Raw genomic sequence first — 115343 nt, 5'->3', positions numbered from 1 at the left:
GTCGCCACGGCGTTCGCGCACCTGTACCGCATGCAGACCGACCAACTCAACCGACCCGCCGTCACCGAGGCCCAGTTGAAGGCCACGGCGGCGTGCAACAAGGGAAGCACCAGGGTCGCAGCGCAGGGCCCGGGCAACGACTGGCGCTGCGTCGTCACCTGGCATCTTCCCGGCGTCGAGGCCTCAGGACAGGCCATCTACCAACTCGACGTCACTCCGGACGGGCGGTTCATGGCCGATGGCGATGGACCTAAGGAAGTGAACGGCTACTTCCTGGTGCGGACCCCCGAAGGTGACGCACCGAACCCGCTGTGGCAGTTCGACGGCAACGTCGAGCTGCTCGACACCACCCCGAAGGGATAACACTCAATGCAGGTGACTCGCCGCCGCAAGCTCGCTGAGGAAGCTCGGATCAGCCTCCTCGGTAGACTCATCGGCCGCCGGATACCGCTGTTGACGGCCGGCACCACCGCCGTCGCTCTCGTGGTCGCCGGTACGGCGTTCGCGCAGACCCACCAGTTCGGCACGGACCAGGTCGGTCAGGTCACTGCCGACGGTCAGGTCGTCTCCGGCAACCAGTACATCGCCCCGTACGGCGACCGTCTTGTCATCAACGAGGGCAAGATCATGTCGTCCTCGGTCAGCCCGGACGGCACGCACATGGCCGCCTCGGTCACCGACGGTGGCGCGGCCCTGGCCATCGTGGACCTGAAGAACTGGAAGAGGCAGCAGCTCGTCAGCAACGCCGCGTCGTCCAACCCCCGCATCAGCAGCAACAACGTGGGCCAGGAAGGCCCGACGTACTCGCCCGACGGCAAGCAGCTGTGGCTGGGCCAGCCGGACGGCTACACCGTGTTCACCGTGAACGCGGACGGCAGCGTCTCCAGCCCGAGGACCGTCACCATCCCGGCTCAGGGTTCCAAGAAGGCCCTGGTGGGCGAGGCGGTGTTCTCGGCCGACGGCATGACCGTGTACTCCGCGGTCAACGGCCAGAACCGGGTCGTCTCCATCGACGCGGCGACCGGGACCATCAAGCAGAGCTGGGCCGTGGGCAACGCCCCGCGCGACATGATCGTCGTCGGCGACAAGCTCTACGTCAGCAACGAGGGCGGCCGCCCGGCCAAGCCCGGCGAGCCCACGATCAACTCGTACGGCACGCAGGTGCTCGCCGACCAGAAGACCGCTGCCACCACCAGCGGCACGGTCAGCGTCATCGACCTGGCGAACCAGGACGCCGCCCCCTCCAGCATCGAGGTCGGTCTGCACCCGACCGCCCTGTACGCCAAGAACGGGGCGCTGTTCGTCACCAACACCGCGACCAACGACGTGTCGGTCATCGACACGGCGAAGGACAAGGTCGTCCAGACCATCGCCACCCAGCCGTGGGCCGAGGCCTCGGTGGGTTACGAGCCCGACGCGGTGACCCTCACCGACGACGGTCACCTGCTGGTGACCCTCGGCCGTGCCAACGCGGTCGCCGTCTACAAGTACACCTCCGCGCAGGAGCCGGTGAGCTACGTCGGCCTGCTCCCGACGGACTACTTCCCGTCGGAGATCACCACCGTCGGCGACCAGGTCTACGTCTCCAACACCCGTGGTGTCGACGCACGCCGTAAGGCCAGCGGTCACGGCACCCACGACACGACGTCGAGCGTGCAGAAGTTCACGCTGCCCGACGACAGCGTGATCAGGTCCTACACCGGCAAGGTCTTCAAGCAGAACGGCTGGAACGGCCAGTCGCTCAAGAAGTCCGACGGCTCCCCGGCCAAGCCGGTGCCGGTCCCGGTCAAGCTCGGCGACCCCTCGACGATCAAGCACGTCTTCCTGCTCGTCAAGGAGAACCGGACCTACGACCAGGTCTTCGGTGACATGCCGGAGGGCAACGGCGACCCGTCGCTGGCGCAGTACGGCGAGAACGTCACGCCGAACCAGCACGCCCTGGCCAGGCAGTTCGGCCTGTACGACAACACGTACGACATCGGCACGAACTCCGCCGAGGGCCACAACTGGCTGATGCAGTCCGACAACCCGGAGTACACCGAGTCCTCCGCCGGTGAGTACACCCGCAGCTACGACACCGAGGACGACGCCCTCGGCCACCAGCGGACCGGCTTCATCTGGACCGGTGCGCAGGACGCCGGCAAGTCCGTCCGCAACTTCGGTGAGTTCCAGCAGTTCCTGACCAAGCCGTCGGGCGCGAGCTGGCAGAACCTGTACTGCGACACCAAGAACATGGCGGCGACCGGTCAGGACACCGCCTACCCGCTGAACTCGACCTCGCCGATCCCGTCGCTCAACGACGTGTCGGTGCACGGCTACCCGAAGTTCGACACCAGCGTCCCGGACGTCTACCGCGCCGAGATCTGGAAGAAGGACTTCCAGAAGAACGGTCCGGCGAACCTGAACATGTTCTGGCTCTCCAGCGACCACACCGGTGGCCCGGTGAGCGGTGCCGCCCAGGTCGCGGACAACGACCTCGCCGTCGGCAAGATCGTTGACGAGATCTCGCACAGCAAGTACTGGAAGGACTCGGCGATCTTCGTCGTCGAGGACGACTCCCAGGCCGGCACCGACCACGTCGACGGCCACCGCGCCCCGGTCCAGATCATCAGCCCCTGGGCCAAGCACGGCGCGGTGGACAGCCACTACTACTCGCAGATCAACATGATGCGGACCGTCGAGCAGATCCTCGGGGTCCAGCCGATGAACCAGAAGGACACCGCGGCCACCCCGATGGCTGCGGCGTTCACCCAGAGCCCGGACTTCACGCCGTTCACCGCGCTGCCCAACCGGGTATCGCTGACCGACGGTGTGAAGAACGGCGCGCCGTCCTGTGGTCTGGACACCCCCGCGGCGCAGAACCCGAAGGCGGAGGCCGTGCCGGCGGCCTCGGTGCCGGCGGACATGAAGAACGTCGCCGGCGAGTGGGACCAGTGGAAGTCGAAGCAGCGGCTGACCGGTCCCCAGGCCGTGCCGGACTACGCTCCCCCGGCGCAGATGAACCACTTGACCTGGTACGAGCGGTACAACTGGAAGAAGCCGTACCCGGGCGAGAAGAAGATCTACGCTCCTCAGGACGTGCCGGGCGCGTTCATCCCGTCGGCGGAGAACGACGGCTGACGTAGGCCGGTCAGCACAGCCTGATTGCGTGGAGGAGCCCCTGGCCGGCGTCGCCGCCGGCCAGGGGCCGCCTTCTGTCTCCTGTACGGCAAAGAGAGGCAGCCGGAGCGTGACGACCCATCGGGCAAGCGGCGGTGGAAACGGGGTGGCGCCGCCGCACCGTGCGGTGGGTGGTGGGCGGGGCCCCTCCGGGGCGTCTCCTCAGGACTGGCGCGGAAGCCGGCAACGCGGACGAACCCGGCACGTACGCCAGCATCTGCGGGGACTCCCCTGCACGGCCCCACCCAGGCATCACCCGCGCCCGCGACCCGGTGGAACGCATTGCCGCTGACGCGCGACGGCCGGTCCGGGGCCGTGCAGGGGAGTCCCCGCAGGACGACGAACGGATACCCGGGCTCCCCCGCGTACCCGCCGAACGTTCGTCGCCCGAGGAGACACCCCGGAGGGGCCCCGAACCACCCACGGGGGCAGGCGACGGAGCCACCACGGCCCAGGCCGACACCTCAAGCCCGTCCGGCGATTGAGGACAAAACCCCCGCCAGGGTTCAGCTGCCGTCGCGCAGGTCGTCGAGCCCGGACGGCCGGAACACGATCCGGTCGAACGACGCCCGGCAGCCCTCGCCGGTCGGCGACTGGACCAGGAAGCCGATGGCCGCCTGCTGCTCCGCGGCGCCGAGGGCGAAGGTGCGGACGAAGGTCCACTTCTCCCCGTCGGCGGAGGCGTGGAAGGCGTAGGCGCTGCCGGTGCGGCTGAGCCGCAGCCAGAAGCTGTCGCCGTCCACGACGAAGGAGTTGGCGTCGTCGGAGTGACCGCGGGTGACGACCGTACAGATGGTGGGGTCTGCCGGGGAGAACTCCAGGCAGAGTTTCGCCCACTCCCGTTCCCCGACGTGCAGATAGAGCACCCCGGCGTCGAAGGCGGCGGCGAAGCCGACCTTCACCCGGGCGATCAGCTGGAAGTCGCCGTCGGGTGCGGTGCCGAGCAGACGCGGTGCGTCGCTCACGGATGCGAGGCCGTCACCGCCCGGCGGTACGAACCGGTCCTGCCGGGCGCCCGCCCGGCCGGTCAGTGCGCCGCCCTCGTAGGCCCACTGCCCCTCGGGCCCGAACGGACGCAGCTCAAAGGGGAGTTCGGGCAGGTTCACCGTCACGCGCGACGCCCGTCGACGCGGCGCGGCAGGCCCAGCGGGTTGTCGTCGCGCAGCTCCGGCGGCAGCAGGGCCTCCGGAGTCGTCTGGTAGCTGACCGGGCGCAGCCAGCGCTCGATCGCGGTGGCGCCGACCGACGTGGAGGTGGAGGTGGTGGCGGGGTAGGGACCGCCGTGGTGCTGGGCGGGGGCGACGGCGACTCCGGTCGGCCAGCCGTTGACGAGGACCCGGCCGGCCAACGGGGTGAGGGCCGCGAGGAGTCCGGGGGCGTCTGCGTCGGCGCCCTCCGTGGCGATCTGGAGGGTGGCGGTGAGGTTGCCCGGAAGCCGGGAGAGGACAGCGGTGATCTCGTCCTCGGAGGCGTAGCGGGCGACGACGGTGACCGGGCCGAAGCACTCCTCCAGGAGCGCGTCGTGCGGTCCTGCGGCGGCGAGCAGCTGTGCCGGAACGGTCAGGAAGCCGGCGGAGACGGTGTGGTCGCCACCCGCGCCGGGGGTGACCGGGGCGTCCACGTCGGGGAGTTCGGCCCGTTCGCGTACGCCTGCGACGAAGGCGTCCCGCATCCGGTGGTCGAGCATGACCGCGGCCTCGCTGTCGCTGACCGACTCGGTCAGCGCCTTCAGCAGCCGGTCGCCGGTCTCGCCGGCGGGGGCCAGGACGAAGCCGGGCTTGGTGCAGAACTGGCCCGCGCCCATGGTCATCGAACCCGCGAGCCCGGCACCGATCTGCTCGCCGCGCTCGGCGGCGGCGGCCTCGGTGACGACGACGGGGTTGAGGGAGCCGAGCTCGCCGTGGAACGGGATCGGGGTCGGCCGGGCGGCCGCGGCGTCGAACAGCGCCCGTCCGCCACGGATGGAGCCGGTGAACCCGGCGGCGGCCACGAGCGGGTGCTTGACCAGCTCGACGCCCGCCTCGAATCCGTGCACCAGGATCAGTACGTCCTCGGGCAGCCCGACCTTCGCGGCGGCCCGGCGCAGCACGGAGGCGCAGAGCTCCGAGGTGGCGGGGTGGTCGGGGTGTGCCTTGACGACGACCGGGCAGCCGGCCGCCAGGGCACTGGCGGTGTCGCCGCCGGGGACGGAGAAGGCGAGCGGGAAGTTGCTGGCCGCGTAGACGGCGACGACGCCGAGCGGGATCTTGTAGCGGCGCAGGTCGGGCCACGGCGGGGTCCGGGTGGCGTCCGCGTGGTCGATGTGGATGTCGAGGAAGGCGCCCTCGTCGACGACCTCGGCGAACGCGCGCAACTGGGCGGCGGTGCGGGCGAGTTCACCGGTGAGCCGGGCCGGGCCGAGCGCGGTCTCGGCGTCGGCGGCCTCGATGACGTGCTCCCCGGCCTCGGTGAGCAGATCCGCCGCGGTACGCAGGAATGCGGCGCGTACGGTGCGGTCGGCGAGCGCATCACGTACGGCGTGTGCGGCCCGGACCGCACGATCGACCTCCTCCGCTGTAGCCTCCACGGCAACCTGCTCACGCGGGTTCCCGGTGCGGGGGTCGACGCTCCAGACTGGTGCTGTTGCCACCATGTTTCCTTCCGGTCCTCTGCCACACATCAGAAGTTGTTCGGTATTCTGAACAGAGTTCCTGATCGTGAATATGTAGGGACTCTATTTCCGGGCGTTCAGTGTTGGCAAGAAGTGGGCTGGAAGGGGCGAGGGCGATGTCGGTTGCCGAGTCAGGTGGGGCACAGGTCAAGTCCGCGGTACGGACGGTGGAGCTGCTCGAGTACTTCGCCGGGCGTCCCGGTATGCATTCGCTGGCGGCCGTGCAGGAGGCCGTCGGCTACCCCAAGTCGAGCCTCTACATGCTGCTGCGCACCCTGGTCGAGCTGGGCTGGGTGGAGACCGACGCGACAGGGACCCGGTACGGCATCGGCGTCCGGGCGCTGCTGGTCGGCACCTCGTACATCGACGGCGACGAGGTCGTCGCGGCCGCCCGCCCGACGCTCGACCGGCTCTCCGACGACACCACGGAGACCATCCACCTCGCCCGTCTCGACGGTACGAACGTGGTCTACCTCGCCACCCGCCAGTCCCAGCACTATCTGCGCCCCTTCACCCGCGTCGGCCGCCGGCTGCCCGCCCACTCCACCTCGCTCGGCAAGGCGCTGCTGGCCACCCACAGCGACGAGCAGGTCCGCAAGATGCTGCCGGAGACACTGCCCGCACTGACCGAGCACACCCTCACCGACCGCGAGAAGCTGATCGAGGAGCTGCACCTCATCCGCGAGCAGGGGTACGCGGTGGACCGCGAGGAGAACACCCTGGGGCTGCGCTGCTTCGGCGTCGCGATCCCGTACCGCACGCCGGCGCGCGACGCGATCAGCTGCTCGGTTCCGGTCGCCCGGCTCACCCCGGCGCATGAGCAGATGGTCAAGGACGCGCTGTTCGACGCGCGGGACCGGCTGACGCTCGCCACCCGCAGGCTCTGACCCGTGGGCGCGCCCGAGGTCACGCTGCGCGAGGTGCGCGACAGCGATCTGCCGCTCTTCTTCGCGTACATGTCCGATCCGGAGTCGGTCCGGACAGCCGCGTTCACCAGTGAGAACCCGGGCGACCGGCCCGCGTTCGAGGCCCACTGGGCGCGGATCCTGGACAGTCGCACCGTGGTGATGAGGACGGTGCTCGCCGACGGCGACGTGGTGGGCAACGCCGGGGTGTACGGGTCCGAGGGCGACCGGCAGGTGACGTACTGGATCGACCGGCCGCACTGGGGCCGGGGGCTCGCGACCGCCGCGCTCCGGGCGCTGCTGGAGGCCGTACCGGAACGGCCGTTGCACGCCCGGGCGGCGGCCGACAACGCCGGTTCGGTGCGGGTGCTGCAGAAGTGCGGGTTCACCGTCATGGGCAAGGACCGGGGCTTCGCGCACGCCCGCAGCGAGCTGACCGACGAACTGCTCTTCACGCTGGACTGAGAGCCTGTCGGGTGAGGGCCGTCTCCGCCGCGCGGCGGAGACGGATCGTCGCCGGGCAGGACGTGCGGGCGGACGGGGCGCGCGAGCGTGGATGTCATGACACAGACACCGACGGCGCCCGCCACCCGGACCGCACCGGCGCCGCCCGCGCCCACCGGCCGGACGCGCGCCGTGCTTCGCACCTTCGCGATCGCCGCCTGCCTGCCGTACATCTCGCTCAAGGCGGCCTGGATCGCCGGCAGTCACATCGGCGTCCCCGCCGACAGCACGCTGCTCGACCACCGCACCGCGATGCTCGTGGCCAACGGTGCGTCGATGCTGCTGGACTGCACGGTCGTGGTCCTCGCCCTGCTGCTCACCCAGCCGTGGGGGCGGCGGGTCCCGGCCTGGCTGCTCACCGTGCCGATGTGGGTGGCCACCGGGCTGCTTCTTCCGATCATGACCGGCTTCCCGCTGCAGCTGCTCGTGAAGGTGTTCGGCGGGACGACCGCCGGGTCCGGCGGGGACGGGCGCCCCTTCCTCGACGAGTGGGTCTACGGCGTCGTCTACACCGGCTTCATCGTCCAGGGCCTGGCCCTCGGCGCCCTGTTCGTCCTGTACGCCAGGGACCGCTGGGGTCATCTGTGGCAGGGCACGCTGAGCGACCTGCCACAGAGCCCGACCGAACCGGCGCTGCGGGTCGTCGCGGTCGTGGCCTCACTGCTCGCGCTCGTGCCCGGCACCGTCCATCTCCTCTGGGCGACCGGATCGACCGCCGGTCTGAACGAGACCCGGATCGCGGACCGTACGAGCGACTTCTACGCCCTCGAAGCGGTCTACACGGTGTTCACGGCCGTCACCGTCGCCGGTGTCCTGCTGCTCGCCCTCCGCCGCCGCGGTGCACTCGCCCTCAAGGTGCCGCTCGCGCTGGCCTGGGGCGGCTCCGGCGCGCTGGGCTGCTGGGGCGGCTATCTGTGCATCGTCGCGCTGGGCCCGGTCGACGACATCGCCGACCGGCCCGCGGCCGGGATGCAACTCACCTACGCTGTACAGATGCTGGTCGGGATCCTGGTCGCCGCCCTGGGCGCCTACTTCTTCGCGGAACGCGCTGCGGCGACGAAGCCCGCCGGGCCGTCCGCGTGACCCTGCTCCTCGGCCGGCGGGCCCGGCTGCGCTGGCTGCACCTGATCATCGGCGGCGCACTGCTGATGCCGTACTTCCTGGTCGGCACCGTGGTCGTCGGCATGTACAACCGCGACGGCAACGCCTTCAACTCGCTGCCGCTGCAACTGACCGCGTTCGCGTACGCCCTGCCGATGGCCGCGGTCACCGGTCTCTTCCCGCTCGCCCGACCGCTGTCGGTGGCCGCGGTCCGCGCCCTGTGCGGTGTCCCCGCGGAGCGGCTCGCCGACGGTCCGGCCAGGACCCGGCAGGCGAGGGTACGGACCGCGGGCTGGTTCACGCTGCATCTGGCGCTCGGCGCCGTCATCAGCGGGATGACGCTGGCGCTGACACCCTTCGCGGTGACCGTGATGACGCTGCCGTTCTTCTCCTCCGTACGGGACTCGGCGGTGCTCGATCTGCCCCGGGCACTGACCCGGCCGTGGGCGCTGGCCCTGGCGCCGTTCGCCGGTCTTACGATGCTGGTCGCCCTGGCCGGCTGCGCGGGGGCGGCCGGGGCGCTGCTGGCCCGCCGCGCTCCGGTGCTGCTGGGCCCGACCCCCGACGACCGGCTGGCCGCCGCCGAACGCCGGGCGGCCGACCTGGCGGTCCGCAACCGGCTGGCCCGGGAGCTGCACGACTCGGTCGGCCACGCGCTCAGCGCCGTGACGCTCCAGGCGGGTGCGGCCCGCCGGGTACTGGACAGCGACCCGGAGTTCGTACGCGAGGCGCTGACCGCGATCGAGGAGACCACCCGGCGCACGGTCGGTGAACTCGACTCCGTGCTGGGCCTGTTGCGACAGGAGGACGAGGGGGAGGACGGACTGACGGGACCGGCGCTCGACGCACTGGACGGGCTGCTGGCCCGCTGCGGGGTCCCCGTGTCGTACGTCGCCCGGGGCGATCCGGGCACGGTCCCCGCCGCCGTGTCCCGTGCGGCGTACCGGATCGTGCAGGAGGGGCTGAGCAACGCGCTGCGGCACGGCGGGCAGGCGGCAGCGGTGGAGCTGCGGATCGCGGTGTGCGACAAGGAGCTGGCGATCACTCTGGACAACCCGCTGTCCGGGCTGACACCGGTGGTGCGGCCCGGCGGCGGCCGCGGGCTGCGCGGCATCGCCGAACGGGCCGTCCTGCTCGGCGGCCGCGCCGAGGCCGGACCGCACGACGACGACAGGTGGCGACTGACGGCCCGGCTGCCCCTGCACATCCCCGCACAGGAGAAGCGATGAACACCGACATCCGGGTCGTGGTCGCCGACGACGAACGCATGGTCCGCACGGCCCTGCGCGTCATCCTCGACGCCGAACCCGGCCTGCGGGTCGTCGGCGAGGCGGCGACCGGCGCCGAGGCCGTCTCCGTCGTGCGGGAGCTGCGCCCCGATGTGGTGCTGATGGACGTACGGATGCCGGGGGTCGACGGGATCCGCGCCACCGAGCAGATCCTCGGCTCGCTCGACGCGCCCCCGCGGATCGTCGTCGTCACCACCTTCGAGAACGACTCCTACGTGTACGACGCCCTGCGCGCCGGAGCCGCGGGTTTCCTGCTGAAGCGCGCGGCGGCCGAGGACCTGGTCCAGGCGGTGCGGCTGGTCGCGCGCAGCGACTCCCTGCTGTTCCCGTCGGCGGTACGGGGACTGGCGGCCGAGTACGGCAGGCGGCAGACATCCGCCGCACCGCCCTGGGTGGCCCGGCTCACCGAACGGGAGGCGGAGGTACTGCGGCTGATGGCGGCGGGGCTGGCCAACGCGGAGATCGCGGAACGGCTGCGGGTGGGCCCGGCCACGGCGAAGACACATGTGGCGGCGGTGCTGGCGAAGACCGGAGCCAGGGACCGCACTCAGGCGGTGATCGCGGCGTACGAGTCGGGGTTCATCACGCCCGGCTGACCCGGGCCCCGTGGCGCGCAGTATGAAGAATCGGTGAGAAGCGGCACAGACGGGAACGCGCCGGACGCCGCCGCTCGTCCCTCCAGCGGGATGAACAGAACAATCAGGCACACCTCGGTCTTCTGCCTGCTGCTGGTCCTCGCCCTGCTGGGGCGGGCGACCTGGGTGCAGGCGTACCAGGCCCAGGCACTCGCGGACAACGACCACAACCGGCGGAAGACCATCGCGCAGTACGCGCAGCCGCTCGGCGACATCATCGTGGCCGGATCACCGGTCACCGGATCGGAGAGGACCCGGGGCAGCGATCTCGCGTACAAGCGCACGTACACGCAGGGCGAGCTCTATGCCGCCGTCACCGGGTACAGCTCACAGGCGTACGGCGCCACCCAGCTCGAAGGGATCTACAGCCATGTGCTCGACGGCACGGACAACCGGCTGAAGAACCCCGTCGACGTGGTGACGGGCAAGCAGACCTCGCCCGGCAGTGTGCTGACGACGATCGACCCGGATGTGCAGAAGGCGGCGTACGAGGCGCTCGGCGGCGACAAGGGCGCGGCCGTCGCGATCGACCCCGCGACCGGGAAGATTCTGGGAATGGTCTCCACTCCCTCGTACGACCCGTCGAAGATCAGTGGGACGAACGACGGCGACGTGTGGAAGAAGCTGCTCTCCGACCCCGACAAGCCACTGGTCAACCGTGCTCTGCGGCAGCCGCTGGCGCCCGGATCGACGTTCAAGCTGGTGGTGGCGTCGGCCGCGCTGGAGAACGGTCTCTACAGCTCGGTCGACGAGCGCACGGACAGCCCCGACCCCTACACGTTGCCCGGCACCACCACGGTCCTGAGAAACGAGAGCGCGTCCGCACCCTGCGAGAACGCCACGCTGCGCACGGCGCTCCAGTACTCCTGCAACAACGTCTTCGCGAAGGCCGCCGCCGATCTCGGCCAGGACAAGGTGCGGGCGATGGCCGAGAAATTCGGCTTCAACACGGAGAAGCTGGACGTCCCGGTGCGCGCCTCGGAAAGCCTCTACCCGTCGGGGATGGACAAGGCGCAGACGGCGCTGACAGGCATCGGCCAGTTCGAGGTCACCGCGACCCCGCTGCAGATGGCCATGGTCTCCTCGGCCCTCGCCAACGGCGGTGAGCTGGCGGCCCCGCACATGGTGTCGAAGGTGACGGACTCCGAGGGCAACACCCTGCAGGAGTTCGCGGACGGCGACACGAAGCGGGTCGTCTCCGCCTCGACCGCCGAACAGCTGCGCAGCGCGATGGTCACCGTCGTCGAGCAGGGCACCGGCACCAACGCCCGGATCGACGGGGCGGAGGTCGGTGGCAAGACGGGCACCGCGCAGAACGGCGTGGGCAACAGCAACACGCCGTACGCCTGGTTCACCTCGTACGCGAAGTCGGCGTCCACCGGCAAGGAGGTCGCGGTCGCCGTGGTCGTGGAGGACTCGGGCTCGGCCCGCTCGGAGGTCAGCGGCAACGGCCTGGCGGCGCCGATCGCGCAGAAGATGATGAAGGCGGCGCTCCAGGGGTGAGAAAACCGGGCGCGGAGGGCCGGCCGCGGCTGTCAAAATCGGGATCATGACCTCCGCGCCTTCTGACCCCCGCACACTCGACGGACTGGACCGGACCGACTGGGCCGCGCTGAAGCATGTGTACGGCTCCGCGGTCGAGGTGCCGGGCTGGGTGCGCGACGTGTACGCGCCGGAGCGTGCCAATGACGCGGTGGAGGAGATGCTCACCTCCGTCTACCACCAGGGCGGTCAGATCTGTTCGGCCGCGCCGCCGCTGCTGCCGTATCTGGTGGCGATGGCCGCCGACCCGGTGGTGACGGTCCGCGAGGAACTGCTGCAGCTCGTCGGCAGTCTGGCCCGGGTCGGCTGCTGGCAGGCGGAGCGCCGGTTCGTCGACCCCGGCTGGTCCGCGGCGTGGACCGGGGCGCTGCCCGTGCTGCTCACGCTGCTGGACGACTCCGATCCTGGGGTGCGCCGGGCAGTTGCCCAGCCGCTGTCGCATGCCGCCGGGGAGGCGGAGGCGGTGAGCGAGGCGCTGTGGGCGCGGTCGGACGCGGAGCCGAACGGGGAGGTGCGGTCGGAGCTCGTCGAGGCGGCCGGGAAGCTGCTGCTGCGGGCGCCCGGACTGACCTCCACCCGCGACCGGTTACGGGACATCGCAGGTCAGGGTTCCCCGGCTGAGCGGCTCGCGGCGGTCACCGCGCTGCGACGGGCCCTCCCGGAGCAGCGGGACCCGGAACATCTGGAGACGGTCGTATCGGTCCTGCAGGATGCCCGATTCGACGAGCCGGGGCAGAACGAGTGGGGGTTCCGGAACGCGGCGGGGCTGGTGCCGTGGACGGCCGCGGCGTTCGGACCGGACCGCGAGGTCCGTACGGAACTGTCCCTGCGGCTCCTCGGCCACCCGCAGGCGGGGCATCGCGCGGGAGCGCTGCGGACCGCCGCCGAGGTGCTCAGCACCTGGCGCTCCCCCGTGCCCGTGCTGTTGCCCGCCGTCGCAGGACTGCTCACCGACGCCGAGCCGGAGAACCGGCAGTTCGCCGCGCGGGTACTCGGCATGTGCGGCGAGGCCGCCCGGCCGTGGGCCGACGGTCTGGCAGCCCTGTGCACGGGCGACGAGGTGTACGCGGATGCGCAGGACACCGCGGTCTGGGCGCTCGCCCGGCTCGGCGACCGGCGCTGCCTGGGTCCTGTGGTGGACCGGCTGTCCGGGGGCCGGCTCGGCTTCGCCCTGCATCAGTCGCACGCCGACGGCTGGTGGATGTACCGACTGGCGCTGCTGGACACCCTCGCGCCACTGGCCGGGTGCACCGACGAGCTGCTGGATCCGCTGCGGCGGCGGCTCGCGGCGGCGACGCTCAAGGACGAACGGCGGGCCCTGTGCCAGGTGTTGACGGCCTGGGGACGAGCAGCCGCGCCCGCCGTCCCGGAGCTGCTGTCACTGCTGGACACCGATGCGGCGGTCTGGGCGCTCGACGCCCTCGCCGCGATCGGCCCGGCGGCGGCCGACGCCGTCCCGCGCCCTCGTCTGCGGGCGCTGATCGACGCACCGGCGGAGGATTTCGCCGTATCGCGGCTGCGGGTGGCGTACTGGCGGCTGACCGGCGATCCGCAACCCGCGCTCGATGTGCTGCTGCCGGCGTTCGACGCCCGCTGGGGCCGCGAGGAGGTGGTGGGCTTCCTCGGCGAACTGGGCCCGTCCGCGGCGCCGTACGCCGAGCGGATACGGGCCCTGCTTCCCGAGCACAAGGAGGGCTGGCTTCCGCTGAGGTGCGGCTACGCCCTGTGGCAGATCACCGGTGGGAGCAGTGAGGCGGTACCCGCTCTGCTCGGGCTGCTGAGCCCGCTGCAGCAGGGCAGATACGCCTACCGGGCGACGATCACGGCCGTCCACCGCCTCGCCGAGATCGGCCCGCCCGCCGCCGCGGCGGCCCCGGCCCTGCGTGCCGTGCTGGCCGCCGATGAACGCCCGGTCCGGCACGGCGGCTGGGAGTCCGTGCCGGAGGACGACGAGCTGTGCGGGGCGGCGCGGGCCGCGTTGCGCGCGTTCGGGACCTGACCGGCCCGGACCGCCCCGCCGACGCGGCTACTTCACGCCGAGCAGCTGCTCGATCGGGTCGATCGCGAAGTAGACCGCGAACAGTACCGAGGCGCCCCAGAGCAGCCAGTGCACTTCGCGCGCCTTGCCGAGGACGGTCTTGATGACCACGTACGCGAGGAAGCCCGCCCCGATGCCGTTGGTGATCGAGTACGTGAAGGGCATCACGGCGATCGTGAGGAAGGCCGGGATGGCGATCTCGTACCGCTCCCAGTCGATGTGCCGGACCTGAGCCATGAGCAGGAAGCCGACAGCGATCAGGGCGGGGGCGGCGGCCTGGGCGGGGACGACCGTGGCGAGCGGGGTGAGGAACAGGGCGACGGCGAACAGCGCACCGGTCACCAGCGAGGCGAAGCCGGTGCGGGCGCCCTCGCCGACGCCGGCCGCGGACTCGATGTACGACGTGTTGGAGGACGCCGAGGCCGCGCCGCCCGCCACGGCGGCGGCGCCGTCGATCAGCAGGACCCGGCCGAGGTTCGGGACCTTGCCCTGCTCGTCGAGGAGTCCGGCCTCGTTGGAGACACCGACGACCGTGCCCATCGTGTCGAAGAAGTCGCTGAGGATCAGGGTGAAGACCAGCAGGACGATGGTGACGACGCCGACCTGCTGAAACGCCCCGAAAAGGCTGAAGGCGCCGATGAGACCGAAGTCCGGGGCGGCCACGATGTCGTCGGGGACGGCCGGCACGGTCAGACCCCAGGCGGCCGGGGCGACGTCCGCGATCTCGTTGATGACGATCGCGACGATGGTCATCACGACGATACTGATGAGGATGGCGCCCTTCACCTTCCGGGCGAGCAGCGCGACGGTCAGCAGCACACCGAGGCAGAAGACCAGAACCGGCCAGCCGGAGAGCTGCCCGGTGGCGCCGAGCTGGACGGGTACGGAACCGGTGTCGCCGGGGATGCGGGTGGCGAAGCCCGCGTCGATGAAGCCGATGAACGCGATGAAGAGCCCGATGCCGACGCTGATCGCCTGCTTGAGGGCGGACGGAATGGCCCGCATGACGGCCTCGCGCAGCCCGGTGACGACCAGGGCGCAGATCAGCAGACCTTCGAGGACGATCAGCCCCATCGCGTCGGGCCAGCTCATCAACGGTGCGATCTGGAAGGCGACGACGGCGTTGAGTCCGAGTCCGGCGGCGATGGCGAGCGGCAGATTGCCGCCGAGCCCCATGATCGCGGTCATCACGGCGGCCACCAGAGCGGTGGCGGTGACGAGCTGGGGACCGGAGAGATGGGCACCGAACTTGTCCTCGGCCGAGCCGAGAATGATCGGGTTGAGGACCAGGATGTAGGCCATGGTGAAGAAGGTGGCGAAACCGCCGCGTATCTCGCGTCCGAAGGTCGAGCCGCGGTCACTGATGGCGAAGTAGCGGTCGACGGCATTGCGTTGCGTGGTGCTGTCCACGGCATCGCGTTGCAGGGTGCTGTCCGGCATGGGCGCTCCTGGGTGGGTGGAAGTCCCTCGGTGGGTAGCTGGATTGTTCCTTCGGACACAGGGTCCTCAGGTTCTCGCCGTGTTACGCCTTACGTGGATCGCGCACCCGTGTCGAAGCGCTTCCGGGATGCGCTGATACGCTCTCGCCCCGCCCGCATTCCGCGGGTGGGAACGGGAACCGTACACAGTCGGACCAGGCGCGTCACAGGGATTCGAGTGCAGGGAGAGGTACCTGTGGGCACAGTCGTCGACGATGCCGCTGCCGCCGAGTTCCATGAGTTCTTCGAGGCCCATTACGCCGAACTCGCCCGGCTGGCCCATCTGCTCACCGGCGAGGCCGACGCCGCGGACGATCTGGCTGCCGATGCTCTGCTGGCCCTCTGGCACCGCTGGGACCGGGTGAGGAACGCCGACCATCCCGTCGCGTACGCGCGCGGCGTCGTCGCCAACCTCGCCCGTACCCGGATCCGCAGCGCGGTGCGCGAGCGGCGCAGGATCGCCCTGTTCTGGGCGCCGCGCGGGGCCGGGGACGGGTACGCGGTCGACGATCCCGATGTGTCGGTGGTCGTCGATGTCCAGGGGGCGCTGCGCAGGCTGCCGTTCCGCAAGCGGGCGTGCGTGGTGCTGCGGCACGCCTTCGACCTGTCGGAGCGGGACACCTCGACGGTGCTCGGGATATCCGTGGGCACGGTGAAGAGCCAGACCTCGCGCGCCGTCGCGGAGCTGCGGCGGCTGCTCGGTCCCGATACGCCCGCCGCGCAGGTACAGGTGGCCGTCGCGGCGCAGCGCAGCGGAGGAAGACACTGATGGACGACGAGCTGCGTGAGCGGCTGCGTACGGCTGCCGAGGCGCACCGCCCCGACCGGGAGCGGATGCTGGCCCGGATCGAGCGCGGAATGACGGACACGCCGTCCGCCCGTACGCCGCGGGCGCCGCGCGGGGCGATGCCGTGGCTGCGGGTCGCCGGGGCGACGGCGGCGGTCTGCGCGGTACTGGCCGCAGGGGCCTACGCGGTCACGTCGGCGGGCAGCGGGGACCCGCGCGGAAAGCAGGTGGCGGGCCCGCCCGCCTCGCCCGCTCCGGCGTCGAAACCGCCAACTGGGGGCGGCGCACTGCCCACCGAGGACGGGCCGCTCCGGGTCGACGGCGCCGTCGACCCGCACAGCAACAGGTACTGGGCCCAGAGCAATGTGACGCTGCAGACGCGGCAGCCGCTCTCCGGCCTCACCGTCGAGCTGCGGATCGCGCTCACCGGCGGGGTGAACACGACCGGTTCCTGGCGCTCCCTGCCGGAGCAGGACTTCGTCGCCTCCGCACAGGAGAAGGGCGATTTCCTCGTCTACCGCTGGACGCTGAAACCGGGCCGGACGGTGCCGGTCGGCACGCACACGTTCGCCGGGCAGTACAACCACGCGGAGGGCGACCGGGACACCCGGGGCGACGACGTCACGGCGCGCGCGGTCCGTACGACGGGTCAACCGACCTCTGTACGCGACGACTTCGGCCCGTCGTCGGGTTGAAGCGCTTCTACGGCAGCGTAGATCCCGGCACCGGAGGTCAGAGCGCGGACCAGCCGACCGAGACGGGCAGCGGCCCCGACGGCACGTACTGCCGCTACACCGCCTCGGACATCACCTACGACTGACCGGGGTCACCGATCATCCCCGGTGGGTGGGTCGTCACTGGCCAGCCCACCGCTTCACGGTCGCCTCCGCCGCGGCCCGGTCCGCGGGCTTCAGCTTGGAGATCAGGGCGCCGTGGTTGCTGTTCGGTGCCTCGAAGAGCATGGAGTCGTGCTTGCTCGGCTCGAACCGCTCGGCGCTCCACGGGTCGTTCTGTCCGTAGACGAACATCATCCGCTCGCCGCGGGTGGCGACCCAGCGGTCGACGTCCTTGATGGTGCGCCCGTCGTACCCGACCCGCATGTCCGCGGGCAGCACCGAGTTGGGCTGGTAGATGCCGGGGTAGTGGCGGACGTCGGCCAGATGCTTGAACTTGAGGTCGGCCCAGCCCAGTTGGGCGGCGGCCTGCCGGTAGTACGGTCCGCTGCCCTCGGCGCCGTTGCCCTGGTCGGCGTACGGGCTCAGCCCGTGCCCCAGCGACCAGGTGTAAAGCTCGTCATCGGTGGCGGTCCTCGCGTCGGGGATGGCCGGGCAGTCGGCGTACGTACCGCTCTGCCAGAAGTTCCACACCTGGTCCAGTACGGAGAACTCGTAGGCCCGGTCGGCCGATCCGAGGTACTGGAAGGTCAGGCCCTGCTCCTCGGCGGTGGCCTCGAAGCGGGGCAGCATCCGATCCCGCCGGACCAGCATCTCGCGCTGCACGGCGTTCAGGGCTGCCCGGCATTCGGGGGTGCCGACGGTCTGGAAGAACTTCTCGTAGCCGCTGTCGTCGTTGTTGGCGGCGTCGTTCGGTGCGACGTACGCGACGACGGCGTCCAGGTCGTCCGGGTAGAAGCGCTCGTGGTAGACCTGAGTCATCCCGCCCTTCGACGCGCCCGTGCCCAGCCACTTGGCCCCGTAGATCGTCTTGAGGGCCTGGACGACGGCATGTTCGTCACTCGCCTCCTGCTGGACGTTCAGGTCGTTCCAGTCGACCGTCGCGGGGCGGGACCGGCTGAAGTAGCGGTGCTCGATACTGACCTGGTTGGCGCCGAGGAGCGTGGTGATCTCGCGGGTGGAGCTGGAGAGCGAGTAGCCGCCGGTGTAGAGGACCATCGGCGCGGTCTCGGACTTGTGCCAGAGCGTGAGGCGCTGCTCGAACGTGCCGCGCTCAGGGTGCTGGTGGTCGATCGGCTGGGTGAGCGTGAGGGTGTAGTAGGGGAATCCCTCCTTGGTGGTCTGCGAGACGACGGTGAGTCCCGGTATCCGGTCCAGCCGTTCGCGCACGTCGGTGGCCGACGGGGTCGCCTCGGCGGCGGAGGAGGTGGGGCCGGCGGACGGAACGGGAGCGGCGGCGGTCGCGGCCGTGCCGGTGAGCAGGCTGGTGGCGGCGACGAGCCCGGTGCAGAACAGGGCGGGAAGCAGTGGGTGACGCAACGCGGGATCCCCTCGGACGGGTGTGGTGCGATGGACACGACGGCGGCATAGTAACCGCTTGCCGCGACCATGTGATCACTCCGCACCGAGGGGATCCGTGCCCTCGGTGGCGACGAAGTGGTTGTCGTACTGCCGGGTCCCGTCCGGACCGAGCTGCTGCCGGCGGGCGAGGGTGAGGGCCTGCAGGTCGAGCAGGCGTACGTGCTCCTCGGCGGCGAGTTCCCGCATCGCGGCGGGGTCGTCGCGAGGGACCGGCGGCGGGGCGCGACCCGGACCGCCGCCGGTCCCCGGTCACCGGGGTGTCGGCCGTGACGTGACGGACGTCCGTGTCAGCTCTTGTTCTGGTCCTTCCACTCCGCCTGGGCCTTGTTCAGCTCGTCGGCCATCTTGTCCAGGAAGGCCTTCGCGGTGGTCTTGCCGAGGAGCACCTTCTGGAACTCGGGCTCGTTGTCGGCCTTGCTGATGGTGTTCCAGTCCGGCAGGTAGTACGGGAGCTGGACGATGCTGGTGGAGCCGTCGGTGAGGGCCTGGGCCGCGAGCTTGGTCGGCTCCGCCTTGGACATCCAGGCGTCCTGGGCGGCCTCCGTGTTGGCGGGGATGAGGCCCGCCGTCTCGTTGAACTTCGAGTTCGCCTCGTGGGAAGCGGCGAACTCGATGAACTTCCAGGCGGCCTCCTTGTTCTTGGAGCTCTTGAACAGGCCGAGGCCGTCGACCGGGTTGGAGACCTGCACCCGCTTGCCGCCGGGGCCGGTGGGCTGCGGAATGCCGCGGAACTTGTCGGTGCTCAGCGCCTTCACGTGGTCCTGGTAGGAGCCCAGGTTGTGGTTCAGCATGCCGATGGTGCCGGAGTCCCACTGGGCGACCATCTTGATGAAGTCGTTGTTGAGGTCGGCGGACGGGGTGACCTTCTTGAAGAGGCCCACGTACTTCTCCAGCGCCTGGACGTTCTTCGGGTCGTTGAGCGTGGTCTTTTCACCGCTCGGGTCCCAGAAGGACGTGATGCCGGACTGCCCGTACATCGCGTCCATCGCCTGCGCGATGGATCCGGCGCCGCCGCGGATGGTGTAGCCGAACTCGTTCTTCTTGGCCGCGGTGAGCTTGTCGGCCGCCGCGTAGAACGTGTCCCAGGTGGTCGGCTCGGCCAGGTTCGCCTTCTTGAACAGGTCGGTGCGGTAGTACAGGACGCCGTTGTTGGCGGAGATCGGGACGTTGTACATGTGCTCGTCGGAGCCGCCGGCCGCCTTGACCGACTCGACCATGCTCTTGTTCAGCTTGCCGTCGAGGGAGGACTTGGCGGCCCGGTCCTCCAGCGGCTCCAGCGCGTTCTGGGCGGCGATCCCGGCGAGCATCGCCGCGCCGACGCCGCCGACGTCCGGCAGGCCGCCGCCCTGGATGGCGTTGTCGTACTTGGACTGGGCCTCGGGGGCGGCCACCCCGACGTACTGGACGTCGATCTCCGGGTACTTCTTCTCGAAGTCGGCGATGATCTCCTTCCAGATGTCGGTGCGGACACCGCCGTTGTTGTCCCAGAAGACGATCTTGCCCTTGCCGCTGCCTTCGTCGCCGGAGCTGCTGCTGCCGTCGTCACCGCAGGCGGTGGCGGTCAGGGCGAGCACCGCCGCGAGGGACACGGCTGCTGCGGCACGCCCCCGCTGCGTCGTGGAGATGTTCATGTCGGCTCTTCTCTCTGGTTTCTGTCGGTGCTGCGCATGCGTGGGGGTTCAGTGGTGGGCACCCTGCGGGGCCCAGCCGTCCTCGCCGCCGAGGTGGTCGGACACCTGGTGGTGGGCGGCGTCTGCGGCGGACGTCTCTGGTCGGTCGGGGGTGCGGGTCAGGCCGTGGTGCGGAAGTCGGTGAAGTCGGCCGTCCCGGCGGGTCCCGTCCCGGCCGGTGCGGTGGCGAAGAGTCCGAGCAGTGCGCCGACCCAGCGCCACGGGGCCGCGGCGAAGGGCCGGCCCGAGGACCGGAACCCGGCCCCGTCGCCGGTGTCGGCAAAGAAGTGGCAGCGGGCGCCCGCAGTGACCTCGATGCGGAGCCGGGCGCGTCCTTCGGGTGCCGGGCGGCTGTGTTCGGCGTCCCGTTCGTGTTCGGCCACGCTCTCGGCGTACCGGTGCACGAGCCGTATCCCACCGTCCTCGGCGCGTTCGAGACCGATCCAGCTGAACGCGTCACCGAGCACGGCGAGCCCCGCCTTGGCCCCCGTCTCCTGGCTTCCGAGGGTGATCCCGACCTCGGCGGTGAAGGTCTCGGCGGGCAGCCGCTGGACCAGGACGTTGGGCAGGACGCGCAGATCGTGCGCGTACGCCGTCCGTACGCAGCTGAGCCGCAGCCCGTCCCCGGCGTGCTCGACCGTCCAGCCGGGACGGTGGTTCGCCGTCCACTGCCACTGCCTGCCGTACCGCCCGCCGGGGAAGCCGTCGCTGGACGCGGGGGCTTCGGCGGGCTGCTCGGGGGCGACGGGTTTGGGGTGGACGGAGACGGGTTCGCCGTGGTCGCCGAGGACCGGCCAGCCTCCCCCACTCTCGGCTCCGCTCGAGCGGGAGGTGCCCCCTCCGTCCCACCGCATCGGCTGAAGATGGACGACTCGCCCGTACGCCCCGCGCTCCTGGAAGTGCAGGAACCAGTCGTGCCCTGCCGTGGTTCGAACCCAGCCGCCCTGGTGCGGCCCGTTGACCGAGGTGCGGCCCTGGGCGAGGACGACACGTTCCTCGTACGGTCCGAAGAAGTCCCGTGACCGGAAGGCCCCCTGCCACCCGGTCGTCACACCACCGGCCGGGGCGAAGATCCAGAACTCGCCGTCGTGCCGGTAGAGCTTGGGGCCTTCGAGGGTGAACCAGCCCGGGATCCGGTCCGCGTCGATCAGGGTCTTGCCCTCGTCCAGGAGTTCGCGTCCGTCGGGGCTCATCCGGTGGCCGGTGATGCGGTTCTTGATGCCGGAGCGGGACTTCGCCCAGGCGTGCACGAGATAGGCCTCGCCGGTCTCCTCGTCCCACAGCGGGCAGGCGTCGATCAGTCCCTTTCCCGCCTTGACGAGATGCGGGGCGCTCCACGGGCCGCGGACGGACTCGGCGTTGATCTGCTGGATGCCGTGGTCCGGGTCGCCCCAGAAGATCCAGAACCGGCCGGCGTGGTGCCGGAGGGAGGGCGCCCACACACCGCAGTCGTGGCGTGGCACGGCGAAGTCGGCGGCGGGTTCGAGGCGGTCGAGTGCGTGGCCGACGAGCGTCCAGTTGACCAGGTCGCGGGAGTGCAGCAGCGGCAGTCCGGGGACCCGGCCGAAGCTGGACGCGGTGAGGTAGTAGTCGTCGCCGACCCGGACGACGTCGGGGTCGGACCAGTCGGCGTTCAGGACGGGGTTGCGATAGGTGCCGTCGCCGAGGTCGGCGGTCCAGGGGCGGTTCACGCGGTCACCGCCCGGCGGACGTACGCGGCCGCCGTCGCCCGGTCGAGCCGGCCGTCGGCGATGACGGTGACGACGCGGCGCACCACGGTGGCACCGGCCGGGACCGGCAGCCGCTCGGCGGCGGCGAGGGAGGAGCCGACACCCGGGTACTGGGTGGCCCGGACGAACCACGGGTCACGCCGGGTCTCGTCGGTCGCTCCGGCGAAGACGAGGGTCCAGCCGTCGCCCGTCATGGCCACCCAGTCGGCGACCCGCCCGTGGACCGCTTCCTCGCCGTCGCCGAATCCGCTGAACACGGCGGGCGCGGCGGGTTCCTTCGGGGCGCGCCAGAAGAAGCCGCCGTATCCGGCGCCGGGGCGGCCGTTGGTGGCGGGGCTGCCGATGGAGAGGTCGTCGGTGCCGCGGTTGGTGAGCGAGAAGGAGAAGTCCAGCACCCAGGCGGTATCGGAGAGTTCGGCTGCGGCGACGGTGCGGTGCTCGCGCAGCAGCTCGGTGTGGTCCGCCTCCCAGCTGAGCTCCTCGACGAAGCCGTCCGGGTCGCGGAGCTTCCAGCCGAGGTGGCGCTGGACCCCGTGGTTGTCGAGCGCGGTGGGACCCTGGTCGCGGACGAAGGTGCGGCCGCCCCAGAAGTTGTGCCCGGCGACGTCCGGGACGGCGACGGAGGTGCCCAGGTGGTGGAGGTGGTCGGCGGGGTGCTCCTCGGTGACCGGGACGCCCGCGAGGGTGGTGACCGGGTGGAAGTAGGGGCGGCCCTCGGGCGAGGGGAGATAGGTGTACCGGCCGACGGGGCGTCCGGCGCAGCTCAGGAGTGCGGATGTGGGGGTCACGATGAACTCACCTCGGTGGGGAGCGCCCAGGGGACGCCGAGTTCGGAGAAGAGCATGAGGGTGTCGGCGCCCGCCGCGACCAGGGCGTCGATGCCGCGGACCACCCGGCGCGCTCCGGTGGAGACGGTCGCCGGCTCGGTGTGCCAGGCGCCGGGGGGCAGCGCTACGGGCTCCGGGGCGGTCCGTACGGCTTCGACGACCCGCATGAAGGCCCCGGTGCGGTGCGGGGGCACCAGGAGTTCGGCGCGGCCCGCGAGGTGTTCGACGAGGTTCTCCAGGAGGTCGGTCCGCCCGTGCACGGCCTCCTCGGGGCCGTGTCCGGCGCGCTGGACGAGGACCCGGTCCTGCTTGTACCAGAAGGTGATCCGGCCGCGGTCGCCGTGGACGATGACGTACGGTTCCCCGGCCTGTTCGGCGCAGAGGGTGACGGACGCGGTGACCGGCAGCCCGCCGGTGGTGGTGATGCGGACGGATGACGTGTCGTCGGCCTCGATGTCGTGGGCGCGGAACAGCTCGGTTTCGATGACCGCCACGTCGTCGGCGGTCCCCGCACCGGCGAGTTCGAGTGCGGTGGCGACGGCGTGCGCGAGGGGGTTGGTGAGGACGCCGTCGACGACGTCGACCGTGCCGATCCTGCGCCGCCCCGCCCAGGGGGCCCGCCGGTAGTAGGCGTCGTCGCGGACCCAGGCACCCGCGGCGCCGATGCCCAGCACCGTGCCGAGGGCGCCGGAGCCCACGACTTCGCGGATGGCGGGGACGGCGTGCGAGCCGAAGGACTGGAAGCCGACCTGGCAGGCGATGCCGGCCGACCGCACACCGGTGAGCATCCGCTCGAAGTCGGCGTACGTCGCGGCGGGCGGCTTCTCCAGCAGGAGGTGGACGGAGCGGGCGGCGGCGGCCAGGGCCAGTTCGGTGTGGGTCTGGATCGGGGTGCAGATGACGGCGGCGCGGGCGCCGGTGGAGTCGAGGAGCTCCCCGAAGTCGGACGACTGGACGGGAAGTTCACCGGCGAAGGGGGCGAGTTCGTCCTCGGTCAGCGGATTCAGTTCGCAGATGCCGACGAGACGGACGAGGCCTTTGTGCTGCAGGCGGCGGATGTTGGCGAGATGCCAGCGTCCGTGACCGCGGGCGCCGGCGAGGACGAGCGGGACGGGCGTCGGGGTCGTGCTCATCCGGCCCTCCAGCCTGCGAGCGGCGCGACAGCGGCCACGCAATGCCGTACGAGTCGCTCGCGTGTAGGCGGTGTTGAGGGAGTTGTGGTCATCGGGGGGTCTCCTCGACCGGGCAGGACGGGGGTGGCGGCAGCGCGCTGCGGAACGGCTGTCAGCCCTTCACGGCACCGGCACTGAAACCGGTGATCAGCCACTTCTGGATGAAGGCGAAGACGATCACCACGGGGACCGCGGCGATCACGCCACCCGCGGCAAGCGCCCCCAGGTCGACGCTGTCCGCGCCGATGAGAGTGTTCAGGCCGACCGGGATCGTCTGCTTGTCCTGCTCGCTGAGGAACATCAGGGCGAACAGGAAGTGGTTCCAGCTGTGCACGAAGGCGAAGGAGCCGACGGCGATCAGTCCGGGCCGCAGCAGCGGCAGCACCACCGCGCAGAAGGCCCGGAAGCGCGAGCAGCCGTCCACCCAGGCCGCCTCTTCCAGCGTGGCCGGGACGTTCTTGATGAAACCGCTGATCAGGATGATGGAGAGCGGCAGCTGGAAGACCGTCTCGGCGATGACGACGCTCCCCAGGGAGTTGATCATCTGGAGGTTCTTGAAGATCTCGAAGAGCGGTACGAGCATCAGGGCGCCCGGGATGAACTGGGAGCAGAGCAGCGCCAGCATGAAGCCGTTCTTGATCCGGAAGTCGAACCGGGCCAGGGCGTATCCGCCGGCGAGGGCGACGAGCGTGGTGGCGATCAGCGTGCAGACGCCGACGATCATGCTGTTCTGGAAGAAGACGGCGAAGCTGCGCTCGTTCCAGACCTTCGAGAAGTGCTCCCCCGTCATCGGCCACGGCATGAGCGAGGTGGATCCGGTGGGCCGTACGGCGAAGAGGAACATCCAGTAGAACGGGATGAGGGTGAAGAGCAGATAGATGCCCAGCGGCACGTAGATCTGCCAGCGCGGTACGTCGTCGAAGGCGCGCTCACGCCTGCGGCGGCGCACGGTGGGCGGCGGGGTGTCCCGTGCGGGCTCCGCGACGGTGTCGGTGTGCTTCTCGGCGAGTGCGGCAGTCACTTGTGGTCGCCTCCGAACTTGCTCAGGCGCAGGTAGACGATCGAGCAGAAGAGGAGGATCACGAAGGCGACGGTGGTGAGCGCGGAGGCGTAGCCGAAGTCGTGGCCCTCGATGCCGGTGTTGGCGACGTAGAGCGGCAGGGTGGTGGTCTCGCCGGCCGGTCCGCCGCCGGTGAGGGTGTAGAGCAGGTCGACGTTGTTGAACTCCCAGACGCCGCGCAGCAGCGTGGAGAGGATGATCGCGTCCCGCAGGTGCGGCAGGGTGATGTGGAAGAACTGACGCATCCGTCCGGCGCCGTCGACCGCTGCCGCCTCGTACAGCTCCTTGGAGACGGACTGCAGGTCGGCGAGGATGAGGATGGCGAAGAAGGGGACCCCGCGCCAGAGTTCGGCGACGGTCGCGGCCCAGAAGACGGTGCCGGTGTCGGAGAGCACGGAGGTGCCGTAGTCGCCGATCCCGGCGTCCGCGAGGTAACGGCTGAAGCCGGTCGAGGAGTTGTAGAGCAGGATCCAGATGGTGCTGGTCAGCACGCCGGAGACGGCCCACGGGGAGAAGACCATGGCGCGGGAGATGCCCCGGCCGATGAAGGTCTGGTTGACGATCAGGGCCAGCGCGAGGCCGAGCGTGAGCTGGAGCGCGACCTGGGTGACGACCCACTGGGCGCTGAAGCCGAGCGTCGTCCAGAACTGCTCGTCGTCGGTGAAGATCCGGGTGAAGTTGTCGAAGCCGGCGAAGCCGTTCCGCCACGGCTTGGTGACGTTGTAGTTCTGCAGGCTGTAGTAGAAGACGCTGACCACCGGGTAGGCGATGAAGCCCAGCATCAGCAGCCCCGCGGGGGCGATGAGCAGATAGGGCAGTCGGCGCGGGTTCGCGGAGCGGCGCCGGGGCACCTTGGGCGGTGTGGCCACGGCGGTGGCTTGGGCCATGACACGTCTCCGTTCTGAGGGAAGTGCGGGTGGTGGTGCGGGTGACGGTGGTGCGTGGAGTGCGCAAGCGCTTACCGCATGATGTTCGGTATACCGAACAGGTGGTGCGCCGGAATTCTCGGTGGGGCGGTCAGCCCGCGTACGGGTCGGGCACTTCTCCCTGCCGGGCCAGGAAGGCGAAGTCGCAGCCGGTGTCGGCCTGGGTGATCTGGTCGTGGTAGAGCGCGCCGTAACCGCGCTCGTACCGGGTGGCCGGCGGCGACCAGGCGGCCCGCCGGCGCTCCAGCTCCTCGTCCGGCACATCGAGATGGAGCAGCCGCGCCTCGACGTCCAGGGTGATCAGGTCACCGGTGCGGACGAGCGCGAGCGGACCGCCGACGTACGACTCGGGGGCGATGTGCAGCACGCACGCCCCGTAACTGGTGCCGCTCATCCGGGCGTCGGAGATCCGCACCATGTCCCGAACACCCTGCTTCAGCAGATAGTCGGGGATCGGCAGCATGCCGTACTCGGGCATCCCGGGGCCGCCCTTGGGTCCGGCGTTGCGGAGCACCAGGACATGGTCCGGAGTGAGGGCGAGCGCCGGGTCGTTGATGGTGCGCTGCATCTCCTTGTAGTCGTCGAAGACGACCGCGGGTCCGGTGTGCCGCAGCAGTTCCGGTTCGGCGGCGATGTGCTTGATGACCGCGCCGTCCGGGCAGAGGTTGCCGCGCAGCACCGCCACGCCGCCCTCCTCGGCGAGGGGGTTGTCCCGCTCCCGGATGACATCGGAGTTGTGCACGAGCGCCCCGTCGAGCTGCTCGCGGAGCGTGTCGTACGAGACCGTCGGCCGGTCCAGGTGGAGTACGTCGGTCAGCCGGGCCAGGAATCCGGGCAGTCCGCCGGCGAAGTGGAAGTCCTCCATCAGATACTTCCCGCCGGGGCGGAGGTTGGCGAGGACGGGGACTGTGCGGGCGATCCGGTCGAAGTCGTCGAGGGTGAGCTTCACTCCCGAGCGTCCCGCCATGGCGATCAGATGGATGACGGCGTTGGTGGAGCCGCCGAGCGCGAGGACGGTGGCGACCGCGTCGTCGTACGCCTCCGCGGTGAGGATCGACGACAGCTTCCGCTGCCGCCACACCAGTTCGACGATCCGGAGCCCGGACTGCGCCGCCATCCGGTCGTGCCCGGAGTCCACCGCCGGGATCGACGAGGCTCCCGGCACCGTGACACCGAGCGCTTCGGCGGCGGCCGTCAGGGTGGACGCCGTACCCATCGTCATGCAGTGGCCGGGCGAACGCGCGAGTCCGTTCTCCAGCTCACCCATCTCGCAGTCGCCGATGAGCCCGGCCCGCTTGTCGTCCCAGTACTTCCACATGTCGGTGCCGGAGCCGAGGACCTCGTTGCGCCAGTGCCCGGGCAGCATCGGTCCGGCCGGCACGAAGACGGTCGGCAGGTCGACGGATGCGGCGCCCATCAGCAGCGCGGGCGTCGACTTGTCGCAGCCGCCCATCAGCACGGCGCCGTCGACCGGGTAGGAGCGGAGCAGTTCCTCCGTCTCCATCGCGAGCATGTTGCGGTAGAGCATCGGGGTCGGCTTCTGGAACGTCTCCGAGAGGGTGGAGACCGGGAATTCGAGCGGGAATCCGCCCGCCTGCCAGACGCCTCGCTTGACCGCCTGCGCGCGGTCGCGCAGATGGACATGGCAGGGGTTGATGTCGGACCAGGTGTTGAGGATCGCGATGACCGGCTTGCCGAGATGCTCGTCGGGAAGGTAGCCGAGCTGCCGGGTGCGGGCCCGGTGACTGAACGAACGCAGCCCGTCCGTCCCGTACCACTGGTGGCTGCGCAGCTCCTCGGAGCCGATCCTTCCGTCCTCGCCCGTCATATCGACCACCCGGCGACCTCGTCGGCGACCTCGGCGCGCTGCGCCTGCGGCAGCTCCCGGCTGGGCGGGCGGACACCGCGGCGGCAGAGTCCGAGCGAGGCCAGGGCCTCCTTGACGACCGTCACGTTGTTGGCGGACTGGCGGTCGGCGCGCAGCTCCTCGAAGCGGCGGATCTGCTCCCAGACCTTCATCGCCGCCGCGTGGTCGCCGGCCCGCAGCGCCTCCAGCATGGCGAGCGAGACCCCGGGGGCGACATTGACGAGTCCGGAGGTGAAGCCGGTGGCGCCGGCGGAGAAGTAGGCCGGCGCGTACAGCTCGGCGAGACCGGCGATCCAGACGAACCGGTCCAGTCCCGCGTCCCGGGCGAAGGCGGCGAACCGTGTGACGTCCGGGACCGCGTACTTCACACCGATGACGTTGGGGCAGCTGTCGGCGAGCCCGGCGAGTGCCTCCCCGCCGAGCTGCGGGTTGCGGATGTACGGGACGACGCCGAGCCCGGGGACGGCTTCGGCGATCGCCCGGTGGTAGTCGACCCAGCCCTCCTGCGAGACGTACGGATGGACGGGCTGATGGACCATCATCATTTCGGCACCGGCGTCGCGGGCGTGCTCGGCCGCGGCCACGGCGGTCGGCACGTCGTGCCCGACCCCGACCAGGATCGTGGCGCGGCCGCCCACCTCGTCGATGGTCAGCTCGGTGACGGTGCGCCGCTCCTCGGGGGTGAGCGCATAGAACTCCCCGGTGTTGCCGTTCGGGGTGAGAATGCGTACACCGCCGTCGAGGAGCCGCCGCAGCAGGGCGCGGTGGGCGGCCGTGTCGATGGTTCCGTCCGCGGCGAACGGGGTCACCGGGATCGCCACGACATCTGCGAGGGCCGCCTTCAGCGGTGTGAGGTCCATGCGGACAGGCCTTTCGTCGGTGTGCTGGTGGTTCACGCCCCGTCCCCCTCGGTCTGCGCTCCGGCGGGGAAGGCACGGCTGACGAACGACGCGATGTGATCGCGCAGGGCCCCGGCCGCGGCGTCCGCGTCGTCGGCGAGCGCGAGCCGCAGGATCTCCCGGTGCTCGGCCGCCTCCCGCTCCCAGGACGGGATCGTCGCCCAGGCGACGGTCGACACGAGCGCCGCCTGGTCGCGGACCTCGTCGAGCATCCGGGCCAGCAGCGGGTTGCCGCAGGGCAGGTACAACGCCCGGTGGAAGTCGCGGTTGGCGAGCGACCGGTCGGCCTTGTCACCGGCCGAGTCGGCCCGCTCCAGGGCTTCCTGCGCCGCGTCGAGCGAGGCCCTGCGCGTGATGGAGCGGCGCAGCGCCTCCGGCTCGAGGAGCAGCCGTACGTCGTACACCTCGCGGGCCATCTCCGCGTCGACCAGCCGCACGGTGACGCCCTTGTACTGGCTCATGACGACGAGCCCGGTACCGGCGAGGGTTTTCAGCGCCTCGCGCACCGGGGTCTTGGAGACCCCGAACTGTGCGGCGAGTTCGGTCTCGACGAGCGCCTGCCCTGGTCTCAGCCGCGCCGTGAGGATCGCGTGCTTGATCGCCTCCAGCACGTACTGGGTGCGGGACGGAATCGGGGTGGGCGCAAAGGTCATGGGTGAAGGGCTCTCGCATCTCACGTATCGCGTCTCATATATGACGTACGAAGTACGACGCGATGAAGTTAGAGGCGGGCCGAATGTTTCGTCAACGCTTCTGGCAGAAGAACTTCCGGCGACCTCGGTGTAGGGCATCTGCCCGATGCCCCGGCCCGCCCTTGGTCGCCAGCATGAATTCCTGACGGAACCGCAGGTCAACGAGGTACGGGGGGCGCGATGACAGGGACGGCGGCAGGAAAGGTGCTGCGGGACCGCAACGCCGGGCTGTATCTGACGGCGGTGGTGGTCTCCGGCTTCGGGACGTCCGCGATGTGGCTCACCGGCGGGATCTGGGTCAAGTCCCTCACCGGGTCGGACAGTCTGGCGGCGCTCGCCGTGTTCGCCATGTGGCTTCCCGTGCTGACCGGTCCCGCACTCGGCGCGGTCGCCGACCGGGTGCCCCGCAAACCCTTGCTGATCGGGGCGAATCTCGCCATGGCAGTGCTGCTCACCTCGCTGCTCGCGATCGATTCGGCGGGGCGGATCTGGATCCTCTTCGCGGTGCTCGTGCTGTACGGGGTGAGCGGTGTACTGATGGATTCGGCCGAGTCGGCGCTCGTCGCACACACCGTCGATCCCCGGCTGCTCGGCGACTTCAACGGGTTCCGGATGATCGCGAACGAGGGCATGAAGCTCCTCGCACCACTGACCGGCGCCGGGCTGTACGCGCGGTTCGGCGGCGGCGCGGTGGCGCTCCTCGACGCGGCGTCGTTCGCCCTGGCCGCCGGGGTCTACGCACTGCTGCGGGTACGGGAGCCGGCCCGGCCCGCCCGCACGGACCGGCGGGGCGAACTGGCAGCGGGAATCCGGCAGGTGTGGGGGTCAACGGTGCTGCGGCCGCTGGTGCTTGCCGGTGCGGTGACGATGCTGTGCGCCGGGCTCAACGGGGCCGCGCTCTACGCGGTCGTCGACGACGGGCTCGGGCACTCCCCCACGTACGCGGGGGTGCTGTACGCGGTGCAGGGCGGCGGGTCGATCGCGGTCGGACTGCTGGCCGGCCCACTGCTGCGGCGCCTGCCGGAGCGGGTGTTCACCGCGGCCGGGATCGCCCTGTTCGCGCTGGCGGTGGGGGTGCGGGCGCTGCCGTACGACGCGGTGGCGCTGGTCGCGAGCGCCGCGATCGGGGCGGGGCTGCCGTGTGTACTGATCGCCGCGATGACGGCGGTGCAGCGGGAGACGCCGGACGCGGTCCTGGGCCGCACGAGCGCGACCGCCAACTCACTGATCATGGTGCCGAACGCGGTGGCACTGGCGCTCGGCGCGGGGCTGGTCGCCGTGCTGGACATCCGGGTGCTGCTACCACTCATCGGTGCGGCGGGCCTGCTGACGGCGGTCCTGCTGGTCACGGACCGGCGGGGGCCGCTGACGGGCACCCCCACCGGTCCGCGTCCGTCATCGACCGAGGCGTGAAAGCCCCTCGGCGACGGCCTCGATGTCCGGGCCGGATGCCAACCCGGCGTGGTACAGGCGTAGTTGGTTCGCGCCGAGCGAGGCCGCGTGGTCGGCGTCACGCTCCAGCGTGGCGGGGCTGCCGCCCATGCCGGTGACCACGGTGAAGTTGGCGGCCACCACTCCCTGACGTCCGGCGAACGGGCCGAGATACGTCTCGCGCTGGGCGTCACCACCCGTGCAGGGCAGCACCACACCGTCCGCCACGCCCATGATGTGCTGCGGGTCGACACCGACGTTCGCACCGGAGCGGTACGGGGCGGGGTCGGCGTGCAGCAACACCTGGAAGCCCGCTCCGGCCGCCGCACGCACCGCGGCGACCGCGGACTCCTGGAGCGTACGGGCGACCCGGCCGCGCCACTGGAGAGTGGCGGCGGCGAGATCGGCGCCGAGGAGCTTCTCGACCCCTGACCAGCCTGCCTCCGAGGAACCGGCGCCAGCCCAGGCGGGCTCCAGGGCCGCACGCACGGCGTCGCCCAACTCATCCGGGTCCAAGCCGTGTTCGGTGTATCCGGTCCGGCAGTCGGGACAGAAGCAGAGTGACATCAGGTACTGCGCCGCGTCCCCGAGCCCGACTCCCGCGATCTTGTCGTGGGCGTGCAGATGCGCGAAGCCGTACCAGCCGCAGGACTCCAGTTCGGTGCCGCGCGCGCCGTCGCGCACCGCCGCCTCCGCGGCCAGGTCCACGAGGTACGCGCGGACCACGGGCTGCGCGATGCAGGGCGCCCAGGGGTAGCGGTCACCGTACGCGTTGACCACCGAGGTGTCCGGATGTTCCGCGCCCAGCCGGGAGTTGTGTGCGAGAACCACCCAGCTGTGCACCTCCACACCGGCGTCCGTCAGCGCCTGCGCGGCCTCGGCGTACGCGTCGTCCGAGGCCACCCAGGACTGCGCGTAGGGGTGCAGCTCGCGCCCCGCCCACCGCCCGGGGTCCGGCGGGTACAGCACCGCGGCGTGCTCGGCGCTGACGATCCGGCGACCGGGATGACGCGGGGTCAGTGCCCGGGTGGAGTGGTAGGCGGCGGCGAGCGTCACCTGCTGGACGCCGAGGTCGGCGACGCGGGCTGCCGCGTCCGGGTCCCCGACGACGTCCCAGGGGTAGAGAAAGGCGGAGGCCCTCACCCGCGCTCCCCGGACGCAGCCTCTTCCTGCCCGTACTTCTCCAGCAGGGCGCGGCCGCGCTCGATGATCGCGGCCAGCTCCTCGACGTGGGCGGCAGGCGGCTCCGTGAGCGGGCTGCGGACGTCGCCGACCGCCAGACCCTCCAGCCGGACGGCAGCCTTCACCAGTGAGACGGCATAGCCGCGGCCCTTGGCGCGCAGTTCGACGAGCGGCCGGTAGAAGTGGTCGAGCAGCGCGTTGACCGGCTCGTCGTCGCCGGATTCCAGCGCCCGGTAGAAGGCGAGGGCGATGTCGGGCGCGAAGGCGAAGACGGCGGAGGAGTAGAGCGTGACGCCGATGCCGCGGTAGGCGAGGCCGGTGAGTTCGGCGGTGGGCAGCCCGTTGAAGTACAGGAAGTCCTGGCCGGGCAGTTCGGTACGGACGGCGCTGACGATGCGCTGCATCAGGTCGAGGTCGCCGTAGCCGTCCTTGAGGCCGATGATGCCGGGCGTCCGGGCCAGGGCGACGACGGTCTCCGGGGTGAAGACGGCGTTGTCGCGCTGGTAGACGATCGTCTCCAGACCGGTGGCGGCGGCCAGCGCCGCGTAGTGGCCGAGCAGCCCCTCCTGGTCGGCGAGGACCAGATACGGGGGCATGGCGAGGAGTCCGTCCGCGCCCGCCTCCTCGGCGAGCTTCGCGTACTGGATCGCGAGGGCCGTGCCGTATCCGGCGCCGGCGACGACGGGCACCTCCCCGGCGGTCTCCTCGACCGCCGCGGCGACGACGAGCCGGAACTCCTCCGGCGTCAGCGCATGGAACTCGCCCGTGCCGCAGCAGGCGAAGACGGCAGCCGCACCTGCGTCGATGCCGCTGCGCACATGGGCACGGAAGGCGTCGAGGTCCACGGCGCCATCCGGTCCGTAGGCGGTGACGGGGAAGAAGAGCGGCCCGGCGACATGGGTGAGTCGGGCGGCAAGGGGGGCTGAGGTCACGGGCGCTCCCTGAGCAGGTTCAGGCGTGCACAATTCTGATCGGTGTCCATACTTATGAACACGCTCACGCTAAGGCAGCCACGCGGCGCAGGTCAAGACGGGAACGCGCGCCGCAGAGCCGGGGTTGCACCCACCTCCTCCACCGCGCGCGAGGTGCGGGACACTTGACGCGATGCGACCGCACTTCCTAGCGTGTCCATGCATGTGAATACTGCCCATGCATTTGATGTGTCGCACGTATGCACCGAGGAGATCCGCGCATGCCCGCTCCCCGTACCGTCCTGCTCACCGGCGCCGCCGGCGGCCTCGGCACCCTGATGCGCGGACTGCTGCCCGCGTACGGCTACGAGCTCCGCCTCTTCGATGTCGCCCCGATCGAGGGAGCGCCGGACGCGATCACGGCCGACCTCGGCGACGAGGAAGCGCTGCGGGAGGCCGTGCGGGGTGTCGACGCGATCATCCACCTCGCGGGCATCTCGCTGGAATCCTCCTTCGACAAGATCCTGCGGGCCAACATCGAGGGGACGTACAACCTCTACGAGGCGGCGCGCGAGGAAGGCGTCCGACGCATCGTGTTCGCCTCCTCCAACCACGCCATCGGCTACCACCCGCGCCCGCTCCCCGGCGACCCGCTGATCCCGATCGACACACCGCGCCGCCCCGACACCCTCTACGGCCTCTCCAAGTCCTTCGGCGAGGACCTCGCCCAGCTCTACTGGGACAAGCACGCCATGGAGACCGTGTCCGTACGCATCGGCTCATGCTTCATGGAGCCGACATCGGTACGGATGCTGTCGGTCTGGATGAGCCCCGGCGACGGCGCCCGGCTCCTCCACGCCGCACTCACCGCCGAGGAGGTCGGCCACACCGTCGTCTACGGCTCCTCCGACAACACCCGCCTGTGGTGGGACCTGACGACGGCCCGGTCGCTGGGATACGAACCGCAGGACGACTCGGAGCAGTACGCGGAGAAGCTCGTCGCCGAACAAGGCGAACTCGACCCGGACAACCCGGACCACGCCCACCTCGGCGGACACTTCGTCACCGACCCGCCGATCTGGCCGTACTGACCCGACCGGAGGAACGAAAGGGTCCGGCCGCGCCTGCGGGGTAAGGACCGGGCTCCCTGAAGAACAGAAGACGGCGGCCCGGTTCCGTGTCCGTTCTGCGCGGCCGCGGTCCGCAGAACGCGGTGCGCTCACCCACGCGCGGCGGAATATTCGCGCGACGTCGCACCCGTGCACCGTGCAGGATGCGGATCCATGCCGAAACCATCCGGATTCCAGTACGAGCGGCACGCCGACGCGAGCGTCACCCTCACCCATCACGGCCGCCCCGCGGGAACCCTGCGCGGCAGCCGGGCGGAGAAGTTCCTGGCCGAGGTGGCGTCCGGGGACGCCCAGCTGGTGATGGCCCGCTGGACCGGCGCGTACAAGCACGGCAACGAGCGGACGGCCCGCAGCCACCCCCGTGACCAACCCGGCAGAAGGTAAGGGAACGGCAAAGCCGCATCGTTCGTTACCCCGTGCATGACCGCTATGACACCTGGCTCGAACATCCCTCTCTCCGCCGCCCGTGTGGCGGTGGACGTCGCCGCCCCGGTGCGGCTCGACGTCTCGGGCCTGCTGCTCACCGTCGACGGCAAGGTGCGTTCCGACGACGACTTCATCTTCTACAACCAGCCCACGGGCCCGGGCGTGACCTACCGCTCGGGCGGCGGCACGGCGCCGGACGCGATCGTGGTGGACACCACCGCGGTGCCGCCCGGCATCGAGAAGATCGTCGTCACGGCCAGCCCGGACGCGGCGGGCCAGACCTTCCAGGGCATCGAGCCCACCGCCACGGTGCGCAACGCGGACGACGGCAGCGTCCTCGCCACCTTCACCCCGCCCCGGCTGGGCACCGAGACAGCGCTCGTGGTCATCGAGGTCTATCTCCGCAACGGCGCCTGGAAGGCCCGCGCGGTCGGCCAGGGCTATGCGAACGGGCTGGCCGGCATCGCCACGGACTTCGGTGTCTCGGTCGAGGAGGAGCCGGCCGCCGCGCCCGCCCCGGTCGCACCCCCGGTGCCCGCCGCCGCCCCCGTGGACCCGCGGATCGCCGCTCCTCCGGTTCCGGCCGCGCCGCCCGCTGCCGCTCCGGCGCCCGCCGGCTCCGGCAAGATCAACCTCGACAAGGGCCGGGTCAGCCTCCAGAAGAACCAGACGGTGTCCCTGGTCAAGGGCGGCCGCCCGCTGCTCTCGCAGGTCAAGATGGGGCTCGGCTGGGAGCCCGCGTTCCGCGGCAAGGACATCGACCTCGATGCCTCGGTGATCGCCTACGGCCCCAACCGGAACCACCTGGACAGCTGCTACTTCGGCAAGCTCTCCATCCTGAACGGCGCGATCAAGCACTCCGGTGACAACCTCACGGGCGAGGGCGCGGGCGACGACGAGGTGATCGTCGTGGACCTCGGCCGGATCCCCCCGGAGGCGACCGGGCTGGTCTTCACGGTCAATTCGTTCACCGGCCAGAAGTTCACCGAGGTAGCCAAGGCCTACTGCCGGCTGGTCGACGCGGCGACCGGTGAGGAGCTGGTCCGCTTCGACCTGACCGGCGCCGAGCCGCAGACCGGCGTGATGATGGCGAAGCTGATCAAGCAGTTCTCCGGCGAGTGGGAAATGACGGCGATCGGCGACTTCGTGAAGTCACGCACCGTCCGCGGCATGGTCAAGCCCGCCGCCCAGGCGCTGTAGGGCTGCGAAAGCCCCTGGCACGCCTTCAGGGGCACCTGCGGGTGCAGGTGCCCCTGAAGCCGGAGAGCGTACGGGGACGCGGACACTGCGCGTGCTCGCCGCCTCTCTCAGAGCTTGGTCAGCTTGGAGTACGGGCTCAGAATCCTCCCCTGGCGCCCCGAGAAGTCGATGAGCACTGCGTCGTTGTCGCCCTCGACAGCAAGGACTCGGCCGAGTCCGAACTGGTCGTGCGACACCCTGTCGCCCACATCGAACAATTCGACCGGTGGGGCCGCCTGGGCCGGGCGGTTGAAGGGACTGGAAGGCAGGTAACGCCGGGATCCGGCTGACTGTTTCATTACCTTGAGTATGCGCCCTGGGAACGCCCGACGCCATGCCCGACCACTCCTGGGGGCGCACTGATGCCGGATTCGTAATCAGCGATTCCAGGGCCAGTCGGCGTCCCTACCCGCTTCGAGCAGGGGCACCATGCGGAATGCCGCGTCCGAAAGACCTCCGAAGGTGTGGCGGTTCGCGCTTCCCGACGGGACGTGACCGACCCGGTATCCGGCCAGATTCCAGGTGTAGACGGGCACGTCGGACGGCACGGCCACGGTGGCATCCGCGGCGTACGAGAACGACGCCTGCTCGTCGGTGACGATCAGTACCCGGTCGTGCTTGCGGAAGTGCCGACGCACCGCCTCCGCGGTGTTGGTGCCGCCGAGGTCACCGAAGCGCTCCAGGACCTTCAGGACGGACTCACCCTTCCGGTACGCAACTGATGCACTGTTCGTGCCGAACTGCACCAGATCGGCCTCGTCGGCCCGCAGCGCCAGCGCCGCACCGAAGATCGCGGCGGCGTCGGCCCGGTTGAGCTGGGAGCGGTCCGAGAGAGGCGACCACATCGAGCCCGAGCGGTCGACCAGGATCAGCGTCCGCCCGCGCAGGGCGGGGACACGCGCCAGCGAGTGGCCGAGCGCCTGCTCCAGCGGGTACGCCCAGCGCAGCGACGGAGCGTGCCGGTACGCCGCGAGATAGCGGAACGGGAACTGCCGCGCCGCGGCGACCACGGCCGGGTCGGAGATCTTCGCCGCCACCTGGGCGGCGACCTCGTCCGAGACACCGGCCTCGTCGAAGTTCCGCAGGTTGCGGACGAGCGCCATCGCCCCCATCGACGGGATGACCGCCTCCCAGGCCGCGGCGTCCATCGGCCCCTGCAGCCAGCCCGCGAGGGCCTCCCACGTCATGCCAGCCGCGGCCAGTCGATCGGCCCCGCCGGGTGCGGTCACGGCGGCCCGCCGCTCCTCGACCGGCAGCTCCATCAGCGCCCGGTGGGCGGTGAGGATGCGGTTCGAGGCGGGCGGAACCGCCGCCTCCGGGTGGTGCCTGCGATCGAGCGCGTACCGGAACAGCTCGCCCTGCCCTGCCCTTTCCGGGTCGGGCACGGCGTGCACCAGGTTCAGGATGTCACCGAAGCGGTAGCCCTTGGACGCGGTGTCGTACTTGAGCAGCGATGTCGCGTGGTAGAGGCGGCGTACTGCATCGGCGATCCCGCGCTTGACGGGCTTCGGCACGGCGCGGCCGTACCGCGAGGTCCAGTACCCGAGCAGCTCACCGGGCTCGTCGGCGCGCAGCAGGACGGAGTCGACGACCTGCCGGTTGGACGGTCCGTCCTCGGCACCCGCGTCGAGCCGCGCCTTCACGTACTCGGCGGCGCCGACGATCGACGCGGTCCGCATCCCGCCCTCGCGGCGCAGCCACCCCAGCAGACCGGCGGTCCACTCGGGGTCGCCGACGGCGAGGATACGCACCAGCTCCGTGAAACGGCTGTCGCGCTGCTCTGCGTTCTCGTAAAAGGTCTCCTGCGAAACGAAATTGGCGACCGCGAGCAGAAAGAGCTCGGAACGGTTGTCGCGAAGATATCCGCGGCCGCCCTGATGGGTGGGCGCGGTGCGCCCGGTGGACTGCACGGGCGAGGCGACACGGGGCCTGGTGGTACGGGTGTTGAAGCGGGTCATGATGAATTCCCCCGAATTCATTCGGAGGAGGAACAGCGCGTGCGGTGCCCGAGGTCAAGAGGCGGCGACGGAATTACTGATGCTCTACCCAGTTGAGCTACCGGCCGTGGCCGGACGGGACTTGAACCCGCAACCGTCAGTTCACATGAAGTAGCCGTCGCCTGCGCACCGGGCACCGCCGGCGCTGCGCCTCCCGAGATCAGAGTCGGCGACGGCGGAACTTGTTTCGAAGAAGTAGCCGCAGCCCGCGCACCGGGAGGTGCATGCAGTTCGTGAAGTTGTCTGTGCCCAGAGATCAGAGTCGGCGGAACCGACGAGGGCGTTCCACCCCTGAACCACACCGGTCGGAAGACCGGCGGCGGGACTCGAACCCGCGATCTCCCCCTTGGAAGTAGGTCCTGCCTTCGCACCTGGACACGGACAGCACCCTAGAGGATCAACCTCCGGACGCACCAAGGCTTTTCATCGGAGCCCCGGGAGCAGTCCGTGCGGCGTCAGTACCGGTTCGGCTGGCGCTTCCACGGGCCCGTGATGGCGAGCATGATGCCGGGCGTCTGGATGTTGGCGAACAGCGTCTTCCCGTCCGGCGAGAAGGTGACCCCGGTGAACTCGCTGTACTCCGGCTTCTCAGCCGTGCCCGCGTTCAGCTCGTTGCGCGCGATCGGGTACGTACGGCCGCTCTCGGTCGCCCCGAAGAGGTGCTGGATGCCCTCGCCGTCCTCGGCGATCACCAGACCGCCGTACGGCGAGACGGTGATGTTGTCCGGGCCGTCGAACGCGCCGTCCTTCGACGGGTCGGCGTTCACCCCGAGGAGCACCTTCAGCGTCAGCGTGCGGCGCTTCGGGTCGTAGAACCAGACCTGGCCGTCGTGCTGGACGGGGCTCTCCGCGCGGGCGAACGAGGAGACGATGTACGCGCCGCCGTCGCCCCACCACATGCCTTCGAGCTTGCGGGCACGGGTGACGTCCTGGTTGCCGAACTGCTTGCGCACGGAGACGGTCTTGGCGTCACGGTCGACGACGTCGACCCAGTCCACGCCGTACACGGTGCCGATCTTCGTGGCGCGGGACAGGTCGTCGACGAACTGACCGCTGCTGTCGAAGCACTTGGTGGCCTGGAGGACACCGGCGTCGTCGGCGAGCGTGCGCAGCTTGCCGCGGCCGTGCTTGAAGCCGTGCGGCGGAACCCAGCGGTAGAGCAGTCCGTTGGGACCGGCCGCGTCCTCGGTCAGGTAGGCGTGGCCGCTCTTGGGGTCGATGACGACGGCCTCATGGGCGTACCGGCCGAACGCCTTGATGGGACGCGGGTCGCGGTTGGCGCGCTTGTCGTACGGGTCGACCTCGAAGACGTAGCCGTGGTCCTTGAGCAGACCGTTCTTGCCGGCCTTGTCCTCGGTCTCCTCGCAGGTGAGCCAGGTGCCCCACGGGGATGCACCACCGGCGCAGTTGGTGGACGTGCCGGCGATGCCGACCCACTCGGCCGTTTGGCCGTCACGGCGGGTCTCGACGACGGTGCAGCCACCGGCGGCGATCGGGTCGTAGACGAGTCCCTCGGCGAGCGGGACCGGGTGCTCCCAGCCGGCCCGGGTGCCGCTCAGCTCGTGGTTGTTGACCAGCAGGGTGACGCCGCGCGGGCCCTCGAAGGTGGCCGTGCCGTCGTGGTTGGAGGGGGTGTACTCGCCGGAATCCAGCTTGGTGACACCGCTGTGCGTGATGATGCGGTACGAGAATCCGGCGGGAAGCGCGAGTATGCCCTGCGGGTCGGGGACCAGCGGCCCGTAGCCGGGCTCGTCGCTGTGACCGTGACCGGATTCGTCGTCGTGGCCCTGCCGGGAATCCTCGGCGGCAAGGGCGCCGGGGGCGGTGGCCAGGGCGGCGACGGTACCCGTCAGGGCGATTCCGGCGCCGGTGAGGGCGGACTGCTTGGTGAATTCCCTGCGCGTGAAGGGCATCACGTACTCCTGGAGCAACTGGGGCGGGTTGGTTGCGGGCTCACACTCCCGCCCCTGTGCTAACGGAAGTTGAACTGACGGCGACGTCGAACGGCACGCTTCCTGTGAACCTTCACAGAGTCGCTGCCGACGACATTCCCTCAGCTGCCCGCCCCGGCCGCCGTGCCCCGCCTCAGAGCCTGTCGGGTGACCTCTGATCGGGCGGCCACGCCCTGGCACGCACGCTTCCCGCGTTGCCGAAATATCCTAGTAGCTCCTTCCCCGAGCTCTCAGCTTCGCTCGAGCAGGGGAGACCCCATCCGAGGACATCCCGCCGCCTTGGAATCGCACGCACCAGACCGCGTCCGCTATCCGATCGAAGGTCACCCGACAGGCTCTCAGCCGCCCGACCGCGACCGTGCCTTGAATGCCGCCTTGCGGGCGTCCTTCGCCTTCTTCTTATCGCCGTGCAGCCGCCCCATCGCCTCCAGGACGTCCGCCGTTGCCGGGTGTTCCACCCGCCACGCCTGGTCGAAGAAGCCGCTGTGCTGGCCGGACAGCCCTTCGACCAGCCCTTGGAGCTCGTCCAGGTCGCCGTCCGCTTCCAGCTGCGCGGCAATCGTGTCGATGGCGAGCCAGAAGATCATCGACTCCGGCGGCGGAGGCACGTCCGCCGCACCGCGCTCCGCGAGCCAGACCCGGGCGAGGCCGCCCAGCTCCGGGTCGTCGAGCACCGCGCGGACCGCGGGCTCCGCCTCCGCGCCGACCAGGGCGAGCGCCTGCTGGCAGTGCAGCCGACGGAGCGGGGCCTGCTGGTCCGCGCCGCGTGCCGCGTCCAGCAGTTCGGCCGCGGCGCCGTCCGCCCCGCGGCGGGCGAGCCACTGCTCGACCTCGCTGCGGGCCGCCGGCTCCGGGTAGTACGCGACGCCGCCGAGCAGCACGTCGGCGCCCTTGTCGGCGAGATCGCCGATCGCGGGGGCGTCGACACCGGCCTCCAGCATCCGGGCCCGGATGCCGTACAGACCGAGGGGGGTCAGCTTCACCAAGCCGTACCGGCTGATGTCCTCGTCGTCGGCGGGCGGCTGCGCCCGGTCGGCCTCCTCGACGAGCAACGCCTCGTCCACCGGTTGGTAGGCGACGAGCCCGATCGGCTCGAGGAGCCGGAACTGGTCGTCGAGGCGCATCATCGTCTCCGACACCTGCTCCAGGATGTCGTCGGTGGGCTCGTCCATGTCGTCGGGCACGATCATCGACGCGGCGAGCGCGGGCAGCGGGACGGGTGCCTCGCTGTCGCTGCCGTCGCCGACCGTGAGCAGGTACAGGTTGCCGAGCACGCCGTCGAGGAATTCGGCTTCCACCTCCGGGTCCCAGTCCAGGGCGTCGAAGTCGATCGAGCCGTCCTCGCCGACGAGGTCGGTGAGGTCGTCGAAGAAGGGCGCGGTGGCATCGGCGTGCACGGCCTCCAGGCCGTCGAGCCAGATCGCGAGGACGTCCTGCGGGGAGCCGCCGGTCAGCAGCCCCAGGTTCTCGCCCGCGGAAACGGTCCCCTCCGCGTCGTCCCCCTCCGCGTCGCCCTCCGGGTCATGGACGTCGAGGAGCCCGGTGTCGACCGCGAGCCGCCACGCCTCACTGGCGTCGGCCGCGCCGTCCTCGTCCGCCGCCAGCCCGAGGTGCTCGGCCGCCGCGGGCAGCTGTGCTTCGACGAGCTCGCCACCGGCGCCGACCCGGGTCTCCGGCCCCGCCCAACGGGCGAGCCGGACTGCGCGGGCGAGCAGCGGCGCGACGAGCGCGTCCCGTGCCAGCTCCGCCTCGGTGTGCAGCCGTACCGGCGGCAGGGTGGGGCGCTCTGCGGACATCAGGTGGTTCTCCTCGGGCGTACGGGTTTCAGTCCGGCCGGCGACGCGGGCGGGATCACGGGGCTTGGGCACGCATCTTCTCCCGTCCCTCATGTGCCGGTCGGACTCAGGCCGCCCAAGCGTAGACGCTTTTCGCCCGATGCCGCCTGGTTCACGCAAAGGACGGCGAACGGCCACCTGGGGAACCCTGACAACTTCCGTACACAGTCAAGGGATTGATGCGCGTGGACCTCTGTCTCCGCGCCCGCTCCGGTCACCGTCCCGGACCGCTCGGCGCCGTCCCGCTACACGTCGGCGGGCGACCCGGCGGCGGGCGGTTCCCGACGTCCCGGGTGTCGGCCCCGACCAGACCCATGCCGATGCGGGCGATGCCGGCGGTTGCGCCACCGGGACGCGGCAGGTGACGGTGCCGGCACGACGAACCGGCCGCGCCGGTCGACGCGTTCGGCGGGACCCGCTCTCCGGCGGCGGCAGGGAGAGGCACCACGCCGTCGAGCACGCCGGGCCGACCGTCGTCGTCTCCGCGAGCCCACGCCGTTCCCGCCGCGCCCGCCGAGCGGCACGTCCGGGGTCGCACACACCGTGCCGCTCGGTCACGCGGCCGCACCGGTATCCGGCCACTGACCTCCCCGGCGCCCGTGCCAGACTCCGGGTCGTGATCCTTCGCGTCGCCACCCGCCCCGACCTGCCCGCCGTCCTCGCGCTCCTCGCCGACGAGGAGCAGGTCGTCGACCCGGCCTCGGTCGTGGTCGACGAGGCGTACGAGAACGCCTTCGCCGCCATCGAGAGCGACCCGCGCAACGAGATGCTGGTGCTGATGGACGGCGACACCGTGCTGGGCTGCCTGCAGGTGACGTACATACCGGGGCTCGGCAAGCACGGCGAGGAGAGGGCGCTGATCGAGGCGGTGAGGATCAGGGCGGACCGGCGGGGCGGCGGACTGGGTCGGGAGCTGATGAAGCAGGCCGTCGACCGGGCCCGGCTGCGGGGGTGCGGGCTGGTGCAGCTGACCAGCAGCAAGCGGCGCACGGACGCGCACCGGTTCTACGAGTCGCTGGGCTTCGCCCGCAGCCACGAAGGCTTCAAGCTCGCCCTCTGATCCCCGCCCGGGGCACTACTGGGGCGAAACGGCGCGCCAGGCGGTCATGTTCAGCTCGTCGAGCAGCCGTACGTCACTCCCCTCCAGCGGGAACGTGCGCGCCTCCAGCCCCGGGGCGGGTGCGATCTCCAGCGCGTCGCCCTCGATGAGGTCGCCGCCGGTCGGGGTGGACACCCATGCGAGCAGCGCGTTCAGCGTCTTCCCCGGCTTCAGCATGACCTCCTTCGGCCCGCGGTCGGTCCCCATGTACGAAGAGCCGGGGTTCACCGGAACCGGCAGCGGATCGCCGTCGTCGTCGAGGGCCCGCACGGACGGGTAGCCGTCCACCCGGAACGGCTTGCTGCCACAGTTGGTGAGGGTGAGCGACACGGCCCGGTGGCCCAGCGCCGCTTGCACCTCACCCATGTCCACGACGACGCCGGAGGACGGGCAGTCGCCGGTGACGACGGCGCTCGGGGTGGGTGTGGGGCCGTCCCCTGCGGGCGGCAGGTCGGCGGACGGGGCGACGGCCAGGTCGGACGGATCCAGCTTGTCCGCGTGCACATCCGGCGTGTACGAGGTGCTCGAAGTCGACTCCGGCTCGCCCTCGCCCGCCGGAACGAGAAATCCGGCGCATCCCGACAGCGTCAGAGCCAGCGCCCCGGTGAGGCAGGCGGCCATCACCTCTCTCCGCGCTCCGGTGCCCGTCCTCGTGCCCGCCGGTCCTCGCATACTCGTGCACCCGCCCCGCATCGGCCTGCCGCATAGGCGTTCGATCATGCCAGACCGCGCTCCCGGGCCCACGCCAATGGTTGAGCATTTCTTCTCCATCACCTCAAGCAGAACTAAGTAGACCTTCACGGTCGGGGCGACGGACACTTCGGACATGACAGTCCCTGAAGCCCCTGCAACCCCCGCAGCCCCGTTCGGACGCGCCCTCTGCGCCATGATCACGCCCTTCACCGCCGACGGCGAGCTGGACCTGGACGCCGCCGGGACCCACGCCGCCGGTCTCGTCGCCGACGGCTGCGACGGCCTGGTGCTCAGCGGCACCACCGGCGAATCCCCGACCACCACAGACGTCGAGAAAACCGCGCTGCTGCGCGCGGTCCGTGCGGCGGTCGGCGCCGGTGTGCCGCTGGTCGCCGGGGTCGGCAGTGCGGACACCCGGCACACCGTCGAGCTGGCCCGGCAGGCCGAACGGGCAGGCGCGGACGGCCTGTTGGTCGTGACGCCCTACTACAGCAGACCGCCGCAGCCCGCCGTCGAGGCACACTTCCGGCGCGTCGCCGACGCGACCGGCGTTCCGCTGATGCTGTACGACATCCCCGGCCGCACCGGCACCCGCATCGAGCCGGAGACCCTGCTGCGGCTCGCGGACCATCCGCGCATCGTGGCGGTGAAGGACTGCGCGTACGACCTGCTCGGCTCGGCAAAGGTGATCGGGGCCGGCTCGCTCGCGTACTACTCGGGCTGCGAGGAGCTCAACCTGCCGCTGTACTCGGTGGGCGCGGCGGGCTATGTGAGTACGGTCGCCAATGTGGCGCCCCGGCAGCTGCGGGCGGTCCTGGACGCTTTCGACGCCGGGGACACCGCCGAGGCGGCCCGGCTCAACCGGCTGACCATTCCGCTGGCCGAGTTGATGATGTCGTCCGGGCTGCCCGGCACCGTGACGGCCAAGGCGTTGCTCGGCGCCGGACCGGTCCGGGAACCGCTGCAGCCCGCCGGGCGCGAGGCGGCCGACGGGCTGCGGAAGGCGTACGAGGAACTCCTCGCCGCTACGCGTTAGTGCCGTGACCGGCAATGTTTGACGGGGCAGAGCTTGCCGGGAGGGGCACTAGTTGTGGCTGTGCAGGACGTCGTTGAGGCCGTCCCACACCGCGTTGTTCGGGCGGGCCTCGACGGCGCCGGTGACCGAGTTGCGGCGGAAGAGGATGTTCGAGGCGCCGGAGAGCTCCCGCGCCTTGACGATCTGGCCGTCCGGCAGGGTGATGCGCGTACCCGCGGTGACGTACAGCCCCGCTTCGACGACGCACTCGTCGCCGAGCGCGATCCCGACGCCCGCCTCGGCACCGATCAGGCAGCGCTCACCGATGACGATGCGCTCCTTGCCGCCGCCGGAGAGGGTGCCCATCGTCGAGGCACCGCCACCGATGTCGGAGCCGTTGCCGACGACGACGCCCGCGGAGATGCGGCCCTCGATCATCGACGTGCCGAGCGTGCCGGCGTTGAAGTTGACGAAGCCCTCGTGCATGACCGTCGTACCGGCGGCGAGGTGCGCGCCGAGCCTGACCCGGTCGGCGTCGGCGATCCGGACGCCCTTCGGGGCGACGTAGTCCGTCATCCGGGGGAACTTGTCGACCGAGGTGACCTGGAGGTGCAGGCCGTCGGCGCGGGCGTTCAGCCGCACCTTCTCCAGGTCGTCGACGGCGACCGGACCGAGCGACGTCCAGGCGACGTTGGTCAGGAGGCCGAAGACGCCGTCCAGGTTCTGGCCGTGCGGCTGGACGAGACGGTGCGAGAGGAGGTGCAGGCGCAAGTACGCGTCGTGGGCGTCGAGCGGCTTGTCGTCGAGCGAGGCGATGACCGTGCGCACGGCGACGACCTCGACGCCGCGGCGGGCGTCCACGCCGACGGCCTTGGCCGCGCCCTCGCCGAGGAGGTTCACGGCCTGGTCGGGGGTGAGCCGCTCGGTTCCGGCCGGACCGGGCTCGGCGGAGAGCTCGGGTGCGGGGAACCAGGTGTCGAGAACGGAACCGTCGCCGGCGATGGTGGCGAGGCCGGCGGCGACGGCGCCGGTGGTGCGGGAAGTCGTGTCGGTCATGACACGAAACCTAACCGGCGGGGCCCCGCCGGAGCCAACCGGTCTCGCCGGATGGTCGCGGCGGGGCCCCACCCACCCCGACCGCGCGGTCAGCCGGGCTGCGCCTGCCGCTCGGGCACCGGGGTCCGCGCCGGGGCCACCACGCGCACCGACCCCCGCAGCCGCCGCGCCGCCAGCACCGCCACCCCCGCACAGCCGGCCAGCACCGCGCACACCGGCCAGAGCAGCTCGGGCGCGGCCGTGTAGAGCGCGCCGCCGAGCGGTGGGGCCAGCACCTGGCCGCTGATGGACGCCCCCGCGTACAGACTCTGGAAGCGGCCCTGCACATGGCCGGGTGCCTGGTCGGCGACGTACGCCGTGGCGGTGGACTTGTACAGGATCTCGCCCGCGGTCAGCGACACCATCATGGTGACGGCGAACAGCACGCCGGCCCCCGGGATCAGTGCCGCGAATCCCAGCCCCACCAGCAGCAGCCCGGTACCCACGATGCTCAGCGGAGCCCGTCGGCGCAGCGCGTGCGCCACCGGGAGTTCGAGGCAGAGGATGACGCCGCCGTTGATGGCGAGCAGCCACCCGTAGAACTGGGCACTGTGGCCGTGATCGGCGAGGAACACGGGCAGGGTGGAGTACTGCTGCCGGTAGACGAAGTCGACACAGAGGATCGCGGCGAGCAGCACCGGCACCGCGGGTCTGACCCGCAGCTCCCGCCAGAGCCCCGGTGCGCCGGGGTCGTGCGCCGGCCGGGTGTGTACGGTGCCGCGAGCCGGGAGCACCTTCGATGCGTACGCGGCGAAGAGCAGCGTCCCGAGGCCGTCGGCGACGAACAGCGGGCCGTACGAGAAGTGGGCGGCGATCAGTGCGCCGAGCGGTGGGCCGACGGCGAAGGCGGCGTTGCTCCCGGCGCGCATCAGGGCGAAGCTCTGGCGCCTGCCGCCCTCGGGGACGGAGACGGCGACGAGGGCCGCGTTGGCGGCACGTACGACGCCTGCCGCGTACTGCGCGAGCGGCAGCACCCCGTACATCGCCGCGACCGGCAGGACCGGCAGGGTGACGAGCGCCGCGCCGCTCACCAGTGCGCCCGTCAGGAGCATCCGGCGGTGACCGTAGTGGTCGCCGAACCAGCCGCCGGTGAAGTTGCCGGCGACCAGGCCGATGCCGCCGATGCCCGCGATCACTCCGGCCTGCGGCACGGTGAGTCCGCGCGGTCCGGTCAGATAGACGAAGAGATAGACGAAGGTGAAGCTGACGACGCCGTTGAGGAAGCCTCCCAAGGCCAGCAGCCGTACCGTCCGTGGTACGTCCCGCACCATCCCGAAGATCCTCATCCGCAGCACCCTCCCCAGCGAGTTCCTTTTGGGAACGGACTATGGCAGCATGCTTTCCGCGGGTCAATCCGGTAAGGGGCGGCCTCGGCACGAGCAAGAACGGAAGAAGACGAAGTCATGCCGCAGCGCACCAGCCTGTCCGACGCCGACTGCGCGATCGCCCAGGCCCTCGATGTCGTCGGCGACTGGTGGACCCTGCTGATCGTGCGCGACACCGCGCGCGGGGTGCACCGCTTCGACGCGCTCCAGCACGAGCTGGGCATGTCCCGCAAGGTGCTCACCGAGCGGCTGCGGCTGCTGGTGGACGCGGGCGTGCTGTCCCGGGATCCGTACCAGGACCGCCCGGTCCGGTACGAGTACCGGCTCACCCCGCGCGGCCGCGCGCTGCTGCCGGTACTGATCGCGCTCCAGGACTGGGGCGACACCTGGGTGATGGGAGACGGAGAGACGATGGCGACGGCCACGGGGGCGTCCAAGGAGGCGGCGCGGGTGCACGCCCTGGTGGGCACCCGCTTGCCGGAGCTGCAACTCATCGACTACGACGGGGTGTTGCGCGACCCGGTCGCCGACACCGCGTACACCGTCCTGTACTGCTTCCCCGGCGCGTACGCCCGCCGGGACGCCTACCCGCCGGGCTGGGCCGAGATCCCGGGCGCGAGCGGCTGCACCCTCGAATCCTGCACGTACCGCGACCAGTTGGCCGAGTTCACCGCGGCGGGGGCGACGGTGCACGGAGTGTCCACCCAACGCCCCGACGAGCAGCGGGCGTTCGCGGAAGCGGAGGGGCTGCGCTTCCCGCTGCTGTCCGACGCGGACCTGGAACTGGCGGCGGCGCTGCGACTGCCGACGTTCCGGGCGGCGGGAGTCAGCCGGCTGAAGCGGCTGACCCTGGTGGTGGACCGGCACCGGACGGTCCGCGAGGCGCTGTATCCGATCACGGACATCGAGGCGAGCGTGCAGGCGGCCTTGGCGGCGGTCCGCCGCTGACAGCGCGACGCCCGTCCGGGGCCGCCCGTCGCCGAACCTGTCGGCGCCGGGGCGGCCTACGTGGTCAGCCGATGATCCGGGCCAGCATCTCCCGCGCGTACGCCGCGTCGTAGGTCCCGCCCGTCAGCAGCACCTGCAGACAGATCCCGTCCATCAGCGCGATCAGTGCCCGCGCGGTGGCCGGGTCGGTGCGCCCGGCCAGCAGCTCGGCGGTGACATCCGTCCACTCGGCGGCGACCGGCTGCAGCACGGGCCGGCGCAGCGCCGCCAGGTAGAGCTCGTACTCCAGCTCCAGCCGCCCGCGCCCGCCGGAGAACCACTCCCCCAGCAGCCGGGCCAGTGCCTCGGCGAGATCCGCGTCCGGGGCGAGGAGTGCCTCGCTCTCCCGCATGGCCCGGGAGAAATTCTCGTTCGAGCGGCGCAGCGCGGCGACCAGCAGCTCGTCGAGCGAGGCGAAGTGATACGTCGTCGAGCCGAGCGGCACATCCGCCTCGGCGGCGACGGAACGGTGACTGAGGCCCGCGATACCCTTGGTGCCGACCACCCGGATCGCCGCATCGATGATGCGGCCGCGCCGCTCGGGGTCGTACCGGCGGACCATCAGTGCGCTCCGCCCAGGTTGAGCACGACCACACCGGCAATGATCAGCGCGATGCCCGCCACCTTGACCAGGTTCCCGGACTCGCCCATGAAGAGGACCCCTATGGCGGCGACCGCCGCCGTGCCGATCCCGGCCCAGATGGCATAGGCGGTACCCATGGACAGCGTCTTCAGGGTCTGCGCGAGCAGCGAGAAGGCGAGCAGATAGCCGACGACGGTGATGAGCGAGGGCCAGAGCCGGGTGAAGCCCTCGCTGTACTTCATGGCCGTCGTCCCGGCCACCTCCGCCGCAATGGCCGCGGCCAGCAGTCCGTATCCCATGTGTACGAGTGTACGCATCGTTGCGTACGCTCGTACACATACCCGGGCGCGCAGAAGGGATCCGCTGCCCCACCAGGAGCGCTACCGTGTCCCGACCAGCACATGGACCCCGACACAACGGAGCAGCAGTGGCGCAGGACGCAGGGTGGGGCGGCGGGCCCGGGGGCCCGCCGTACGGAGGAGCGCCGTACGGAGGACCCCCCGGACCACCGGGATGGGGCGGGTGGATGCCGCCGCCGAAGCCAGGGGTGATACCGCTCGCGCCGCTGAGCCTCGGGGACATCCTCGGCGGCGCGTTCTCCACGATGGGCCGCTACTGGAAGCAGCTCTTCGGTATCGGTGCGGCCGTGTACGGCGGGGCCGTCGTCGTGGTCGGCGCCGCGGTCGCGATCGCGTACTCCGCGGTCAGCGACCATCTGCACCGGGTCGTCGCGCTCTCCGCCGAGGAGAGCGCGCCCACGGAGGACATCGCCCCGCTGGTGATCGCCTTCGGCGCCGTCTGGCTGGTCGCCCTTGTGTCGCTCATGATCGGCACCGCCATGATGTACGCGACCGTACCGGCGGTCCTGCAGGACGCTGTCCTGGGGCGGCGGACCACGTTCGGCATCATCTGGCGCCGGGCCTGGGCCCGCGTACCGGCGGTCATCGGCACGGTGCTCCTGACCGGGCTGATCACATTGATCCCATTCGTCTTCATGATGGTCGCCATGGTGTCCGCCATCGTCGCGGCCGTCGGCCTGGATGCCGGGTCCGGCGCCGCTGCGCTGATCTCACTCGGCTTCCTCGGCGCCCTGGCGACGTTCCCGCTGGCGGCCTGGCTCTGGGTGAAGTTCTCCCTGGCTCCCTCCGCCGTCGTCTTCGAGGGACAGAGCCCGATCTCGGCGCTGCGCCGCTCCTCGCAGCTGGTACGCGGCGACTGGTGGCGGATCTTCGGCATCTCGCTGCTGGCGCTGATCATGGCGGCGGTGGGGAGCTACATCATCCAGATGCCGTTCTCGTTCCTCGGCCTGTTCCCGGGCATGATCAGCACGGCGAACCTGGACTCCGACCCGAGCGTCGCGGCCGTCATCGTCGCCGTGAGCGGCTACATGGTGGCCATGCTGCTGGGCCAGCTGATCGGCCAGCTCGTCTCGGCGACGTTCCCGCAGCTGGTGACCGGGCTGCTGTACGTGGACCGGCGGATGCGCAACGAGAACCTGGGCCCGGTCCTCGCCGAAGCGGCCGCCGCGCCCCCGCAGTTCGGTCCGTGAGCGCGGGTCGCGCCGCTCAGTCGCAGGTTCCAACTCCCGCACCAACGGCGGACCCACATCACGCCACCGGCGGACGAACAACGCCGAACGGCCCCCGGCTCGAGCCGGGGGCCGTTCGGAAGCGCAGAGGATCAGACGTTGAAGCCGAGCGCGCGCAGCTGCTCGCGCCCGTCGTCCGTGATCTTGTCGGGGCCCCACGGCGGCATCCAGACCCAGTTGATCCGCAGCTCGTTGACGAGGCCGTCGGTCGCGGACTTCGCCTGGTCCTCGATGACATCGGTCAGCGGGCAGGCCGCGGACGTCAGGGTCATGTCGAGGGTGGCGATGTTGGCGTCGTCGATGTGGATGCCGTAGATCAGGCCCAGGTTGACGACGTCGATGCCCAGCTCGGGGTCGACGACGTCGTACAGCGCCTCCCGGACCTCCTCCTCGGAGGCCGGCTTGGTGGTAAGAGTCTCGTTCTCGCTCATGCCGTCTTCCCTTCGGACAGCGCCTTCGCCGTCGCGTCCTTCCACGCCATCCAGCTCAGCAGCGCGCACTTGACCCGGGCCGGGTACTTCGAGACACCGGCGAACGCGACCGCGTCCTCCAGCACCTCCTCCATCGCGTCGTCCGGCTCGAGCTGACCCTTCGACTGCATCAGCTCCAGGAAGGTCTCCTGGATCTTCTGAGCCTCGCCCAGCTCCTTGCCGACCAGCAGCTCGTTCAGCACGGAGGCGCTGGCCTGACTGATGGAACAGCCCTGACCCTCGTACGACACATCGGCGATGGTCTCGCCGTCGTACTTCACCCGGAGCGTGATCTCGTCTCCGCACGTCGGGTTGACGTGGTGCACCTCGGCGTCGCCGTCCCGCAGGCCGCGCCCGTGGGGGTGCTTGTAGTGGTCCAGGATCACTTCCTGGTACATCGAATCAAGCTTCACCAGTCAACCCTCAGCCGAAGAAGTTCCGTACGTGCTCCAGACCGTCCACCAGCGCGTCGACCTCGGCAGGCGTGGAGTACAGATAGAACGACGCTCGCGTCGTCGCAGGAATTCCGTACCGCAGGCAGACCGGCCGTGCGCAGTGGTGTCCGACCCGGACCGCGATGCCCTGCTCGTCGAGGACCTGGCCCACGTCGTGCGGGTGGATGTCGCCGAGCGTGAAGGAGATCGTGGCGCCGCGGTCCTCCGCGGTGGACGGGCCGATGATCCTCAGGTCCGGGACTTCCAGGAGGCGCTTCACCGCGTACTCGGTGATCGCGTGCTCATGCTGGAAGATCTTGTCCATGCCGATCGCCGAGAGGTAGTCCACGGCCGCGCCGAGGCCGACGGCCTGCGCGATCGGGGGCGTACCCGCCTCGAACTTGTGCGGCGCCGGGGCGTATGTCGACGAGTGCATCGACACGGTCTCGATCATCTCGCCGCCACCGAGGAACGGCGGCAGGTCCTCCAGGAGCTCCTGCCGTCCCCAGAGCACGCCGATGCCGGTCGGGCCGACCATCTTGTGGCCGGTGAAGGCCACGAAGTCGGCCTGCAGTGCCTGCACGTCGAGCACCATGTGCGGGGCGGCCTGCGAGGCGTCTATGCAGACCAGCGCGCCGACCTGCTGGGCGCGGCGGATGATCTTCTCGACCGGGTTGATCGTGCCCATGATGTTGGAGACCAGCGTGAAGGAGACGATCTTCGTCTTCTCCGTGATGATCTCGTCGATGTTGGACAGGTCGAGGCGGCCGTCGTCGGTGATGCCGAACCACTTCAGCTTCGCACCGGTGCGCTGCGCGAGCAGCTGCCACGGCACGATGTTGGAGTGGTGCTCCATCTCCGTGATGACGATCTCGGTCTCGTGGTCCACCCGGTAGGGCTCGTCGGCCCAGCCGAGCATGTTGGCCACGAGGTTGAGCGACTCCGAGGCGTTCTTGGTGAAGATCACCTCGTTGCGGCTCGGCGCGTTGATGAAGGCGGCGACCTTGTCACGGGCGCCTTCGTACAGCGCCGTGGCCTCCTCCGCGATCGTGTACACGCCGCGGTGGACGTTGGCGTTGTGCCGCTCGTAGTACTCGCTGAGCGCGTCGAGGACCTGGCGCGGCTTCTGCGAAGTCGCCGCACTGTCCAGATAGACGATCTTCTTCCCGTCGTGGACCGTACGATCCAGCAGGGGGAAGTCCTTGCGGATCGCCTCGGTGTCGAGGAGGCCCGGCAGCTGTGTCACGCGGAAGCGCCACCCTTCACATATGCCTCGTAGCCCTCGTTCTCCAGCTTGTCGGCGAGCTCGGCGCCGCCGGACTCGGCAATACGGCCGTTGGCGAAGACGTGCACGAAGTCGGGCTTGATGTAACGGAGGATCCGCGTGTAGTGCGTGATCAGCAGCGTGCCGACCTCGCCGGTCTCGCGAACCCGGTTGACGCCCTCGGAGACGACGCGCAGGGCGTCGACGTCCAGGCCGGAGTCGGTCTCGTCGAGGATCGCGACCTTCGGCTTGAGGAGCTCCAGCTGAAGGATCTCGTGGCGCTTCTTCTCACCGCCGGAGAAGCCCTCGTTGACGTTGCGCTCGGCGAACGCGGGGTCCATGTGGAGGTCGGCCATCGTCTCCTTGACCTCCTTCACCCACGTACGCAGCTTGGGCGCCTCGCCGCGGACGGCGGTGGCGGAGGTACGCAGGAAGTTGGAGACCGAGACACCGGGGACCTCGACCGGGTACTGCATGGCCAGGAAGAGACCGGCGCGGGCGCGCTCGTCGACGGTCATCGCCAGGACGTCCTCGCCGTCCAGGGTCACCGTGCCGCTGGTGATCGTGTACTTGGGGTGGCCTGCGAGCGAGTACGCGAGGGTCGACTTGCCGGACCCGTTGGGGCCCATGATGGCGTGGGTCTCGCCCTGCTTCACGATCAGGTCGACGCCCTTGAGGATCTCCTTCGTGGCGTTGTCGGCCTCGACGGAGACGTGCAGGTCGCGGATTTCAAGCGTTGCCATGGGTGACTCAGGACTCCTGGGTGACGGAGACGAGCACATCGTCCCCTTCGATCTTGACGGGGTATACGGGGACGGGGCGCGTCGCGGGAAGGCCGGACGGCTTGCCGGTGCGCAGGTCGAAGCTGGAGCCGTGCAGCCAGCACTCGATCATGCAGTCCTCGACCTCTCCCTCGGACAGTGAGACGTTCGCGTGCGAACAGATGTCGTTGATCGCGAACACCTCGCCCTCGGTACGGACGAGAGAGACCGGCGTTCCGTCGAGTTCCACCCGCTTCGGGGTGTCCTCTTCCAGCTCGCTCAGCGCGCAGACTTTGACGAAGGCCATCAGACGGAAGCCTTCAGCTCGGCCTCGATCTTGTCGAGCAGACGGGCCTCGACGTCCGGCAGACCGATCTGCTGGACCAGTTCGGCGAAGAAGCCGCGCACGACGAGCCGGCGGGCATCCTCGGCCGGGATACCGCGGGACATCAGGTAGAAGAGCTGCTCGTCGTCGAAGCGGCCGGTCGCGGAGGCGTGACCGGCGCCGACGATCTCGCCGGTCTCGATCTCCAGGTTCGGCACCGAGTCGACCCGCGCGCCGTCCGTGAGGACGAGGTTGCGGTTCATCTCGTAGGTGTCGGTGCCCTCGGCCTTGGCCTGGATGAGCACGTCACCGATCCACACCGCGTGCGCGCCGTCGCCCTGGAGCGCGCCCTTGTAGACGGCGTTGGACTTGCAGTGCGGGGTGTTGTGGTCGACGAAGAGGCGGTGCTCCTGGTGCTGGCTCCTGTCGGTGAAGTACAGACCGAAGAGCTCCGCCTCGCCGCCGGTGCCCGCGTAGGAGACCCGTGGGTGGAGGCGGACCAGGTCGCCGCCGAAGGTGACGACGATCGACTTGAAGGTGGCGTCCCGGCCGATCAGCGCGTTGTGCTGAGCGACGTGGACCGCGGTGTCGTCCCAGTCCTGGACGGAGACGACGGTCAGCTTCGCACCGTCACCGAGGACGTAGTCGACGTTGCCCGCGACGACCGCGTCACCGGTGTGGTCGATGACGACCACGGCCTCGGCGAAGGCTCCCAGCTCGATGACCTGGTGGGCGTAGGCCACACCGCCCTCACCGTGCACGGCGATCCGGATCGGCTCGGCGAGCACGGCCTCCTTGGCGACCGTGATGACCGAGGCCTTCTCGAAGGACGAGTACGCCTGGGCGGCGACGCGGTCCACCGGGGTGCCCGCTCTGCCGAGCCGCACGTCGTCGCGACCGACGGTCTCGACGGTGACGCCCTCGGGGACGTCGACCTCGACCTTGACGGCCCCACCGGTCGCGACGGCGGTGCCGTCGTGCAGGCCGCGCAGCCGCTCCAGCGGCGTGAACCGCCACTCCTCCTCGCGGCCGTGCGGGACCGGGAAGTCCGCGACGTCGAAGGACGGGGGCGCGCTCATGCGCGTGGCGACGGTCGACTCGGCGGCCACCGCGATGGACCCGGTGGTGGTGGACCCCGCCGGAATGTTCTGAGCCTCAGCCATGGCTGTCGTAGTGCTCGCTTTCTCTGTCAAAAGTCGGGGATTCGGTCGTCAGGCTGTGCTAGCCGACCGAACCCTCCATCTGCAGCTCGATCAGCCGGTTGAGCTCAAGCGCGTACTCCATGGGCAGCTCGCGTGCGATCGGCTCGACGAAGCCGCGCACGATCATGGCCATGGCCTCGAACTCGGTCAGACCGCGGCTCATCAGGTAGAAGAGCTGGTCCTCGGAGACCTTGGAGACAGTGGCCTCGTGACCCATGGACACGTCGTCCTCACGGACGTCCACGTACGGGTAGGTGTCGGAGCGGGAGATCGTGTCGACCAGGAGCGCGTCGCACAGCACGTTGGACTTGGAGCCCGCGGCGCCCTCGCCGATCTCGACCAGACCGCGGTACGAGGTACGGCCGCCGCCTCGCGCCACCGACTTGGAGACGATGTTGGAGGAGGTGTTCGGCGCCATGTGGACCATCTTGGATCCGGCGTCCTGGTGCTGGCCCTCGCCCGCGAAGGCGATGGAGAGCGTCTCGCCCTTGGCGTGCTCGCCCATCAGGTAGACGGCCGGGTACTTCATGGTGACCTTGGAGCCGATGTTGCCGTCGACCCACTCCATGGTCGCGCCCTCGTACGCCACGGCGCGCTTGGTGACCAGGTTGTAGACGTTGTTCGACCAGTTCTGGATCGTCGTGTAGCGGCAGCGGCCGCCCTTCTTCACGATGATCTCGACGACGGCGGAGTGCAGCGAGTCCGAGGAGTAGATCGGCGCGGTGCAGCCCTCGACGTAGTGGACGTAGGCGTCCTCGTCGACGATGATCAGCGTCCGCTCGAACTGGCCCATGTTCTCCGTGTTGATACGGAAGTAGGCCTGCAGGGGGATGTCGACGTGGACACCCTTCGGCACGTAGATGAACGAGCCACCGGACCACACGGCCGAGTTCAGCGAGGCGAACTTGTTGTCGCCGACCGGGATGACGGTGCCGAAGTACTCCTTGAAGAGCTCCGGGTGCTCCTTCAGCGCGGTGTCCGTGTCGAGGAAGATGACGCCCTGCTCCTCCAGGTCCTCACGGATCTGGTGGTAGACGACCTCGGACTCGTACTGCGCGGCGACACCGGCGACCAGGCGCTGCTTCTCCGCCTCCGGGATGCCGAGCTTGTCGTACGTGTTCTTGATGTCCTCGGGCAGGTCCTCCCAGGACTCCGCCTGCTTCTCGGTGGACCGCACGAAGTACTTGATGTTGTCGAAGTCGATGCCCGACAGGTCCGAGCCCCAGTTGGGCATGGGCTTCTTGTCGAACAGCCGCAGGCCCTTGAGGCGGAGCTTCAGCATCCACTCGGGCTCGTTCTTCTTCGCCGAGATGTCGCGTACGACAGCCTCGGAGAGGCCGCGCTTGGCCGCCGCGCCTGCCGCGTCGGAGTCGGCCCAGCCGAATTCGTACGTACCCAGACCCTCGAGCTCAGGGTGGGCAGTCTCCGTGGGGAGCGTCATGCGGGGTTCCTCCCGGCCGTGCTTGCAGATGCTGATGTGGTGGTCTGTGCGGTTGGGGGTCCGCCGCGCGGTACGAACGTCGTGCACACCCCGTCGCCATGGGCGATGGTGGCCAGACGCTGCACATGGGTCCCGAGCAGGCTGGAGAAGATCTCCGTCTCCGCCTCGCACAGCTGCGGGAACTGCTCGGCGACATGGGCGACCGGGCAGTGGTGCTGGCACAGCTGCTCGCCCTGCTGAGGGCCGGGCGCGCTTCGCGCCGTAGCAGCGTACCCGTCGGCGGACAAGGCCTTGGCCAGCGCCTCTGTGCGCTGCGCGGGCTCCGCCGCGTCGATCGCCTCGCGGTAGGCCACCGACTGCGCGGCGGCCCTGGCGCGGACGAAGGCGACGACCGCTTCGTCGCCCGCGGTCTCGGCGATCCAGCGAAGAGCGTCGGCGGCAAGCTTGTCGTAGGACTGGTCGAAGGCGTCCCGGCCGCAGTCGGTCAGGGCAAACACCTTGGCCGGACGGCCGCGGGTCCGCGCCCCGTACACCCGCTGTTCGCGGGCCTCGACGACACCGTCGGAGACGAGGGCGTCGAGATGACGGCGGACGGCGGCCTGGGTCAGCCCGAGGCGCTTCGCCAGGTCGGCGACGGTGGACGGGCCGTGGTCCAGGATGGAGCGCGCGACCCGGTTGCGCGTCGAGCGCTCGCCGGTCGCGAGTTCCTCCTGCGGAGCCTCGCCCTGGTATTTCACAACGCCATTGTTGCGTAATTCCTCCGGCCCTGACAACCACGGTCCGAAACGATCAACGGTGGAGTTAGTCACTAAGGGTTACCTAATCCGGCCCCCGGGGACTCGCCCGCCCGGCCGCTGCCTAGACTTACCGGCCATGAAGAACGAGCCGGTCGTGCAGATCCGTGGCCTGGTGAAGCGGTACGGCGCCAAGACCGCGGTGAACGGCCTCGACCTGGGCGTACGCACCGGTGCGGTCACCGCCGTCCTCGGTCCCAACGGCGCCGGCAAGACCACCACCGTCGAGACCTGCGAGGGCTACCGCCGCCCCGACGCCGGGACCGTACGCGTCCTCGGCCTCGACCCGGTCGCCGACGCCGCGGAGCTCCGCCCCCGGATCGGTGTGATGCTGCAGTCGGGTGGCGTCTACTCCGGAGCGCGCGCCGACGAGATGCTCCGCCACATGGCGAAACTGCACGCCCACCCGCTCGACGTCGACGCGCTGATCGAGCGTCTCGGCCTCGGCAGCTGCGGCCGGACGACGTACCGCCGGCTCTCCGGCGGCCAGCAGCAGCGCCTCTCCCTGGCGATGGCCGTCGTCGGCCGCCCCGAGCTGGTGTTCCTGGACGAGCCGACCGCGGGCCTCGACCCGCAGGCCCGCCGCTCCACCTGGGATCTCGTACGGGAGCTGCGCGCCGACGGCGTGTCGGTCGTCCTCACCACCCACTTCATGGACGAGGCCGAGGCGCTCGCCGACGATGTCGCCATCATCGACGCGGGCCGGGTCATCGCTCAGGGCAGCCCGGAACTGCTGTGCCGCGGCGGCGCGGAGAACACCCTGCGCTTCACCGGCCGCCCCGGTCTCGACCTCGGCTCGCTGCTGAAGGCGCTGCCCGACGGCACGCAGGCAGCCGAGCCCGCCACCGGCACGTACCGCATCACCGGCCAGGTCGACCCACAGCTGCTGGCCACCGTCACCTCCTGGTGCGCGCAGCACGGCGTGATGCCCGACGGCATCTCCGTCGAGCGTCACACCCTGGAGGACGTCTTCCTGGAACTGACCGGCAAGGAGCTGCGCGCATGAGCGCCGGTACGTACGCCCCGCGGCCCGGTGCCGCCCCGCTGCCCCGCATGATCGGTGCGCAGACCGCGCTGGAGACAAGGATGCTGCTGCGCAACGGCGAGCAGCTGCTCCTGACGGTGATCATTCCGACGCTGCTGCTCGTGCTGTTCAGCGCCGTCGACATCGTGGACACCGGCGCGGGCAGGTCCGTCGACTTCCTGGCGCCGGGCATTCTCGCGCTCGCCGTGATGTCCACCGCCTTCACCGGCCAGGCCATCGCGACGGGCTTCGAGCGGCGGTACGGCGTGCTCAAGCGCCTCGGTGCCTCACCGCTGCCCCGCTGGGGGCTGATGACCGCGAAGACCCTCGCGGTACTGGTCACCGAGGTGCTGCAGGTCGTGCTGCTGACGGTGATCGCGTTCGCGCTGGGCTGGTCGCCGCACGGCAACCCGCTCGCCGTCCTGCTCCTGCTCGTGCTCGGCACCGCCGCGTTCTCCGGGCTCGGCCTGCTGATGTCCGGGACGCTGAAGGCGGAGGCGACGCTCGCCGCCGCCAACCTGGTCTTTCTGCTGCTGCTGGTCGGCGGCGGGGTCGTCGTGCCGCTGGACAAGTTCCCGGACGCGGCGCAGTCGGTGCTGGGGCTGCTGCCGATCGCGGCCCTGTCCGACGGGCTGCGGGACGTGCTCCAGCACGGCGCCTCGATGCCGTGGGGCGATCTCGGCATCCTCGCGGTCTGGGCGGTGCTCGGACTGGGCGCGGCGGCAAAGTTCTTCCGCTGGGAATGACCGACGGCGACGCCGTGCGGCATGCCGTTTCGAGGTAACTCGTCCCCCTCGTGAAAGCTTGCACAAGCCGCCGCTTACGATGGTGCGCGTGCCCAAGCTGACCCGAGCCGAAGTCGCTCAAGCCGCGCGGAACCCGCTCCTCTTCATCGCCGAACGCTGGACCCCGTCCCCCCGGACGGTCCGCCGCGCGGCGATGTCGGCCGTCGTGATGGCCGTCGTCATCGTGGTCACCGGCGGTGCGGTGCGGCTGACCGGCTCCGGTCTCGGCTGCCCCACCTGGCCCAAGTGCACCGACGAGTCCCTGACGGCGACGAGCGCGATGGGCTTCCACGGCGCCATCGAGTTCGGCAACCGGATGCTCACCTACGTGCTGTGCGCGGCGGTCGGCTGGGCGATCATCGCCGCCCGCTCGGCGAAACCGTGGCGGCGCAGCGTCACCCGGCTCGGCTGGGCGCAGTTCTGGGTGGTCATGGGCAACGCCGTGCTCGGCGGCATCGTCGTGCTGGTCGGCCTCAACCCGTACACCGTCGCGGCACACTTCCTGCTCTCCACCGCGCTGCTCACGGTCGCCGTCGTGACCTGGCAGCGGGTTCGGGAGGGCGACGCCGAGCCGCGTCCGCTGGTCGGCAAGGCGGTCTCGCAGCTGACCTGGCTGCTGGCGGCCGCGGCCGGTCTGCTGATCGCCGTCGGCACGGTCGTGACGGGTGCCGGACGGCATGCGGGCGACTCCAGCGACGTCCACCGCATCCCGCTCGACTGGAAGATGATCGCGCAGCTGCACGCCGACCTGGCCTGGGTCGTCGTGGCACTGACGGTCGCGCTCTGGTTCGTACTGAAGGCCGTCGACGCGCCGGTCGGTCCGATGCACCGCACCCGTGATCTCTTCCTGGTACTGATGTCGCAGGGCGTGATCGGGTACGTGCAGTACTTCACCGACACCCCGGAGATCCTGGTCGGGCTGCACATGCTCGGTTCGTGCCTGGTGTGGATCGCCGTCGTGCGGGTGATGCTCTCGCTGCGCGAGCGCCCGGGGGCGACCGCCCCGGTGCCCACCCCCGCCGCCCAGACGCCGGAGCCCGCAGCCGCCGGCTGAGAGCCTGTCGGGTGACCTTCGATCGGATAGCGGACGCGGGCTGGTGCGTGCGATTCCAAGGCGGCGGGATGTCCTCGGATGGGGCCTCCCCTGCTCGAACGAAGCTGAGAGCCTGGGGAAGGAGCTACTAGGACATTTCGGCAACCCGGGAAGCGTGCGTGCCAGGGCGTGGCCGCCCGATCAGAGGTCACCCGACAGGCTCTAGAGCCTGCTACGCGGGCCGCCGGTCCAGCCCGTACACCCGGCGCGCGTTGCCGGACGCGATCATCGCGGCCACCCGCGTGGCGTCGGTGCGCGACCACGCGCCGTCCGCCACCCAGCCGCCCAGCACCCTGCTCAGCGCCTCACGGAACTGGCGCGCGCCCACCACATGCAGTTCCGGCAGTCCCTGAGCACCGCTGGAGAACAGCAGTTTGCCGAACGGGGCGAGCTCCAGGACCTCCGCGAGGACGGCCCCGGCGCGTGCTCCCGTACGGGTCAGGGCGGCGCCCGCGTCGAAGTACACATGCGGATGGATGCTCGCCGGCTGTGCGGCGTGCCGGTGGTGCGGATAGCTGTGCAGCAGTACGAGATCGCTGCCGAACCCGGCCGTCGCGGCGGCGAATCCCGCCATCCGCCGGGGGTCGGTGGAGCGCAGCTGCAGCGGCCGCCCGCAGGCGATCGCGGTCCACAGCAGATGCCGCAGCAGCACCGGGTCGTGGGGGGCCGCGCAGGGCGTACCCGGGCCGTCGGCACCGGTCCGTGCCGCCCGGCGTTCCGCCTCCCGCCCCGCCAGCCACCGTCCGGCCGCGCCGCGCACCTCGCCCGGCCCCGGCGGTCCCGGATCGGCTTCCAGGCCATGGCGTACGGCCGCGGCGGAGGTGAAGGCGACGACGGAGGCTGCCGCGGTGTGCACGGCCGCTGCGAGGTCGGCGAGGAAGCTCTCGACGGTGCCCGAGGTGTCGGCGACCTGCTCGGCCAGGGGCTCCAGGCGCACGATCTCGCCGACGTCGGCCCCGGCCGCGGCAGCGATCTCTGCCGGGCCGGTGAGGTCGCCCGGAAGCCCGGTGTCGATGAGATAGGTGGAGACGCCGGTGGCACGGAGCAGCCGTCGGCCGGTCTCCGCGGCGCCCAGTTCCCGGCGGCGGGCCAGATAGCGGGCCGGTGGGCAGTGGGGTTCGAGACCCAGCAGCGGAGGGCACCAACGGCGAACGGCGAAGCCGGTCTGGGTGTCGAAGAAGGTGGTGCCGGGCGCGGGCGTCCCCGCTGCCGTGACCGGCCGGGCCTCGAAGGTGCCGAGACCCAGCTCGGTGCGGAGCACCCCGTGGCAGTGCTGGTCGACCAGATCCGCCACGGGCAGTATGTCGGTCATCCGGAGCTCCCTGCGACGACGTGGGTGTACCCGTCCTAGCGGGTGACCCCGGTGTCAGGTGTTGCTCCTGCCCCGTGGGATGGGCCCGGAGACGTCCCGGGCGGCGGCTCAGCCCTTGTTGGAGGGGCCGCCGACCTGGATCCCGGCCATCCGTGTCCACTCGTACGGGCCGGTGCGGACCTTGGCGGCGAACTCTCCGTCGAAGGACTCGTGCATCGTGATCCCGGCCTTCGCGGTGGCACTCTCGGCGACCGCGTACGAGGGTGCGACCAGGTCGCCCCAGCCACCGTCCTCGCCGACCAGCACGATGCGGGTGCCCATCTGCCCGATGTAGGCGAGCTGCCCCTCGGCGCCGCCGTGCGCCTTGGCGAAGGCACCGATCTGCTTGGCGAGCCTGGCTGCCCTGCGCTCCGCGCGGGCGGCCTGCTTGCTGTCGTCAATCTGCTGGGTCTCTGCCGTGTCTGCCATGCAACGGATGCTACCGATGGGTAGATCAACTGGCGACGGGCGGGTCACGTGGCATGGGCCACGTACCCCGCCCGTCGGCAGGAGCGAAACGGTGTCAGCGCAGGAACGGGTCGACCGCGACGGCGACGAACAGCAGCGACACATAGGTGATCGACCAGTGGAACAGTCGCATTTCCTTGAGCTTGGCGCCGGACACCCCGGCCTTCGCCCTGTTCTGCAGGCCGTGCGCCTCCCAGAGCCAGAACCCGCCGGTCAGCAGCGCCACGGCCGTGTAGAACCAGCCGGTGTAGCCGAGCGGGGTCAGCAGCAGCGACACCGCCACCATCACCCAGCTGTAGATGACGATCTGGCGGGCCACCACGCGATTGGACGCGATGACCGGGAGCATCGGTACGCCGACACGGGCGTAGTCGTCCTTGACCTTCATCGACAGCGGCCAGTAGTGCGGCGGCGTCCAGAAGAAGATGACGGCGAAGAGGATGACCGCGGCCCAGGACATCGAGTTGGTCACGGCGGACCAGCCGATGAGGACCGGCATGCAGCCCGCGATGCCGCCCCAGACGATGTTCTGCGAGGTGCGCCGCTTCAGCAGCATCGTGTAGACGACGACGTAGAAGACCAGCGCGCCCAGCGACAGTGCCGCCGACAGCCAGTTGACCAGCAGCCCGAACCAGACCGTCGAGATCACCGCGAGGGCGATACCGAAGGCCAGGCACTCGCGGGGGCTCACCATGCCGGTGACCAGCGGACGCTGCGACGTACGGTCCATCAACGCGTCGATGTCGCGGTCGATGTACATGTTGAGCGCATTGGCACCACCCGCGGAGAGATATCCGCCGATGGTGGTAGCGAGTACGAGCCACAGGTCGGGCACACCCTGAGCGGCCAGGAACATCACCGGAACAGTGGTGATCAGCAACAGCTCGATGATCCGCGGCTTGGTCAGTGCCACGAATGCCTTGATACGGGCCCCGAACGGGCGATGGCCCCCTGGGCTCGGAGTCAAGGCGACCCCTGCGGGTCGGGACTCGACGGCCGTCACGCACACCCCTGACAGAGAAATCCCAGCAAGCTCCGGGCATGAAGGCCCAGTAAAGACTTGCGCGAACCAGACCACTGTAGACGTTGGGGACAGGCCGTTCTTCGCGGGGGTGGGTCGTGTTGGAGTCGCGCCGAAGCGCCGTATCCGATGAGGGCATAAGCGCCGTGTCCGATGAGCGCATAAGTATGGAGTGGCGCTCATCGGAGTAGCGCAGAAGTGAGCCGTTGCGCTCATACGGGAGGCGAACTCCGCGGGTCGCCTGCACCCTGGAAAGCAGCCGGAAAATGCGTGTTGCGTCGGGGGTAGGCTCGACGATGCCCGGTGCGGTCACCAGTCACCGGTTTACAACAGTGGAGAGGAGCCCTGACTCAGGGTGAGCACCAAGCCGACCACCACAGACCTCCAGTGGACCGAATTGGACCAGCGGGCCGTGGACACTGTCCGCGTCCTTGCCGCTGACGCCGTACAGAAGGTCGGAAACGGCCACCCGGGTACGGCGATGAGCCTCGCTCCCGCCGCGTACACGCTCTTCCAGAAGGTGATGCGGCACGACCCCGCCGACGCGGACTGGACCGGTCGCGACCGGTTCGTGCTCTCGGCGGGTCACACGAGCCTGACCCTCTACATCCAGCTCTACCTGGCCGGGTACGGCCTGGAGCTCGATGACCTCAAGGCGTTCCGCACCTGGGGCTCGAAGACCCCCGGTCACCCGGAGTACGGCCACACCACCGGTGTCGAGACGACGACGGGCCCGCTGGGCCAGGGTGTCGCCAATGCCGTGGGCATGGCCATGGCCGCCCGCTACGAGCGCGGCCTGTTCGACCCGGAGGCGGCCCCCGGCACCTCCCCGTTCGACCACATGGTCTGGGTCGTCGCCGGTGACGGCTGCCTCCAGGAGGGCATCTCCGCGGAGGCCTCCTCGCTGGCCGGGCACCAGAAGCTCGGCAACTTGGTCCTGCTGTGGGACGACAACCACATCTCCATCGAGGGCGACACGGAGACCGCGGTCTCCGAGGACACCCTGAAGCGGTACGAGGCGTACGGCTGGCACGTCCAGCGCGTCGAGCAGCTGCCGAACGGCGACCTGGACCCCGCGGGTCTCTACAAGGCGCTGCAGGCGGCCAAGGCCGAGACCGAGCGCCCGTCGTTCATCGCGGCCCGCTCGATCATCGCCTGGCCGGCCCCGCACGCCCAGAACACCGAGGCCTCGCACGGCTCGGCGCTCGGCAAGGACGAGGTCGCGGCGACCAAGAAGGTCCTGGGCTTCGACCCGGAGAAGACCTTCGAGGTCTCCGACGAGGTCATCGCGCACACCCGTGAGGCGCTGGACCGCGGCCGCGAGGCCAAGGGCGAGTGGGAGAAGTCGTTCGCCGCGTGGCGGACCGCCAACCCGGAGCGCGCCGCCGAGTTCGACCGGATCTCCGCGGGCGAGCTGCCCGAGGGCTGGGAGGACAGCCTTCCGGTCTTCGAGCCGGGCAAGGGCGTCGCCACCCGCGCCGCCTCCGGCAAGGTGCTCCAGGCGCTCGGCGAGATCATCCCCGAGCTGTGGGGCGGATCCGCCGACCTCGCGGGCTCGAACAACACGACGATCGACAAGACGTCGTCGTTCCTCCCGGCGGGCAACCCGTTGCCGGGCGCGGACCCGTACGGCCGCACGATCCACTTCGGTATCCGCGAGCACGCCATGGCCGCGGCCATGAACGGCATCGCGCTGCACGGCAACACCCGCATCTACGGCGGCACCTTCCTGGTGTTCTCCGACTACATGCGCAACGCCGTGCGACTGTCCGCGCTGATGCACCTGCCGGTGACGTACGTGTGGACGCACGACTCGATCGGTCTCGGCGAGGACGGCCCGACCCACCAGCCGGTGGAGCACCTGGCCTCGCTGCGCGCCATCCCGGGCCTGAACATCGTCCGCCCGGCCGACGCCAACGAGACCTCCATCGCCTGGCGCGAGATCCTGCGCCGCTACACGAAGGTGTTCGGCAAGGGCGCCCCGCACGGCCTGGCGCTGACCCGTCAGGGCGTGCCGACGTACGAGGCGAACGAGGATGCGGCCAAGGGCGGCTACGTGCTGTTCGAGGCCGAAGGGCCCGAAGGGCGGAACACAGCACCGCAGGTCCTCCTGATCGGCACGGGCTCCGAGGTCCACCTCGCCGTCGAGGCGCGCGAGGAGCTGCAGGCGGCCGGCATCCCGACCCGGGTGGTCTCGATGCCGTCGGTCGAGTGGTTCGAGGAGCAGGACCAGGCGTACAAGGACAGTGTTCTGCCGCCGTCCGTGAAGGCCCGTGTCGCCGTCGAGGCGGGCATCGGCCTGACCTGGCACCGGTACGTCGGAGACGCCGGCCGGATCGTCTCGCTGGAGCACTTCGGTGCCTCGGCCGACGCCAAGGTCCTCTTCCGCGAGTTCGGTTTCACCGGTGAGCACGTTGCCGCCGCAGCGCGGGAATCTCTCGCCGCCGCCGCGCGCTGACGCCGTTATACGACTAGTAGGAGATGCAATTCTCATGACAGACGCACTCAAGCGCCTTTCCGACGAGGGCGTGGCGATCTGGCTCGATGACCTGTCGCGCAAGCGGATCACCTCCGGCAACCTCGCCGAGCTGATCGACCAGCAGCACGTCGTGGGCGTCACCACCAACCCGTCCATCTTCCAGAAGGCGATCTCGCACGGAGACGGCTACGAGCAGCAGCTCACCGACCTGGCGACCCGCAAGGTCACGGTCGACGAGGCCATCCGCATGATCACGACGGCGGACGTCCGCGACGCCGCCGACATCCTGCGCCCGGTCTTCGACGCCACGGGCGGCCAGGACGGCCGGGTCTCCATCGAGGTCGACCCGCGTCTGGCCCACCACACCCACGCCACGATCGCCGAGGCCAAGCAGCTGGCCTGGCTGGTCGACCGGCCGAACACGCTCATCAAGATCCCGGCGACGAAGGCCGGTCTGCCGGCGATCACCGAGGTCATCGGCAAGGGCATCAGCGTCAATGTCACCCTGATCTTCTCGCTGGAGCGCTACCGCGAGGTCATGGACGCCTACCTGGCGGGCCTGGAGAAGGCACAGGCCGCGGGCCTGGACCTCTCCAGGATCCACTCGGTGGCTTCGTTCTTCGTGTCCCGTGTGGACTCCGAGATCGACAAGCGCCTCGACGCGATCGGCACCGACGAGGCCAAGGCACTGAAGGGCAAGGCGGCGCTCGCCAACGCCCGGCTGGCGTACCAGGCGTACGAGGAGGTCTTCTCCTCCGACCGCTGGGCGGCTCTGGACAAGGCGCAGGCCAACAAGCAGCGTCCGCTGTGGGCCTCCACCGGTGTCAAGGACCCCGCGTACAAGGACACGCTGTACGTCGTCGACCTGGTCGCCCCCGGCACGGTGAACACCATGCCCGAGGCAACCCTGGAGGCCACGGCCGATCACGGGCAGGTCACCGGCAACACCATCGCCGGCACCTACGAGCAGGCGAAGGCCGAGCTCGACGCCGTCGCGAAGCTCGGGATCTCCTACGACGACGTCGTGCAGCTCCTCGAGGACGAGGGCGTCGAGAAGTTCGAGGCGTCCTGGATCGATCTGCTCAACTCCACCGAGGCGGAGCTCAAGCGCCTCGCCCCTTCGGAGGGCTGACCACTTTGTCTGGTGTTCCCGGAGCCAACCCGCTCCGTGACGCCCAGGACCGCCGGCTCCCGCGTATCGCGGGGCCGTCGGGCCTGGTGATCTTTGGCGTCACGGGCGATTTGTCCCGTAAAAAGCTGATGCCCGCTGTCTATGACCTGGCCAACCGCGGCCTGCTGCCACCGGGCTTCTCGCTCATCGGCTTCGCGCGCCGCGAGTGGCAGGACGAGGACTTCACCCAAGAGGTCCACGACGCCGTCAAGCAGCACGCCCGCACGCCGTTCCGCGAGGAGGTCTGGCAGCAGCTCATCCAGGGGATGCGCTTCGTCCAGGGCAACTTCGACGACGACGAGGCCTTCGAAACCCTGAAGGCCACCATCCAGGAGCTCGACAAGGAACAGGGCACGGGCGGCAACTTCGCCTTCTACCTGTCCGTGCCGCCGAAGTTCTTCCCGAAGGTCGTCCAGCAGCTGAAGAAGCACGGGCTGGCCGATCAGACGGAGGGGTCCTGGCGGCGCGCCGTCATCGAGAAGCCGTTCGGTCACGACCTCACCAGTGCGCAGGAGCTCAACCAGCTCGTGCACGACGTGTTCCCGCCCAACGAGGTCTTCCGGATCGACCACTACCTGGGCAAGGAGACGGTCCAGAACATCCTGGCGCTGCGGTTCGCCAACACGATGTTCGAGCCGATCTGGAACCGGAGCTATGTCGACCACGTCCAGATCACGATGGCCGAGGACATCGGCATCGGTGGCCGGGCCGGCTACTACGACGGCATCGGCGCCGCCCGTGACGTCATCCAGAACCACCTGCTGCAGCTGCTGGCGCTGACCGCGATGGAGGAGCCCGGCTCCTTCCACCCGAAGGCCCTGGTCGCCGAGAAGCTCAAGGTGCTCACGGCGGTCGAACTGCCGGAGGACCTGGGCAAGCACACCGTGCGCGGCCAGTACGCGCACGCCTGGCAGGGCGGCGAAGAGGTCCTCGGCTATCTGGAGGAGGACGGCATCGACCCCAAGTCGAAGACCGACACCTTCGCCGCGATCAAGCTGACGATCAACAACCGCCGCTGGGCGGGCGTGCCGTTCTACCTCCGTACCGGAAAGCGGCTCGGCCGCCGGGTCACGGAGATCGCGGTCGTCTTCAAGCGCGCCCCGTACCTGCCGTTCGAGTCGGGGGCCACGGAGGAGCTGGGCGGCAACGCGCTGGTCATCCGGGTCCAGCCGGACGAGGGTGTGACCGTGCGGTTCGGCTCCAAGGTGCCCGGCACCTCCATGGAGGTGCGGGACGTCACGATGGACTTCGCCTACGGCGAGTCCTTCACCGAGTCCAGCCCGGAGGCGTACGAGCGGCTCATCCTCGATGTGCTGCTGGGCGACGCCAACCTCTTCCCCCGCCACCAGGAGGTCGAGCTCTCCTGGAACATCCTCGACCCGATCGAGCAGTACTGGGACAAGCACGGCAAGCCCGCGCAGTACCCGGCGGGCACCTGGGGTCCGGCAGAGGCGGACGAGATGCTCGCACGAGACGGACGGAGCTGGCGTCGGCCATGAAGATCGATCTCACGGAAACCACCTCCAGCAAGATCAACCAGGCGCTGGTGTCGGCTCGGCGTGCCGTCGGCACGCCGGCCATCGGCATGGTGCTGACCCTGGTCATCGTCACCGACGAGGAGAACGCGTACGACGCCCTCAAGGCGGCGAGCGACTCCTCCCGCGAGCACCCCTCGCGGATCATCGCGGTGATCAAGCGGGTCAGCCGCTCGCCGCGCAGCCGGCGCGACGCGCGGCTCGACGCCGAGGTACGGGTCGGTTCCGACTCGGGCTCCGGCGAGACCATCGTCCTGCGCCTCCACGGTGAACTGGCCAACCACGCCCAGTCGGTGGTCCTGCCGCTGCTGCTGCCGGACGCCCCGGTCGTGCTGTGGTGGCCCGAGGACGCACCGTCCGACCCGGCGAAGGACCCGCTGGGCGCGCTCGCCCAGCGCCGGATCACGGACGCCTACTCGGCGGAGGCGCCGAGCGCCGAACTCGCGGCGCGCGCCAAGTCGTACAGCCCGGGCGACACGGATCTGTCCTGGACCCGCATCACCCCGTGGCGTTCGATGCTGGCGGCCGCGCTCGACCAGAAGCCCGTCGAGGTGCTGTCGGCGACGGTCGAGGGCGAGTCGGAGAACCCCAGCTGCGAACTGCTCGCCATGTGGCTCGCGGACCGGCTCAAGGTACCGGTGCGGCGCACACTGTCCGCCGGTCCCGGGCTGACGGCCGTACGGATGGAGACCAAGGGCGGCGCCATCGTCCTGGACCGCCCGGACGGTTCGCTGGCCACGCTCTCCATGGAGGGACAGCCGAACCGTGCGGTGGCGCTCAAGCGGCGGGAGACCGCCGAGCTGCTCGCCGAGGAGCTGCGCCGTCTGGACCCGGACAACACCTACGAGGCCACGGTGAAGTTCGGTGTGGAGAACCTGGCCGACGCGGCGGGGCCCGAGCCCTCCGCGGCGAAGGCGTCCGAGCCCACCACCACCCCGACCGCGGCGAAGAAGACCGCGGCGAAGAGGGCGGCAGCGAAGTGAGTGCCCCTCAACTTGTCGTGCACCACGACAAGGAGCTGATGGCGCAGGCCGCCGCGGCCCGGCTGATCACGAAGATCGTGGACGCCCAGGCCGCGCGCGGCTACGCCTCGGTGGTCCTCACCGGTGGGCGCAACGGCAACGGCCTGCTGGCCGCGCTCGCCGCCGCGCCCGCCCGGGACGCGATCGACTGGTCGCGGCTCGACCTGTGGTGGGGCGACGAGCGGTTCCTGCCGGACGGCGATCCGGAGCGCAATGTCACGCAGGCCCGTGAGGCCCTGCTGGACTCGGTGCCGCTCGACCCGTCCCGGGTCCATGCGATGCCCGCTTCGGACGGTCCCTGCGGCAACGACGCCGACGCCGCCGCGGCCACGTACGCCGCCGAACTGGCCACCGCCTCCCGTCCGGAGGATCACGGCCCGGTCCCGACGTTCGATGTGCTGATGCTGGGCGTGGGCCCGGACACGCATGTCGCGTCGCTCTTCCCGGAGCTGCCCGCGGTACGGGAGACCGAGCGCACCGTCGTCGGTGTGCACGGCGCCCCCAAGCCGCCGCCCACCCGCATCTCGCTGACGCTGCCCGCCATCCGGGCCGCGCGCGAAGTGTGGCTGCTCGCGGCGGGCGAGGACAAGGCGGAGGCCGCGGCCATCGCACTGTCGGGCGCCGGGGAGATCCAGGCCCCGGCGGCGGGCGCGTACGGACGCAGCCGCACGCTGTGGCTGCTGGACTCGGCGGCGGCCTCGCAGCTGCCGCGCGCGCTGTACCCGCCGGCCTCTCCCTGAGTGGCCGTCAGCGCGGCTGACAACAGGCCCGGTTCGCTCCCAGGAGCGGACCGGGCCTGTCCGCTGTCCGACGCCCGCGGGAGCGATCCGCCGAACCGGGGCCGTGCCACCGGACGTCTGCGGTGCCGCATCGGTGCACTCGATCCCACCCGGAGACAAACCCGGCTCAGAGCCTGTCGGGTGACCTCTGAGGGCGGCGTCACGTGCTGCGGCGAGGGCGCGACACCCGGGACGGCCGGACCGTCGCCGAGGGCGAGCGCGTCGAGTCCCAGTCGTCGACGGCCCGAAGGGTCCGCAGGGGGAGGACGTCCGATCCGCCTGACACCGGAGCGGGGTCAGGCGTGCGGCGGCGTGCGCTCCAGGAAGGGCTCCAGCAGGCCGGGGACGGCCTCGGAGGCGAAGCCGAGAACCTCGCTCGTACCGGCGTCGTACACCGTGTAGGCGCCCGCTCCGGCCGCCGTCGTGGCGGTCACGCTCAGCAGTCCCGCCCGCCGCTGGAAGTACGACTGCCTGACCGTCCAGCCGATCACCCCGGCCCGCTCCAGTGCGGCGGTGGACCGCCGTACGGTGCCGGAGCGGGTCACCAGATAGTCACCGCTGAGGGCGTGTCCCAGGCCGCGGTACGCATCACGGGCCAGGAGCACGCCGACCGGCAGCCCCACCGCGGCGCAGCCCAGGGCAACCCACAGCAGGACGGGCGTCAGCAGCACGCCCAGGACACCAAGGATCAGCACGGGTGCCAGGACGGCCAGGACCGCCCGGCGCAGCCGTCTGCCACGGGCCGCGAGGGGGTGCGGGATCAGCGGGGCACCGGTCGGGGCCGTGGTCTCGCGCAGCGCGTCCGCGGCCACGGCGTCGGCGACGCTGCGGGGCGCGGCGGGCAGCAGCGTGTTGTGGTCGCCGTGCTGCTCCTCGTCGTCCTTGGCCAGGCCGGTGGTGATCGCGTCCACCCGGGCGGCGCCCAAGAGCCGGATGCCGAGCGGTTCGACGACGTCGACGCCGCGCAGTCGGCGCTCTTCGATGGTGACGGACCGGGAGGTGAGGAGTCCGCGCCGGATCCGCAGGGTGCCGCCGGGTTCTCGCTCCAGGCGGTAGCTCCACCACATCTCGACCCAGAGGCCGAGCGCGCCGAAGACCCCGGCGACCGTCACGGTGACGGCGAGGATCACGGCCATCGTGAGCAGCGAGGTGTCCCGGAAGCGGTCGCCGATCCAGTGGAGCACCCGGCCCTGTTCCCCGAACCAGTCGCTGACCTGCAGCACCGCCCCGGCCGCCGCACCGCCGAGGGCGGGGGTGACGAACGAGACCGGTGCGTAGCGGATCCAGCGCGGGTCGAGTGCGGCGAGCTCGCCCTCGCGGTGGGTGCCGGGCACACCGGTGGCCGCGCGGGTCAGCAGCTCGTGGCGGAGCCGTTCGCCCTCGCTCCTGCGGACCGGGTCGAGCTCCAGGGTGGCCTCGTTGCCTTTGTGCTCACCGGTACCGATCCGGACGGTGACGAGGCCGAGGATCCGCAGCAGGGGGTGGGCGGTGAGGTCGACGCTGCGGATGCGTTCGCGGGCCAGTGAGCGCTTCTTGACCAGCAGCAGTCCGGTGTGGAGCTCGATGCGCTCGGTGCCGATGCGATAGCGGGTGCGGCGCCAGCGTATGTAGTCGCCGCCCGCACCGCAGCCGATCAGTGCGAGCGCGCCGGTCAGCACCCAGGCGACGGCGGCCGCGAGGCCGAGCCGTCCGGCCAGGCCGAGCGTGGTGGGCACCGCGGCGCCGGCCGCCACGCCGGCCGAGACGAGCGCGGTGACGAGGACCGTACGCCGGTCGAGCTGCCGCCAGCCGGCTCCGGCGGTCGTCCCGGGATCCGTACGGTCCCGGTCCGATGTGCCGGCCGGTGGGGCGAGCCGCTCGCTGCCCGTGCCGTCCGCGACCTCACTCATGTGGCGTCCCCGGGCGTGTCCTGGGTGATCCGGGTCAGCCGCTCGGCCAGTTCGGCGGCGAGCTCGTGGTCGAGGCCCTCGATCTTCAGGGCCCCCTTGGACGAGGCGGTGGTCACGGTGACCGAGGCCAGCCTGTAGAGCTGCTCCAGCGGGCCGCGCACGGTGTCGACGGTCTGGATCCGGGACATCGGCGCGATCCGCCACTCCTGCCGGATCACGCCGGTCCTGACGTACACCGCCTCGCCGGTGACCTCCCAGCGGTGGGTGCGGTACCACCAGCGGGGGAAGAGGACGGCGCAGGCCGCACCGAGGACCGCGAGGACCACGGCGGGCAGCAGCAGCCAGAACCGGGCGGGCGCGATGAGCGCGCCCAGGACGGCCAGGACGGCCACCGGCGCCGCGGTGAGTAGCAGCCACTGGGTCCGCCACCAGCCGACGGCCCTCGGGTCCAGCGTGTTGTTCGGCGGCCGGAGCCGCACCGTCCTCTCCCCCGTGGTCATCGGATCAGCGGCCCCGCCGCGTGCGGTACGCGGCGACGAGGGCGGCGGTCGAGCTGTCCAGCTGCTCGCCCCCTGTGCCTTCGGTCAGCACCGGCTCGATCTTCTTGGCGAGAACCTTGCCGAGCTCGACGCCCCACTGGTCGAAGGAGTCGATGTTCCAGACGGCGCCCTGGACGAAGACCTTGTGCTCGTACAGCGCGATGAGCTGGCCGAGCACGGACGGCGTCAGGCTGTCCGCGAGGATCGTCGTCGTGGGGTGATTGCCCCGGAACGTCTTGTGCGGCACCAGCTCCTCGGCGACGCCCTCCGCGCGGACCTCGTCCGGCGTCTTGCCGAAGGCCAGCGCCTGGGTCTGGGCGAAGAAGTTGGCCATCAGCAGATCGTGCTGGGCGACGAGCCCGGGCAGCAGGTCGGCGACCGGCTCGGCGAAGCCGATGAAGTCGGCCGGGATGACCTTGGTGCCCTGGTGGATCAACTGGTAGTAGGCGTGCTGCCCGTTGGTGCCGGGCGTGCCCCAGACGACCGGTCCGGTCTGCCACTCGACCGGATTGCCGTCCCGGTCCACGGACTTGCCGTTTGACTCCATGTCCAGCTGCTGCAAGTAGGCGGTGAACTTGGACAGATAGTGGCTGTACGGCAGCACGGCATGCGACTGGGCGTCGAAGAATCCGCCGTACCAGATGCCCAGCAGGCCGAGCAGCAGAGGGGCGTTGGCCTCCGCAGGGGCGGTGCGGAAGTGTTCGTCGACGAGGTGGAAGCCGTCGAGCATCTCGCGGAACCGGTCCGGTCCGATGGCGATCATCAGCGAGAGACCGATGGCCGAGTCGTACGAGTAGCGGCCGCCGACCCAGTCCCAGAACTCGAACATGTTGGCGGTGTCGATGCCGAAGTCCGCGACCTTCTCGGCGTTGGTCGAGAGCGCCACGAAGTGCTTCGCGACCGCGTCCTGCTCGGCCCGAAGGCCGGTCAGCAGCCAGTTGCGGGCGGAGGTGGCGTTGGTGATCGTCTCGATCGTGGTGAAGGTCTTAGACGCGACGATGAACAGCGTCTCGGCGGGGTCGAGGTCGCGAACGGCCTCGTGCAGGTCGGCGCCGTCGACGTTCGACACGAAGCGGACGGTGAGCGAGCGGTCCGTGAAGGAGCGCAGCACCTCGTACGCCATGGCGGGGCCGAGGTCGGAGCCGCCGATGCCGATGTTGACGATGTTCTTGATCGGCTTGCCGGTGTGGCCGGTCCACTCCCCTGACCTGATGCGGTCGGCGAAGGCCGCCATCTTGTCGAGCACCGCGTGCACGGCAGGCACCACGTTCTCGCCGTCGACCTCGATCACGGCGTCGCGCGGGGCACGCAGCGCGGTGTGCAGGACGGCGCGGTCCTCAGTGGTATTGATCTTCTCGCCGCGGAACATGGCGTCACGCAGCTCGGCGACTCCGGTGGCGTCGGCGAGCTCGCGCAGCAGCCGGAGCGTCTCGTCGGTGACCAGGTGCTTGGAGTAGTCGAGATACAGATCGCCGACCCGGAGGGTATATCCGGCCCCGCGCTCCGGATCGTCGGCGAACAGCTGCCGCAGATGCGTCTGCCCGAACTGCTCGCGGTGCTTGCCGAGAGCGGTCCACTCGGGCGTGTGATTCAGCTTGGTTCGGCTTTGTGCGTTCATCCCGGATATCAGCCCACTTCTTCTCGTACGTGCACATGCCCCGCTGCCCCTCCAACTTAATTGATCAGAGGGGTTGACGAGGCGACGGAGAGCTGCGGCGCCGACAAATGCACTCCGGCCGGTCACCCATGGGGTGACCGGCCGGTGAGCAAAAACTAGATTTCGCCCCGGAGTTTGGCCAGGGCCTCGGCGAGGATGGCCTCGCCGTCCGCATCGCTGCGCCGCTCACGTACATACGCAAGGTGCGTCTTGTACGGTTCGGTGCGCGGCGGGTCCGGCGGGTTGTCCCGGTCCTGACCGGCCGGGAAGCCACAGCGCGGGCAGTCCCAAGTGTCCGGTGTCTGCGCGTCACTGGCGAAGCTCGGCTGCGTCTCGTGCCCGTTCGAGCACCAGAAGGAGATGCGGAGACGCGGCGCGGACTCGCCCCGCTCGGCCTCCCCCATCGGCCCCGCTCCGACCCGGCTTCCCCGGATCGCGTTGCCACTTGCCACGGTCGTAACTCCCTGCGTGATGGTGCTCGAAGATGCCCCAGTCTACGTAAGGCCCAACGCGCGTCCAGTGAAAGGAGTTACACCCTCACCGGGAAGCGCGGACGCCGGGTCAGTTGTCCAGCTTCATCAGCAGACCAAGCACAACAATGCATGCGAACCAACCCAGACCGACCACCACGGTGATCCGGTCGAGGTTTCGCTCGGCGACCGAGGAGCCACCGACGGACGACTGCATACCGCCACCGAACATGTCGGAGAGGCCGCCGCCCTTTCCCTTGTGCATCAGCACCAGCAGCATCAGCAGCAGGCTGAAGACGATCAGGGCGATCGAGAACCCCATAACCACGGCTGGTCCCTACTTTCCGGAATTCCCTTGGACTGCTCTAACGGACAACGGGGGCCGGGAGGACAATGACCCCCACAGCCCCCGCAAGGGTACGACGGATCGGCGCTACCGCATACTCACTGGTCGCGGAAGCGGACGATCTTGACGAACTCGTCGGCATCCAGCGCGGCGCCGCCGATCAGGGCGCCGTCGATGTCGGGCTTCGCCATGATCTCCGCGACGTTCCCCGACTTCACGGAGCCGCCGTACTGGATGCGGACCGCGTCGGCCAGCTCCTGGGAGTACAGCTCGGCAAGCCGGCCGCGGATGGCCCCGCAGACCTCCTGGGCGTCGTCGGAGCCGCAGACCTTGCCGGTCCCGATGGCCCAGACCGGCTCGTACGCGATCACGATGGTCTCGGCCTGCTCGGCCGGGATGTCCTTGAGCGCGCCGTCGACCTGCGCGAGGGTGTGCGCGACGTGGCGGCCCTCCTCACGGACCGACTCCTCCTCGCCGACGCACAGGATCGGGGTCAGGCCGTGCTTGTAGGCGGCCTTCACCTTGGCGTTGACGATCTCGTCGGTCTCGTGGTGGTACTGGCGCCGCTCGGAGTGGCCGATCGCGACATAGGTGCACTTCAGCTTGGCGAGCATGGGACCGGAGATCTCACCGGTGTACGCGCCGGAGTCGTGCGCCGAGATGTCCTGGGCGCCGTACTTGATCTTCAGTTTGTCGCCGTCGACCAGCGTCTGCACCGAGCGCAGGTCGGTGAAGGGCGGCAGGACGGCGACCTCGACGGCGTCGTAGTCCTTGTCGGCCAGGGCGAAGGCGAGCTTCTGGACGTGTGCGATGGCCTCGAGGTGGTTGAGGTTCATCTTCCAGTTGCCCGCCATCAGCGGGGTACGGGTGCTCATGAAAAGTCAGTCCTCCAGTGCGGCGAGGCCGGGAAGCGTCTTGCCCTCGAGGTATTCGAGGCTGGCGCCGCCACCGGTCGAGATGTGGCCGAATGCGTTCTCGTCGAAGCCCAGGATGCGGACGGCAGCGGCGGAGTCGCCACCGCCGACGACACTGAAGCCCGAGGAGTCGACGAGGGCCTGGGCGACCGCCCGGGTGCCCTCGGCGTAGTCGGGGTGCTCGAAGACGCCCATCGGCCCGTTCCAGAAGACGGTGACGGCGTCGGCGAGCTTCGAGGCGTACAGCTTGTTGGTCTCGGGTCCGTTGTCCAGACCCATCACGCCGGCCGGGATGGCGTGCGCGGGCACAGTGCTGTGCTGGGTCGGCGCCTTGGTCTTGAGGTCCGGGAACTGCTCGGAGACCACGACGTCGACGGGGAGCACGAACTCCACGCCCTTCTCCTCGGCGCGCTTCAGATACTCCAGCACCGCCGGGATCTGGTCCTCCTGCAGGAGGGAACTGCCGACCTCGTGGCCCTGGGCCTTGAGGAAGGTGTACGCCATGCCACCGCCGATGAGGATGCGGTCGGCCCGCTCCAGGAGGTGGTCGATGACGCCGAGCTTGTCGGAGACCTTGGAGCCGCCGAGCACGACCGCGTAGGGACGTGCGACGTCCTCGGTGAGCTTCTTCAGGACGCCGACCTCGGTGGCGATCAGGTCGCCCGCGGCGTGCGGCAGCCGGGCCGGGAGGTCGAAGACCGAGGCGTGCTTGCGGTGGACCGCTCCGAAGCCGTCGCCCACGTACACATCGGCGAGTTCGGCGAGCTGGTCGGCGAACGCGCCGCGCTCGGCGTCGTCCTTCGACGTCTCGCCGGGGTTGAAGCGGAGATTCTCGATGACGGCGACCCGGCCGTCGGTGAGGGCTGCGACCGTGGCGCGGGCGGACTCGCCGACCGTGTCGGTCGCGAAGGCGACGTCGGCGCCGATCAGTTCGCCGAGCCGGGCGGCGGCGGGGGCCAGGGAGAAGGCCGGGTCCGGGGCGCCCTTGGGGCGACCCAGGTGCGAGGCGACGATGACCTTCGCACCGGCCGCGGCGAGCTTCTCCACGGTCGGCTGAACGGCGCGGATGCGGCCGTCGTCGGTGATGGTGGTGCCGCTCAGCGGCACGTTGAGGTCGGCGCGGACGAATACGCGCTTGCCGGCGACCCCTTCGGCGAGAAGTTCGTCGATCGTCTTCATCTTGCTGGACTCCTTGGAGGGCGGGAGAGCATGCAACGGGGCTCGAACGGCGCTGCGTTGCGCCGTCCGAGCCCCGTGCTCACATCGAGGTGCCTGCCGATTCGACGGTCAGAGCTGGCTGCCGACGAACACGGTCAGGTCGACGAGGCGGTTGGAGTAGCCCCACTCGTTGTCGTACCAGCCGATGACCTTGACCTGCGTACCCTCTGCCATGGTCAGCAGGGAGTCGAAGGTGCAGGACGCCGGGTCCGAGACGATGTCCGAGGACACGATCGGGTCCTGGGTGTAGACGAGCTTGCCCTTGAGGGGGCCCTCGGCGGCCTTCTGGAAGGCGGCGTTGACCTCGTCGCGGGTGACCTCGCGCTCCAGCGTGATGACCAGGTCGGTGACCGAGCCGGTCGGGACCGGAACGCGCATCGCGATGCCGTCGAGCTTGCCCTTGAGCTGAGGGAGCACCAGAGCGGTGGCCTTGGCGGCACCGGTCGTGGTCGGGATGATGTTCTCCGCGGCGGCGCGGGCGCGACGCAGGTCGGAGTGCGGGAAGTCCAGGATGCGCTGGTCGTTCGTGTACGCGTGAACCGTCGTCATGAGGCCCTTGACGATGCCGAAGTTCTCGTCCAGAACCTTGGCCATCGGCGCAACACAGTTGGTGGTGCAGGAGGCGTTGGAGATGACGTGGTGGTTGGCCGCGTCGTACTTGTCCTCGTTGACGCCCATCACGATCGTGATGTCCTCGTCCTTGGCCGGAGCCGAGATGAGGACCTTCTTGGCACCACCGGCGATGTGCTTCTCGGCGTCGGCCTTCTTGGTGAAGATGCCGGTCGACTCGATGACGACGTCGACACCCAGCTCACCCCAGGGGATGTCGGCCGGGTTGCGCTCGGAGAGCACCTTGATGGTGTGGCCGTCGACGGTGATGCTGTCGGCGGTGTGGCTGACCTCGGCCTTCAGACGACCCAGAATGGTGTCGTACTTCAGAAGGTGGGCCGTGGTCGCAGTGTCACCCAGGTCGTTGACAGCCACGATCTCGATGTCCGCACCCTGCTCCAGCAGCGCGCGGAAGTAGTTACGACCGATGCGGCCAAAGCCGTTGATGCCTACGCGGATCGTCACGAACCGATCTCCTCGTTAGGTACGCCGGTTTTCGACGCCGGCGAGTTGTATTGGGATGTCCCCGACCGCCTCCGACCCTACCTCTCCAAGGGCCCGTGAGTGACATCGAGCGGCGCCGGAAGCGCCGCGGAGGCCCGTACTCCCCGGTAAAAGTACGGGCCTCCGGACGCTCGGCTGCGCACGCAGCGATGATTACTGTCTGTCAACACCTGCGAGAATGCCGCGTGTTCCGCTTTCGGCCGACTTTCGCCGCCGTTTCCGCTCAGCCCACCAGGCCGTCGGCGAGCTCCTCACTCAGGGTGGACTCCGTCCCCGGGATACCGAGGTCCTGGGCCCGCTTGTCGGCCATGGCCAGGAGTCGGCGGATCCGGCCGGCCACCGCGTCCTTCGTCAGCGGCGGGTCGGCGAGGGCGCCCAGTTCCTCCAGGGAGGCCTGCTTGTGCTCCATGCGCAGCCGTCCGGCCGCCGCAAGGTGCTCGGGCACCTCTTCGCCCAGGATCTCCAGGGCACGCCCGACGCGGGCACCCGCCGCCACCGCGGCCCGCGCGGAGCGGCGCAGATTGGCGTCGTCGAAGTTGGCCAGCCGGTTGGCGGTGGCGCGGACCTCGCGGCGCATCCGCCGCTCCTCCCAGGCCAGCACCGACTCATGGGCGCCGAGCCGGGTGAGCAGGGCACCGATCGCGTCGCCGTCGCGGACGACGACACGGTCGACGCCGCGCACCTCGCGTGCCTTCGCCGCGATGGAGAGCCTGCGGGCCGCGCCGACCAGCGCGAGCGCCGCCTCCGGGCCCGGGCAGGTCACCTCCAGCGAGGAGGAGCGGCCCGGCTCGGTGAGCGAGCCGTGGGCCAGGAAGGCCCCGCGCCAGGCGGCCTCGGCATCGCAGGTGGCCCCCGAGACGACCTGCGGCGGCAGACCGCGGATCGGACGGCCGCGGCCGTCCACCAGGCCGGTCTGGCGGGCCAGCTGGTCGCCGCCCGCCACCACTCGTACGACATAGCGGGAGCCGCGCCGCAGACCGCCGGGGGCCATCACGATCAGCTCCGAGCTGTGCCCGAAGATCTCGAGAATGTCCCGCTTCAGCCGGCGTGCCGCCATCGCGGTGTCCAGCTCCGCCTCGATCACAATCCGGCCACTCACCAGGTGCAGCCCGCCCGCGAACCGAAGAATCGCCGAAACCTCTGCCTTCCTGCAGCAGGTCCGGGTCACGGGAAGCCGAGAGATTTCGTCCTTCACCGCTGGCGTCATCGCCATGGGCCGATCCTTCCATGCATCCGAAAAATACGGTCGTACGCGGCGGCCAACAGCTCCGGATCATGGATCGGAACGCCGTCGGGTGAGGCCACCGGCGCCAGCTCGACCGCGGCACCGAGCCGCTTGGCGGCATCGGCGAGGGACTCGCGATCGGGCACGGCGGCTTCGTCGGCCAGCACCACGTCCAGGGCGAGTTTAGGGGCGTGTCGTCCCAAAACCTCCAAATGACGCTGCGGAGAGAAGCCATCAGTTTCACCGGGTTGCGGTGCGAGGTTGAGCGAGAGGACCTTGCGGGCCTTCGTCACGACGAGCGCGTCGAGCAGTTCCGGTACGAGCAGATGCGGGATCACGGAGGAGAACCACGATCCCGGGCCGAGCACCACCCAGTCCGCGTCCAGGACCGCTTCGACCGCCTCCGGTACGGCCGGCGGGTCGTTCGGGACGAGGTGCACGGACTGCACCTCACCGGGGGTGAGCGCCACCGTCGCCTGGCCGCGCACCGTGTCCACCTCGTCCGGACGGGCCGGGTCGTGACCCCGTACGAGCGCCTGGAGCTCCAGCGGCACGGCGGACATGGGCAGCACCCGGCCGTGCGCGCCGAGGAGCTTGCCGACCAGGTCCAGGGCCTGCACATGGTCACCGAGCTGCTCCCACAGGGCGACGATCAGCAGATTGCCGACCGCGTGCTCGTGCAGATCGCCCTTGGACTGGAAGCGGTGCTGGATGACCTGGGCCCAGGTCTGGCCCCAGTCGTCGTCGCCGCAGAGCGCGGCGAGCGCCTTCCGGAGGTCGCCGGGCGGCAGGACGCCGAGCTCCTCGCGGAGCCGACCACTGGAGCCGCCGTCGTCGGCGACGGTGACCACGGCGGTGAGATCGCCGGTGATCCGACGCAGCGCCGCGAGCGACGCGGACAGGCCCATGCCGCCGCCGAGGGCGACGACCTTGGGATGCGGGGCGCCGCGCTTGCGGGCGGAGAGCGCAGAGGTGGCTCTGCGCAGCCGCCGCAGGCGCAGATTACGGCTGGTCACTCGCGCCCCATGTCCCGGTGGACGAGGACGGTCTCGATTCCTTCGGTGGCGAGCCGCGCGGCGAGCTTCTCCGACATCGCGACGGAGCGGTGCTTGCCGCCCGTGCAGCCGACGGCGATCGTCACATAGCGCTTGCCCTCGCGGCGGTAGCCCGCGGCGACGAGCTGCAGCAGCTCGGTGTACTGGTTGAGGAACTCCTTGGCGCCCGGCTGGTCGAAGACGTACGCCGACACCTCCTCGTTGAGCCCGGTGAACGGGCGCAGCTCCGGGACCCAGTGCGGGTTGGGCAGGAAGCGGCAGTCCACCACCAGGTCGGCGTCGACCGGCAGGCCGTACTTGAAGCCGAACGACATCACCGTGGCCCGAAGCTCCGGCTCCTCGTCGCCGGCGAACTGGGCGTCCATCTTGGCGCGCAGCTCGTGCACGTTGAGGCTGGAGGTGTCGATCACCAGGTCGGCGTCGCCGCGCAGCTCGCGCAGCAGGTCGCGCTCGGCCGCGATGCCGTCGACGATGCGGCCGTCACCCTGGAGGGGGTGCGGGCGGCGGACCGATTCGAAGCGGCGGACCAGCGCGTCGTCGGACGACTCCAGGAAGACGATCCGCCGGGTGACGTGCTTGGCCTCGAGGTCGGCGAGGGATTCCCGGAGGTTGTCGAAGAAGCGGCGGCCGCGCACGTCGACGACGACGGCGATCCGGGCCACATTGCCCTGCGACCGGGCACCCAGCTCCACCATGGTGGGGATCAGCGCGGGCGGCAGGTTGTCGACGACGAACCAGCCGAGGTCCTCCAGACATTTGGCGGCGGTGGACCGCCCGGCGCCCGACATACCGGAGATGATCACCAGCTCGGGGATGGCCGCAGTGGCGTCGCCCGTCTCGATCGTGGTGCCCGTACTCACGTGTCCTGCTCCGTCTGCTCGGTCTGTGCGGTCATGCGCGCGTTCTTGCTCGTGCTGCTGATTGTGCTCTTGTTCCTGCTCGTGCTCAGTCATGTTGCGCTGCCCCCGTCGTCCTCTTCAATGATCTCTCCTGTCGCCGTGTTCACGGCGGGCGCGGCCGGGGCGGTCGAGGCGAGGGCGACAGCCACTGATTCCGCCGTCCTGCGGCCTATTCCCGGAACCTCGCAGATCTCGTCGATTGTCGCCTGCTTCAGCTTCTTCACGGAGCCGAAATGCTTGATCAACGCCTGCTTCCTGGTCTCGCCGAGTCCGGCGACCGCATCGAGAGGGCTGGAGCGGATGCGCTTGGCCCGCTTGGCGCGCTGGTAGGTGATGGCGAAGCGGTGGGCCTCGTCGCGGACGCGCTGCAGGAGGTAGAGGCCCTCACTGGAGCGGGGCAGGACCACGGGGTCGTCGTCCTCGGGCAGCCAGACCTCTTCGAGACGCTTGGCGAGGCCGCAGACGGCGATGTCGTCGATCCCCAGCTCGTCGAGGGCCCGCATGGCCGCGGCGACCTGTGGCTGGCCGCCGTCGACCACCACGAGCTGCGGCGGGTAGGCGAACCTCTTGGGGCGGCCGTCGTCCTCGCGGGACCCGACCTCGAAGGGGTCGGCATCGGAGGCTTCCGGGGCCGGGACGGCTCCGGTGGGGGCAGGGGTCTCCTCCCACTCCCCCGTCCGTTCCTTCTCCTGCAGGTACCGCTTGAAGCGGCGGCCGATCACCTCGTGCATCGAGCGGACGTCGTCCTGGCCCTCGAAGCCCTTGATCTGGAAGCGGCGGTACTCGCTCTTGCGGGCCAGACCGTCCTCGAAGACGACCATGGAGGCGACCACGTCGTCGCCCTGGAGATGGGAGATGTCGAAGCACTCGATGCGCAGCGGAGCCGAATCGAGGCCGAGCGCCTCGGCGATCTCCTCCAGGGCGCGGGAGCGGGTCGTCAGATCGGAGGCGCGCTTGGTCTTGTGCAGCCCCAGGGCCTGCTGGGCGTTGCGCTGGACCGTCACCATCAGGTCCTTCTTGTCGCCGCGCTGCGGGATGCGCAGGCTGACCTGGGAGCCTCGGCGGTCGGCGAGCCACTGGGAGACCGCTTCCGGGTCCTCCGGAAGGGCCGGGACGAGGACCTCCTTGGGGACGGAGTCGCCCGTCTCCTCCCCGTACAACTGCTGCAGGGCGTGCTCGACGAGGTCCGAGGTGTCGACCGCCTCGACCTTGTCGGTGACCCAGCCGCGCTGGCCGCGCACCCGGCCGCCGCGGACGTGGAAGATCTGCACGGCGGCCTCGAGCTCGTCCTCGGCGAGCGCGATCAGGTCGGCGTCGGTGGCGTCGGCGAGGACGACGGCGCTCTTCTCCATGGCCCGCTTGAGGGCCTCCACGTCGTCGCGGAGCCGGGCCGCCCGCTCGTACTCCATCTCCTCGGCCGCCGCCATCATGTCCTTCTCCAGGCGGCGGATGTACGTGCCCGTGCGGCCGGCCATGAAGTCGCAGAAATCGTCCGCCAGTTCGCGGTGTTCCTCGGGGGTGACCCGGCCGACGCAGGGCGCCGAGCACTTGCCGATGTAGCCGAGGAGGCAGGGGCGGCCGGTCCGCGCGGCGTTCTTGAAGACACCGGCGGAGCACGTGCGTACGGGAAAGACCCGGAGCATCAGGTCGACGGTCTCGCGGATCGCCCAGGCGTGCCCGTACGGACCGAAGTAGCGCACGCCCTTCTTCTTGGCACCGCGCATGACCTGCACGCGCGGGAACTCCTCGTTGAGCGTGACCGCGAGGTACGGATAGCTCTTGTCGTCCCGGTACTTGACGTTGAACCGGGGGTCGTACTCCTTGATCCAGGAGTACTCCAGCTGGAGCGCCTCGACCTCGGTGGCGACGACGGTCCACTCGACGGAGGCGGCCGTGGTGACCATCGTGCGCGTACGGGGGTGGAGATTGGCCAGGTCCTGGAAGTAGTTGGCCAGGCGCTGGCGCAGGCTCTTCGCCTTCCCGACGTAGATCACCCGGCGGTGCTCGTCACGGAATCTGTAGACCCCCGGGGAGTCGGGGATCTGTCCCGGCTTGGGGCGGTAGCTGGAGGGGTCTGCCATGCCTCCCACCCTACTTGCGGGCAGTGACAGTGCGGTGACGTCAGGGGTGATGCCGGCCGCCGCGCAGCCGCCCGCCCTGCCGGAGCAGGCACAGCCGGAGCCGAGGAGCTTGTTCCGGTCACCCTCCTGCAACCGGGGCGGTGGGCGTCCGATGTGGGGCCACGGGCGCCGACCACCCGGGCCGCGTCCTGGTCCAGCGGGAGCACGCGGCCGTCTTTCCGGAGCTACCGGGCATCCATCCGCGGCTCGCGGAAGACCGTGCCGCCGGGGAGCTTGCGGGCTCCCGCGGTGGCGTACCGCGTCTTCGTCGTCGCCGACGATGTTCACCACCTGCCAGGCGCCTGACGTCCCCGCCTCGGGGACGGTCCGAAGGGACGCTTTCCGGCCGTCCGAGGAGACCGCCGGGCGGGACGTGGGCGCGCCCATGTCCCGGCGACGAAGTCCGGGGCCGGGGTGCGCACGGGGACGGCGCCGCCCTCGATGCGTGGTGCGGCTGCCTGGTGGCCGCGCCCTCCCGGGCGAGAACCGGGACAGGGTGTCCAAGGTCGGTGGCGGCGTCGTGGGCGGCCGCCAGGGCGGGACGACGGCGGCGCACAGGCGGGGGTGGGGTAATCGGAGCGTCCGGACGCTGCTGAGGGAGCGTCAACCGTTCTCGGGGACAACACGCTTCAATGCGGGGAAACATCGCGGGGTGAGCGGTGAGGCGGATGCGTGAACGGTCCGCCCCCGGCGACCTGCCGCCCCGCTCCCAGCGGCGCGGTCCCGCCGCCCGTGTCGTGAATGTTCACCGGAGGCGCGTCATGCAGCACATCGAGGCCGAACTGGCGCAGGTGCTGCACACCGGCCCGTTCCATCTGGCGCTGCGCACCGCTCTGTCGGTCCGCGGACTCCCCCTCCAGCGGGTGCAGCACCATCTCGCACACCGCGGGGTGAAGGTCGGTGTGACCAGCCTCAGTTACTGGCAGCACGGCGCCCGGCGCCCGCAGCGCGCCGAGTCCCTGCGGGCGGTGGAAGCACTGGAGGAGGTGCTGCGGCTGCCGGGCGACTCACTGCTGCGGCTCCTGCGGGCCGGGGATGCCCGCGCGGACGCCGAGCGCCCGGCGGCGCGATCGTATCGCTCGCTGATGGAGGCGGCCGGGGCAGTGGAGCGGCTGCTCGACGCGCCGGGGTCGCCTGCCGACGGCGGACTGCACACGGTGGGGCACCAGGAGCGGGTACGGATCGGGCCCGGCCGGGAGATGCAGTGCCGGGACTCGCAGCATGTCGTACGGGCGCACCGCGACGGGATCGACCGCTACCTCGCCGTGTACCGGGGCGATCCGGGCCGCGATCCCGCGCGGGTGACGGTGACGGCCCGGGTGAACTGCCGGACGGGCCGGGTCCGCCGGGACCGGGAGGCGGGGGTGCTCGTCGCCGAGCTGCTCTTCGACACCCGGCTGCGGGCGGGTGAGACGTACGTCTTCGGCGCCCAGGTGTCGGCGGGGGCGCCGCGCCGTGGCCGCGCGGACCTCGCCCTCACCGGTCGGCACCGGAGCGTTCACCTGGTGGAGCAGGGGGTACGGCCCGGCCTGATCGGCATCGACTGGGACTGGGGGTGACCCGGCCCTGGGCGTCGGGCGTCAGGCGTCAGGACCGGCGATCAGCTTTCCGCCCTCGACCTTGACCGGGACGGAGGGCAGCGGCACGGTGGCCGGACCCTGCACCGCCTTACCGGTGGTCGTGTCGAAGCGGCTGCCGTGGCAGGGGCAGTTCCCCTCGTTGTCCTCGACCTTGTCCAGCAGGCAGCCCGCGTGGGTGCACTGGGCGCTGAACGCCTTGAACTCGCCCTTGGCCGGGCAGCTGACGACGACCCGCTGCTCGCGGTAGAGCTTGGATCCGCCGACCGGCACCTCATCCGGGGAGCCGAGCTCGACGGGGGCGGTGGGGGTCGGCGTCTGGGCGTGCCCGAGCTTCGATTCGGTCGAACAGGCGGCCACTCCCAGCCCGGCGACACCGGCGAGAGCGGCACCCTTCAGCACGGTACGGCGGGCGGTGGGCTGGCCGGACATGCGGACTCCACGGGGTGAGAGGGGTGGGACGAAGAGGGGCGTCGGGGAGACACCGGGTGCATCAGGGGTACCGGAAGGCACCCGGGGCACCACCGGCATCAGTGACAGAACCGACGATACCGGCGGAGACGGGCGGTCCTGCGGCCGGGCGGGTCGTGGACGGTCATGCCTGGTCAGGAGCGGTCGCAACCGCACCTGAGCAGCCATGACCGACCCGCAGCGGCCGCAGGCCGGGTCGGCGGCGGGCCGGGCCACCCACTCCTCGCGGCAACCGGCGGTGGCAGACCATCGCCGGTTGCTGTCGCCCGCGCCGGGCTGTCACCGGGCGGCAGCCGAGCGTGGCCGCACGCGACCGGTGGGGGCTGCCCGCGAGGTGACGGTTCCCCGCCTGGCGGCCGGGAGCCGTCACCTCGACGCGCGGCGCGTCAGGCCTTGCGTGCGCGGGTCGTCTTCTTCGCCGCAGCCGTCTTGGCCGACTTGGCCGACTTGGCCGACTTGGCCGACTTGGCCGCCGCGCTCCCGCCGATATCCGTCTTGGCCGTCGCCGTCCTCCGCGCGGGGGACGACTTCGCGGCCACGGCCTTCTTCGCGGTCGTCCTCCGCACCGGCTTCCGCGCTGCGGGCACCGCCGCCTCGCTCACCCGGTCCGCGTCCAGGATGCCCTGGAGGAACTTGCCCGTGTGGCTCGCCGGGACCGTCGCGACCAGCTCCGGCGTACCCTCGGCGACCACCAGGCCACCGCCGTTGCCGCCCTCGGGACCCATGTCGATGACCCAGTCCGCGGTCTTGATGACGTCGAGGTTGTGCTCGATGACGATCACCGAGTTGCCCTTGTCGACCAGTCCGGACAGCACCTTGATGAGCTTGCTGATGTCCTCGAAGTGCAGTCCGGTGGTCGGCTCGTCCAGGACGTAGACCGTGCGGCCGGTGGAGCGCTTCTGCAGCTCGCTCGCGAGCTTCACGCGCTGCGCCTCACCGCCGGAGAGCGTAGGCGCGGACTGACCGAGCCTGACGTATCCGAGGCCCACCTCGTGGAGCGTACGGAGATGGCGGGCGATCGTCGGGACGGCCTCGAAGAACTCCAGGCCCTCCTCGATCGGCATGTCGAGCACCTCGGCGATCGACTTGCCCTTGTAGTGGACCTCCAGCGTCTCCCGGTTGTACCGCGCCCCGTGGCAGACCTCGCACGGGACGTACACGTCCGGCAGGAAGTTCATCTCGATCTTGATCGTGCCGTCGCCGGAGCAGTTCTCGCAGCGGCCGCCCTTGACGTTGAAGGAGAAGCGGCCCGGCAGATAGCCGCGCACCTTCGCCTCCATCGTCTCGGCGAACAGCTTGCGGACATGGTCGAAGACGCCGGTGTACGTCGCCGGGTTGGACCGGGGCGTACGGCCGATCGGCGACTGGTCGACGTGCACCACCTTGTCGACCAGGTCGTCGCCGTCGACCCGGGTGTGCCGCCCGGGGACCGACTTGGCGCCGTTCAGCTCGCGCGCCAGGTGGGTGTAGAGGATGTCGTTGACCAGCGTCGACTTCCCCGACCCCGAGACTCCGGTGACGGCTGTGAGCACCCCGAGCGGGAAGGAGACGTCGATGTCCTGGAGGTTGTTCTCCCGGGCTCCGTGCACCGTGAGCCTGCGCGTCGGGTCGACCGGGCGCCGGATGTCGGGCATCGCGATGGCCTTCTTGCCGACCAGATACTGGCCGGTGATCGACTCGTCGTTGCCGAGCAGCTCCTTGAGCGAGCCGGAGTGGACCACCTTGCCGCCGTGCTCACCGGCGCCGGGGCCGATGTCGACGACCCAGTCGGCGACCTTGATGGTGTCCTCGTCGTGCTCGACGACGATGAGCGTGTTGCCCATGTCACGGAGCCGGACCAGCGTCTCGATCAGCCGGTGGTTGTCGCGCTGGTGCAGGCCGATGGACGGCTCGTCCAGCACGTACAGCACGCCGACGAGTCCGGAGCCGATCTGGGTGGCGAGCCGGATGCGCTGCGCCTCGCCGCCGGACAGAGTGCCCGCCGCGCGGTTCAGCGAGAGATAGTCGAGGCCGACGTCGACGAGGAACCTCAGCCGCTCGTTGACCTCCTTGAGCACCCGCTCGGCGATCTTCTTGTCGCGGGCGTTCAGTTTCATCCGACCGAGGAATTCGGCGCACTCGCTGATGGACATCGCGGCGACCTGGGCGATGGACTTCTCCATCACCGTGACCGCGAGGACGATCGGCTTCAGCCTGGTGCCCTCACAGGTCGGGCAGGGCACCTCGCGCATGTAGCCCTCGAAGCGCTCCCTGCTGGAGTCGCTCTCGGCGTCGGAGTGCCGCCGCTTGACGAACTGCACCGCGCCCTCGAAGGCCGGGGTGGTGTACGCGCGCTCACGCCCGTACCGGTTGCGGTAGCGGACCTCGGTCTGGATCTTGTGGCCGAAGAGCAGGGCCCTCTTGGCCCGCTGAGGCAGCCCGGCCCACGGGATGTCCGTACGGAACCCGAGGGCTGCGGCGAGCGCGTCGATCTGCCGCCCGAAGTACTCCTTGGTGTGGCCGTGCGACCAGGGGTGGATCGCACCCTCGTCGAGGGACTTCTCCTCGTCGGGGACGATCAGCTCCGGGTCGACCTCCATCCGCGTACCGATGCCCGTGCAGTCGGGGCAGGCGCCGAAGGGGGAGTTGAAGGAGAAGGAGCGCGGCTCCAGTTCTTCGAAGGAGAGGTCGTCGTACGGGCAGTAGAGGTGCTCGGAATACATCCGCTCACGCTCGGGGTCGTCCTCCGGGAGGTCGACGAAGTCGAGCACGACCATGCCGCCGGAGAGCCCGAGCGCGGTCTCGACCGAGTCGGTCAGCCGGCGCTTGGCGCTGTCCTTCACCGTGAGGCGGTCGATGACCACCTCGATGGTGTGCTTCTCCTGCTTCTTCAGCGTGGGCGGCTCGGAGAGGTGGATGGTCTCGCCGTCGACCCGGGCCCTGCTGTAGCCCTTGGTCTGCAGATCGGCGAAGAGGTCGACGAACTCGCCCTTGCGCTCGCGCACCAGCGGCGACAGCACCTGGAAGCGGCTGCCCTCGGGCAGGCCGAGCACCTTGTCGACGATGGCCTGCGGCGACTGCCGGGAGATGGGGCGAGAGCACTCGGGGCAGTGCGGCTTGCCGATCCGGGCGAAGAGCAGCCGGAGGTAGTCGTACACCTCGGTGATCGTGCCGACCGTCGAGCGCGGGTTGCGCGAGGTCGACTTCTGATCGATGGAGACGGCCGGGGACAGGCCCTCGATGAAATCGACGTCCGGCTTGTCCATCTGGCCGAGGAACTGCCGGGCGTACGAGGAGAGGGACTCCACGTACCGGCGCTGGCCCTCGGCGAAGATCGTGTCGAACGCGAGAGACGACTTGCCCGACCCGGAAAGCCCGGTGAAGACGATGAGGGAGTCGCGGGGAAGGTCGAGCGAGACGTTCTTGAGGTTGTGCTCGCGAGCGCCACGGACGATGAGACGGTCGGTCACGCCGGTCCGCACCTTTCTAGAGAGAAGTGGGGGAACTGAGCCCCTGTCCCAGGGTATGGGGGGCGCCACAGCGGTGTACGAAGCTTTTCGACTCCGAGCGTATAGCACGCGCATTCGATTTATGGACGGTCGATGACTCCTTCACCCGAACGAGTGCCGAGGCTAGGCTCAGCCGCATGATTGATCACGCGCACGACCTGGCAGCCGTACGTGAAGCGACGGATCGACTCCTCAGCGCGACGGTGAAACTGGACGACGTCACCGCCGCCGAACCGTCACGGCTGCCCGGCTGGAGCCGGGGCCATGTCCTTGCACACCTTTCCCGTAACGCCGACGCGCTCGTAAATGTTCTCCAGGGCCGTCCCATGTACGCAGACAGCGAAACCCGCGATCGGGACATCGAGCGCGACGCACCCCGGCCGCTCACCGAACAGCTGGCCGACCTGCGCGAGAGCGCGGCCCGCTTCCTGGCCGCCGCCGCCGAGCCGGCCGACTGGTCCCGCACCATCACGATGCGCAACGGCGTGACCGACTCCGCCTCCCGGGTCCCCTTCCGCCGCTGGATCGAGGTCGATCTGCACCATGTCGACCTGGGGATCGGCTACGAGCTCGAAGATCTTCCGGACGAATTCGTGGCCCGTGAGATCGACTTCCTCGCGGAGCGGTTCGGCCGTCACCCGGAGGTCGTGTCCACGGGTCTGGGCGCCGACGACGGCCGGTTCTGGACCACGGGTGGCGGCGCCGAGGGCCCGGCCGTCGCGGTCCGCGGACCGGCGCCGGAGCTGCTCGGCTGGCTCGCCGGACGCCGCGACGGCTCGGTGCTGAAGGTCGACGGCGGCCCTCTTCCCGTACTGCCGCCGCTATAGGCTGAGACGTATGACGTACAGCGGAACGGTCAAGGTCGGCGGACCTGCGGATGTACACGAGTTGACGGACCTGATGATCTCCAAGGTCGCCGTCGGCCCGATGAACAACAACGCCTATCTGCTGCGCTGCCGGGCCACCGGCGAGCAGCTCCTGATCGACGCGGCCGCCGAGGCCCCCACCCTGCTGCGGCTGATCGGTGACGACTCCATCGCGTCCGTCGTCACCACCCATCAGCACGGCGACCACTGGCAGGCGCTGGGCGAGGTGGTGGCGGCCACCGGTGCGCGTACCTATGCGGGGCGGTACGACGCCGAGGGCATCCCGGTCCCGACCGATGTGCTGGTCGACGACGACGACACGATCCGGGTGGGGCAGGTCACCCTGACCGCGCGCCATCTGGTCGGTCACACCCCGGGCTCCATCGCGCTGGTCTACGACGACCCGCACGGCGCCCCGCATCTGTTCACCGGGGATTGCCTCTTCCCCGGCGGGGTCGGCAATACCCGCAAGGACCCCGAAGCGTTCGCGAGCCTGCTCCACGACGTGGAGACCAAGCTCTTCGACGTGCTGCCCGACGAGACCTGGGTCTATCCGGGCCACGGCCACGACACGACGCTCGGCGACGAGCGTCCGCAGCTGCCCGAGTGGCGCGCACGCGGCTGGTGACATGAGAGTGCGGGTGAGCGGTTGCACCGCCCACCCGCACCGCCGCATCAGGCCTCGATGCGGGAACTCTCCTCCGCCTCACGGTCGGCCTCGGCCGCGGCCTGCTTCTTGTTGGCGATGAGGCTGGTGATCGTGGTGATCACCAGCACGCCGCAGATGACGCCGAGCGAGACCGGGATCGAGATCTCGGGGACATGCACCCCGGACTCGTGCAGGGCGTGCAGCACCAGCTTGACGCCGATGAAGCCGAGGATGACCGAGAGCCCGTAGCTGAGGTGGACCAGCTTCTTCAGCAGACCGCCGATGAGGAAGTACAGCTGCCGCAGCCCCATCAGGGCGAAGGCGTTGGCGGTGAAGACGATGTACGGGTCCTGGGTCAGCCCGAAGATCGCGGGGATGGAGTCCAGCGCGAACAGCACATCGGTGGTGCCGATGGCGAGCATGACGACCATCAGCGGGGTCAGGACGCGCTTGCCGTTGTTCCTGATGAAGAGCTTGGTGCCGTGGTACCTGTCGGCGACACCGAAGCGGCGTTCGATCGACTTGAGGAGGCGGTTCTCCTCGAACTCGTCCTCCTCCTCGTCGGCCCGCGCCTCCTGGATGAGCTTCCAAGCGGTGTAGATCAGGAACGCGCCGAAGATGTAGAAGACCCACGAGAAGTTGGCGATGACCGCGGCGCCCGCGGCGATGAAGATCGCTCGCAGAACCAGCGCGATCAGCACGCCGACCAGCAGCACGCGCTGCTGGAGATGGGACGGCACCGAGAACTTCGCCATGATCAGGACGAAGACGAAGAGGTTGTCCACGCTGAGCGACTTCTCGGTGATGAAGCCGGCGAAGAACTCGCCCGATGCCTGGCTCTCGCCGAACACGAGCAGGCCGAGTCCGAAGAGCACGGCCAGCGCGATCCAGATGATCGTCCAGATTCCGGCTTCCTTGGTCGTCACGTCATGGGGCTTGCGCCCGATGAAGAAGTCGACGGCGATAAGGGCTGACAGACCAAGAATGGTCAGTGCCCAGAGGGTCCATGAAACGTCCACTGCGCCTCCGGCAGTTCGCTACGGCTACTGATCAGCGTCGTCGCTGCCGGAGGTCTCTTCCACCCCGGCGCACCGGGTGCGCGCCACGGGCCGACGCCCCGGGACCGGTCACAGTCCGTACTGACGGGCACGTCGCGTATGGGAGTACTCCCCTCCGTTCGAAGAACAGTACAGGGAACACCAAGAAAAGGTAAAGGCCAGCAAAAAGATCTTTCAAAAGTGCAGGTCAGTGGTGGTCCGATGGGTCAAGGCCGCCCACCACGACGAGCGGTGGCCACCTGGGCGAGCACGTTCTGCAGCACGCGGCTGCCGGGCGGAGTCCTCAGCGGCTCGTACGTCCAGGCGTGGCCGACCCAGGGATCGGCCAGGTGATCGTCGGCGACCGGGGTGATCCGCAGCAGGGAGCGCCAGAGCGGGTCGAGCACCGGCCCGTACGCGCTCGCGTCCTCCCGGTCCGCGACCATCAGCAGGTGGACGCCGACCGAGGGGCCCTCGTCCGCGAGGTAGCGCAGCTGGGTGACGGCCCGGTCGTCGAAGCCGTGCGGGAAGTCGTTGACGATCAACAACTGCTCGGCGGTGTCGAGGTCCGGCGGGAGCGCATCGGCGGCGCCGGCCCGGATCGCCATCTGCACGAGGTCGACGCGCCGGGTGAGATGGGCGAGGACAGAGGCCACTCCCCCGGCGCCGGCGGCGGGGGGCGCGGCAAGCACCCCGGAGTCGACCAGGGGCGCGAGCGCCGCTGCGGCCGAGCCCGCGGGGTCGATGACATGGACGGAGAACTCGTCCGCCGGGTAGACGGCGAGCAGCCGGGCCGCGTGCGCGACGGCGTTCTCCATGGCGAGGCGGCGGAGCTGGTCCGGACCGGTCAGGGCCGCCGCCTCGGAGGCCGTACGCCCGCTGTCGACCCAGATTCCGCGCTCCAGCGGCAGCCGTACGAGCAGCGGGATGCGCAGGTCGGCGCTCTCGGGCAGATGGAGGTCGCCGATCCGCAGGGCCATGGGGATCTCCATGGGGACGCGGTAGGCATGCCAGACGGGGTTGTCCCAGCCCGCGTACGCGGCGGGGAGCGCGGGTTCGACGACGGCGGACTCGGCGGCGAGCTGGGCGAGATCGCGGTCGAGCGCCTCGCGGGCCCGGTCGGTCAGCTGGTCGCGCTTGGTGCGGGCCTCCTCGCGGGCCCGGTCGCCCGCTCCTCCGATCCGGTTGCGCGGGTCGGACAGGGCCCGGTCGAGCTCCTGGTCCATGCGGGACTCGGCGAAGTCGACGGCGCTGCGGTAGGCGGCGGTGGTGCGGGCCAGATCCTCGAACATGCCCCAGACCTGGTTGTAGAGACGCTCCTCCATCGACCAGCCGGTCGCGTCCCCGGCGACGGGCTGGGCGGGCCGGCCCGGTTCGGCGGGCGGTGCGGTGGGCGGGGGCGGCGGGGGCGCCGCGGACTGGCGGCGCGGGTGTGCGTAGTTGATGGGGCCACTCGTGGCGGACCCCGCGGCGGGGACCGCGTCGCCTGCCGGTCGGGGCTGTGCGGGGCCGGGCAGCGGGGTGGCTGCCGGGGCCGGGTCGCCGATCGGTGCGGCGGGAGGTGTCGCGGGCGGCTGCTGGCCGGAGGCCGTGCCGGCGTGGCGGACCCGGTCGCCTTCCGGGGTACGGGGCGGGGGCGGCGCCACCGAGCGGGCCACGCCCCGGGCGACCGCCTCATGGACCGACCGGGCCAGCTCCTGCGCACCGGACACCCCCTGGTCGGCGAGCATCGCGGCGAGACCGCCCGCATAGCCCTGGCCGACCGCGCGGACCTTCCAGGCGCCCTGGCGGCGGTAGAGCTCCAGGGCGGCGACCGCGGACTCGCTGTCGAGACCGGTGAGGGTGAAGGTGGCGATCTCGGTGCCTTCGAGACCCGTGACAGCGACGAAGGGTGCGGCGACCGCACCGAACCTGACGGGGCCACCGACGCCCATGGGCAGCGCCAGCAGCACGGTGACGCGGTGCACCGAGGCGGGCAGGGCGTCGAGGTCCACGGCGAGCCGGTGCTGGGCGGCGGCCTGCTTGGACACTTCGAGTCCGGGCAGCTGGGGCGAGCCCGGGTGGGCGATCCACTCGATGCCGTGCACCGTGCCCTGCTCGTCTCCGAGCGTGGCACCGGCCACGACGGGCGTACCGGCCGATACCCGGATCTCCAGACGGGTCTGGGGCAAGGTGTGGTTCTGCCCCCGGACCAGCTCGGCCGTCATTGCCCTGTCCCCTCGACGAGTTGATGCTGCGCGGTGCGCTGTCCGTCGGCGTGATGCCGTGGTGCGGTGCCATGCGGGGCAGCTCCCGGCGGCCGTTGCCTCCGGGAGCTGCCCCTACCGATACGGACCCGAACGGTCCGGCTGTGCCTACAGGTGCGGCAGGATCGCCGGCATCAGGTCCTGGAAGGTGCGACCGTTGGCCGGGTTGCCGAGAGCGGTCATCTGCCACCCGGCGCCCACGCGGTGCACCTTGGCCATGATCTGGGCGGTGTACTGGCCGCCGCCGTCCAGCGTGTAGCGGGCGAGCTCCTGGCCGTTGGTCTCGTCGACGATGCGGCAGAACGCGTTCTGCACCTCCTGGAACGTCTGGCCGGTGAAGGAGTTCACCGTGAAGACGATCTGGTCGATGTGGACCGGCACCCGCTGCAGGTCGACGAGGATCGCCTCGTCGTCGCCACCGGAACCGGCGCCGCCGACCAGGTTGTCGCCGGTGTGCTTCACCGAGCCGTCGTCGCTGACGAGGTGACGGAAGAAGACCACGTCGACCGGCTGCTTGTCGGCGAACAGCACCGCCGAGGCATCCAGGTCGATCTCCCGTGTGCGCGAGCCGAACAGACCGCGGCGCGGCGCCGCCTGCCAGCCGAGCCCCATCCGTACCGCGGTCAGGGTCCCCCCGTCGCTCTTCTGCAGGCTGATGGCCTGACCCTTGGTCATGTTGACCGTCACGCGCTGTCCCCTCTCCGCTGCCCCGCACCCGTCCGTGCGGCTGCCCAGCACCCTACGCAGTCACGCCGAAGGCGCAGCAGCTCCGGAGCATTTTTGTGTCGGTCTTGCAACACACTGGCTGCGGTGGGTCAGGCGAGGCCCGCCTCCCGCATCTGGCGCAACTCCTTCTTCAACTCGCCCACCTCGTCGCGCAGTCGGGCGGCCACTTCGAACTGCAGGTCGGCGGCGGCCGCCCGCATCCGGTCGGTCATCTCCTCGATGATCCCGGCGAGCTCGGTGGCGGGCCGGTCCGTGACCACCACGTCGGCCTTCTTGGCTCCGGCCGCCTTTCCCGCCTTGGCCGCCTTGCCACTGAGCGCGGGAACGGGTGCCTTGACGGCCTTCCCCTGGCGGTAGCCGGTGCCGAGCAGCTCCTCGGTGTCGATCTCCTCGCGGGCGATCGTCGCGACGATGTCGTTGATCTTCTTGCGCAGTGGCTGCGGATCGATCCCACGCTCGGTGTTGTACGCGATCTGCTTCTCCCGGCGCCGATTGGTCTCGTCGATGGCCTTCTCCATCGCCGGGGTGATCTTGTCCGCGTACATATGGACCTGGCCGGACACATTGCGGGCCGCGCGGCCGATGGTCTGGATGAGGGACGTCCCGGAGCGCAGGAAGCCCTCCTTGTCGGCGTCGAGGATGGCGACCAGGGAGACCTCGGGCAGGTCGAGGCCCTCGCGGAGGAGGTTGATGCCGACCAGGACGTCGTACTCCCCGGCACGCAGTTCGCGGAGCAGCTCGATGCGGCGGAGCGTGTCGACATCGCTGTGGAGATAACGGACCTGGATGCCCAGCTCCAGGAAGTAGTCCGTGAGATCCTCGGACATCTTCTTGGTGAGGGTGGTGACCAGGACCCGCTCGTCCTTCTCGGTGCGCTTGCGGATCTCGTGCACCAGGTCGTCGATCTGGCCCTCGGTGGGCTTGACGACGACCTCCGGGTCGACGAGGCCGGTGGGGCGGATGATCTGCTCCACGAACCCGTCGCCGCGGGACAGCTCGTACTTGCCCGGGGTGGCGGAGAGATAGACGGTCTGGCCGATCCGCTCCGTGAACTCCTCCCACCTCAGGGGGCGGTTGTCGAGGGCGGACGGCAGCCGGAAGCCGTGGTCGACGAGGCTACGCTTGCGGGAGGCGTCACCCTCGTACATCGCGCCGATCTGCGGCACGGTGACATGCGACTCGTCGATGACGAGCAGGAAGTCCTCGGGGAAGTAGTCGAGGAGGGTGTTGGGGGCGGTGCCGGGCTCGCGGCCGTCCATGTGCATCGAGTAGTTCTCGATGCCGGAGCAGGTGCCGATCTGGCGCATCATCTCGATGTCGTACGTGGTGCGCATCCGCAGCCGCTGGGCCTCCAGCAGCTTGCCCTGCTTCTCCAGCTCGTCGAGGCGCTCCTGCAGCTCCCGCTCGATGCCGTTGACCGCCTTCTCCATGCGCTCCGGGCCCGCCACGTAATGGCTGGCGGGGAAGACGTAGAGCTCGCGGTCCTCGCTGATCACCTCGCCGGTGAGCGGATGGAGGGTGGAGAGCGCCTCGATCTCGTCGCCGAACATCTCGATGCGGACGGCGAGCTCCTCGTAGACCGGGAAGATCTCGATGGTGTCGCCGCGCACCCGGAAGGTGCCACGGGTGAACGCGACGTCGTTGCGCGTGTACTGGATCTCTACGAAGCGGCGCAGCAGCTGGTCGCGGTCGATCTCCTCCCCCACTGTGAGCGGGACCATGCGGTCCACGTACTCCTGCGGCGTACCGAGGCCGTAGATGCAGGAGACCGAGGCGACCACGACGACGTCGCGGCGGGTGAGCAGCGAGTTCGTCGCGGAGTGGCGCAGTCGTTCGACCTCGTCGTTGATCGACGAGTCCTTCTCGATGTAGGTGTCCGACTGCGGGATGTACGCCTCGGGCTGGTAGTAGTCGTAGTACGAGACGAAGTACTCGACGGCGTTGTTGGGGAGCAGCTCACGGAACTCGTTCGCCAGCTGGGCGGCGAGGGTCTTGTTCGGCGCCATCACCAGGGTGGGGCGCTGCAGCTTCTCGATCATCCAGGCGGTGGTCGCCGACTTACCGGTGCCGGTCGCGCCGAGCAGCACGACATCCTTCTCACCTGCCCGGATACGCCGCTCCAGGTCGGCGATGGCAGTGGGCTGGTCACCGCTGGGCTGGTAGGGACTGACGACCTCGAAAGGCGCCACCGAACGTTCGATCTTCGAAACGGGCCGCATGGAACCACGGTACGACCCCCCACTGACAACCGGGCCCGGTCACCAGTCCCGGGGCCGCGGGGATTCCCGGTGCTGCGACTGGAACGACGCCGGGTCGGCGTGGGTACCGAAGCGTGGGACCTGGCGTTGGGCGGGGATGCCGGGGGGCCGACCGGCGCCGACTCCGTTGCGGGGGTCGTCCCACTCCGGGGAGCCCAGCACCACCAGGGGATCGAACATGACGACCACCGCGGCGAGCAGGAGGAAGCAGGCCGGGCCGATCATCAGCGGGATCAGGGCCGAGGTCGGCCCGCTGTCGGTCACGGACGGCGCGACGGCCGCGGGGTGCAGATGAACACTGAGCGCGGCCATGCCCGTGTAGTGCATCCCGCTCACGGCCACGCCCATCACCACGCTGGCGCCGAGGCTGGGCAGGAAGCCGTGGATGGAGACCGCCGACCACAGTGCGGTCGTGGAGGCGACGACGGCGATGACGACGGAGAGCGAAACGGTGAGCGTGTCGTACTCGAGCTGTCCCTCGAGGCGCATGCCGGCCATGCCGAGGTAGTGCATGGTGGCCACGCCGAGTCCGGTGATGGTGCCGCCGGTGACCAGGGCCATGGGGGTGGCGCCCCGATAGCCGACGATGAAGATGCCGATACCGACCATGACGATCGCGATGGCCAGGCTGGCGAACGTGATCGGGGTGTCGTAGCCGATCGACGTCTCGTCGACGCTGAAGCCCATCATCGCGATGAAGTGCATCGTCCAAATGCCGGAGCCGATGGAAGTGGCCCCGAGGGCGAGCCAGCCGGCCTTGAAGGAACGCTCGGTGCGCAGCGACCGCGTCGTGCAGCGCAGCCCGAGGGCCGCGCCGAGGCACGCCATGAGGAACGCCGCGATGGGCGTCACCACTCCATAGCTGAAACCGTCGATTGTGCCCTGCATGCTCGTACGCCCTTCGAGGAAGCCCGGGTTCGGGGTGACCCTAAGGCGCAAGTCCCGGCAAACAAACAGAAGAGCTGCATTTTATCGACTCGGAAACCGGCCCGTGACCCCGTCCTGCCTGCCGCGTTCACGTGATGGCCGTCCTTCGCCCGCCCCTCGTCGGGGGACGGCTGTCACACCCGGCCCGTCCGTCGCTCTGCCGCAAGGAGTACACGTGCACGCACGCACCGCAACCGTCTCCCTCGCCGCCGCCCTGCTGGGCGTCGGCGCGCTGCTGCTTCCCACCCCCCGTTCACCGGCCACGGACACCGGCTCGGCCACGGGAGCGGAGACAGTGACCGGCATCCGGACGGTCGGCGCGCAGGCCGGCGGGAGGTCCGACGCCGCCCCGGTCGTCTTCGCCCACCGGGGTGCCTCGGCGTACGCGCCGGAGAACACCCTGGCCGCCGTCGACAGGGCCGACCGTCTCGGCTTCGACTGGGTGGAGAACGATGTCCAGCTCACCAGGGACGGTGTGCCGGTCGTCATCCACGACACCGATCTGAAGCGGACCACCGACGTCGAGGAGGTCTTCCCTGACCGTGCGCCGTGGGCGGTCAAGGACTTCACGGCCGCGGAGATCGCCCGGCTGGACGCGGGCAGCTGGTTCGGTGCGCGGTACACCGGGACCCGGGTCCCCACGCTCACGCAGTACCTGGACCGGATCGGGCGCAACCGGCAGAAGCTGCTGCTGGAGATCAAGAGCCCAAAGCTCTATCCGGGCATCGAGAAGGAGACCCTGCGGGTGCTGCGCCGGGCCGGGTGGCTCGACCGCGATCACGTCAGGAGCCGACTCGTGATCCAGAGCTTCGACGCGGGCAGTCTGAAGAAGGTCCATCGGCAGCGTCCGGACATCAGCACCGGCTTCCTCGGCACCCCCGCGATCGCCGATCTGACGTCGTACGCGGCGTTCACCGACCAGATCAATCCGTCGTACACGTCGATCGGCACCGACTACGTCGCCGCCGTGCACGCGCTGAAGGGCGCGCACGGCAAGAAGCTGAGGGTCAACACCTGGACGGTCAACGATGCGGCGACCGCCGTGAAGGTGGACCTCCTCGGCGTGGACGGGATCATCACCAACACCCCCGATGTGGTGCGCGAGACCACCGGCTGACGACCGGAGGGAGCATCCCGCCCCCCGTTGTCAGTGACCGGCCGTACGGTGGATTCCATGAACAACAACGGGGGTGCCGACGGAGGCGATGCCGGCGGCAGGGTCGAGTGGGCCGTCGTCGGGAGCGACATCGGGCCGCTGCTGCTTGCCGCGACCGACGCGGGGCTGGTGAGTGTGGTCTTCCACGCCGGGCCCGCCGTGCGGGACAGGGCGGTCGGACTGTTGCGCACCCGTCTCGGGACGGAGCCGGTGGAGGCGCCCGGTTCCGGGCGCCTCGCCGAGCCGATACGCCAGCTCGTGGAGTACTTCGCCGGTTCGTCGCGGGAGTTCTCGCTCGACCTGGACTGGTCGCTGACCTCAGGCTTCAACCGCCAGGTGCTCCGCGAGCTGGCGACGGGCGTGCCGTACGGAACGGTCGTCGGGTACGGGGATCTCGCCGCGCGGGTGGGACAGCCGGGCGCTGCGCAGGCGGTCGGGGCGGCCATGGGGTCCAACCCGCTGCCCGTGGTGGTGCCCTGCCACCGGGTGGTGGAGAGCGACGGCGGACTCGGCGGGTTCGGCGGCGGCCTGGAGACCAAGCGGCAGCTGCTGGCGCTGGAAGGAGTTCTGCCGCAGCCTCTGTTCTGAGCCCGCGTGCCCCGACCGGCCCGGAACCCGTTTTCGTACCCACGTGCGAGCTGGCACACTCCGTCAGTGACCAACACCCTCGATGCACCTGACTCCCCCACCGGACCCGGCGAACCAGGCGGGCCAGGTGAGCCCACCGGGGCGGCACCCGTCACGGCGGCGGAGCTGCCCGCTCTTAGGCGCAGGACGTCCGCAGTGCTGATCGCCTCTCAGATCCTCGGCGGCCTCGGTGTGCCCATCGGTATCGCCCTGGCCCCCGTGCTGGCAACGCAGGTGAGCGGCTCCGAGGCGCTGTCGGGGCTCGCGCCGACCGCGTCGGTGACCGGCACGGCGCTGCTGTCGTTGCCGCTGGCCGCGCTGATGACCTCGCGGGGCCGACGCCCCGGCCTCGTTCTCGCGTATCTGATCGGTGCGCTGGGCGCGGGGCTGGTGGTCGTGGCCGCCGTCGTGGGCAGTTTCCCGTTGCTGCTGCTCGGCATGGCCGGGTTCGGCGCCGGTTCGTCGGCCAATCTGCAGGCGCGGTTCGCCGCCGCCGACCTGGCCGAGCCGGACCGTCGCGGCCGGGCGATCTCCACCGTCATCTGGGCCACCACGATCGGTTCGGTCCTCGGCCCCAACATTGCGGCTCCGGCGGGCCGGGTCTTCCGGTCCACCTCCATACCCGAGACGGCCGGACCGTTCCTCTGGGCTGCCGGGATCTTCCTGCTCGCCGCGGTGGTGGTCGCGGTGCTGCTGCGGCCCGATCCGCTGCTCACCGCGCGTGCGCTGGCCCCGCAGGACAGCCGCTCCGTGGGCGGCCGTTCGCTGCGGGCGGGCATCGCGGCGGTGCGGGCCTCGCCGATGGCCCGGCTGGCGCTGGTGACGGTGGCCGGATCGCACACCGCGATGGTGTCGATCATGGTGATGACCCCGGTCGATCTGGGCCACCACGGCGCGGACCTGCAGCTGATCGGCCTGGTCATCAGCGGCCACATCGCCGGCATGTACGCGTTCTCACCAGTGATGGGCTGGCTCTCCGACCGCTTCGGACGGCTCGCCGTGATCGGTCTGGCCGTCGGGCTGCTGTCCTGCGCAGCGCTGCTGGCCGGCACGGCCGGTCCCAGTCATGGACAGACGGCCGCCGGCCTGTTCGTACTCGGACTCGGCTGGTCGGCGGGTCTGGTGGCCGGTTCGGCGCTCCTCACCGACTCCGTGCCGCAGCCCGCCCGCGCCGCCGTGCAGGGTCTGTCGGACCTGACCATGAACACGGCTGCGGGCATCGGCGGCGCGGTCGCCGGGGTGATCGTCTCCCAGGCGGGTTACGGCTGGCTGAACGCGGCCGGCGCCTGTCTGTTGCTGCCGATGGCGGCACTGGCGCTGCGCCGGGCGCTGTCCCGGCCCGCCACCACCTGACCGGGCCGCGGGACCGGGGAGCGACACCGGACCGCAGGCGCCCGCCGGGCAGGCGCCGGGCGCTCAGAGGCTGATGTGGTAGGCCTTGCGCAATGTCTCGTGCACGGTCCACGTCGTACGGTCGCCCTCGCGCAGGACGCAGGCGTCCCCCGGGCCGATCTCCAACGTCTCGCCGCCCTCGACCGCGACGGTCGCACGCCCACTGACAACCACGAACAGCTCGTTGGCCTCGGTGTCGGTGACCACGCCGGGCGTGATCTGCCAGATCCCCCGCAACTGCTTGCCGTCCGGCGACTCCCAGAGCACCTTGCCGGTCACCACGGGCTCGCCCGAGACGATCTGCGCGGGGTCGAGCGGTTCCGGTTCGAGGTCGGCGTCCGGGATGTGCACGGCGAAGGAGGCGGGAATTTGATCAAGTGTGGTCATGGTCGGTCACCCTAGCGACCGCGTCGGAACGTCGTGCCACCAGGACCGGCTGGAAGAAGGCCGGCCGGTTCTTCTCGTGCGGGTGCGCCGTCCGGCTGCCGCCGTGGTGTCGACGTGGTGTTCGTGGCATGGACGACGGCGTCGAACGACGCGTCGCGGAAGGGAAGGGCCCACAGTCGGTGGCTGTTCGGCTCCCGCGACACGTTTGAGGTCGGACCGCCCGCGACAGGGATGTGGACATGTCACCGAACGCGCCGCACCGCACCCACCCGTACGCACCGGCCCTCTCCACCGAGGTACGGGAAGCTCTCGCCGCGCACCGCCCCGTCGTGGCAATGGAGTCGACGATCATCGCGCACGGTCTGCCGCGACCCCGGAATCTACGGGTCGCGGAAGAGCTGGAAGAGCTCGTACGGTCCGCGGGGGCGGTCCCCGCGACGATTGCCGTACTGGACGGCAGGGCCCATGTCGGCCTGGACAAGTCCGAGTTGGAGCGGGTCGCCGAGGATCCGACGATGCGCAAGCTCGGACACCGGGACCTCGCTCCGGCGCTGGCGGCGGGAGCGAGCGGGGCGACGACCGTGTCCGCGACAGCGTTCCTCGCGGCCCGCGCCGGGCTGCGCGTCTTCGCGACGGGCGGCCTCGGCGGTGTACACCGGGAGTGGACCGGGACCCAGGACGAGTCCGCGGATCTCCGGCTGCTCGCACGGACCGACATCACCGTGGTGTGCGCGGGCGTGAAGTCGATTCTGGACGTCCCCGCGACACTGCAGCGCCTGGAGACACTCGGGGTCGGAGTGCTCGGCTACCGCACGGAGCACTTCCCCGGCTTCTATCTCAGCAGTTCGGGGGAGCCGGTGGACTGGACGGTGCGTACGCCCGAGGAGGTCGCGGAAGTGATGCGGGCCGGGGACACGCTCGGCGGTCCCCCCGCGGCTCTGATCGTCGCCAACCCCGTACCGCAGAAGGACCAGCTGGATCCCGCCCTGCACGACCGCGTACTGGCCCAGGCGCTGGACGCGTGCCGGGAGCGCGGCATCACGGGCCAGGCCGTCACGCCCTTCCTGCTCGACCAGCTGATGCGGCAGACCGAAGGGGCGTCGCTGGAGGCCAACGTGGCGGCGGTGCGCGGAAACGTATCGCTTGCGGCGCGGATCGCCATCGCCTGGGCCACGGTGCAGGAGGGACCGCCGGCGCGGGACTCGGCAGGATCCCAGTGACCGGCGGCGGCCTGCTCGTCGTCGGGGACGTGGTCACAGATGTGGTGGCCCGGCATGTCTCGCCACTCGTCCACGGCACGGACACGGCGGCCCGGATCAGCACGCTGCCGGGCGGGGCCGGCGCCAATGCCGCCTGCTGGGCGGCGCGTTCGGGCTGCCGGGACGTGCGACTGGTGGCACGGGTGGGCGCCGACTCCGCGGCCTGGCACGAGGATGTGCTGCGGCGGGCGGGGGTACGTCCTCTGCTGGTGGTGGACGACGGAGCGCCGACCGCCACCGTCGTCGCGCTCGTCGATTCCGCGGCCGAACGCACCTTCCTCACCGACAGCGGCGCCGTGCTGCGCCTCTGCCCCGCCGACTGGTCGCCGTCCCTGCTCGACGGCATCGCGCATCTGCATCTGTCCGGCTATCTCCTCTTCGCCGCGACGAGCCGCGCGACGGCCCTGCTCGCCCTGCGGGAGGCCCGGCGGCGGAACATCCCGGCGAGCGTGGATCCAGCCTCCGCGGGCTTCCTGGCCGAACTCGGCGTCGACACGTTCCTGACGGCCGTGGAGGGAGCGGAGCTGCTGCTACCGAACGCGGACGAGGCCCGGCTGCTCACCGGACTCCCCGAACCGGCCGACGCCGCCGCCAAGCTGAGCCTGATGTTCCCTCGGGTCGTCGTCACCCTGGGCGAGGAAGGTGCCCTGCTCGCCGCCGGAGGGACGGTGACCGGGCGTGTTCCGGCCGTTCCGGTGCGCGCGGCGGTGGACTCCACCGGGGCGGGCGACGCGTTCACCGGAGGGTTCCTCGCGGCGCGGCTGGCGGGGGCGGACGAGGCCACGGCCGCGGCGGCGGGCTGTCGATCGGGGGCCGAGGCGGTCGCAACGGTCGGCGGCCGGCCCGGCGGGTGACCTACCCGCCCCCGGGCAGCCCGGTCCAGGCGGGGTGGAGCGGATCGTCAGCCCGGACGACCGCGTCCGCACGCCCGGCGGGCTCCACCTCCTCCTCGTACCGCGCGAAAGCGGGCAGAGTCCACCGCTCGCTCTCCTCGGTGCGCCGCCGCAGCGCACCCGGCGAGAGCCGCAGATGGAGACTCAGGTCGAACGGGAACCAGTGCCCGAGCAGCAGCGGCCCGTGCATCACCAGCACACCCCCCTCAGGAAGGTGTTGATACGGGCTGCGGGTGGCCCGGTCCGTCACCGGGTCCCACAGATCGGGCAGCACCCGCCCGCTGCCGCCCGCCTCCAGCGGCCCGAGGACCTCACGCCAGAGGGCTCCCGTGTCGAACCAGCTGTCGACGTACGAGTCGGGGTCCTGCTTGCCGTACTCGTAGCGCAGGCTCGCCGGGCGCAGGAACCCCTCGGTGGACACGACGAGCACGGCGCGGCCACGGATCCTCAGCTCCTGCGCGACACGCTCGGCCAACTCCCCGGTGCGGGCGGCCGGAGCGCCGTCGACGCCGACCTTGAGCCACGGCCCGCCGTCGGACGGCTTCAGCCCATCGGCGTACCCGGCAAAGGTTTCGGCCAGCCGTTCCCAGGTGATCGCTTCGAATCGCACCCGACCATCATCGCCCCAGGATCGGTGCGCCGGCGTCGGCCGTCCCACCAGCGGGGTGCCTCGTCGTCAGGTACGTCGGGCTCGCGAAGTGGAACGGGACGCCGAACCGCTCGGCAAGCGCGTGCCGCCTCACCGCTCCCCATTCCGCCGATGAGGAAGGCCGCGAGGACAACCTTCTCCCACGGTGTCGTCAGAACGGCCGTCAGCACCATTCGCGGATGTACGGGCAGACGCTCGCCGACCGACCGCCGGCGACGGAGGTGGGCGAGCGTCTCGCGCCACGTCACTTCTTCGCGTCGCAGTCCACCGCATCGGCGTCGTCGGAGAGTGCACTGCCCTCGGGCAGCAGATAGGTCACCCAGAGCACGACCGGCTCGCTGCCCAGGTTACGTCCGATGTGGGGGCGATGGGCGCCGGACGGCTCGATGAAAGACGTGCCCGCGGCCATCACCTCGACCGAGCAGTCGTCCAGTGTGCGCGTCAGCGTCCCCGACTGGACGACGGCGATCACCTGACCGCTGTGGGTGTGCCAGCCGGTGGAGCCGCCGGGCTCCACGGTGATCGTCCGGAAGGTCACATCCGTCCGACCCTTCGGCGTCTTGACCTTCAGCTTCCCGGTCGACGTTCCCTTCGCGACCACCGTGCCGCTCACCCCGCTGCCGGGCGCGGCCATGGCCGCCGACGGTACGAGGCCGAGCGCGGCCACACAACCACCACCGACCAGGGCCTTGCCGAGTCGCACCTGCTGCCCGTGCTGGTCCTGCCGTTCCTGCCGTTCCCGTTGCCTGCCTATTCTCATGCGAACCCTCCCCGCATCGACGTAGACATCCCAAATTCCCCTACGCTACCAGGGAGTTGATACGCGGAATCATTCGGACACGGCGGTCATGCGACAGTCACATGCCGGTCATTCACTCCGAAGCTCTCCGGCCAGCGGACCCTCGCCCACGACCTCGACGCGCCCGTCCTTCACGGCCTCGGCGAGCGTGAATTCGCCTCGCCCGAGCGCGAGACAGACCTCGTCGTCGAGCACGATCCGGGCATCCGCGTGAGCGGCGGGTCCGTCCCCGTACACCCCCGTACCGTCGGCCGGTCCACTCGGTCCGCCCACGCGCACGTGGAACTCCCCCTCATCGAGGCGGACTTCGACGACTCCCGCGTGGGTCAGCCCGTCCAGCGCACGGAGCAGCGGCAGCGCGAACCAGTGTGCCCGCACCGCATCAGTCGGCCGCCGATTACCGATCGCCGGCGCGCCCCACTCGGCCAGCGCGGCGAGAACCGGCAGCAACCCGTGGCCGCGCTCGGTCAGTTCGTACACCGACGCGGCGGCGGGCGGCGGCAGCCTGCGGCGGGTGGCCAGGCCGCCCTGCTCCATGTCCTTGAGCCGGGACGCGAGGACGTCCGTACTGACGCCGGGAAGGTCGGCGTGCAGATCGGTGTAGCGGCGTGGCCCCGCCAGCAGTTCACGGACGATCAGCAGGGTCCAGCGGTCCCCCACGGAGTCGAGGGCCCGGGCGGTGGCGCAGAACTGGTCGTAACTCCGGCGGCGCACGGGGCGTGCGGGTGGCTGCTGCTGACGTGGCATGCGACGCAGTCTAGACATGTTGTTGGACTTTCCAAGCCCAGGCTTGGTAAAACCAAGTATCGCAATCGGGTCGGGGAGGCACCGCATGGAATTCCGGCAGTCCAGCAAGCTCAACGAGGTCTGTTACGAGATCCGAGGCCCAGTCATCGAGCACGCCAACGCCCTGGAGGAGGCGGGCCACAGCGTGCTCCGCCTCAACACGGGCAACCCCGCACTCTTCGGATTCGAGGCGCCGGAGGAGATCGTCCAGGACATGATCCGGATGCTCCCGCAGGCCCACGGCTACAGCGATTCGCGCGGCATCCTCTCCGCCCGCCGCGCGGTGGCGCAGCGCTACCAGGTAATGGGGCTGACCGATGTCGGGGTGGACGACATCTTCCTCGGCAACGGGGTGTCCGAGCTGATCTCCATGTCCGTACAGGCGCTGCTGGAGGACGGCGACGAGGTGCTGATCCCGTCGCCCGACTATCCGCTGTGGACCGCGGTGGTCACCCTCGCGGGCGGCAAGGCCGTGCACTACACCTGCGACGAGGCGTCGGACTGGAATCCGGACCTCGCCGACATGGCATCGAAGATCACCGACCGCACCAAGGCCGTCGTGATCATCAACCCGAACAACCCGACCGGCGCCGTCTATCCGCGCGAGATCCTGGAAGGCATCCTCGACCTGGCGCGCAGGCACGGTCTGCTGGTCCTCGCCGATGAGATCTACGACCAGATCCTGTACGACGACGCCGAGCACCACAGCGTGGCAGTCCTCGCCCCCGACCTTGTCTGTCTCACCTTCAGCGGCCTGTCGAAGACGTACCGGGTGGCGGGGTTCCGCTCCGGCTGGATGGTGGTGTCCGGCCCGCAACAGCACGCCCGCAACTATCTGGAGGGCCTGACGATGCTCGCCTCCATGCGGCTGTGCCCGAACGCCCCCGCGCAGTACGCCATCCAGGCCGCGCTCGGCGGCCGGCAGTCCATCCGGGAACTGGTGGCTCCGGGTGGCAGGCTGTACGAGCAGCGCAACCGGGCATGGGAGAAGCTCAACGAGATCCCCGGGGTGTCGTGCGTGAAGCCGAAGGGCGCGCTGTACGCGTTCCCGCGCATCGATCCCAAGGTGCACAACATCGTCGACGACGAGAAGTTCGTCCTCGATCTGCTGCTGCGGGAGAAAATACAGGTGGTTCAGGGCACGGGCTTCAACTGGCCGCGTCCCGACCACTTCCGGATCCTGACCCTCCCTTACGCCGACGATCTCGACGCGGCGATCAGCCGCATCGGCCGCTTCCTGAACGGATACCGCCAGTGACCTGCCCCACCTGCCGGTTCGCCGTCCATACGCAGTTCGCCTCGCCCGAACTCGTGGGCCCGATCGTCGAAGGCGGACTCGATCCCGCCGCCGACCCGGGCTGGTCGGACTCGGGGGCGGAATCGCCCGCCGAGTACGCGCGCTGGGCAGGTCACCTGTGCGGTGTGACCTGTCTGCGCATGGCGCTCGGTGCCGGCGCCCCTCCGCTGTTCGCCCTGCGTGACGGAGCGCTCAAGTACGGCGCGTACACGGAGGATGCCGAGGGGGTGATCCGGGGCCTGGTCTACGCGCCCTTCGCACAGTACGTACGGGAGGTGCACGGCCTCGATGCCACCGTCCACCGCCACCTGTCGACGGACGAGATCGTGACCCTGCTGGACGAGGGGCAGCCGGTGATGGCGTCGGTGCACTACGGGATCCGGCATCCGGAGCGGCCGGCTCCGGGCCGGGGCGGTCATCTGGTGTTGCTGACCGCCCGTACGCCGGACGGCGACGGCGTCCACTTCCACAACCCGTCGGGCACGACGGCCACGACGCGGGCGGCGGAACTGCCCCTGCCCGACTTCGAGCGGTTCTTCGCCGGGCGTGGGGTATCGCTCGCCGACGGAACGCGGCAGGGATCGGAAGCGGGAGCGGGCCCGGGGGCGTAGCCGGCCCCCGGGCCCTGAGTGATGCCGCCCATTCGGCACGCCGGCACTTTTAAGAGCCCGGGTCAGTCGTAATGTCGCCGCGTCCTTCCTTTAGACGACCGCAGATCGAAGCTCCGCGGGTTGGAGTCGAACCAACATCTCGACGCGCATGGGCCCGAGCCCGTTTGATCCGGCGATCGGCGGCGAATGCTGAGTCTGGAGCAAGAGTCTGAGATTGATCGCGGTCTGCCTCTGCCAGTTGGGCTACCCCGGCCCGCCCGCGTACAAGGAACGTACGCAAATGCCGGGGGGAGGACTCGAACCTCCACTGGAACCGCGTCGTCACGACAAGCTTCAGTTTCAGCTTGCGCTCCTCGCGCACCCCGGCCGTGACAATGTGGCCGGGGAATCCATGGTCGGCTACCCGAAGAGGTAGCCGAATACCGCATCACCCACCCGCTGGTCGGTGACGTCCACGCCGTTGGCCTCCTCGCGGGCGAACTTCACGGCCTGCTGGAGCTTCTCCACCCGGTCCAGGAGTTCGTTGATGCGCCGCGCGGGAAGAGCACCGGAGAACTTCACGGTCGTCCAGTAGCCGATCGGGACGTCCTCGTAGTACACCTCGACCTGCGCCGGGTGCTTCTCGGTGGCCTCCGCCTTCACGTGGTTGCGGGGCACCTTCTTCGTGCGGAGGGTGCGGACCGGTTCGGTCTTCCAGGAGTCCGTCGACGGGTCCTGGGTCCACGCCTCGGCGGCGTCGAGCACCGGCAACTTGCGCACGAACGTATTGATGTCCGTCAGCTGCTTCTCCAGGAAGAGCAGATACGACACCGGCACCTCGGCCACCAGCACGCGGCCGTCGACCTTCACATCCGCGCGGGCCGCACAGTTCGCCCAGTCCTTCGTGGCGGTCACATCGAAAAGCCGGGTCAGCGTCGCCGCGGTGTTCCGCAGCACGTCCTCGGCCTTGATCTGCACCAGCGTCGATTCGGGCGGAAGCTGCTCCCCCTCCTCGTCCTTCGGCTGGTAGGTCCGGGAGATCCCGGCCAGCAGCCCGGCCTTCTGGAGGCCGTGATGTGCCGCCGTCAGGTCCTGGTGAGCCTTGGACTTGACGCCTTTCTCCACTGCGATGATCTGATTGAGTTTCGCCACGCGAGGAAATTAGCACCGCCAACCCGACCGGAACGATGGGTTTTTGGCGAAGATCGGCTCTCCGGCTACTCCGTCTCCCACGCCTGCCCCGTCACCGGTACGGGTGATTTCCCCCGCGCCGCCATGTCCCGCCGCTCTCCGGTGGGGAGCCCCTTGTCACAGTGAGCCGCGCGCGGCCCGCACCCACCCCCTCCTCCGAACGAAGGCCACCCCCTTGTCGCTCCTCCCCCACTCGGCCGGCCGCCCCGGCCACCCGAGCCCGAACACCTGCAGCAACGACAGCCGGCACGGCCCGAGGCGGCCCATCGCACTCACGGTGGCAGCCGCCGCCTTCGCCGTACTGGCCGTGGGCGAACCTGTCGCGTACGCCACCCTCGGCAGCGGCACGCCCGCCGCCTCGCAGCCCGCCGCGTCGACCGCTCTCGCCCGCGGCAAGGCCTACATGGAGACTCGGCTGCTCTTCGGTACGGAACGCCCGGACGGCGGGCCCCTTGTCACCGACCAGCAGTTTCTCGCCTTCGTCGACGACGAGATCACCCCACGCTTCCCGAGGGGCCTGACCATCCAGGACGGCCGCGGCCAGTGGCGTGACTCCCGCGGGGTGATCGAGCGGGAGCGCAGTTACGAGGTGATCCTGCTCTACCCGGCGACCGAGTCACGCGTGCGCGATTCGCAGATCGAGCGGATCCGCAACGCGTACGAGAACGCATACGCCCAGGACTCGGTGGGCCGCCTGGACGAGCGTACGACCGCCGATTTCTGACGACACCGCCTGCCCCGGGCCGCACGGCCGCCACGACGACTGCGGCCATGTGGCCGATCGCAACGTCGGGCTTCCCGTGCGAGAGCTCCGTCCGCACCCGCACCCGCTCGCTCGGCATCCGCTCCGGCAGTACGCAGTGCGACTGGTCGCCGTCGGTGCTGACCATGAAGACGATCACCGGCAGGGCCGGGGGCATCCGGCGACGGCGGACGGCGCCGACCGCGGGCCGGCCCAGCAGGAGAACGAGTCGTTCCGGAAGACGCGGCTGATCCTTCTGCCGGTCGCCCTCGCGCTGCTGATCGCTGCCTTCGTCCACCTGCGGAGCTGACAGACAGCCAGGGAGTCGGGCCGGAGCCGGTGTCAGCGGCCGAGCAGAGCCATGAGTGCGCCCACCGGGTCGGTGTCCGGCATCGCGCGGGGCCACCAGTCGGCCTTGTCCCGGTCCGATTCGTAGCCGTACCAGCGGCCGTCGTGGCCGAAGCGGAGCTGGAGCGTGCCCTCGGGGTGGGTGAGGTGGTTGCGCCAGGGATGGAAGCGGGGGAAGTCGCCGGCCGCGAGGGCGGGGCGGGCCCGGTCAAAGGGACCGGCCGGGGGGTCCCAGGGAGTCTCCAGGACGTCCAGCCCTTCGGCGCCGCCCTGGCGCCAGGCGGCGACGGCGCGGGCCAGGTCGGTGGTGGTGCGGCCGGTGGCGTAGGCGAGCTCGCGATAGAGGGCGCGGGTGGTGGCGGTGAGCCCGGCGGTGGGGCGGCCGGCGGCCAGCCGGACGGCGTCCTGCCAGGGAGTGAGCCCGGCGAGCGGATCGTGTCCGGTGGTGAGGAGCGTGAGCGCGCGGGCCGCCGCGTCGGTGGCGAGCTGGTCGAGGGCGAGCGGCTCGCGGGCGCCGGGCAGTTCGGGGTACGAGGGCGGCTGGCCGGGATGCGCGGGTTCCGGGAGCGGGGAGGGCAGCGGCGGCAGGAATCGGTCGGCGAACGCCTCACGCGCCGGCACGGAGGGGGTGGCGGCGGCCGTGGGCCGTTCCCGGGCGGAGTGCGCGGCGTTGCGCCGGCCCAGCTCCTCGACGAGTTCGCGCTCGCCCCGGCCGCGCAGCAGCAGGAGGACGAAGGGGTCGGTGTCGAGCAGGCGGGCCATCTGGTAGCAGAGGGCGGCGACGTGCTTGCAGGGCCAGCCGTGGTCGGGGCAGGAGCAGCTCGGGTCGAGGTCGTCCGCGGCGGGCAGCAGTCCGATGCCGGTCTCGGCCGCCGTGTCGACCAGGCCGTGCGGCATCTCCTTGGCGAGCAGCGCGGAGAGATGGCCGGGCCGCTCGGCGACGGCGTCGAGGAAGGTGTCCCAGCCGCTGTCGGTGAGGGTCCGCAGCCGCAGTTCGGTCCGGTACGGGCGGGGGCGGCTGCCCTGGACGTAGGCGACGACGCGGCCGGGAGTCACGGTGATCGCGGCGACATGGCCACTGTCGGCGTACGCACGGCCGCGGGCGAGGCGCCCCTCGTCCATCGACAGGGACTCCAGCGCCGCCACCCAGGACCGGCCCCACCAGCTGTCCGCGAACGGTTCGCCGCCCTCGGACGCGCGGGGCGGCACGGCGTCGAAGGTGCGCCGCAGGTCGTCGGGGCCGGGTCGGGCGCGGACGTACGACGCGGGCCGGGAGCGGGGGCTCATGACGGCCTCCGGAGCGAGACGAGGTCGGCGAGGTCACGGTCGCTGAGTTCGGTCAGCGCGGTCGCTCCGGTGCCGAGCACCGCGTCGGCCAGGGCCTGCTTGGCCGCCAGCATCTCGCCGATCCGGTCCTCGACGGTGCCTTCCGCGATCAGCCGGTGCACCTGGACGGGCTGGGTCTGGCCGATGCGGTACGCGCGGTCGGTGGCCTGCTCCTCGACCGCCGGGTTCCACCAGCGGTCGTAGTGGATGACGTGGGCGGCGCGGGTGAGGTTCAGTCCGGTGCCCGCCGCCTTGAGGGAGAGCAGGAAGACCGGTACCTCGCCGGACTGGAAGCGGTCCACCATCCGTTCCCGTTCGGCCACCGGCGTACCGCCGTGCAGGAGCTGGGACGGGACGGCGCGCGAGGCGAGGTGGGCGGAGAGGATCCGGGCCATCGTCACGTACTGGGTGAAGATCAGCACGGAGCCGTCCTCGGCGAGGATCGTGTCGAGGAGTTCGTCGAGCAGGGCGAGCTTGCCGGAGCGGCCGATGAGGCGGGTCGGCTCCTCCTTCAGATACTGCGCGGGATGGTTGCAGATCTGCTTGAGCGAGGCCAGCAGCTTCATGATCAGTCCGCGGCGGGCGATGCCTTCTGAGGCCTCGATGAACGCCATGGTCTCGCGTACCGCCGCCTCGTACAGCGTGGCCTGTTCGCGGGTGAGGAAGACGGGGTGGTCGGTCTCCGTCTTCGGCGGCAGCTCCGGGGCGATGCCCGGATCGGACTTCTTGCGGCGCAGCAGGAACGGCCTGACCAGCCGGGAGAGGCGCTCGATCGCTTCCTCGTTCCCGAGTCCTGCGGCGGTGCCCGTGTTCTCGACGATCCGGGCGTGCCGGGCACGGAACGCCTTGAGGGGGCCGAGCAGCCCGGGGGTGGTCCAGTCGAGCAGGGCCCAGAGCTCGGAGAGGTTGTTCTCCACGGGGGTGCCGGTGAGGGCGATCCTGGCCGGGGCAGGGATCGTGCGCAGCGCCTTCGCGGTGGACGAGTGCGGATTCTTCACGTGCTGTGCCTCGTCGGCGACGACAAGTCCCCAGCTGTGCTGGGCGAGCTCGGCGGCGCTGGACCGCATCGTTCCGTACGTGGTGAGGACGAAGCCGTCGTCGGGGTCGTCGAGCGTGCGGTCGGTGCCGTGGAAGCGGCGGACGGGAACACCCGGGGCGAAGCGGTTGATCTCCCGGTGCCAGTTGCCCAGGAGGGAGGCGGGGCAGATCACCAGGGTGGGTGCGGGGTGCGCGCGGCGCAGATGCAGCGCGATGACGGTGATGGTCTTGCCGAGTCCCATGTCGTCGGCGAGGCAGCCGCCGAGGCCGAGCGATGTCATCCGGTCGAGCCAGGCCAGGCCGCGCAGTTGGTAGTCGCGGAGCGTGGCGTCCAGCCCGGGCGGCGGCTCGACGGTGGCGTCGTCGGCGAGGATGCGGGTGCGGAGTTCGGCGAGGGCACCGGCGGGCACCGCCTCGACCTGTTCGCCGTCCACCTCTGCGCTGCCGGTCAGCGCGACGGCGAGGGCGTCCACCGGGTCGAGCAGGCCGAGCTCACGCTTGCGTGCCTTGCGTACGAGCGCGGGGTCGACGACGACCCACTGGTCCCGCAGGCGCACCACCGGGCGGTGGGCCTCCGCGAGGATGTCCATCTCCCGCTCGGTGAGGTGCTCGTCGCCCAGCGACAGCTGCCAGTTGAAGGAGAAGAGCTGCTCGGCGTCGAAGAACGAGGTGCCGTCGGTGGCCGAGCCGGGCGCGGGCCGTACGACGGTGGCGGCCGTGAGGGAGCGGACGAGTTCGCGCGGCCAGTGGACGCTCACTCCTGCCGCCGCCAGCCGCGTCCCGGCGTCGCTCAGCAGCTCGTACAGCTCGTCCTCGGTGAGGGCGAGCACGTCGGGGACCGGCAGGTCCAGCAGCCGTTCCAGCGGCGCCCAGACGCGGGCGGCGCGGCGCAGTGCGAGCACGGCGTCGATCCTGGCCCGCGGCCCGAACGGTTCTCCGCCACCGCCGTTCCACAGTGCGGCGGCGTCGATGACGTACGTCGGGTCGGCCAGGCTGTGCACCTGCGTGATCGCCGCGGCGGCGTGCCGCGCGGCGCCGCGGTGGATGTCCGCGGTGTCTTCGGTGGTGTCGTCGGCGTCGGGGCCGCCGTACGTGTCGGCGGTGTCGAAGAGTTCGTACGCCGACAGGTCGAGCCGGAGCGAGACCCGTACCCCCGCGTCCAGACCGGCAGCGACCTCGGCGGCCCAGTCGCGGGCACGGGGCAGATGCTGGGCCTCGCGGGCCGCGAAGGGGGCCCCCATCGCGTATGCCGCCGCGGGTGTCCGGGGCAGGGTGTCGGCGACCGCGTCGAGGAACGCACCGACCAGCGACTCGGGGTCCGGGAGCTGAAGCGGTGTGCGGTCCGGGAGCGGGACGGCATGTGCCTCGGGCGGCATGGCAGCGGCGATCGCGCGCAGATGGGCGATGTCCTCGGCGTCGCGCGGACCGGCCCGCCAGGCGTCGTGGTCCTCGGCCGTCAGACCGGGGACCAGTCGGCCGCGTGCCGCCAGGTTGAGCCCATGGAGTGCGGCCGCTCCCCAACAGCGGGCGGCCGGATGAGCGGACTGCCGGTGTCGGGCGCGGACCAGCAGGGTCAGGGCGTCGGCGACGGGCAGCAGGACGGCGGGCACGGCACGAACACCCACCTCACCCTGCTGCCCGTGACGCCGCACGACAGTGATCTCGGCGCCCTCGGCAGGCCCGGCCGGCTCGACCTCCGGAAGCGGACCGTCGTCCGGGTCCCAGAAGGCGACTCGCCCGTCCCTCGGCAGCGACGCGGGCAGAAAGACGGCAGCGCACCGCAGGAAGCGAGCCGTGGCAACGTCCTGCGCGTCCTGTTGCACACGTCCTGCCGAGGTCATCGCTCCCCTCCCGTCCTGCGCTCGGTCGTCTCGTCCCACTGACTACGCGAGTCTAGGCGGGGGGTCTGACAACCGGTCCCCGGCCGGCATTCGCTCAGGTCAGTGCCTGGCGAGCGGCTTCGAGCGGGCGACCCGCGTGGGCCCGGAGACCGCCGGCGCGCCGGCAGGTGCAGGCGGAGGCGCGGCCGCGGGCGCCACGGGCGGCGCCTGTTGCGGCTGAGGCTGCGGCTCCGGCTGCGGTTGTTGCCGCGGCTGCGGTTGTTGCAGTTCCTGCTGCATCTGTCCGGGCTGCTGCGCCCGCTCCAGGAAACGGAGCAGCTCCACGGGGAACGGCAGCACCAGTGTGGAGTTCTTCTCCGCCGCGACCGCGACCACGGTCTGCAGCAGTCGCAGCTGCAGCGCGGCCGGCTGGGCGGACATCTGGGCGGCCGCTTCGGCCAGTTTCTTCGATGCCTGCAGCTCCGCGTCCGCGTTGATGACCCGCGCGCGCCGCTCGCGGTCGGCCTCGGCCTGGCGCGCCATGGAGCGCTTCATCGTCTCCGGCAGCGATACGTCCTTGATCTCCACCCGGTCGATCTGGACGCCCCAGCCCACCGCAGGGCTGTCGATCATGAGCTCCAGTCCCTGGTTCAGCTTCTCCCGGTTCGACAGCAGGTCGTCGAGGTCGCTCTTGCCGATGATCGACCGCAGGGATGTCTGCGCCATCTGCAACACCGCGAACCGGTAGTCCTCGACCTCCACGATCGCGCTCGCCGGATCGACCACCTTGAAGTAGATGACCGCATCCACCCGCACCGTCACGTTGTCCCTCGTGATGCCGTCCTGCGCGGGCACGGGCATCGTCACGATCTGCATATTGACCTTCCGCAGCCGATCGATGCCGGGAAGGATCATGGTGAATCCGGGGCCGCGCACATCGTTTCGCAGCCTGCCGAGCCGCAGCACGATGCCCCGTTCGTACTGCTTCACGACCCGCGCAGCCGCCGCCGTGTAGACCACACCCACGGACGCCGCCGCCGCTATCGCGACCACCAGTTGTTCGACCATGACGGCCCCCTGAAAGCCGGAAATACCTGATTCGCACCGCTATTACCACGTTATGCCCATTAAGTACACCGGGCGAACCCCGACCCACGGGATGATCACCCGGCAGGCCCCGCACCGGATGCCGGGGCGGCCGGGAGGGGGCAGGGTGACCATCGTCAGCACCTGATGTGCGGACGAGCCGGACGAGACAGACGAGGACCCGCCCATGCCCGTGATCGATCAACGACGCCGCCGTCTCGGCATCGCAGCCGGGACCGCGCTCCTGACCCTCACCGTCGCCGGCTGTTCCGGCCTCGGTCGCACCGCGGTCGGTCCGGTCACCTACGTCACCGAGCGGGATGCCGTGATCATGTTGAACAGCCCCTCCGTGAAGGGCTGCCACCGGCTCGTTCCGGGTGCCAAAGCAGTGCAGAACGGGACCCTGGTCGACATCATCCTGTACCGGACACGGGACTGCACGGGCCCGGGGACGACGTATGTCGCCACCACGCTCACCGATGTGAACGCAGCGACCTCCCTTCCCTGGCGCAGCTTCAGCACGGTCCACTGACCGCGGCGGCGAGCTGCCGCAGCCCGGCACCGAGGCGCGTCCGCGGGACGCTGTTCGGTGCCGGGCTGCGGCAGTGGACGGGCAGTGGACGCACGGTGGCCCGCTCGCCCTACGCGCGCCTGCGGATGAGCGCGACCAGCCGTGCCGTTCTGTCCCGCTGCTCCCGGGCGATCAGGACGACCAGCCCGATGAGCAGTGCGGGCATGATCGCGTTCACCGGGTCGAGCAGCGTCAGCTGGACGATGGAGGCGCCGGCCAGCAGCCCGGCGAAGGCCATCGCCGCGACACCCGACAGCAGGGGTACCAGCAGGGCGATGGCGCCTGCCATCTCCAGGGCGCCGATGAGGTACATCGCGCCATGGCTCCAGCCCATGCGGTCGAAGGACTCGATCGCGGTTTCATGGGCGATCAGCTTGGCGAACGCGCTGAAGGCGAAGAACAGGGCGAGTACGACCCGCGCGACGGTCAGCGCGACCGCACCGCGGCTGCGTGCCGTGCTCTCCGTCGTGGCGTCAGTGGTCGTCGTGTTCGTCGCCGTCGTGATCTCGGACATCGGGGTCTCCTCGAAGAAGCGTCGCGTGGTGTCGCGTACACAGGGGTAGACCCCACCGCCCTCCGGAACTCATCGCATCTCCCGCACCT

General features: G+C 70.4%; 106 protein-coding genes and 1 pseudogene (2 of these 107 only partly in view). 41 read left to right on the top strand and 66 right to left on the bottom strand.

Features of this window, described 5'->3' with window-relative positions; translation table 11 throughout:
• Both OG395_RS38570 and OG395_RS38565 read left to right on the top strand, forming a co-directional pair.
• On the top strand, positions 1–363 hold the 3' portion of the coding sequence (locus tag OG395_RS38570) for an ABC transporter permease (RefSeq protein WP_327247065.1). Its footprint begins 1020 nt before the window's first position; the window shows 363 of its 1383 coding nt (coding positions 1021–1383); the start codon falls outside the window, past its left edge; it ends in the stop codon at positions 361–363.
• Positions 364–369: 6 nt separating this feature from the next.
• Positions 370–3120, top strand: coding sequence for an alkaline phosphatase family protein (locus OG395_RS38565; protein WP_327247064.1), 2751 nt, complete (start codon positions 370–372; stop codon positions 3118–3120).
• A gap of 545 nt (positions 3121–3665) precedes the next feature.
• On the opposite strand, the gene OG395_RS38560 is transcribed toward OG395_RS38565, so the two are convergent.
• Together OG395_RS38560 and OG395_RS38555 are read right to left on the bottom strand one after the other, a co-directional pair.
• Positions 3666–4271 (bottom strand): DUF1349 domain-containing protein, encoded by a 606-nt coding sequence (locus OG395_RS38560; RefSeq protein WP_327247063.1) that lies wholly within the window; start codon positions 4269–4271, stop codon positions 3666–3668.
• Positions 4268–5791, bottom strand: coding sequence for an aldehyde dehydrogenase (NADP(+)) (locus tag OG395_RS38555; RefSeq protein ID WP_327247062.1), 1524 nt, complete (start codon positions 5789–5791; stop codon positions 4268–4270). The genes OG395_RS38560 and OG395_RS38555 overlap by 4 nt, the downstream gene beginning before the upstream one ends.
• A 134-nt stretch (positions 5792–5925) precedes the next feature.
• Here OG395_RS38555 and OG395_RS38550 point away from each other — a divergent pair, with 134 nt between their 5' ends.
• From OG395_RS38550 to OG395_RS38520, 7 genes are all read left to right on the top strand, one after another.
• The gene (locus tag OG395_RS38550; protein WP_037691667.1) at positions 5926–6696 is read left to right on the top strand and encodes an IclR family transcriptional regulator; all 771 of its coding nucleotides are present in this window, start codon (positions 5926–5928) and stop codon (positions 6694–6696) included.
• 3 nt (positions 6697–6699) lie between these two features.
• A complete protein-coding gene (locus tag OG395_RS38545) occupies positions 6700–7179 on the top strand; it encodes a GNAT family N-acetyltransferase (RefSeq protein WP_327247061.1) in 480 nt (159 codons plus the stop codon).
• 96 nt (positions 7180–7275) lie between these two features.
• Entirely contained in the window at positions 7276–8301 is a 1026-nt protein-coding gene (locus OG395_RS38540; protein WP_327247060.1) for a hypothetical protein, read from the top strand.
• Complete coding sequence (locus OG395_RS38535) at positions 8298–9548, top strand: sensor histidine kinase (protein WP_327247059.1); 1251 nt, start codon at positions 8298–8300, stop codon at positions 9546–9548. Before OG395_RS38540 ends, OG395_RS38535 begins: the two co-directional genes overlap by 4 nt.
• Positions 9545–10204 (top strand): response regulator transcription factor, encoded by a 660-nt coding sequence (locus OG395_RS38530; protein ID WP_327247058.1) that lies wholly within the window; start codon positions 9545–9547, stop codon positions 10202–10204. Before OG395_RS38535 ends, OG395_RS38530 begins: the two co-directional genes overlap by 4 nt.
• A 90-nt stretch (positions 10205–10294) precedes the next feature.
• On the top strand, positions 10295–11746 hold the full coding sequence (locus OG395_RS38525; RefSeq protein WP_327247057.1) for a peptidoglycan D,D-transpeptidase FtsI family protein: 1452 nt from the start codon (positions 10295–10297) through the stop codon (positions 11744–11746).
• Positions 11747–11792: 46 nt separating this feature from the next.
• Entirely contained in the window at positions 11793–13784 is a 1992-nt protein-coding gene (locus OG395_RS38520) for a hypothetical protein (RefSeq protein ID WP_327247056.1), read from the top strand.
• Between the two features lie 27 nt (positions 13785–13811).
• Here OG395_RS38520 and OG395_RS38515 read toward each other — a convergent pair whose 3' ends face one another.
• On the bottom strand, positions 13812–15263 hold the full coding sequence (locus tag OG395_RS38515; protein ID WP_327247055.1) for an NCS2 family permease: 1452 nt from the start codon (positions 15261–15263) through the stop codon (positions 13812–13814).
• Positions 15264–15497: 234 nt separating this feature from the next.
• On the opposite strand from OG395_RS38515, the gene OG395_RS38510 reads away from it, so the two are divergent.
• The 3 genes from OG395_RS38510 to OG395_RS38500 are packed head-to-tail and all read left to right on the top strand — an operon-like array spanning position 15498 to position 16908.
• Positions 15498–16070: a SigE family RNA polymerase sigma factor gene (locus tag OG395_RS38510; protein WP_327247054.1), complete on the top strand. Its 573-nt coding sequence runs from the start codon at positions 15498–15500 to the stop codon at positions 16068–16070.
• Entirely contained in the window at positions 16070–16783 is a 714-nt protein-coding gene (locus OG395_RS38505) for a hypothetical protein (RefSeq protein WP_327247053.1), read from the top strand. Before OG395_RS38510 ends, OG395_RS38505 begins: the two co-directional genes overlap by 1 nt.
• A complete protein-coding gene (locus OG395_RS38500; RefSeq protein WP_327247052.1) occupies positions 16780–16908 on the top strand; it encodes a hypothetical protein in 129 nt (42 codons plus the stop codon). The genes OG395_RS38505 and OG395_RS38500 overlap by 4 nt, the downstream gene beginning before the upstream one ends.
• Positions 16909–16942: 34 nt before the next feature.
• Here the strand turns inward: OG395_RS38500 and OG395_RS38495 are convergent, their stop codons facing one another.
• From OG395_RS38495 to OG395_RS38445, 11 genes are all read right to left on the bottom strand, one after another.
• The gene (locus OG395_RS38495) at positions 16943–18301 is read right to left on the bottom strand and encodes a S28 family serine protease (protein ID WP_327247051.1); all 1359 of its coding nucleotides are present in this window, start codon (positions 18299–18301) and stop codon (positions 16943–16945) included.
• Positions 18302–18376: 75 nt separating this feature from the next.
• Entirely contained in the window at positions 18377–18529 is a 153-nt protein-coding gene (locus tag OG395_RS58520; protein ID WP_442818642.1) for a hypothetical protein, read from the bottom strand.
• A gap of 101 nt (positions 18530–18630) precedes the next feature.
• On the bottom strand, positions 18631–19974 hold the full coding sequence (locus OG395_RS38485) for an ABC transporter substrate-binding protein (RefSeq protein ID WP_327247050.1): 1344 nt from the start codon (positions 19972–19974) through the stop codon (positions 18631–18633).
• A 158-nt stretch (positions 19975–20132) separates the two neighbouring features.
• The gene (locus OG395_RS38480) at positions 20133–21704 is read right to left on the bottom strand and encodes a glycoside hydrolase family 43 protein (protein ID WP_327247049.1); all 1572 of its coding nucleotides are present in this window, start codon (positions 21702–21704) and stop codon (positions 20133–20135) included.
• Positions 21701–22531 carry a PmoA family protein gene (locus tag OG395_RS38475; protein ID WP_442818641.1) on the bottom strand — a complete coding sequence of 277 codons (831 nt, stop codon included), beginning with the start codon at positions 22529–22531 and terminating at the stop codon, positions 21701–21703. Before OG395_RS38475 ends, OG395_RS38480 begins: the two co-directional genes overlap by 4 nt.
• Positions 22528–23703, bottom strand: coding sequence for a Gfo/Idh/MocA family protein (locus tag OG395_RS38470; protein WP_327247048.1), 1176 nt, complete (start codon positions 23701–23703; stop codon positions 22528–22530). The genes OG395_RS38475 and OG395_RS38470 overlap by 4 nt, the downstream gene beginning before the upstream one ends.
• 151 nt (positions 23704–23854) lie before the next feature.
• On the bottom strand, positions 23855–24763 hold the full coding sequence (locus OG395_RS38465) for a carbohydrate ABC transporter permease (RefSeq protein ID WP_327247047.1): 909 nt from the start codon (positions 24761–24763) through the stop codon (positions 23855–23857).
• Entirely contained in the window at positions 24760–25689 is a 930-nt protein-coding gene (locus OG395_RS38460) for a carbohydrate ABC transporter permease (RefSeq protein WP_327247046.1), read from the bottom strand. Before OG395_RS38460 ends, OG395_RS38465 begins: the two co-directional genes overlap by 4 nt.
• A gap of 130 nt (positions 25690–25819) precedes the next feature.
• Entirely contained in the window at positions 25820–27556 is a 1737-nt protein-coding gene (araD, locus tag OG395_RS38455) for an L-arabinonate dehydratase (protein ID WP_327249589.1), read from the bottom strand.
• Positions 27553–28455 (bottom strand): dihydrodipicolinate synthase family protein, encoded by a 903-nt coding sequence (locus OG395_RS38450; protein WP_327249588.1) that lies wholly within the window; start codon positions 28453–28455, stop codon positions 27553–27555. The genes araD and OG395_RS38450 overlap by 4 nt, the downstream gene beginning before the upstream one ends.
• Positions 28456–28487: 32 nt before the next feature.
• Positions 28488–29147, bottom strand: a complete 660-nt coding sequence (locus OG395_RS38445; RefSeq protein WP_327247045.1) for a GntR family transcriptional regulator — start codon at positions 29145–29147, stop codon at positions 28488–28490.
• A gap of 219 nt (positions 29148–29366) precedes the next feature.
• Between OG395_RS38445 and OG395_RS38440 the strand changes: the two genes are divergently transcribed.
• Positions 29367–30599, top strand: coding sequence for an MFS transporter (locus OG395_RS38440; protein WP_327247044.1), 1233 nt, complete (start codon positions 29367–29369; stop codon positions 30597–30599).
• Here the strand turns inward: OG395_RS38440 and OG395_RS38435 are convergent.
• Complete coding sequence (locus tag OG395_RS38435) at positions 30582–31760, bottom strand: hypothetical protein (protein ID WP_327247043.1); 1179 nt, start codon at positions 31758–31760, stop codon at positions 30582–30584. The genes OG395_RS38440 and OG395_RS38435 overlap by 18 nt on opposite strands.
• A complete protein-coding gene (locus OG395_RS38430) occupies positions 31757–32731 on the bottom strand; it encodes a 5-dehydro-4-deoxyglucarate dehydratase (protein ID WP_327247042.1) in 975 nt (324 codons plus the stop codon). Before OG395_RS38430 ends, OG395_RS38435 begins: the two co-directional genes overlap by 4 nt.
• A gap of 260 nt (positions 32732–32991) precedes the next feature.
• Here OG395_RS38430 and OG395_RS38425 point away from each other — a divergent pair, with 260 nt between their 5' ends.
• The 3 genes from OG395_RS38425 (at position 32992) to OG395_RS38415 (ending at position 35466) form a co-directional block, all read left to right on the top strand.
• Positions 32992–33801, top strand: coding sequence for an NAD-dependent epimerase/dehydratase family protein (locus tag OG395_RS38425; protein WP_327247041.1), 810 nt, complete (start codon positions 32992–32994; stop codon positions 33799–33801).
• Between the two features lie 192 nt (positions 33802–33993).
• Positions 33994–34224 (top strand): hypothetical protein, encoded by a 231-nt coding sequence (locus tag OG395_RS38420; protein WP_327247040.1) that lies wholly within the window; start codon positions 33994–33996, stop codon positions 34222–34224.
• Positions 34225–34260: 36 nt separating this feature from the next.
• A complete protein-coding gene (locus OG395_RS38415; RefSeq protein WP_327247039.1) occupies positions 34261–35466 on the top strand; it encodes a TerD family protein in 1206 nt (401 codons plus the stop codon).
• A gap of 107 nt (positions 35467–35573) precedes the next feature.
• Here OG395_RS38415 and OG395_RS38410 read toward each other — a convergent pair whose 3' ends face one another.
• The 4 genes from OG395_RS38410 to OG395_RS38395 form a co-directional block, all read right to left on the bottom strand.
• The gene (locus OG395_RS38410) at positions 35574–35804 is read right to left on the bottom strand and encodes a hypothetical protein (protein ID WP_037691698.1); all 231 of its coding nucleotides are present in this window, start codon (positions 35802–35804) and stop codon (positions 35574–35576) included.
• A 78-nt stretch (positions 35805–35882) separates the two neighbouring features.
• Positions 35883–37463, bottom strand: a complete 1581-nt coding sequence (locus OG395_RS38405; RefSeq protein WP_327247038.1) for a TROVE domain-containing protein — start codon at positions 37461–37463, stop codon at positions 35883–35885.
• 494 nt (positions 37464–37957) lie between these two features.
• Entirely contained in the window at positions 37958–39415 is a 1458-nt protein-coding gene (locus tag OG395_RS38400; RefSeq protein ID WP_327247037.1) for an alkaline phosphatase PhoX, read from the bottom strand.
• A gap of 377 nt (positions 39416–39792) precedes the next feature.
• Positions 39793–41250: a hypothetical protein gene (locus OG395_RS38395; protein WP_327249587.1), complete on the bottom strand. Its 1458-nt coding sequence runs from the start codon at positions 41248–41250 to the stop codon at positions 39793–39795.
• A 655-nt stretch (positions 41251–41905) separates the two neighbouring features.
• Here OG395_RS38395 and OG395_RS38390 point away from each other — a divergent pair.
• The gene (locus tag OG395_RS38390) at positions 41906–42349 is read left to right on the top strand and encodes a GNAT family N-acetyltransferase (protein WP_327247036.1); all 444 of its coding nucleotides are present in this window, start codon (positions 41906–41908) and stop codon (positions 42347–42349) included.
• A 15-nt stretch (positions 42350–42364) separates the two neighbouring features.
• Here the strand turns inward: OG395_RS38390 and OG395_RS38385 are convergent, their stop codons facing one another.
• Positions 42365–43009 (bottom strand): DUF4232 domain-containing protein, encoded by a 645-nt coding sequence (locus OG395_RS38385; RefSeq protein WP_327247035.1) that lies wholly within the window; start codon positions 43007–43009, stop codon positions 42365–42367.
• 205 nt (positions 43010–43214) lie between these two features.
• Between OG395_RS38385 and dapA the strand changes: the two genes are divergently transcribed.
• On the top strand, positions 43215–44117 hold the full coding sequence (gene dapA, locus OG395_RS38380; RefSeq protein WP_327247034.1) for a 4-hydroxy-tetrahydrodipicolinate synthase: 903 nt from the start codon (positions 43215–43217) through the stop codon (positions 44115–44117).
• A gap of 48 nt (positions 44118–44165) precedes the next feature.
• On the opposite strand, the gene dapD is transcribed toward dapA, so the two are convergent.
• Together dapD and OG395_RS38370 are read right to left on the bottom strand one after the other, a co-directional pair.
• On the bottom strand, positions 44166–45152 hold the full coding sequence (dapD, locus tag OG395_RS38375; protein ID WP_327247033.1) for a 2,3,4,5-tetrahydropyridine-2,6-dicarboxylate N-succinyltransferase: 987 nt from the start codon (positions 45150–45152) through the stop codon (positions 44166–44168).
• An 89-nt stretch (positions 45153–45241) separates the two neighbouring features.
• Entirely contained in the window at positions 45242–46477 is a 1236-nt protein-coding gene (locus OG395_RS38370; protein WP_327247032.1) for an MFS transporter, read from the bottom strand.
• Between the two features lie 117 nt (positions 46478–46594).
• Here OG395_RS38370 and OG395_RS38365 point away from each other — a divergent pair, with 117 nt between their 5' ends.
• Positions 46595–47464 (top strand): winged helix-turn-helix transcriptional regulator, encoded by an 870-nt coding sequence (locus OG395_RS38365; RefSeq protein ID WP_327247031.1) that lies wholly within the window; start codon positions 46595–46597, stop codon positions 47462–47464.
• Between the two features lie 64 nt (positions 47465–47528).
• On the opposite strand, the gene OG395_RS38360 is transcribed toward OG395_RS38365, so the two are convergent.
• Positions 47529–48065, bottom strand: coding sequence for a TetR/AcrR family transcriptional regulator (locus OG395_RS38360; protein WP_266986975.1), 537 nt, complete (start codon positions 48063–48065; stop codon positions 47529–47531).
• Positions 48065–48385 (bottom strand): DMT family transporter, encoded by a 321-nt coding sequence (locus tag OG395_RS38355; RefSeq protein ID WP_266986973.1) that lies wholly within the window; start codon positions 48383–48385, stop codon positions 48065–48067. The genes OG395_RS38360 and OG395_RS38355 overlap by 1 nt, the downstream gene beginning before the upstream one ends.
• A gap of 227 nt (positions 48386–48612) precedes the next feature.
• Here OG395_RS38355 and OG395_RS38350 point away from each other — a divergent pair, with 227 nt between their 5' ends.
• Entirely contained in the window at positions 48613–49635 is a 1023-nt protein-coding gene (locus OG395_RS38350; RefSeq protein WP_327247030.1) for a DUF7847 domain-containing protein, read from the top strand.
• Between the two features lie 131 nt (positions 49636–49766).
• Here OG395_RS38350 and OG395_RS38345 read toward each other — a convergent pair whose 3' ends face one another.
• The 8 genes from OG395_RS38345 to OG395_RS38310 are packed head-to-tail and all read right to left on the bottom strand — an operon-like array spanning position 49767 to position 56308.
• Positions 49767–50105: a metal-sulfur cluster assembly factor gene (locus OG395_RS38345; RefSeq protein WP_266986967.1), complete on the bottom strand. Its 339-nt coding sequence runs from the start codon at positions 50103–50105 to the stop codon at positions 49767–49769.
• Positions 50102–50557, bottom strand: a complete 456-nt coding sequence (gene sufU / locus OG395_RS38340) for a Fe-S cluster assembly sulfur transfer protein SufU (RefSeq protein WP_323135909.1) — start codon at positions 50555–50557, stop codon at positions 50102–50104. Before sufU ends, OG395_RS38345 begins: the two co-directional genes overlap by 4 nt.
• A 10-nt stretch (positions 50558–50567) precedes the next feature.
• Positions 50568–51824, bottom strand: coding sequence for a cysteine desulfurase (locus OG395_RS38335; protein WP_327247029.1), 1257 nt, complete (start codon positions 51822–51824; stop codon positions 50568–50570).
• Complete coding sequence (sufC, locus tag OG395_RS38330) at positions 51821–52585, bottom strand: Fe-S cluster assembly ATPase SufC (RefSeq protein ID WP_327247028.1); 765 nt, start codon at positions 52583–52585, stop codon at positions 51821–51823. Before sufC ends, OG395_RS38335 begins: the two co-directional genes overlap by 4 nt.
• A 7-nt stretch (positions 52586–52592) precedes the next feature.
• Positions 52593–52910, bottom strand: coding sequence for a bifunctional 3-phenylpropionate/cinnamic acid dioxygenase ferredoxin subunit (locus tag OG395_RS38325; RefSeq protein WP_030919832.1), 318 nt, complete (start codon positions 52908–52910; stop codon positions 52593–52595).
• A complete protein-coding gene (gene sufD, locus OG395_RS38320) occupies positions 52910–54091 on the bottom strand; it encodes a Fe-S cluster assembly protein SufD (RefSeq protein WP_327247027.1) in 1182 nt (393 codons plus the stop codon). Before sufD ends, OG395_RS38325 begins: the two co-directional genes overlap by 1 nt.
• Before the next feature lie 58 nt (positions 54092–54149).
• Positions 54150–55571, bottom strand: coding sequence for a Fe-S cluster assembly protein SufB (sufB, locus tag OG395_RS38315; RefSeq protein WP_266986958.1), 1422 nt, complete (start codon positions 55569–55571; stop codon positions 54150–54152).
• The gene (locus tag OG395_RS38310) at positions 55568–56308 is read right to left on the bottom strand and encodes a helix-turn-helix transcriptional regulator (protein ID WP_327247026.1); all 741 of its coding nucleotides are present in this window, start codon (positions 56306–56308) and stop codon (positions 55568–55570) included. Before OG395_RS38310 ends, sufB begins: the two co-directional genes overlap by 4 nt.
• A gap of 136 nt (positions 56309–56444) precedes the next feature.
• Here OG395_RS38310 and OG395_RS38305 point away from each other — a divergent pair, with 136 nt between their 5' ends.
• From OG395_RS38305 to OG395_RS38295, 3 genes are all read left to right on the top strand, one after another.
• Positions 56445–57371 carry an ABC transporter ATP-binding protein gene (locus OG395_RS38305; RefSeq protein ID WP_327247025.1) on the top strand — a complete coding sequence of 309 codons (927 nt, stop codon included), beginning with the start codon at positions 56445–56447 and terminating at the stop codon, positions 57369–57371.
• On the top strand, positions 57368–58135 hold the full coding sequence (locus OG395_RS38300) for an ABC transporter permease (RefSeq protein ID WP_327247024.1): 768 nt from the start codon (positions 57368–57370) through the stop codon (positions 58133–58135). Before OG395_RS38305 ends, OG395_RS38300 begins: the two co-directional genes overlap by 4 nt.
• A gap of 79 nt (positions 58136–58214) precedes the next feature.
• The gene (locus OG395_RS38295; protein ID WP_327247023.1) at positions 58215–59228 is read left to right on the top strand and encodes a COX15/CtaA family protein; all 1014 of its coding nucleotides are present in this window, start codon (positions 58215–58217) and stop codon (positions 59226–59228) included.
• A gap of 211 nt (positions 59229–59439) precedes the next feature.
• On the opposite strand, the gene OG395_RS38290 is transcribed toward OG395_RS38295, so the two are convergent.
• The 3 genes from OG395_RS38290 to OG395_RS38280 form a co-directional block, all read right to left on the bottom strand.
• Entirely contained in the window at positions 59440–60579 is a 1140-nt protein-coding gene (locus OG395_RS38290; RefSeq protein WP_327247022.1) for an amidohydrolase, read from the bottom strand.
• Positions 60580–60687: 108 nt separating this feature from the next.
• Complete coding sequence (locus OG395_RS38285; RefSeq protein ID WP_327247021.1) at positions 60688–61047, bottom strand: hypothetical protein; 360 nt, start codon at positions 61045–61047, stop codon at positions 60688–60690.
• Positions 61048–61141: 94 nt separating this feature from the next.
• Complete coding sequence (locus tag OG395_RS38280) at positions 61142–62095, bottom strand: heme o synthase (RefSeq protein ID WP_327247020.1); 954 nt, start codon at positions 62093–62095, stop codon at positions 61142–61144.
• 367 nt (positions 62096–62462) lie between these two features.
• Between OG395_RS38280 and tkt the strand changes: the two genes are divergently transcribed.
• From tkt to pgl, 5 genes are read left to right on the top strand one after another with little or no spacing between them, the layout of a single operon-like run.
• Positions 62463–64565, top strand: a complete 2103-nt coding sequence (gene tkt / locus OG395_RS38275) for a transketolase (RefSeq protein ID WP_327247019.1) — start codon at positions 62463–62465, stop codon at positions 64563–64565.
• Positions 64566–64599: 34 nt separating this feature from the next.
• Positions 64600–65718 (top strand): transaldolase, encoded by a 1119-nt coding sequence (gene tal, locus OG395_RS38270; protein WP_327247018.1) that lies wholly within the window; start codon positions 64600–64602, stop codon positions 65716–65718.
• A 5-nt stretch (positions 65719–65723) separates the two neighbouring features.
• Complete coding sequence (gene zwf, locus OG395_RS38265) at positions 65724–67256, top strand: glucose-6-phosphate dehydrogenase (protein ID WP_327247017.1); 1533 nt, start codon at positions 65724–65726, stop codon at positions 67254–67256.
• Entirely contained in the window at positions 67253–68275 is a 1023-nt protein-coding gene (gene opcA, locus OG395_RS38260; RefSeq protein ID WP_327247016.1) for a glucose-6-phosphate dehydrogenase assembly protein OpcA, read from the top strand. Before zwf ends, opcA begins: the two co-directional genes overlap by 4 nt.
• Positions 68272–69054 carry a 6-phosphogluconolactonase gene (gene pgl / locus OG395_RS38255; protein WP_266986935.1) on the top strand — a complete coding sequence of 261 codons (783 nt, stop codon included), beginning with the start codon at positions 68272–68274 and terminating at the stop codon, positions 69052–69054. Before opcA ends, pgl begins: the two co-directional genes overlap by 4 nt.
• Before the next feature lie 335 nt (positions 69055–69389).
• Here the strand turns inward: pgl and OG395_RS38250 are convergent, their stop codons facing one another.
• The 12 genes from OG395_RS38250 to uvrC all read right to left on the bottom strand — a co-directional run bounded on the left by OG395_RS38250 (position 69390) and on the right by uvrC (position 82499).
• On the bottom strand, positions 69390–70982 hold the full coding sequence (locus tag OG395_RS38250; protein ID WP_327247015.1) for a PH domain-containing protein: 1593 nt from the start codon (positions 70980–70982) through the stop codon (positions 69390–69392).
• A complete protein-coding gene (locus OG395_RS38245) occupies positions 70979–71482 on the bottom strand; it encodes a PH domain-containing protein (protein WP_327247014.1) in 504 nt (167 codons plus the stop codon). Before OG395_RS38245 ends, OG395_RS38250 begins: the two co-directional genes overlap by 4 nt.
• 4 nt (positions 71483–71486) lie before the next feature.
• Positions 71487–73139, bottom strand: a complete 1653-nt coding sequence (pgi, locus tag OG395_RS38240) for a glucose-6-phosphate isomerase (protein WP_327247013.1) — start codon at positions 73137–73139, stop codon at positions 71487–71489.
• Positions 73140–73294: 155 nt separating this feature from the next.
• Entirely contained in the window at positions 73295–73630 is a 336-nt protein-coding gene (locus tag OG395_RS38235; protein ID WP_078839979.1) for an RNA polymerase-binding protein RbpA, read from the bottom strand.
• 109 nt (positions 73631–73739) lie between these two features.
• Positions 73740–73976: a preprotein translocase subunit SecG gene (gene secG, locus OG395_RS38230; RefSeq protein WP_078839980.1), complete on the bottom strand. Its 237-nt coding sequence runs from the start codon at positions 73974–73976 to the stop codon at positions 73740–73742.
• Positions 73977–74092: 116 nt separating this feature from the next.
• The gene (gene tpiA / locus OG395_RS38225; RefSeq protein WP_327247012.1) at positions 74093–74869 is read right to left on the bottom strand and encodes a triose-phosphate isomerase; all 777 of its coding nucleotides are present in this window, start codon (positions 74867–74869) and stop codon (positions 74093–74095) included.
• 6 nt (positions 74870–74875) lie between these two features.
• Positions 74876–76087, bottom strand: a complete 1212-nt coding sequence (locus OG395_RS38220; RefSeq protein WP_327247011.1) for a phosphoglycerate kinase — start codon at positions 76085–76087, stop codon at positions 74876–74878.
• A 108-nt stretch (positions 76088–76195) separates the two neighbouring features.
• Positions 76196–77200, bottom strand: a complete 1005-nt coding sequence (gene gap, locus OG395_RS38215; RefSeq protein WP_266986920.1) for a type I glyceraldehyde-3-phosphate dehydrogenase — start codon at positions 77198–77200, stop codon at positions 76196–76198.
• 262 nt (positions 77201–77462) lie between these two features.
• Positions 77463–78452, bottom strand: a complete 990-nt coding sequence (gene whiA, locus OG395_RS38210; RefSeq protein ID WP_030919772.1) for a DNA-binding protein WhiA — start codon at positions 78450–78452, stop codon at positions 77463–77465.
• Positions 78443–79480, bottom strand: coding sequence for a gluconeogenesis factor YvcK family protein (locus tag OG395_RS38205; RefSeq protein ID WP_266986918.1), 1038 nt, complete (start codon positions 79478–79480; stop codon positions 78443–78445). The genes whiA and OG395_RS38205 overlap by 10 nt, the downstream gene beginning before the upstream one ends.
• Entirely contained in the window at positions 79477–80472 is a 996-nt protein-coding gene (rapZ, locus tag OG395_RS38200) for an RNase adapter RapZ (protein ID WP_327247010.1), read from the bottom strand. Before rapZ ends, OG395_RS38205 begins: the two co-directional genes overlap by 4 nt.
• Positions 80469–82499 carry an excinuclease ABC subunit UvrC gene (gene uvrC, locus OG395_RS38195; RefSeq protein ID WP_327247009.1) on the bottom strand — a complete coding sequence of 677 codons (2031 nt, stop codon included), beginning with the start codon at positions 82497–82499 and terminating at the stop codon, positions 80469–80471. The genes rapZ and uvrC overlap by 4 nt, the downstream gene beginning before the upstream one ends.
• A gap of 800 nt (positions 82500–83299) precedes the next feature.
• Between uvrC and OG395_RS38190 the strand changes: the two genes are divergently transcribed.
• Positions 83300–84097, top strand: a complete 798-nt coding sequence (locus OG395_RS38190; RefSeq protein WP_327247008.1) for a hypothetical protein — start codon at positions 83300–83302, stop codon at positions 84095–84097.
• A gap of 21 nt (positions 84098–84118) precedes the next feature.
• Here OG395_RS38190 and OG395_RS38185 read toward each other — a convergent pair whose 3' ends face one another.
• Both OG395_RS38185 and uvrA read right to left on the bottom strand, forming a co-directional pair.
• Positions 84119–84547 (bottom strand): Rieske (2Fe-2S) protein, encoded by a 429-nt coding sequence (locus OG395_RS38185; RefSeq protein ID WP_327247007.1) that lies wholly within the window; start codon positions 84545–84547, stop codon positions 84119–84121.
• 425 nt (positions 84548–84972) lie between these two features.
• Positions 84973–88035 (bottom strand): excinuclease ABC subunit UvrA, encoded by a 3063-nt coding sequence (uvrA, locus tag OG395_RS38180; RefSeq protein WP_327247006.1) that lies wholly within the window; start codon positions 88033–88035, stop codon positions 84973–84975.
• 176 nt (positions 88036–88211) lie between these two features.
• On the opposite strand from uvrA, the gene OG395_RS38175 reads away from it, so the two are divergent.
• The gene (locus OG395_RS38175) at positions 88212–88901 is read left to right on the top strand and encodes a maleylpyruvate isomerase family mycothiol-dependent enzyme (protein WP_327247005.1); all 690 of its coding nucleotides are present in this window, start codon (positions 88212–88214) and stop codon (positions 88899–88901) included.
• A gap of 10 nt (positions 88902–88911) precedes the next feature.
• Positions 88912–89568, top strand: coding sequence for an MBL fold metallo-hydrolase (locus OG395_RS38170; RefSeq protein ID WP_266986906.1), 657 nt, complete (start codon positions 88912–88914; stop codon positions 89566–89568).
• Between the two features lie 47 nt (positions 89569–89615).
• Here the strand turns inward: OG395_RS38170 and OG395_RS38165 are convergent, their stop codons facing one another.
• From OG395_RS38165 to OG395_RS38145, 5 genes are all read right to left on the bottom strand, one after another.
• Complete coding sequence (locus OG395_RS38165) at positions 89616–90608, bottom strand: TerC family protein (protein WP_327247004.1); 993 nt, start codon at positions 90606–90608, stop codon at positions 89616–89618.
• 245 nt (positions 90609–90853) lie between these two features.
• Positions 90854–92833 carry a TerD family protein gene (locus OG395_RS38160; protein WP_327247003.1) on the bottom strand — a complete coding sequence of 660 codons (1980 nt, stop codon included), beginning with the start codon at positions 92831–92833 and terminating at the stop codon, positions 90854–90856.
• 147 nt (positions 92834–92980) lie between these two features.
• Positions 92981–93559, bottom strand: coding sequence for a TerD family protein (locus OG395_RS38155; RefSeq protein WP_030919738.1), 579 nt, complete (start codon positions 93557–93559; stop codon positions 92981–92983).
• Between the two features lie 128 nt (positions 93560–93687).
• On the bottom strand, positions 93688–95817 hold the full coding sequence (gene uvrB, locus OG395_RS38150) for an excinuclease ABC subunit UvrB (RefSeq protein WP_327247002.1): 2130 nt from the start codon (positions 95815–95817) through the stop codon (positions 93688–93690).
• Between the two features lie 39 nt (positions 95818–95856).
• Complete coding sequence (locus OG395_RS38145; RefSeq protein ID WP_327247001.1) at positions 95857–96744, bottom strand: MHYT domain-containing protein; 888 nt, start codon at positions 96742–96744, stop codon at positions 95857–95859.
• Positions 96745–96958: 214 nt separating this feature from the next.
• On the opposite strand from OG395_RS38145, the gene OG395_RS38140 reads away from it, so the two are divergent.
• The 3 genes from OG395_RS38140 (at position 96959) to OG395_RS38130 (ending at position 99919) form a co-directional block, all read left to right on the top strand.
• Positions 96959–97900, top strand: a complete 942-nt coding sequence (locus OG395_RS38140) for a glycerophosphodiester phosphodiesterase (RefSeq protein ID WP_327247000.1) — start codon at positions 96959–96961, stop codon at positions 97898–97900.
• A 57-nt stretch (positions 97901–97957) separates the two neighbouring features.
• On the top strand, positions 97958–98527 hold the full coding sequence (locus OG395_RS38135; RefSeq protein WP_327246999.1) for a methylated-DNA--[protein]-cysteine S-methyltransferase: 570 nt from the start codon (positions 97958–97960) through the stop codon (positions 98525–98527).
• Positions 98528–98593: 66 nt separating this feature from the next.
• Positions 98594–99919, top strand: coding sequence for an MFS transporter (locus tag OG395_RS38130; RefSeq protein ID WP_442818640.1), 1326 nt, complete (start codon positions 98594–98596; stop codon positions 99917–99919).
• A 63-nt stretch (positions 99920–99982) separates the two neighbouring features.
• Here the strand turns inward: OG395_RS38130 and OG395_RS38125 are convergent, their stop codons facing one another.
• Positions 99983–100345 (bottom strand): cupin domain-containing protein, encoded by a 363-nt coding sequence (locus tag OG395_RS38125; RefSeq protein ID WP_327246998.1) that lies wholly within the window; start codon positions 100343–100345, stop codon positions 99983–99985.
• Between the two features lie 239 nt (positions 100346–100584).
• Between OG395_RS38125 and OG395_RS38120 the strand changes: the two genes are divergently transcribed.
• Together OG395_RS38120 and OG395_RS38115 are read left to right on the top strand one after the other, a co-directional pair.
• A complete protein-coding gene (locus tag OG395_RS38120) occupies positions 100585–101565 on the top strand; it encodes a pseudouridine-5'-phosphate glycosidase (RefSeq protein ID WP_327246997.1) in 981 nt (326 codons plus the stop codon).
• Complete coding sequence (locus tag OG395_RS38115; protein WP_442818787.1) at positions 101556–102458, top strand: carbohydrate kinase family protein; 903 nt, start codon at positions 101556–101558, stop codon at positions 102456–102458. Before OG395_RS38120 ends, OG395_RS38115 begins: the two co-directional genes overlap by 10 nt.
• A gap of 1 nt (position 102459) precedes the next feature.
• Here OG395_RS38115 and OG395_RS38110 read toward each other — a convergent pair whose 3' ends face one another.
• The 3 genes from OG395_RS38110 to OG395_RS38100 all read right to left on the bottom strand — a co-directional run bounded on the left by OG395_RS38110 (position 102460) and on the right by OG395_RS38100 (position 104692).
• Positions 102460–103107 carry a uridine kinase gene (locus OG395_RS38110; protein ID WP_327246995.1) on the bottom strand — a complete coding sequence of 216 codons (648 nt, stop codon included), beginning with the start codon at positions 103105–103107 and terminating at the stop codon, positions 102460–102462.
• A gap of 283 nt (positions 103108–103390) precedes the next feature.
• Entirely contained in the window at positions 103391–103906 is a 516-nt protein-coding gene (locus OG395_RS38105) for a cupin domain-containing protein (RefSeq protein ID WP_327246994.1), read from the bottom strand.
• Between the two features lie 108 nt (positions 103907–104014).
• Complete coding sequence (locus OG395_RS38100; protein WP_327246993.1) at positions 104015–104692, bottom strand: winged helix-turn-helix transcriptional regulator; 678 nt, start codon at positions 104690–104692, stop codon at positions 104015–104017.
• 85 nt (positions 104693–104777) lie between these two features.
• On the opposite strand from OG395_RS38100, the gene OG395_RS38095 reads away from it, so the two are divergent.
• Both OG395_RS38095 and OG395_RS38090 read left to right on the top strand, forming a co-directional pair.
• On the top strand, positions 104778–105989 hold the full coding sequence (locus tag OG395_RS38095) for a pyridoxal phosphate-dependent aminotransferase (RefSeq protein ID WP_327246992.1): 1212 nt from the start codon (positions 104778–104780) through the stop codon (positions 105987–105989).
• Entirely contained in the window at positions 105986–106639 is a 654-nt protein-coding gene (locus OG395_RS38090) for a C39 family peptidase (RefSeq protein ID WP_327246991.1), read from the top strand. The genes OG395_RS38095 and OG395_RS38090 overlap by 4 nt, the downstream gene beginning before the upstream one ends.
• A gap of 281 nt (positions 106640–106920) precedes the next feature.
• Here OG395_RS38090 and OG395_RS38085 read toward each other — a convergent pair.
• Both OG395_RS38085 and OG395_RS38080 read right to left on the bottom strand, forming a co-directional pair.
• Positions 106921–107006: pseudogene (locus OG395_RS38085) on the bottom strand.
• 32 nt (positions 107007–107038) lie between these two features.
• Positions 107039–107770: a DUF7873 family protein gene (locus tag OG395_RS38080; protein ID WP_266986876.1), complete on the bottom strand. Its 732-nt coding sequence runs from the start codon at positions 107768–107770 to the stop codon at positions 107039–107041.
• A gap of 316 nt (positions 107771–108086) precedes the next feature.
• Between OG395_RS38080 and OG395_RS38075 the strand changes: the two genes are divergently transcribed.
• Positions 108087–108533, top strand: a complete 447-nt coding sequence (locus OG395_RS38075; protein WP_327246990.1) for a DUF3574 domain-containing protein — start codon at positions 108087–108089, stop codon at positions 108531–108533.
• Positions 108534–108582: 49 nt separating this feature from the next.
• Positions 108583–108861: a hypothetical protein gene (locus OG395_RS38070; protein ID WP_327246989.1), complete on the top strand. Its 279-nt coding sequence runs from the start codon at positions 108583–108585 to the stop codon at positions 108859–108861.
• Between the two features lie 32 nt (positions 108862–108893).
• Here OG395_RS38070 and OG395_RS38065 read toward each other — a convergent pair whose 3' ends face one another.
• The 3 genes from OG395_RS38065 to OG395_RS38055 all read right to left on the bottom strand — a co-directional run bounded on the left by OG395_RS38065 (position 108894) and on the right by OG395_RS38055 (position 114151).
• A complete protein-coding gene (locus tag OG395_RS38065) occupies positions 108894–110186 on the bottom strand; it encodes an SWIM zinc finger family protein (RefSeq protein ID WP_327246988.1) in 1293 nt (430 codons plus the stop codon).
• A complete protein-coding gene (locus tag OG395_RS38060) occupies positions 110183–113104 on the bottom strand; it encodes a DEAD/DEAH box helicase (protein WP_327246987.1) in 2922 nt (973 codons plus the stop codon). Before OG395_RS38060 ends, OG395_RS38065 begins: the two co-directional genes overlap by 4 nt.
• A 99-nt stretch (positions 113105–113203) precedes the next feature.
• Positions 113204–114151, bottom strand: a complete 948-nt coding sequence (locus OG395_RS38055) for a slipin family protein (protein ID WP_327246986.1) — start codon at positions 114149–114151, stop codon at positions 113204–113206.
• Between the two features lie 205 nt (positions 114152–114356).
• Here OG395_RS38055 and OG395_RS38050 point away from each other — a divergent pair, with 205 nt between their 5' ends.
• On the top strand, positions 114357–114701 hold the full coding sequence (locus OG395_RS38050) for a hypothetical protein (RefSeq protein WP_327246985.1): 345 nt from the start codon (positions 114357–114359) through the stop codon (positions 114699–114701).
• A 109-nt stretch (positions 114702–114810) separates the two neighbouring features.
• Here the strand turns inward: OG395_RS38050 and OG395_RS38045 are convergent, their stop codons facing one another.
• A complete protein-coding gene (locus OG395_RS38045; protein WP_327246984.1) occupies positions 114811–115254 on the bottom strand; it encodes a DoxX family protein in 444 nt (147 codons plus the stop codon).
• 87 nt (positions 115255–115341) lie between these two features.
• A protein-coding gene (locus OG395_RS38040) for a class I SAM-dependent methyltransferase (RefSeq protein WP_327246983.1) crosses the window boundary here: on the bottom strand, positions 115342–115343 show a 2-nt sliver of it. 694 nt of this gene lie beyond the right edge of the window; just 2 of its 696 coding nucleotides fall inside the window; the start codon falls outside the window, past its right edge; only part of the stop codon is in view: it crosses the right edge, with 2 bases visible at positions 115342–115343.

Origin of the sequence: Streptomyces sp. NBC_01320, assembly GCF_035974375.1 — a bacterium.
GTDB lineage: Bacteria > Actinomycetota > Actinomycetes > Streptomycetales > Streptomycetaceae > Streptomyces > Streptomyces yanii.
Note: the sequence above shows the minus strand (reverse complement) of the source record. Positions and strands in the feature narration are given on the sequence as shown.

Excerpts from the sequence above, each read along its gene's own strand:
- OG395_RS38565 (WP_327247064.1), top strand. The coding sequence starts at position 370 with ATGCAGGTGACTCGCCGCCGCAAGCTCGCTGAGGAAGCTCGGATCAGC.
- OG395_RS38555 (WP_327247062.1), bottom strand. The coding sequence starts at position 5,791 with ATGGTGGCAACAGCACCAGTCTGGAGCGTCGACCCCCGCACCGGGAAC.
- OG395_RS38550 (WP_037691667.1), top strand. The coding sequence starts at position 5,926 with ATGTCGGTTGCCGAGTCAGGTGGGGCACAGGTCAAGTCCGCGGTACGG.
- OG395_RS38540 (WP_327247060.1), top strand. The coding sequence starts at position 7,276 with ATGACACAGACACCGACGGCGCCCGCCACCCGGACCGCACCGGCGCCG.
- OG395_RS38530 (WP_327247058.1), top strand. The coding sequence starts at position 9,545 with ATGAACACCGACATCCGGGTCGTGGTCGCCGACGACGAACGCATGGTC.
- OG395_RS38525 (WP_327247057.1), top strand. The coding sequence starts at position 10,295 with ATGAACAGAACAATCAGGCACACCTCGGTCTTCTGCCTGCTGCTGGTC.
- OG395_RS38520 (WP_327247056.1), top strand. The coding sequence starts at position 11,793 with ATGACCTCCGCGCCTTCTGACCCCCGCACACTCGACGGACTGGACCGG.
- OG395_RS38515 (WP_327247055.1), bottom strand. The coding sequence starts at position 15,263 with ATGCCGGACAGCACCCTGCAACGCGATGCCGTGGACAGCACCACGCAA.
- OG395_RS38505 (WP_327247053.1), top strand. The coding sequence starts at position 16,070 with ATGGACGACGAGCTGCGTGAGCGGCTGCGTACGGCTGCCGAGGCGCAC.
- OG395_RS58520 (WP_442818642.1), bottom strand. The coding sequence starts at position 18,529 with ATGCGGGAACTCGCCGCCGAGGAGCACGTACGCCTGCTCGACCTGCAG.
- OG395_RS38485 (WP_327247050.1), bottom strand. The coding sequence starts at position 19,974 with ATGAACATCTCCACGACGCAGCGGGGGCGTGCCGCAGCAGCCGTGTCC.
- OG395_RS38470 (WP_327247048.1), bottom strand. The coding sequence starts at position 23,703 with ATGAGCACGACCCCGACGCCCGTCCCGCTCGTCCTCGCCGGCGCCCGC.
- OG395_RS38460 (WP_327247046.1), bottom strand. The coding sequence starts at position 25,689 with ATGGCCCAAGCCACCGCCGTGGCCACACCGCCCAAGGTGCCCCGGCGC.
- araD (WP_327249589.1), bottom strand. The coding sequence starts at position 27,556 with ATGACGGGCGAGGACGGAAGGATCGGCTCCGAGGAGCTGCGCAGCCAC.
- OG395_RS38450 (WP_327249588.1), bottom strand. The coding sequence starts at position 28,455 with ATGGACCTCACACCGCTGAAGGCGGCCCTCGCAGATGTCGTGGCGATC.
- OG395_RS38445 (WP_327247045.1), bottom strand. The coding sequence starts at position 29,147 with ATGACCTTTGCGCCCACCCCGATTCCGTCCCGCACCCAGTACGTGCTG.
- OG395_RS38440 (WP_327247044.1), top strand. The coding sequence starts at position 29,367 with ATGACAGGGACGGCGGCAGGAAAGGTGCTGCGGGACCGCAACGCCGGG.
- OG395_RS38425 (WP_327247041.1), top strand. The coding sequence starts at position 32,992 with ATGCCCGCTCCCCGTACCGTCCTGCTCACCGGCGCCGCCGGCGGCCTC.
- OG395_RS38420 (WP_327247040.1), top strand. The coding sequence starts at position 33,994 with ATGCCGAAACCATCCGGATTCCAGTACGAGCGGCACGCCGACGCGAGC.
- OG395_RS38415 (WP_327247039.1), top strand. The coding sequence starts at position 34,261 with ATGACCGCTATGACACCTGGCTCGAACATCCCTCTCTCCGCCGCCCGT.
- OG395_RS38410 (WP_037691698.1), bottom strand. The coding sequence starts at position 35,804 with ATGAAACAGTCAGCCGGATCCCGGCGTTACCTGCCTTCCAGTCCCTTC.
- OG395_RS38405 (WP_327247038.1), bottom strand. The coding sequence starts at position 37,463 with ATGACCCGCTTCAACACCCGTACCACCAGGCCCCGTGTCGCCTCGCCC.
- OG395_RS38400 (WP_327247037.1), bottom strand. The coding sequence starts at position 39,415 with ATGCCCTTCACGCGCAGGGAATTCACCAAGCAGTCCGCCCTCACCGGC.
- OG395_RS38395 (WP_327249587.1), bottom strand. The coding sequence starts at position 41,250 with ATGTCCGCAGAGCGCCCCACCCTGCCGCCGGTACGGCTGCACACCGAG.
- OG395_RS38385 (WP_327247035.1), bottom strand. The coding sequence starts at position 43,009 with ATGGCCGCCTGCCTCACCGGGGCGCTGGCTCTGACGCTGTCGGGATGC.
- dapA (WP_327247034.1), top strand. The coding sequence starts at position 43,215 with ATGACAGTCCCTGAAGCCCCTGCAACCCCCGCAGCCCCGTTCGGACGC.
- dapD (WP_327247033.1), bottom strand. The coding sequence starts at position 45,152 with ATGACCGACACGACTTCCCGCACCACCGGCGCCGTCGCCGCCGGCCTC.
- OG395_RS38370 (WP_327247032.1), bottom strand. The coding sequence starts at position 46,477 with ATGAGGATCTTCGGGATGGTGCGGGACGTACCACGGACGGTACGGCTG.
- OG395_RS38365 (WP_327247031.1), top strand. The coding sequence starts at position 46,595 with ATGCCGCAGCGCACCAGCCTGTCCGACGCCGACTGCGCGATCGCCCAG.
- OG395_RS38360 (WP_266986975.1), bottom strand. The coding sequence starts at position 48,065 with ATGGTCCGCCGGTACGACCCCGAGCGGCGCGGCCGCATCATCGATGCG.
- OG395_RS38355 (WP_266986973.1), bottom strand. The coding sequence starts at position 48,385 with ATGGGATACGGACTGCTGGCCGCGGCCATTGCGGCGGAGGTGGCCGGG.
- OG395_RS38350 (WP_327247030.1), top strand. The coding sequence starts at position 48,613 with ATGCCGCCGCCGAAGCCAGGGGTGATACCGCTCGCGCCGCTGAGCCTC.
- OG395_RS38345 (WP_266986967.1), bottom strand. The coding sequence starts at position 50,105 with ATGAGCGAGAACGAGACTCTTACCACCAAGCCGGCCTCCGAGGAGGAG.
- sufC (WP_327247028.1), bottom strand. The coding sequence starts at position 52,585 with ATGGCAACGCTTGAAATCCGCGACCTGCACGTCTCCGTCGAGGCCGAC.
- OG395_RS38325 (WP_030919832.1), bottom strand. The coding sequence starts at position 52,910 with ATGGCCTTCGTCAAAGTCTGCGCGCTGAGCGAGCTGGAAGAGGACACC.
- sufD (WP_327247027.1), bottom strand. The coding sequence starts at position 54,091 with ATGGCTGAGGCTCAGAACATTCCGGCGGGGTCCACCACCACCGGGTCC.
- sufB (WP_266986958.1), bottom strand. The coding sequence starts at position 55,571 with ATGACGCTCCCCACGGAGACTGCCCACCCTGAGCTCGAGGGTCTGGGT.
- OG395_RS38305 (WP_327247025.1), top strand. The coding sequence starts at position 56,445 with ATGAAGAACGAGCCGGTCGTGCAGATCCGTGGCCTGGTGAAGCGGTAC.
- OG395_RS38300 (WP_327247024.1), top strand. The coding sequence starts at position 57,368 with ATGAGCGCCGGTACGTACGCCCCGCGGCCCGGTGCCGCCCCGCTGCCC.
- OG395_RS38295 (WP_327247023.1), top strand. The coding sequence starts at position 58,215 with ATGGTGCGCGTGCCCAAGCTGACCCGAGCCGAAGTCGCTCAAGCCGCG.
- OG395_RS38290 (WP_327247022.1), bottom strand. The coding sequence starts at position 60,579 with ATGACCGACATACTGCCCGTGGCGGATCTGGTCGACCAGCACTGCCAC.
- OG395_RS38285 (WP_327247021.1), bottom strand. The coding sequence starts at position 61,047 with ATGGCAGACACGGCAGAGACCCAGCAGATTGACGACAGCAAGCAGGCC.
- tal (WP_327247018.1), top strand. The coding sequence starts at position 64,600 with ATGACAGACGCACTCAAGCGCCTTTCCGACGAGGGCGTGGCGATCTGG.
- opcA (WP_327247016.1), top strand. The coding sequence starts at position 67,253 with ATGAAGATCGATCTCACGGAAACCACCTCCAGCAAGATCAACCAGGCG.
- OG395_RS38250 (WP_327247015.1), bottom strand. The coding sequence starts at position 70,982 with ATGAGTGAGGTCGCGGACGGCACGGGCAGCGAGCGGCTCGCCCCACCG.
- OG395_RS38245 (WP_327247014.1), bottom strand. The coding sequence starts at position 71,482 with ATGACCACGGGGGAGAGGACGGTGCGGCTCCGGCCGCCGAACAACACG.
- pgi (WP_327247013.1), bottom strand. The coding sequence starts at position 73,139 with ATGAACGCACAAAGCCGAACCAAGCTGAATCACACGCCCGAGTGGACC.
- tpiA (WP_327247012.1), bottom strand. The coding sequence starts at position 74,869 with ATGAGCACCCGTACCCCGCTGATGGCGGGCAACTGGAAGATGAACCTC.
- OG395_RS38220 (WP_327247011.1), bottom strand. The coding sequence starts at position 76,087 with ATGAAGACGATCGACGAACTTCTCGCCGAAGGGGTCGCCGGCAAGCGC.
- whiA (WP_030919772.1), bottom strand. The coding sequence starts at position 78,452 with ATGGCGATGACGCCAGCGGTGAAGGACGAAATCTCTCGGCTTCCCGTG.
- rapZ (WP_327247010.1), bottom strand. The coding sequence starts at position 80,472 with ATGACTGAGCACGAGCAGGAACAAGAGCACAATCAGCAGCACGAGCAA.
- uvrC (WP_327247009.1), bottom strand. The coding sequence starts at position 82,499 with ATGGCAGACCCCTCCAGCTACCGCCCCAAGCCGGGACAGATCCCCGAC.
- OG395_RS38190 (WP_327247008.1), top strand. The coding sequence starts at position 83,300 with ATGCAGCACATCGAGGCCGAACTGGCGCAGGTGCTGCACACCGGCCCG.
- OG395_RS38185 (WP_327247007.1), bottom strand. The coding sequence starts at position 84,547 with ATGTCCGGCCAGCCCACCGCCCGCCGTACCGTGCTGAAGGGTGCCGCT.
- OG395_RS38175 (WP_327247005.1), top strand. The coding sequence starts at position 88,212 with ATGATTGATCACGCGCACGACCTGGCAGCCGTACGTGAAGCGACGGAT.
- OG395_RS38170 (WP_266986906.1), top strand. The coding sequence starts at position 88,912 with ATGACGTACAGCGGAACGGTCAAGGTCGGCGGACCTGCGGATGTACAC.
- OG395_RS38160 (WP_327247003.1), bottom strand. The coding sequence starts at position 92,833 with ATGACGGCCGAGCTGGTCCGGGGGCAGAACCACACCTTGCCCCAGACC.
- uvrB (WP_327247002.1), bottom strand. The coding sequence starts at position 95,817 with ATGCGGCCCGTTTCGAAGATCGAACGTTCGGTGGCGCCTTTCGAGGTC.
- OG395_RS38145 (WP_327247001.1), bottom strand. The coding sequence starts at position 96,744 with ATGCAGGGCACAATCGACGGTTTCAGCTATGGAGTGGTGACGCCCATC.
- OG395_RS38135 (WP_327246999.1), top strand. The coding sequence starts at position 97,958 with ATGAACAACAACGGGGGTGCCGACGGAGGCGATGCCGGCGGCAGGGTC.
- OG395_RS38125 (WP_327246998.1), bottom strand. The coding sequence starts at position 100,345 with ATGACCACACTTGATCAAATTCCCGCCTCCTTCGCCGTGCACATCCCG.
- OG395_RS38120 (WP_327246997.1), top strand. The coding sequence starts at position 100,585 with ATGTCACCGAACGCGCCGCACCGCACCCACCCGTACGCACCGGCCCTC.
- OG395_RS38105 (WP_327246994.1), bottom strand. The coding sequence starts at position 103,906 with ATGAGAATAGGCAGGCAACGGGAACGGCAGGAACGGCAGGACCAGCAC.
- OG395_RS38100 (WP_327246993.1), bottom strand. The coding sequence starts at position 104,692 with ATGCCACGTCAGCAGCAGCCACCCGCACGCCCCGTGCGCCGCCGGAGT.
- OG395_RS38095 (WP_327246992.1), top strand. The coding sequence starts at position 104,778 with ATGGAATTCCGGCAGTCCAGCAAGCTCAACGAGGTCTGTTACGAGATC.
- OG395_RS38065 (WP_327246988.1), bottom strand. The coding sequence starts at position 110,186 with ATGAGCCCCCGCTCCCGGCCCGCGTCGTACGTCCGCGCCCGACCCGGC.
- OG395_RS38060 (WP_327246987.1), bottom strand. The coding sequence starts at position 113,104 with ATGACCTCGGCAGGACGTGTGCAACAGGACGCGCAGGACGTTGCCACG.
- OG395_RS38055 (WP_327246986.1), bottom strand. The coding sequence starts at position 114,151 with ATGGTCGAACAACTGGTGGTCGCGATAGCGGCGGCGGCGTCCGTGGGT.
- OG395_RS38050 (WP_327246985.1), top strand. The coding sequence starts at position 114,357 with ATGCCCGTGATCGATCAACGACGCCGCCGTCTCGGCATCGCAGCCGGG.
- OG395_RS38045 (WP_327246984.1), bottom strand. The coding sequence starts at position 115,254 with ATGTCCGAGATCACGACGGCGACGAACACGACGACCACTGACGCCACG.